This is a genomic window from Limnomicrobium aquaticum (assembly GCF_040545545.1).
Lineage (GTDB): Bacteria > Pseudomonadota > Alphaproteobacteria > Rhizobiales > Rhizobiaceae > Ensifer_A > Ensifer_A aquaticum.
Genome location: NZ_JBEPMB010000001.1, coordinates 169,458 through 281,674, shown reverse-complemented (window position 1 = coordinate 281,674; position 112,217 = coordinate 169,458). Strand labels below are relative to the sequence as shown.

Sequence of the window (112,217 nt, the reverse complement as noted above, 5' to 3'; positions counted from 1 at the left end):
CCTACTCCGCCGCCTGCTCCACGTCTGCCGGCTCGCCATCCTCATCGGCCAGGAACCCGCCCGACTGCCGGGCCCAGAGGCTGGCGTAAAGCCCGCCCTGCGTCAGCAATTCGCCATGCGAGCCGGTCTCGGCAATCGCGCCCTGTTCGAGCACGACGAGCCGGTCCATTTCGGTCAGCGTCGAAAGCCGGTGGGCGATCGCGATCACCGTCTTGCCTTCCATGAGGGCGAAGAGGTTTTCCTGGATCGCGGCTTCCACTTCCGAGTCGAGCGCCGAGGTCGCTTCGTCGAGGATGAGCACGGGCGCATCCTTGAGGAAGACGCGGGCAATGGCGATACGCTGGCGTTGGCCGCCGGAGAGCTTGACGCCGCGCTCGCCGACCTGCGCTTCGAGGCCGCGACGGCCCTTCTGGTCTTCGAGCGTCTCGATGAACTCCCAGGCATTGGCACGCTTCGCCGCCGCAATGATATCCTCGTCCGATGCATCCGGCCGGCCATAGGCGATGTTGTCGCGAATGGAGCGATGCAAGAGCGAGGTATCCTGTGTCACGACGCCGATCTGCGAACGCAGCGAATCCTGCTCGAGCGTCGCAATATCCGTCCCGTCGAGCGTGATGCGCCCGGCCTCCAGATCGTAGAAACGCAGAAGCAGGTTCATCAGCGTCGTCTTGCCGGCACCGGAGCGGCCGACGAGACCGATCTTCTCGCCCGGCTGGATGGCCAGATCGAGATGCTCGATGACACCCTTGTTCTTGCCGTAGTGGAAGCGCGCGCCCTCGAAGCGGATTGCGCCCTTCGAGGCGGAGACGGCCTTGGCGCCATCTCGGTCCACCACGTCCACCTTCTTCGACAGCATCGCCATGCCGTCATAGACCGTGCCGACATTCTCGAACAGCGCCGAGACTTCCCACATGATCCATTGCGACATGCCGTTGATGCGCATGGTGAGCGACATGGAGACGGCAAGCGCGCCGATCGCCACTTCACCCGACTGCCAGAACCAGAGGCCAAGACCGCCGACGAGGAAGAGTGCCACCGCATTGTTGAAATAGACCAGCGAATGGTAGAGCGTCACGTAACGCATCTGTCCATGCACCGTTTCGAGGAAGACCTGCATCCCCTCCTTCGCGTAGGACTCTTCACGGCCCGCATGCGAGAACAGCTTGACGGTCGAGATATTCGTATAGCTATCCACGATCCGGCCCGTCATCATCGAGCGCGCGTCCGCCTGCGCTTCGGAAATCCTCCTCAGACGCGGGATGAAATAGACGAGCAGGCCGATATAGACGCAGAGCCAGAAGACGAGCGGCATGGCCAGCCGCCAGTCGGCAGCCGCCACGACCGCGAGCATCGAGATGAAGTAGACGACGACGTAGACGAGAACGTCGAGCACCTTCATCATCACTTCGCGCACGGCAAGCGAGGTCTGCATGACCTTGGTCGACACACGCCCCGCAAACTCGTTCGCAAAGAACGAAACGGTCTGCCGCAACAGATAGCGATGCATCTGCCAGCGCGCGATCATCGGGTAATTGCCGAGCAGGACCTGATGCATGACCGTGGACTGGGCCAATACGATCAACGGCAGGCCGATGAGGACGAAGCCGCCCATGAAGGCGAGCCGCAAGCCCTCGTCGCGAAGGAAGGTCTCGCGGTTGGCGTGCGTCAGCCAGTCAACGATATTGCCGAGGAAGCTGAACAGCATGACTTCCCCGACCGAGATCATCGCGGTCAGGACGGCCATCAGCACGAGCCAGCCGATGACACCCTTCGAATAATGCAGGCAGAAGGCCAGGAAGCGCGCCGGCGGCGTTTGCGGAACCTCCGGCGGGAACGGATTGATGCGTTTTTCAAACCAGCCGAACATGGCGGTTCTCTCCTCTTGGGCCCGACTTCAGATGCGGGCAAACTATTGAAACAGGGAATCCGGACGATGACAGGAATAGCTCGGCGCGAAGGTCCGAACGCAAATTTCCGAAATTGAACTGGAAATTCAAAAACCCGTCAGGACAGCCGGATGTCGGCCCAGATATGGACAAGAAGGCGAATGCGCCAGACCGGAATGTGATCCATCAATGCCTCCTCCTTGATCGGGTTGAAAGTGGTGACGAACATAACCGCGTTCAACCCGCTTGACCACCCCGAAAAATGAATAGAAGGCATTGCTGACAATCTGTGGCAGCATCGCCACAGATATTGGAAAGCATCTACAAAACCGTTTGTATTCAACGCCCTGCCCGGCCTAATGGAATCAGGTTTTGAAGCCGTTGAATCATCGTTTGAAGAAGCATAACCCATGCCCGACCTGAAAATCGCCCTCTACCAGCCGGACATTCCGGGCAATACCGGCACGATCCTGCGCTTTGCCGCCTGCATGGGAATGACGGTCGATATCATCGAGCCCGCCGGCTTCGTGCTGTCCGACAAGAACCTGAAACGCGCCGGCATGGACTATATCGCTTCGGTGACGATGACCCGGCATGTCAATTTCGAAGCCTTCGAGACATGGCGCAAGGCAAGCGGCCGCCGCGTCGTGCTGGCGAGCACCAAGGCCGCCGTCAGCTACGCGGACTTCGAATTCAGGCCCGACGACATCCTGCTGTTCGGAAGGGAAAGCGCCGGCGTGCCTGATCATGTCCATGAGGGGGCGGATGCACGCATCCTCATCCCAATGGCGCCCGGCCAACGGTCTATCAATGTCGCACTCTCGGCGGCAATGATTGCGGGAGAAGCGCTCAGGCAGACGGGCGGGTTTGCGCCGGTCTTATGATCAGCGGAAAAGCCCGAAGGAATTGCCGCCCTGCTGATTGGCGATGTTGAGGCCCATCGTGCTGAACTGCGCGGCGGCCTTAGCCGCGGCCATATTGGCGGCAACTTTCGACATGTTGGCGTCCACCAGCCGCCCGGTCGCGATGTCCAGCGTATCCTGCAGGCGCTGCATCACGGCGGAGGTGCCCTGAAGGTGGCCGGACATGGAGCCGAGTTCCGAAGCACCCGCCCACATGTTGTTCAGCATGCCGCCGACCGCCGAAATCATGCCATTAATCTCGTCATCGCTGGTCGCGTTTGTGAGCGCGATCTCGCTGCCGCCGGCAGGCGTTGCAGAGCCGACGTCGAGCAGATGGTAGTTGTAGCTGCCGCCGCCCTTTACCGTCACCGCATAATCCTTGGTCAGAAGGCCGTCTGCAGCATTGCCGGTGGAGGCGAGATTGACCTTGGACGTGTCGAAGTCGAGGCCGTTGACGACCGTCACCCCGTCCTTGTTCGTGGAGATGGAAGCGACGAGCGAGGTCGTGCCGGGCTTCGCAGGACCGCTCGACAGCCAGTTCTGGCCGGAAAAGCCTGCCGATTTCATGACCGTGCCCAGCTGTTCCTTCAGCTGGGCGATTTCAGTGTTGAGCGCGCTCTTGTCTGCACCCTTGGCCTTGGCCATGATGAGTTTGGTCTGGATGTCCTGGACGAGTTCGGTCGCCTTGTTCATGCCGAGGCTTGCAGCATCGGCGGTCGAGGCACCCAGTTCCGAGGCATCGGCAGCGGCCGTCATCGACATGCCGGTCGACTTCATCGCCTTGGAGATCGACCAGTAGGCAGCATTGTCGGAGGCCTGATCGACCTTCTTGCCGGTCGCCATCACGCGCTGCTGGTCTTCCAGCGCCTGCGTCGATCCGGTCAGCAGCGCCAGAGCGCCCGCTGCACTGCCATTATATGAGACCCCGGCCATTGCCGTCTCCCGTGTTCGTCCGGTGCTTCTCCCGCGATTCTTCAGGGAAATTCGCACCTCTTCAACGATCACATTAATAGCGACACGTTGACATCCCGTTTCGCCGATCGTTCGTAATTGAGTGAATATAGGGATGTCGGAACGGGTTGTTTGCGAGCGATCTTCCGGTTTAAGATGCCGGTGCTTCGCGAGGCCTTCAGTGCCCGCGTCTGCCAGGTTCCCACCATCCGATCCGCCTTCGGAGCAAGCCGACCGCGACACGCGTCGATGCTCCCGCCATGTCGTCAGCGAGTGCCGCAATGTCTGAAGTCCAACCCGATGCCACACCCGAGCCGACCGCGCTGATGGTCTGGCTTGCGGCCATTGGCTCCGGCGTTCTGGTCGCCACCATCTATTATGCCCAGCCGCTCATTGACCCGATCAGCCGCGATATCGGCCTGTCGCGGCAGGCGGCAGGCCTGATCGTCACCGCCATGCAGATCGGCTACGGGCTGGGCCTTGCCCTCATCGTGCCGCTCGCCGACCGCTACGAGAACCGCATGATGGTCACGACGAGCCTGGTGGTGACGGCGCTTGCGCTGGCGGCCATCGGCCTTTCCGGCAACGAGGTTACGTTCCTTGCCTCCGCAGTGGTGGCGGGCTCGGCTTGCGTCGGCGCGCAGGTCTTGATCCCGATGATCGCCGGCATGGCCTCCAACGCGCGGCGCGGTCGCGTGATCGGCACCGTCATGGCGGGGCTGGTGACCGGCATCATGCTCGCCCGTCCCTTTTCGAGCTTCCTAGCCAGCGTCGCCGGCTGGCGCGGCGTCTTCTTCACCGCCGCTGCCATCACGCTGGTGATCGGCCTGCTGCTGCGGTCGCTTTTGCCCATCCGCAGACCGGCTTCGAAGGAAAGCTATTTCAAGACACTCCGCTCCACCGCCGCCACGATGCGCTACGGTGTGCTTCGCCGCCGCATGGCCTATCAGATGTCGCTCTTCGGCATGTTCACGGCCTTCTGGACCACCGCGCCGCTGATGCTGGCCGACCGCTTCGGCTACGACCAGCAGCAGATCGCGCTCTTCGCACTGGCCGGTGCCGGCGGCGCATTGGCGGCCCCGCTCGCCGGCCGCGTCGCGGATCGCGGCCTGTCGCGGGCGGCCACGATCACGGCGGGCCTCGGCGCTGCCCTCATCCTCGCCTTGACCGACTACCTCGTCTATTCCGGCGCGGTCGTCGCGCTGATGATCGCAGCCGCCCTCTTCGATGCCTGTGTCCAGTCGAACCAGGTGATCAGCCAGCGCCTCATCTATGCCCTGTCGGAGGAAGAGCGCGGCCGGATCAACTCCGCCTATATCACCGCCATCTTCGTCGGCGGCTCGATCACGTCGGCGCTGGGACCCGTCCTCTATGCACATTTCGGCTGGCCGGCGATTGCCGTGGCCGGCTTCGTGCTGACCCTTCCAATTGCGATCGCCGAACTGTTGAACCGTCCCGAACAGAGAAAGGCAGTCCAGGCATCATGAGCGCAGGCCCCCGGATCGTCATCTTCGGCGCAGGCTCGATCGGCTGTCATGTCGGCCTGACCTGGCTTGCCGCCGGCCTTGACATCCGTTTCGTGGGCCGCCCCTCGGTCGTGCAGGCGGCAGCCGATGAAGGGGCATGCGTCGAAGGCGATGACGAGAGCCATCTGTTCGCACCAATGGACCTCGTCGTTTCCGACAGGCCGGACATCCTCGCCGATGCCGACATCATCGCGCTCTGCGTCAAGACGACGGACGACCTTGAGGCCGCAAGGGCGATCACAGCCCATGCCCGTCCCGGCACGATCATCCTTTCGCTCCAGAACGGCGTCGAAAACGCCTCCCGGCTGCAGCCGCTCCTGCCGGGCATGACGATTGTCGAAGGCATGGTGCCCTACAACGTCATCCGCCCCACACCGACCCATGTCCGCAAGACCAGCGCCGGCAACATCATTGTCGCTCGGAACGCCGTCCTGGAAGCAGCTCTGGCACCCCTCAAGTCAACGGCCTCACCGGTTGAATTTGTGGACGAAATGCGGGCGGTGAAGTGGAGCAAGCTGCTCCTCAACCTCAACAATCCGCTGAACGCGCTGTCCGGCCTGACACTCCATGAACAGCTTTCCGACTGCGCCTGGCGGCGGCTTCTGGCCACGCTGCAGAGCGAGTGCCTGGAGGTGATGAGCGCCGAGGACATCGAGCCCGCAAAGCTGGGTCCGCTGCCACCGCGCCTGATCCCCCACTTCCTGACGACGCCCGACTGGTTCTTCAACCGCACCGGCCTCAAGCTGCAGAAGATCACCCGCGACGCCCGCTCGTCCATGGCAGACGACTTCGCCGCCGGTCGCCGCACCGAGATCGACTTCCTCAACGGCACTGTCGTGGGGCATGGCCGCCGCCACGGCGTCCCCTGCCCAGCCAACGAAACCGTGGTGGATCTGGTCAAACACGCGGAATGCGGCGCACGGAAGAGCTGGAAAGCAGGCGAGATCGCCGAGCTGATCAATCGGCGGATGGCAGGCGGCGCATCGTGAATTCGATGGCTCCGTCGGGAAGCTGCCGCCAGCTTTCGACCTCGGTCCAGTAGGCCGCCTTCGGGAAATTGTCGAACCATTCGCGTGCCTTGGCCCGCGCATCTTCACGCGGCAGCATGAAGGTCTCCCGCACGAAGCGACCTTCGCCCGCGCCGGCCCGCGCCTGCTGGCCTTCTGCAATCTTGCGCCTCAGCCCGTTCATGGGAGGAGGCCCGGGTATCCGCGCCATGCTGCCTCACACTAAACCTGCGATATTTGGCCTCAAGATGGGCATTTCCCGTGGGAGAGTCAATTGACGGGCTGGAAGCCACGTCACGCTGCTGTTAGATGACTCAATGCTCAAAAGAGCGCGCGCAAGACATTGATCGGAATCGGAATAGCCTGAATGCAGAGACCGAGCTTACCGAAGGGCCTGCCGCCCGACATCGAGGCCAGGAAGGGTGCGGCTCGCCAGTGGTTCGAAAGCCTGCGCGACCAGATCTGCCAGTCCTTTGAAGCGCTCGAAGACAAGCTGACCGGGCCTCTCTCCGATCGTGAGCCCGGCCGCTTCGTGCCCAAGGACTGGCATCGCGACGAAGGCCGCGGCGGCGGCGGTCGCATGTCGATCATGACCGGCCGCGTCTTCGAAAAGGTCGGCGTCCACACCTCCACCGTCCATGGTGAATTCTCGCCCGAATTCCGCTCGACCATTCCCGGCGCGGACGAGGACCCCCGCTTCTGGGCTTCCGGCATTTCGCTCATCGCCCATCCGGTGAACCCCAATGTGCCCACCGTGCACATGAACACCCGCATGGTGGTCACCACGTCGCACTGGTTCGGCGGCGGCGCCGATCTTACGCCCGTGCTCGACCGCCGGCGCACGCAATACGACCCCGACACCAAGCTCTTCCACCGCGCCATGGAACTCGCCTGCCGCCACAACGAAGCGGTCGCGGATTACGAGAAGTTCAAGGCCTGGTGCGACGACTATTTCTATCTCAAGCACCGCAACGAGCCGCGCGGCATCGGCGGTATCTTCTATGACTGGCTGCATTCGCCCGACGACAAGGGCGGCTGGGAAGCCGACTTCGCCTTCACCCGCGATGTCGGACGCACCTTCGCCATGGTCTATCCGAAGATTGTCGAGACAAACTTCAACAATCCCTGGACGGAGCAGGACCGCGAGGAACAGCTGATCCGCCGCGGGCGCTATGTCGAGTTCAACCTGCTCTACGATCGCGGCACAATCTTCGGTCTCAAGACCGGCGGCAATGTCGAGTCGATCCTCTCCTCGCTGCCTCCCATGGTACGCTGGCCCTGAATCAGGAACGAAAGCGCATGGAACCTGTCGCGCCCTGCGCGGTTTGAAATCAATCAAACCAGCGGGAGAAGGATCATGCGACTGTTTGAATGCGCCACCCTCGTTCCGGGCTGCCAATGGCATACGCGGGCGGAAGAGGAAGCCGAAGTCGTGCGCCGCGCGGTTGAGCACCTGCGCGAGGTTCACGGCGAAACCCTTGTCCGGGAAAACATGGTGGAAAACATCAAGGCACGCATCCGGCAGGAGAATCCTGCTGCCTGATTTCTTACCAGTAAAATTTTAGAGGAATCGCACGTACGCACCGGCATGTTAGCCGTTTCTTTAAGCTTGTCCTCATAGGTTTGGGCCTCGGAGACAAGTCATGGATTTTATCAGCGTACCCACGATCATGATCTGCATTATTATCGCCATGGGCTCCATCGCCATGGCGATGTGCGTCATATGGCGAAATGATCGCAAGGAAACGGCCGCCGGCCTCTGGGCGCTGAGTTTCGTCGTCGGTTGCGCATCGGGTCTGACGGTGGCAGTGATGGGCGCGGGCTCCGAGGCTGCGATGGTTGTGGCAACATGCCTCAATGCCCTTTGCTTTGCGCTTTCCTGGTCCGGCTTCCGGGCGTTCGGCAAACGAGACGTCTTGCCGTCCTTCATTATCGGCATACCCGCAGCGGTCCTTTTCCTGCATCTCATGTTCCCGGCTCTTAGGCATGATCCCAACAACACGATCATTCTGCAGTCGGCGGTCGTGACGATGATGGCACTTCTGAATGCCTACACGCTCCACACCGGCGAAGGGAATTCGGAACTCTCCATGACGAAGCTCCTCGTCGGGTTTCTCATGCTCCACGCTCTCTTCCACGCTGCCAACATGATCGTAACCTATACACATCCTGCACCGATCGTCGCAGGAAGGGTGGCCTCCCTCTGGTTCAAGCTGTTCATGCTGGAAGCCTTCCTCAACGTCATCGTCATCGCCACAGGCGCTCTGATGCTAATCAAGGAGCGTTCCGAGCAGCGCCACCGCATCGCCTCCGAAACAGACATGTTGACCAGTGTCGCCAATCGCCGGGCCTTCGTGCACCGTACGGAACTCGCCCTCAAGGATGCGCGCGACGGAGCAGTGCTCGCCGTGATCGACCTCGATCACTTCAAGTCAATCAATGACCAGTTCGGCCATCAGGCCGGAGACCGCGCGCTGGTCGAATTCGCCCGCACGGTGAAGAACCGGCTGCCCGGCGATGTGCTGTTCGGCCGCATCGGTGGCGAGGAATTTGCCGTTTTCATCCCGGAAAACCGCGACCGCAGCGCCCATATGCTGCTCGACGATCTGCGCCGCGACGTGGAAAACGCAGCCATCCAGAGCCAGGGCCGTCCGCTGCCGCTCACGGTCAGCATCGGGGGCGCCTCGGTCGCCAAGGCCGGTCTGAACTTCGACAATCTCGTTGCCGCCGCCGATTGCGCGCTCTATGCCGCCAAGGAAGAAGGCCGCAACCGGGTCGCCATGTTCAGCCCGTCCATGCGTCTCCTGAAGGTGCTGGAGCAGGATGGCGAAAAGCGCATCGGGCTCGCCGAGCAACGCGTCAGCCGCCGCATGACACGCGTTCATACCGCCGTGAAGACAGCCTCACAGTAAGGTATCGAGCCGCGCGAGAAGCGCCGGCCTCTCGCCGTTGAAATCGCCTGCAAGCCATTCCTCTTCCAGTTTGCTCAGAAGCTCTCCGACCCGAGGGCCGGGCGATACGCCCTTTGCCAGCACATCCGCGCCCGTCAGCGGGAAAACCGGCCTGACCCAACTCGCCGCTTCCCGCAGCAAGGCACTCAACCGCGCGACTTCAGGCATCAGCGCAGTATCGCTTTCCGACTTCGCGCGCACGATGGCAAGCTGAAGCTTCAGGCGCACGATGACCCCGCCCTTGCCAGAGCGATAGAGCATCCTGCGAAACGCCGTGGCGGCAATCTTTTCCGGAATTTTCGGCGAGGCCGCCCATTCGGACAGGAACGCCGCCTCCTGCTTCGAGAGCCGCAGCCGCTCCGCCATCGCGGTGAGCCGCTCGACATCCGGCGGCACCATGGAGGCCAGCCGCAAAAGCGGATCGGGCTTCCAGCCGAAGGCACGCTCGGCAGCGATCAGCCCCGGCACTTCATCAATGCCCCACTTCTCGGTTTCGGGAAGGATGAGCGTGAGAATACCCGCAGTGCGCATCCAGAGTAGCGCCCGGCCCGGATCGTCGGCAGACAGAAGCTTCTTCAGCTCCGACCAGACCCGCTCGGCCGAGAGCCGCTTCAGCCCGTCCTTCTCGCGCGCCATCGCGCGAAGTGCTGCCGCATCCGGACGGCCAGAGCCGTAGAAGGCGAAGAAGCGGAAATAGCGCAGGATGCGCAGGTAATCTTCGCGGATACGCGTCTCGGCATCGCCGATGAAGCGCACCGTGCGCGTTTCGATATCGGCAAGCCCTTCGACCAGATCGATGACCTCGCCAGTCGCATCCGCATAGAGCCCGTTGACGGTCAGATCCCGCCGGCTCGCATCCTCCTGCCAGTCGTCGGTGAAGGCGACTTCGGCCCGGCGCCCGTCCGTGGTCACATCGCGGCGCAGCGTCGTCACCTCAAAGGGCCGGCCGTCGATGACCAGCGTCACCGTGCCGTGATCGATGCCGGTCGGGATCGCCTTTATGCCCGCCGCCTTGGCCCGCGCCATCACCTCCTCGGGCTTCAGCGTGGTCGCCAGATCGACATCGGCAATCGCGATCTTCATGAGACTGTTGCGCACCGCGCCCCCGGCGATGCGTCCTTCCCCGCCATCGGCGTTGAGAAGCGCCATGGCCTTTTTCAGGTCCGGCGCGTTGAACCAAGCCTCGTTTGCGACATTCACCATGCGTATAATCTTTCCCAGGCGGTGTGCAGGATGCCCGCCGTCACGCCCCATATATTCCAGTTTTCATAGGGCATGCGATAGAAGAAGCGTTCGCCGCCTTCCCACGTGCGGCTATCGAGAATGTGGTTCTCGCCATTCATCAGGAAGGATAGCGGCACTTCGAAGACATGATCGACCTCGTCGGGGTTGATCTTCAGTTCAAAGCCGGGCTTCACCACCGCCATGACCGGCGTGATCGAAAAACCCGTAAACGTTCGGTAATCCGGCAGCCGCGCGACGGTCTCGACAAATTCCGGCTGCAGCCCGATCTCCTCCTCCGCCTCGCGCAGTGCTGCCGCTTCGGCAGATATATCCTCCGGATCAATTGCGCCACCCGGAAAGGCGACCTGACCGGAATGCTTGCGCATCTTCGAGGTTCGTTGGGTCAGGATCACCCGCGCATCCGGCCCGTCATCGATGACTGGCACAAGCACGGCCGCGTCGCGCAGCTTCAATTGCTGCAAAGCGTCTGCAAAACCGGGATTTATCAGAATATCGCCGTGATCAGCCCAATCGAGCCCTTCCGGCTGACCGACCTGGCGCAACGCCCGGCGACGAAACTCATCAGCCGAATAAAGGCTCATTGCGACAGCCTCTCCAGCTCGTCGGCCGGCATGACAGGAAACACGACCCCGCCCGAGCGAACCGCAAACATGGCCTTAGCTTCGATCTCCACGACCTCGCCCAGCTCGACCAGATCGTACATCACGGCGCGCGACACCAGCGCCTCCAGCCGTCCGCGCACATGGAGATAGGGCTTGAGTTCGCCCCGCTCGCCGGCAATCTCGAAACGCAGTTGATGCTCCGGCCCGGCCTCGGCAATGTCGCCGACATTGGTGCGGAAGGTGAGCACCTGTTCGCCGTTGCGCTCCGTCCGCGTCATCTCGACGGCGAGGAACGGCGCGTCCTCGACGCGGATGCCGACCTTTTCCACAGGCGTGACGAGATAGGTCTTCCCGTCTTCGTCACGGCGCAACACGGTCGAAAAGAGCCGCACCAGTGCCTCGCGCCCGATCGGCGTTCCCATATAGAACCATGTGCCATCGGCCCGGATTTCCATGTCGATATCGCCGCAAAAGGGCGGATTCCAGCGATCCACGGGCGGCAGGCCGCGCTTCGGGTCCGCCGCGCGCGCGATCATCGCCGCCAGCCCCGCCGCATCGCCCGCCTTGTCCAGCCTGTCATCCGCCATTGTTTGGTCCCGGTTTACCGTCAGAAGTCAAATAGTCACTCCGCCTGCGCTTGTCAGCCCGCCTGCGCGCTATAAGTTAGGAGGAAATGATCGGACCACCGTTCCGGTTCGATTCGAACTGTGACAACCAGGACCTTGAGGAGAAAGCCGCATGACGGCAGTCACCAGCAGCGAACCGATGATGGACGAAGCCGCCATGGTGGCCGCTGCCGAAAGCGCGCTCGCCGATATTGCCGCGATCCGCCAGGAAGTCGCCAAGGTCATCTTCGGCCAGGAAGCCGTTGTCGAGCAGACTTTGCTCGCCGTGCTCTCGGGCGGTCACGCGCTGCTCGTCGGCGTGCCGGGTCTTGCGAAGACCAAGCTCGTGACGACGCTCGGCTCGGTGCTTGGGCTGGACGCCGCCCGCGTGCAGTTCACGCCGGACCTGATGCCGGCCGATATTCTCGGCTCCGAAGTCATGGACCAGGACGAGGCGGGCAAGCGCTCCTTCCGCTTCATTCAGGGCCCGATCTTCACCCAGCTTCTGATGGCGGATGAAATCAACCGCGCCTCGCCGCGCACCCAGTCGGCGCTGCTGCAAGCCATGCAGGAATATCACGTCTCGGTCGCCGGCAAGCGGCTCGACCTGCCCCGCCCCTTCCACGTGCTCGCGACGCAAAACCCGCTGGAGCAGGAAGGTACCTATCCGCTCCCCGAAGCCCAGCTCGACCGCTTCCTGATGCAGGTCGACGTTCCCTATCCGGAACTCGCCGCCGAGCGGCAGATCCTGCTCGAGACCACCGGCGTTGCCGAGCGCACCGCAGGCCGCGTCATCGACGCAAATCGTCTTGCCGAAATCCAGAACCTCATCCGCAAGATGCCGGTCGGCGAAACCGTGGTCGAAGCGATCCTTGCGCTGGTGCGCGCCGCGCGCCCCGGCCATGGCAACGAAGTCACGGACCGCAACGTCTCCTGGGGTCCCGGCCCTCGCGCAGGTCAGTCGCTCATGCTCGCCACCCGCGCCCGCGCGCTCTACGAAGGCCGGCTTGCGCCCTCCGTCGATGACGTCCACGCCATTGCCGAAGCCGTGCTCCAGCACCGCATGGCGCTGACCTTTGCCGCACGCGCCGAAGGCATGACGGTCAAGTCGGTCATCGCCGGCATTCTCCGCGCGAAGTAAAGGAATAGGGATGGCGCCAATCGGCCAGTCAGTCGAGCGAACGGGCGGAGCGGAAATTCTCGCCCGTGCGAAGGCGCGCGCAGCGCTGGTGCCCGACTGCCTTGTCGAAGCCCGCCGCATCGCCAATACGGTCAGCGCCGGCTGGCATGGCCGCCGCCGCCGCGGCATCGGTGAGAATTTCTGGCAGTTCCGCCCCTATTCGCCGGGCGAAGACATGGCCCGCATCGACTGGCGCAGATCCGCCCGCGACGACCATACCTACGTCCGTGACAAGGAATGGCAGGCCGCCCACACCGTATGGCTCTGGGCCGATCTCTCCGCCTCCATGATGTACCGCTCGAAGCTCGGGCAGGTCTCTAAGGAAAGCCGCGCGCTCGTCCTCATGCTGGCGCTGGCCGAAGTGCTCGCCCGCTCGGGCGAACGCATCGGCGCGCCGGGCCTGATGGAGCCGATTGCCGCCCGCAACGCTGCAGAACGGCTGGCAACCGCGCTCGCCTATGCAGAAAATGTCAGCGGCCTGCCGGATACCTCGATGATCCGCGGCGCCAGCGAAATCGTGCTGATCGGCGACTTTCTCGACCCTCTCGACAAGATCGTGGAGCGCATCGCCCCGCTCGCCCGCCGTGGTCTGCGCGGCACGCTGATCATGGTGGCCGATCCGGCCGAGGCCGATTTCCCCTATGCCGGCCGCACCGAATTCACCGACCCCGAAACGGGTGAGAAATTCACCGCCGGACGCGCCGAGGTACTGGCCGAGGACTATCGCCTCGCCTATGCCGCAAACCGCGATGCATTGGGTGCCGAGCTTCGCCATATCGGCTGGTCGCTCATCCGCCACTCGACCGACCGGCCGGCCTCGGAAGCCCTGGTCTCCGCCCATATCTATCTCTCCGGCCAGGGGAGCGCGCGCTGATGGGCGCTCTCGGGTTTGCCAATCCGATCCTGCTGGTGGCGCTGGCGGCCCTGCCAGCCATCTGGTGGCTGCTGCGCGTCACGCCCCCGCGCCCGGCGCGCGAGATCTTCCCGCCGCTCGCCATCCTTGCCCGCATCGCCAAACGCGAAGAGACGCCGGCGACCAGCCCGTGGTGGCTGACGGCGCTGCGCATGCTGCTGGCCGCGCTGGTCATCCTCGCGCTCTCCGGCCCAATGCTCGACCCGCATCGCAACACGCTCTCAAAGGCCGGGCCGCTGGCGCTGGTCATTGACAATGACTGGGCAGCAGCCCCGGACTGGTCAGATCGCGTCGCGACCGCTGAAGCCCTGATCGAGCAAGCCGGCCGCGCCGATGTGCCCGTCTCGCTGACGCTCACCGCCGAGCAGGCAAATGACCCGGTTCCAACCTCCGCCGACACGGCCCTGACGCGCCTCAAGGCCGCCGAACCGCGCCCGTTGGAAGCCGACCGCAGGACCGCCTTCGCAAGCCTCGCAACCGCTCTCGGCACGACGCCGCCCGGCACGCTCGCCTTCGTCTCCAGCGGCATCAAGGCCGGGAAGGATGAGGACTTCACCAGCCTCGCCGCCAGCCTCAAGCCCGGTGAAACATGGCTCTACTCCGCCCGCAATACCGTTGCCGCCATCACCGAGGTCAAGAACGGCATCGACAACACGGACGTCACCGTGACCCGCCCCTTCGCTCAGGGCCCGCAAACCATTGCGCTCGATGCGCTGGATGAAAAAGGCCGCGTGCTGATGAAGGGTACGGCGGAGTTCAAGGACGGCGAGACGGTCGCCACCGGCAAGATCGCCGCGCCGATCGAACTGCGCAACGATTTCGCCCGTGTCGCAATCACCGCAAGCCGTCAGGCCGGCGGCACCTATCTGCTGGACGACGGCTTCAAGCGGCGTCGCATCGGCCTGCTCAGCGGCGAAACGCGCTTCCTGTCGCAGCCGCTTCTGTCGCCGCTCTATTACATCAAGCGCGCGCTCTCGCCCTACGCCGACATTGCCGAGCCGGGCGCAGCCGACCTCGCCAAGGCCATCCCCGACCTGATCGCCGAGAAGCCGTCCGTCATCATTCTAGCCGATATCGGCAAGCTGCCGGAAGCCGCCTATCCGCAGATCCTCGACTGGATCAAGGCCGGGGGCACGCTGGTGCGCTTCGCCGGTCCCCGACTTGCAGCAGCGCCGGCCGACGATCCGCTCGTGCCGGTCGATCTGCGCCAGGGCGAACGCTCGCTCGGCGGTGCCTTATCCTGGAGCGAGCCGCAACCGCTTGCCCCCTTCCCCGAAAAGAGCCCCTTTGCCGGATTGCCAAAACCCGATGGCGTGACCGTCACGCGGCAGGTTCTCGCCAATCCTTCGCCCACGCTGGCCGAACACACATGGGCAAGCCTCGCCGACGGCACGCCGCTGGTCACCGCCAAGAAGCTGGAGGCGGGTCAGATCGTGCTCTTCCACACCAGCGCCGACACAAGCTGGTCGAACCTCGCACTCTCCGGCCATTTCGTCGAAATGCTTCGCCGCATCACCCAGATGTCCCGCGCCCATGGCGGAGCCGCCCCCGGCACAGCCGAAACGCTGGCGCCCTTCCGCCTGCTGAACGCCAATGGCGTGCTGACGGCGGAAACCTCCGGGGCCAAGCCGCTGACCATCGCCGCCGGCAAGGTGCCGACGCCGAGCTTCGACACGCCCCCCGGCCTTTACGGCACGGAGGAAGGCTTCACCGCGCTCAATCTCTTCCGCCCCGGCGACACGCTCGCTCCGCTCAATTTCGCCCCGCAGGGCCTGGCTGTCACCGCTTCAGGGCTTGCCGGCTCCGGCACGACGGAGCTGCGCCCGGCACTCCTGCTCACGGCCTTCCTCCTGCTGGTCGCCGACTCTATCGCCGTCTTCGTCATGGGCGGAGCCTTGTCCGGCCTCTTTAGCCGCAGGCGAGCTGGCTCGGCCGCCGCCATCGTTCTAGCGCTGGGTGCTACCCTGACCCTGATGCCGCATGACGCCCGCGCAGCGGACGATTCCCGGCCGGGCGACAACAAGATCATCGCGGCCCTCGATACGACCCATCTCGCCTATGTCCGCACCGGCGAGGCAGATGTGGACCGCATCTCCGAGGCCGGCCTCCTGGGCCTTTCCGATTTCATCCGCTACCGCACCTCGCTCGAGCCCGGCGATCCGGTGGGGCTGGATATCGCGAAGGACGACCTCGCCTTCTATCCGATCATCTATTGGCCGGTGACGGCAACCGCACCCATGCCGTCGCAGGACGCGATCAACCGCATCGACGCCTATATGCGCGCGGGCGGAACCGTGCTTTTCGACACGCGCGATCAGGACACGAGCCTCGAAGGCGCTGCCGCCGGACCCAATACCGAACGGCTGCAGGCGATCCTCGCCAGCCTCGACATTCCGCCGCTGGAGCCCGTGCCGCACAGCCATGTGCTGACGAAATCCTTCTACCTCCTGCAGAATTTTCCCGGCCGCTATGCCGGAAGTCCGCTCTGGATCGAGGCGACGGGCGACGCCAAGCGCGATGCGGCACGCCCGGTGCAGCGCGGCGACGGCGTGTCGCCGATCCTGATCACCGGCAATGACTTCGCCGGCGCCTGGGCGACCGACCGTTCCGGCAATCCGCTTCTGCCGACCGTACCCCCGGACGAACGGCAGCGCGACATGGCCTTCCGTTCAGGCGTCAACATCGTCATGTACATGCTGACCGGCAATTACAAATCGGATCAGGTGCATATCCCCGCCCTGCTCGAACGGCTGGGGCAGTGACATGATCGCCTTCGCCCCGTTCTTTCCCCTCCCGGCCATGATCGCCATCGGCGTCGCGGCGCTCCTGCTGGCAGGCTTCGGCCTCTTCCGGCGCATGCGCGGCGCGTGGCTGCGCGCGCTCGCGCTCGGCCTTCTCGTTCTGGCCATCGCCAACCCGTCCTTCGTATCGGAAAACCGCGAGCCGCTGCCGACCATCGTCGCCATTGTGGTCGATCGCAGCCAGAGCCAGTTGATGCCCGAGCGCGTTAGCCAAACGGATGCCACACTGAAGGACCTGACCGACCGCCTCGCAAAATTCCCCGGCATCGAGCCGCGCATCGTCGAGGTGCGCGACAACGGCCAGGAGGAATCTCCCTCCACCAAGGCCTTTGCGGCGCTCAACGAAGCGCTGTCAGATGTCGCTCCCGCCCGCATCGGAGGCGCGGTCTTCATCACCGATGGCCAGGTCCACGACATTCCCGAAGCCGGCAAGCTGCCGGGCTTCAACGCGCCGGTCCACGCGCTGATCACCGGCCGGCCGAACGAATTCGACCGCAGAATCGAGGTCGTCCGCGCGCCACGCTTCAGCCTCGTCAACGCCCAGCAGGAACTGACCTTCCGCGTCATTGATGACGGAAAGCCGATCGGTACGCCGGCAGACGTGACCATCCGCATCAATGGCGAAGAGGTGGGATCGTTGAAGGCAGAGCCCGGCAAGGACACGCGCTTCGATTTCAAGCTGAACCGCGCCGGAACCAATGTCGTCGATTTCGAGGTCGCCGCCGTACCGGGCGAGTTGACCAACAGCAACAACCGCGCCGTCCAGCTGATCGACGGCATCCGGCAGAACCTGCGCGTGCTGCTCGTCTCCGGCGAACCGCACGCGGGCGAACGCGCCTGGCGCAACCTCTTGAAGTCAGACGCGCTGGTCGATCTCGTGCATTTCACCATTCTGCGTCCACCGGAAAAGCAGGACGGCACGCCGATCAACGAGCTGTCGCTGATCGCCTTCCCGACGCGCGAACTCTTTGTCGACAAGATCAAGGAATTCGACCTGATCGTATTCGACCGCTATCAGAACCGCGGCGTGCTGCCGATCCTCTACTATGACAACATCGCCGAATATGTGCGAAAGGGCGGTGCGCTGCTTATCGCGGCGGGGCCGGAATTCAGTAGCCCGAACTCGATTGCCGATACACCGCTGGCAGACATTCTGCCGGCCCAGCCGACCGGCGAACTGGATCAGAAAGGCTTCTATCCGCGCCTCACCGATCTCGGCAAGAAACACCCCGTCACCCGTGGGCTCGAAGGGTCCGAGAGCGAGCCGCCGAAATGGGGCCGCTGGTTCCGTACGGTCGGGGTCTCCGACGTACAGGGCAGCGCCGTGATGAAGGGCGCCAATGACGATCCGCTTCTCGTGCTTAACCGCGCCGGACAGGGCCGTATCGCCATGCTCTTGTCAGACGAAGGCTGGCTCTGGTCGCGCGGTTTTGAGGGGGGCGGCCCCCATGCCTCGCTCTATCGCCGCATCGCCTATTGGCTCATGAAGGAACCCGCGCTGGAGGAAGAGGCGCTGACCGCTCGCGCCAGCGGTCGCAATCTCGAAATCACCCGCCAGACCATCGGCACCGATCCCGGCGAAGCCACGATCACTTACCCCTCCGGCAAGACGGAAAAGGTTAAGCTCGTTTCTTCGGAGCCGGGCCTTTACAGGGCTTCCGTCGCCGCCGGCGAAACCGGCCTCTTCAAGGTCACGAATGGCGAACTCTCCGCCCTTGCCCATGTCGGTGCGGTCGATGCACCCGAGTTCAAATCGGAAATCTCCACCACGGCGACGCTGAAGCCGATGGCAGATGCAACGCACGGCATCGTCACGCGCCTCGCCAAGGCCGACGGCAGCGCGGAACCGCTCCCGCAGATCCTGACCGTCAACGGCAATGTCCGCATCGAAGGCAATGATCGCATGGCCTTCCGTCTGACGAACGAATCCGTATTGAAGGGCATTGACACGTTGCCGCTCTTCAACGGCCTGATCGGCCTCGTTGCCCTGCTCTTCGCGGCCTCAGCCATGTGGTGGCGCGAGGGGCGGTAAGTCGGTAGAATTGCCTCGCTTGCAGCCCACCGTGTTCGATGTTATATAAATGTTCTACATTTATGGAGCGAAGCGAATGGCGACGACAAGCGGCCCAGCGACGAGCAAGGACTTTTCGACGACCTCCAAGCTCAAGAAGGCCGGCGGGTCGTTGGTCCTGACAGTGCCTGCGGCTGCCCGCAACATGCTGGGCCTGACGGAAGGGCAGGAGATGATCGTTTCGGTGAAGGGACGGCAAGTCATCGCAGAACCGGTCTCAAGAGACGCCAAGACCATCAAGGTCCGTCAGCCGAAATATACGTTGGAAGAATTGCTGGAAGGATATGACGCCGGCTCTTCCCGATCCCCGGAAGAAGAGGAATGGATCAATGCGCCTGCTGCGGGGAATGAAGTTTGGTAAGGCCCAACATCCCGGCTGCCGGTGAAATTTGGTGGCTCGACATGCAGCCTTCAGCCGGCAAGGAGCAGCGCGGGCGCCACGCCGGGCTCATACTCTCAGATTTCCGATTCAATATGGCGACAGGCTTTGCCTTCATCGCGCCCATTGCCACCGCGGGCAACGCGTCGCGCCTGAATGGCTTTGCAATCCAGTTGATGGGCGCGGGAACCTCGGTCACAGGTGTCATACAGATTGATCAGGTAAAGTCGATGGATTGGCGCAATCGAAATGCTGAGAAGTCCAGAGACAAAGTTTCAGACGACATATTCGCTGAGGTGTTAGAGCGGTTTGCCCCCATATTCGGCCTCGTCTTCGCGGTGCCCGACCAGGAATAACGGTCACGCCTGATGAGCGATGATTCTGCCGCTTAAGGCATTCTCCAACTACAGCGCTGTACCGCCGATCCGCGCTTCCACCTCACGCCACAACGCCTCGACAATCTTCGGGTCAACTCCACGCGAGGGCACGAGAACGAATTCCACCGCCTCCAGCGCCGGAAGCTGCGGCACCTCTACCTCGACCAAACCCGCCGGCGCCATGGCGACAGGCTGCACCAGCACGCCCATTCCGGCTGCCGCAGCCGCTGTCAGCCCGCTCAAACTGTTGCAGGTGCAGACGATGCGCCACGCAATCCCAGCCTTTTGCAGCGCCTCGATGGCGATGCGCCGCGTGATGCTCGGCTGCGGATAGGTGATGAGCGGAATGGCGGCGCCGCTGTCGAGTTGCAGATGTCGGTCGCGGCCGAGCCATGTCAGCGGCTCGCGCTGCAGGAACCGCCCCCGCGCCTCGTCTTTCAGCCGCTTGGCGAGCACGAGATCGAGATCGCCCTTGGCCTGCGCTTCATAGAGCACGCCGCTCAGGTCCACCGTCAGTTCCAGATCGACCAACGGATGCTGGCGGATGAAGCTTTCCAGCACCGCCGTCAGCCGCGAGGTGACGAAATCCTCCGAAATGCCGAGCCTTAAGCGGCCGCGCAACCGCGTCTGGTTGAACAGCGCCGAGACCTTGCTGTCGATGTCCAGCATCTCCCGCGCGTGGCTGATCAGCGCCTCGCCATCCGGCGTCAGCCGCACGGCATGGGTCGTCCGCCAGATGAGCTTGCGACCCAGATGTTCCTCAAGCCGCTGAATATGCTGGCTGACCGTCGATTGGCTCAAACCCAGCCGGGTGGCCGCTCCGGTAAAACTGCCGGACTGCTGGAGCGCGACAAAGGTCGCCACATGCTGGAGATTGAGCATTTATTGCAAATTCCAATAACTGTTAGCGTTTTCATTATGATCTGCGATGATTTAGGTTGCAAGCCACTGCAAGTTCCGGATTTCGCCCATGAAACGCTTCCTCCCCGACACCTTCACCATTCTCCTTGTGCTCACCGTTCTCTTCGCCTCGCAGGTGCCGATCTACGGCCAGCCGGCAGAATGGTTCTCGACCGCGACGAAGATTGCGATTGCCGCGCTCTTCTTCCTGCATGGTGCGCGCCTGTCGCGGGATGTGGTGATTGCCGGCCTGTTGCATTGGCGGCTGCATCTGATGATCGTGCTGGTGACGTTCGGGCTCTTTCCGCTCGTCGGCTTCGGTCTGAGCTTTGCGCTCAAGGGCGTGCTTTCGCCGACGCTCTTCATCGGCGTACTCTATCTCTGCACCCTCCCCTCGACGGTGCAGTCCTCCATCGCCTTCACCTCGATGGCGGGCGGCAACGTGCCGGCAGCGATCTGCGCGGCCTCGGCCTCCAACATTTTCGGCATGTTCCTGACGCCGCTTCTCTGCGGCCTGATCCTCTCGGCCGGCGGTCATGGCGGCGTGTCGCTCGATGCCATGCTGCAAATCTTCACGCAGCTTCTGCTGCCCTTCATCGCCGGACAGCTTCTTCAGCCCTGGATCGGCAACTGGGTCCGCGCGCACAAGAAAATCCTCATGCCGATCGATCGGGGCTCGATCCTGATGGTGGTCTATGGCGCCTTCAGCGAGGCGATGATCGAAGGCATCTGGCACAATTTCGACCTCGCCGATCTCGGCCTCATCCTCGTCATCGACGCGGCACTTCTGGCCGTCATGCTGACGATCACCATGTTCGGCAGCCGCAAGCTCGGCTTCTCGCGCGAGGACGAAATCGCCATCACCTTCTGCGGATCGAAGAAGAGCCTCGCCTCCGGCGTGCCGATGGCAAACGCCATCTTCGCCGGCCAGGCAGTCGGGGCGATCGTTCTGCCGATCATGATCTTCCACCAGATCCAGCTGATGACCTGCGCCGTACTCGCCCAGCGCTATGCCGCGAAGGCGCCAAAGGAAGCCGAAGCCGCTCCGGCACCGGCCGCCTGATCAGTCCGCCCGCCAACGGATATCGCCCCGGATCAAATCGTGAGCGCCTTCCATCAGTGGCACGACCAATATCCGGTCCGGATCGGTCGGGCCGGGAAACTTCAGAGCGTCATACGCGACCTTCTCAAAGCCGAGGGGCATATAGTAAGGCGGATCGCCGACGAGGATCACACCCTGAGAACCCTTCCGCCGCGCCGCATCGACGGCGATGCGGACAAGCTCGCGCCCGATCCCGATATTCTTGTGTGACGGCCGCACCGCCAGCGGCCCCAGAAGGTGACCCTTCAAGGTCCCGGCAAGAACAGGCGTCATCCGCACCGAGGCGATCACTTCGCCGTGGTCGATTGCGACATAGGAGAGCGACCGGTCATGCGGCCCCTGCTCCCGGATGCGCTGCGAGGATTTGGTAAAGCGGCCGGGGCCGAAGGCCTCGTCATTGATGAACTCGATGACGGCATCATGCGTTGCATCTTCGGTGAGATACAGGAAGTCGTGCTTTTTCATGGGAAGGAAATCAACCGCAACAGAACAGACATGGAAAATCGGTCGCGCTTCCTGAAGCGCCGTGCGTCCACCAGGACGCACAAAGGACACTTCAGCATTTTGTCTTGCGCATCGTTCTTTGCGAAAATCTATTCAGATTTTCGCGCCGATGCGCCAGGCGCGTTCAATTCGATCTTCAGCGTCGTCGCGGGTTTCTTCCGAACATTGCGGTTTTCCTGTTGTCGAAATCGCCGATAGCAGGAAACTGGCAGAACGCAAACCGAAAAACACACTGTTCATCGGAATAAAGGTACTCCTGTCACGATAGGGGAACTATGTTCCAGGCAAAGGAGAACACCCATGGGCATGCTGATTGACGGCGTCTGGCACGATGTCTGGTACGATACGAAGGAAACGCGCGGCCATTTCAAGCGCCAGGAATCCCGCTTCCGCAACTACGTGACCGCCGGCGGCAGCGCCGGCCCGACCGGCGAAGGCGGCTTCAAGGCCGAGGCAGGCCGCTATCATCTCTATGTGTCGCTGGCCTGTCCCTGGGCGCATCGCACGCTGATCTTCCGCAAGCTGAAGAAACTGGAAGACCTCATCAGCGTTTCCATCGTCGATCCCTACATGTTGGAAAACGGCTGGGAGTTCAAAGATCGCCATGGCGGCACGAAGGATGACCTCTTCGGCTCGGACTTTCTCTGGCAGGTCTATACCCGCGCCGATCCAAATTACTCCGGCCGCGTGACTGTGCCGGTGCTTTGGGACAAGCAGAAGAACACGATTGTCTCCAACGAAAGCGCCGAAATCATCCGCATGTTCAATTCCGCCTTCAACGGGCTGACCGGCTCGACGGAGGATTTCTATCCGGAAGAACTGCACGAGCAAATCAACGCGCTCAACGCCGAGATCTACGACAAGGTCAATAATGGCGTCTACAAATGCGGCTTCGCAACGACCCAGGAAGCCTATGAAAGCCATATCGGCCCGCTCTTCGACATGCTGGACACGCTGGAAGCGCGCCTTTCAAAGGGCCGCTATCTCTTCGGCGACCGGATGACGGAGGCCGACTGGCGCCTTTTCACCACGCTGATCCGCTTCGACCCGGTCTATGTCGGCCACTTCAAATGCAACATCCGCCGCATCGCCGACTACCCGAACCTCTCGGCCTACCTGAAGGACCTCTACCAGCACCCCGGCATCGCCGAGACGGTGGATTTCTACCACATCAAGCACCACTATTACGGCAGCCACCACACGATCAACCCGACGGGGATCGTGCCGGTTGGGCCGGTCATGGATTTGACGGGTCCGCACGGGCGGGGGTGAAACACGTCACCAGACCTGTGCCACCTCGTCCTCGCCGGCGATCTCCTTGAGGCGCTGCCGGGTGGACTGGGTCGTGGTCTCCGGCAGAGCGTCGAGCGCGAAGAAGCCGGTTTCCGCGATCTCCTTGTCCGGCACTTTCGGGACCTGACAGCGCACATCCCGGCAGACATAGAGAAGCACATGATCGCGATTGGTGATGCGGCTGTTGAAATAGACGCCAAATAGCTGCGGTGCGGCACCCAACGTCACATTGCCCTCTTCGAACAATTCGCGCTCCATCGATTCCAGCGCCGTCTCATCCACCTCGACACCGCCGCCGGGAAATTGCCAGCCAGGGACATAGGTGTGGCGCACCAGAAAAACCCTGCCCTTGTCGTCGAAAGCGGCTGCGCGTACGCCGAGCGTCAACCCGCGCTTCATGCGGAACCAGAGATGCAGAACCTGCAGCAGCGGTTTGCGTACAGGCCCGAGCGCGCCCGGATCGCGGGGTTGTTTCATCTGATCACTCTCCCAATCCATAGCACGAACCGTTTTTGACGATCGGCCGGCGACCTGCTAACCAGAACCCATGTTCAGGCTCGCTCATATTTCCGACATCCATCTCGGCCCCCTGCCGGATGTGCCGATCCGCGATCTCTTGTCAAAACGGATCACCGGCTATGTGAACTGGCATCGCAACAGACGCAAGCATCTCTTCGGCAATACGCTGGAATTATTGCTGGAGCACATGCAGACGCATGCACCGGACCATGTCGCGGTCACCGGCGATCTGGTCAATCTGGCGACGGAAACGGAAATCCGCAATGCCGCAGTCTGGCTTTCCGGCGTCGGCAAGCCTCTCGACGTCTCGGTCGTGCCGGGCAATCACGACGCCTATGTGCCCGGAGCAGCTGGCCGGGCCGCTGCTGCCTGGAACGACTATATGGTCGGAGACGCCGACGTCCCTTCGCAGGCGCGCCAGTTTCCATACGTGCGCCGGCGCGGACAGGTGGCGATTGTCGGCTGCTCAACTGCGGTTGCGACGCCGCCCTTTTCGGCGAACGGATACTTCAGCGGCGGACAGGCCCGCCGCACGCTCGACCTTTTGCGCCTGCTTGGTGACGAAGGCTTTGCGCGCGTCGTCCTCATCCACCATCCGCCGATCCGGGGTGCTGCCGCCAACCACAAGCGCATGGTCGGCATCCGCCGCTTCGCCGCAGTCATGCATGAGGCGGGCGCCGAACTCGTGCTGCACGGCCATACCCATCTCAACACGCGCTACACACTGGCCGGTCGCGACGGCCCCGTGCCCGTCATCTGCATCGCCTCTGCCTCCCAATCGCCGGGCGGAAAGAAGCCGCCTGCCGGCTTCAATCTCTTCGACATCGACGGGGAGCCGGGACGCTGGTCGATCCGGCACAAGCGCTATGCTTTGAACGATGATGCCAGGACGTTCAGCTTGAGCTTGGACGAGGTGCTGTAAGCCACCTCAATCCAGCGTGCGCCGGAACCGCATCAGCGCCAGTGCCATGTAGAGCACGATGAAGCCGGCGAGGATCGAGATTTCGAAGGACACGGCATTCCAGTCCGCACCCTTCAGCATGATCGCCCGCACAATGCGCAGGAAATGCGTGATCGGAAAAATCTCGCCAAGGTATTGCGCCCATAAGGGCATGCCGCCAAACGGGAACATGAAGCCCGACAAAAGGATCGATGGCAGGAAAAAGAAGAACGTGAGCTGCATGGCCTGCATCTGCGTCCGCGCGATGGTCGAGAACGTGTAGCCGAGGATCACCAGCGCGAAGACGAAGATGAGGATCGCAAAGAGCAGCAGCGTCAGCGACCCGACGAAGGGCACGCCGAACAGCAGCTTCGCAGCCGTCAGCACCACGACCACCTGCACCGAGCCGACGCCGAGATAAGGCAGCACCTTGCCCAGCATGATCTCGATGGGACTGGCCGGCATGGCGAGCAGGTTCTCCATCGTGCCGCGCTCGATCTCCCGCGTCAGCGCCATCGCCGTCATCATCATCATCGTCATCTGCAGGATGACGCCGAGCAGGCCCGGCACGATGTTGTATTGCGTGATGCCTTCCGGATTGTAGCGCTTGTGGACGATGACCTGCAGCGCATTGTCCGCCGCCTCTGCCGCCTCCGCCTGCTTGCCCTGCTCCCGGAGAAGCGCCTGCGACGTCACCGTCGATAGAGTCGAGATGGCGCCAGAGGCCACCGCCGGATCGGTCGCATCCGCCTCGATCAGGATCTGTGGATTGTCGTTTCGTTCGACCCGCGTCGCGAAATCCGAAGGGATGGTCACGACGAAGGAGACCTTGCCGGACGCAATCATCGCCTCCGCCTCTTGCCCCGTCGCGCCCACCTTGACGAAGCGATAGTAGTTGGTGAGTTCCAGCGCAGAAACCATGGCGCGCACATATTGGTCGGTGCCCGAGCTGACGAGCACGGCGGGCAGATATTTCGGATCGCTGTTGATCGCATAGCCGAAAAGCACGAGCTGCATCAGAGGGACCCCGAGCATCATCCCGAAGGTAATGCGGTCGCGCCGCATCTGGATGAATTCCTTGATCAGCAGCGCCAGAAGCCGGCGAAAGGAGAAGAGCGAGGCCATCATGCCATGTTGTCCTTCGAACTCGACATGAACTGGATGAACACATCCTCAAGGCTCGTCTCGCCTTCGCTGACGGTGACGCCCGGCCGGAGCCGCAGAGGTTCAAGCGCCGCGCTCAACCGCGCCTTGTCCTCGCCGACAACATGAAGGGCCGAACCGAAGGGGGCGACCTGATCGATATCAGGCGTCTGCCTGAGTTCATCCGCCAGCGCACCGATCTCCGGTCCCTCGACCACGAAGGTAGAGAGCCCCGCGTTCTGCACGACCTCTGAAACCGTGCCGCTGGCAATCAGCGACCCGTAGGAAATGTAATGGATACGGTGGCAGCGCTCCGCCTCGTCCATGTAATGGGTGGAAACGAGCACGGTCAGCCCCCGCCCCGCAAGTCTATGGATCTCGTCCCAGAACTCCCGCCGCGCCTTCGGATCGACGCCGGCAGTTGGCTCATCCAGCAACAGCAGTTTCGGATCGTGCATGATGCAGGCGGCGAGCGCGAGGCGCTGTTTCCAACCGCCGGAGAGCGTCCCCGCCAATTGCTTGCGCCGGGCCGTCAGCCCGAGGTCTTCCAGCGTCTTCGCAACATGCTCGCCCGGCGGCGAGAGCTTGTAGAGCCGTGCCACGAACATCAGGTTCTCTTCAATGGACAGGTCCTCGTAGAACGAGAACTTCTGCGTCATGTAGCCGACTTCGTTCTTGATCTTCAGGCTCTCGGTGTTGAGATCATAACCCAGCACCCGCCCCGAACCGCTATCCGGCGTCAAGAGCCCGCACATGATGCGGATCGTCGTCGTCTTGCCGGAACCGTTCGGGCCCAGAAAGCCGACAATCTCGCCCTGTGCCACACTCATCGTCACATTGTTGACGACCGTCTTGCCGCTATAGGTCTTTGTCAGCCCGGAGACTTCGATCGCGTTGGTCATGACGCGCCCGCCCCTGCCCCATCAGCCAGCCGCACATCGACGATCTGCCCAGGCTTCAGCCCATCCGCCGAGCCCTCCGGCTGCGCCTCGATCATGTAGACGAGCTTCTGCCGGTTCTCGAGCGAATAGATCACCGGCGGCGTGAATTCCGGACCATCGGCGATATAGCTCACCCGCGCCCTGATGCCCGCCGCGCAGCCGTCGCAATTGACCGCGAGCACCGACCCGACCTTCAGCCGCGACACGTCCTTTTCCGGAATATAGATGCGCAGCTTCACCGCCCCATCCGGCAGCACCGAGAGAACCGGCTGCGACGGCCCGGCGACCTCGCCCTGCCGGCGGATGATGTCCTGCACGATGCCATCGGCGGGCGCGATCAGCTTTCGCTTGCCGAGCTTCCATTGCGCCTGATCGAGCGAGGCCTGCGCCTGCTTGACCGTATCTTTGGCGGCATCGATTTCCTGCTCACGCGCCGGCAGTTGAGCCACCGCCAGATTGGCATTGGCCTGCGTCACGGCGGCTGTGGCGAGATCGAGCGCGGTCTTGGCCTTGTCGTAATCCGATTGCGGTGCGATCCCGCGCTTCAGGAGATCGGATTGCCGGTCGAAGGTGCGCTGCGCATCCTCGACTTGGGCCTGCGCCGAGACGAGATTGGCGTGGATGACCGCCACCTCTTCCGGCCGCCGCCCCTCCTGCAGGTTGGCAAGCTGCGCGCGTGCCTGGCCCAATGCGGCCGTGGCAAGCTGCACGGCAATTTCGGCGTCCTGCGTTTCCATCGCGGCGAGCCCTGCCCCCGCCTTCACCCGATCGCCGCGACGCACAGAGATCGTCTCGACCCGCGCCACATCCAGCGGCGCCATCAGCACATAATCACCCTCGACATAGCCGGTGGCGAGTGGTGCGCCCGCGCCGCAAGAGGCGATCAAGCCGCTGATCACCGGCAGCGCACAGAAGAAACCTGCCATGACATCACCCCTTTTTGTGAGCTGCGATCAGCCCGTTGAGATTGGTCTTGAAGACGGCGACAAGTTCGTCGGCTTCAGCCGTCCCGATATCGTTCCAACCCATACGCTTCAGCACGATGGGCCGCGCGACGCGGAAATAGAGAACCTGCCCCAGCAGCGAAAACACCGCCGCCTTGACATGCTGGCTTTCCGGATCGAGCCCCGTCGCCACGCCGAAGAGCCCGCAAAGCCGCATATGCGCCCGCAAAATCAGCGTGTCATAGACATAGTCCATGACGTCTCCGGGCTGCATGATCTCGCGCAACATGAAGGCAGCATAAGTGCCGGCCTCGCGCGAGGAGACGAGAAAGCGCGCGAACCGCTCTATCGCGCCTTCCATGATGGCAGCCGCAAGCGCCGGATCGGTGGGAAGCGGCGCAGCCATTGCCGGCGCGGCAAGCCCGGCGATCCGCTCTGCCACAAACTGCGCGCAGGCGAGCCTCAAGCCCGGCTTCCCGCCGAAGTGATAGGCGATCGAGCCGATATTCGCCTCCGCAGCGTCCGCGAGCTGCCGGGTCGAGACCGCGTCATAACCATGCGTGCCAAAAAGCCTCAGCCCCGCCTCGATCAGCGCCAGCCTTGTCCCCTCGCCACCTGATTTCGTCTGCTTGATCATGAGGGCCTCCTACGCGATATTTTTAATCAATCGATTGATTAAAATCAAGCTCGCGAACATTTGATCACTGTTGATTGTCGCAAAGTCCCGGAACATGCTGGTTTGACTGCGAAAGCAGTCGTCAATCAACGCTGCCCTGATCAAGCTGGAGAGAAATCCATGACCACGCTCACGTTCAAGTCACTCGCTGCGGCGCTGGCAATTGCCGTCGCCATGCCGGCCGCAGCCTTCGCTGTCGGCTCCGAGACCGACCAGACCCAGCCGCCGGCAAAGACCGAGACCTCGACCAAGTGCAAGGACGGCGAGGTGTGGGACAAGGACAAGAAGAAGTGCGTCAACCCGAAGAAGTCGAGCCTTGACGACGACACGCTCTATAACGCCGCACGCGAACTCGCCTATGCCAGGCAGTATCGCAATGCCCTGACGGTTCTCTCCGCCATGAAGAACCAGAACGAGCCACGCGTGTTGAACTACAAGGGCTATGCCAACCGCAAGGCCGGCAATGTCAAGCTCGGCATGAGCTACTACCAGCAGGCGCTGGCAAAAGACCCCAACTTCATCCTCGCCCGCTCCTACATGGGCATGGCCTATGTCGAGCAGGGCAACATGAAGGAAGCCAACAGGCAGCTCGCCGAAATCAGCGCACGCGGCGGCAGCAACACCTGGGCCTACACGGCTCTGAAACAGACGATCGCGTCGAAGACGCGTTACTGAGAAATCAGGAGCCAAGGCTTCGGCCCAGACCATCCCCAAAGGCGGTAGCGCTCGGCGTTGCCGCCTTTTTGTTTCACCCACAGGCCCCGCCTTGTTCCCCCGGAAACAGCGGCGCAGGCAAAACTGCCGAATAAAGGAGGCAACCGAAACGTCAAGCCAACGGAAACACCGATGTCGACGATTGCCACACATGAGGAATTGGAACTGATCCGCGCACTGCCCCGGCTTCGCCGCTTCGCGCTCACGCTGACCCGCAACACGGCGGACGCCGACGACCTGGTGCAGGACACCTGCCACAAGGCGCTGGCCAAGCGGGCGATGAAGCCGGAAGGCGCGAAGCTTGAAAGCTGGCTCTACACGCTGATGCGCAACATGTGGATCGACGAGGTGAGAAAGCGCAAGGTCCGGCTCGGCCGCGGCGTCGTGGACGCGGCAGAAGACACGGAACTGAAGATCGGCCCGGCGGGCGAGGATGCGGTCTATGTGAAACAGGCCCGCGCCATGATCGCCCGCCTGCCGGAAGGCCTCGCCTCGGTCTTCCTGCTGGTCAATGTCGAAGGCCACAGCTACCGCGAGGCCGCCGACATCTTGCAGATACCGATTGGCACGGTGATGAGCCGGCTATCGACGGCGCGCCTGAGACTGGCCGCCATGTTGGGAACGGAGAGATATGCAGCCTGAAAACGAAATTATATCCGCAGTCGGACAGGAAGATTTTCCTCCAGCGACATCCATCGCCCAGACGGTCACCGCCTATCTGGACGGCGAACTGAGCGAGCCGCTGCGCGAGATCATGGATGCGCGCATTGCCGCCGAGCCGGCGCTGCGTGCGCTGCTGGAGGAGCTTGAGACCGGCAGAGCGCTCGGCCTCGACCTTTTCGCAGCGCTGGCGCGAGAGCCCGTTCCGCCTCACCTCATCCGCATCAGGCGGTCTGTGTGACGATCAGCTCGGCGACTCTGGCCGGACATTCGTCCAGCAGCATGTGACCCATGCCGGGAATCCGAAGCTTGGTAAAATGCTCCGGCAGGCGATCCATCTGATGCGACGGCAGGATCGCATCGTCGTCGCCCCAGATGACGGCCACCGGCATTTTCAGCGTTTCCAGAAGCTCGAGCGGCAGCACGCCTTGCGCCTTCACCGGCGAAGACTGCTCGGTGAACATGGCATCATAGATTTCCTCCAGCGCCTCGATGGCACCCGGCCGCTCGCGGTCCATGGCCATGCTTTCGATGACATCGGCCGGGATTTCGACACCGGGCGCGGTCATGATGCGCAGCGCATCTGTCAGTTCCTCGGCCGTCAGCGCCTGCGCAAAGCGCTCCAGCGCATGCGCATTGATCTCCGGCCCCATGCCGCCCGGTGCCACCAGCGTCAGCGACCTGGCCTTGGCCGCCGCCCGCATGGCAATGAGCGCCGCCACCGCGCCCCCCATGGAATGGCCAGCGAGATGAAAAGCCGAGATGCCCTGGGCATCGAGATCGGCAAGCACGGCCTTCGCCATCTTCCCCGCCCCGCCGCGCTCTTCCGTATGCAGCGAGCGATTATGTCCCGGCAGGTCATAGACAATCACCGGCAGATCTTCCGGCAGCAGCGAGACGACAGCGTCCCACGCGGCGGCGCTGCCGCCGAAACCGTGGATGAGCACCACTGGCGGCCTTGCGGTCGGATCGCCTGAAACTTCCGAGAACAGCGTCATGACGATCCCTCCCTTTCGAATGCCTGTCGAATACAGCGTAAAGCAGCAGCGTTCACCTTATCCCTCAAGGACAGCGAAATCGTGACTCAAGTCAAGCCGACGCCTATCCCCCCGCACACAAGCGGAATTCAAACGGCGACAAGCGCTACGCTGGCGAGCGTCGCCAGAAGCGCCGGCACCATGACAACGAAGCCGATCTTCAGGAAGCGCCAGAAGCCGACATCGATGCCTTCGCGGCGCAACGCATTGATCCAGAGGATGGTGGCAAGCGAGCCGGTGATGGAGAGGTTCGGCCCGAGGTCAATGCCGATTAGCACGGCGGCGGAAATGGCCGGTGAGGCATGGGCTGTATTGACGACACTGCCCGCCACCAGGCCCGCCGGAAGGTTGTTGACGATATTCGCCACAAGCCCCGTCGCTATGCCCGCCCCCATGACCGTCGCCTTCGGATCGCTCGCGGCATAGGCGTTGAGCGTGGCGGCCAGCGACTGGATCATGCCCGTCTGCCCCAGCGCCTCGACGACGACAAAAAGCCCCGCGACCAGCGGCAGCACGCTCCACGAAATCTCCTTCATGTAGCCGACCGGGTTTTCGCGGTTGAACAGGCTGACCAGCGACAGCGTCGCAAAGCCCGCAATGAAGGTCGGCCAGCCGAGATCGAAATCGAGCGCCGAGGCCACGAGCAGCGCAATCGCCGTCACGATGAGGCCAAGGCCTGCGATTTTCGCGCCGTGGCTGAGCGCAACAGGCTCCACATCAGTCGAGATGCTGTCTTGGACAATCACCCGCCGCTGCGTCAGATAGAGCGCGGCAAACGTGACGACGATCGACACGACCGAGGGCAGCGCGAACATGGAGAACCACGTGCCGAGCGCCGGCATATGCCCGCCGCTGAAGATGACGAGATTGGCCGGGTTCGAGATCGGCAGCACGAAGCTCGCGGCATTGGCGATGAAGGCACAGATCAGCATATAGGGAAACGGGTCGCGCACCTTCGCCGCCTTGCATGCCGCATAGACGGCGGGCGTCAGCACGACGGCCGTCGCGTCGTTCGACATGAAGACCGTGACCAGTACGCCGACGAGATAGATGAGCACGAAGAGCCGGCGCGGCGACCCCTTGGCGTGCCCTGTCGCAATTGCCGCCAGCCAGTCGAACAGCCCCTCTTTCCGCGCGATATCCGAGATTAGCATCATGCCGATGAGGAAGAGATAGACATCGAGCCCCTTGGCAACCCCGGCCAGCGCGCCGCGCCAGGCGATCAGCCCGGAAACGACCAAAACAACGGCCGCAAGAACCGCCCACACGGCCTCCGGCCAGCGGAAGGGCCGCACGAGAAGGCCGAGCGCCGTCAGCGCGGCAATCGCCACGATGGCGAGGGAGGAGGCATCGTTCAGGTTCATGGGAGGCTTGGTTCCGGAGGGACGGGTACGCGAGGCGTTTCAAGGCGATGGCGGCGGTCTCTAGCACAGCGCGACGCTTGCGAGAAGGCACGCCGGCCGCGGAACAATGCGCAAGCTCACGAGTTGTTCCACCGTTGGGCGCCGCCGGCGAGTTTTCCGACGCCGTTTCCGTGACCTCCACCGATCCCTCAATGGTTACGTCGTCACGCGGGCGGTGCCCAACGCCCCTTCGCAAAGACAACTGCAAGTGGCTACATCTGCAGCTGATCGAGCGGAACGGTCAGTTGGCACTCGAGGCCGGCTGGGTCAAAAGACAGCGTCACATCGCTGCCGGACCCTATTCCCACCGAAATCAGCCGCGATCCCGCGCCGCGCCGTTTCGGCGCGGAAACGGGCGGCCCGCCCTCTTCCTTCCAGATGAGCTTAAAGACAGGCTTCTCGTCTCCCTCGATCGACCAGCCGATATGAACACGACCGCTCGTTACGGATAGGGCCCCATATTTGGCGGCATTCGTCCCCAGTTCGTGCAGCATAAGGCTGAGCGACACGGCCGCCCGCTCCGCCACCTTGACATCGGGCCCACCCACGTCGAACTGACAGGTATCGTAGATCGAAATCGCCTTGCTCACGAGGTCGGCAACTGAGGCGACACCAGCCACGCCGTGCACCAGCAATTCATGCGCGCCGGCGAGAACCCCGATGCGTGCTCTGAGAACCGTGTACATGGCCTCCGGCTCGCCGCCCGACCGCGTCGTCTGATTCACGATGGCCTGAACCAGCGTAAGCTGGTTCTTCAGCCGGTGAACAAGCTCCGCGCTCAGCTGCTTTTGTAGGACATCCTGTTCGAGAAGCTGGATATTTTCCTTCTCCCTGGAGGCCGCAAGCTGCGCCAGAGCCTGGCGCTGACGCACAAGTGTCCGCGTCGTCACGCTGATCGTGTGGATGATGAGGATATCGACCGCGACGATGAACGTGTAGAAGGCGAGCGCCAGCACCGCGCCCGGCGTCAGCTCGAAAGAATTGACCGGCGCAATGAAGAAATACCACGACGCGATGCCCCCGAGGGCGGCACAGACAATCCCCGGCCACAACCCGCTGACCAGCGTGGCAACGATGACCGCCGGAAAGAAGGTGAGGTAGGGAAATCCTGGAGGAAGGCGGGAATCAATAAGAAGGCGCACCCCGAAGGCTGCTGCAAACAGACTGAAGGCAAAGGTCCAGCGGAAGGTTTTCGACCGCTCCTGGGCCACGATGAATTGCAGGCGCCCGGTCAGCGAACGACGTTCTATGTGGTCCATGTTTCCCCAACGCCGCTGTATCCTGCGATCTTTTGTATGTCGCCGGACTGCCCTTTACCTAGAGCACGTCCGAGCCAAAAGTGCGTCAGCGGTTTTGCGTCCGGACTTCGAAAAAAACAATTGGATAGAGCATTTCAGGTGATCCGGATTTCACCGGAATTGCACTAGTGGCACAGGGTGGAGCGAGTTTCAATAATCGCAAAGTCGATTTTCAGATTCCTCTTGTAAAGCAAGCGTTGTGAAGCCCGAAGATATTTAACCTCCAAAATAAAATCTCCTGCCCATTTATATTAGTGATCAATAATAAATACGCAATGCTTTGGCACGGACGATGACCGGGGCCGAGGGAACAAAAAGTGGGGCGCTGCCGTTACCGGCTCGTTTTCATAGCGAAAGTATTTCCATGGCCGCCGCTTCGGTTCCTTCCCGCCCGTTCGACCGCTCGATCTTCGCGCTAGCCGCCCTCAACTTCTTCCTCGCCGATGCCCGCGATGGTCTCGGCCCGTTCCTTGATGGCTTTCTCGCCACCAATGGCTGGTCCCCCTTCACCCTCGGGATGATCGCAACGATCGGTGGCGTGCTGGGGATGATTGCGACGCCGCTTTTCGGCGCGCTGGTCGATGCGTCACCCTACAAGCGCACGCTGATCATCCTGCCGGTCATCTTCGTCACGGCCGCAGCACTCTGGACGCTGGCCAGCCCCGACAACTACTCCGTCTTCGGCGGCCAATCCGCCACGGCAATCGTCGGCGCGGTGGTCGGGCCGGCACTCATGGGCCTGACGCTCGGCATCGTTGGCGAGAAACACTTCTCGAACCAGGTCTCGCGCAACGAATTCTGGAACCACGCCGGGAATGTCTTTTCGCTCGCGGCGATCTTCGTCGGCACAATCTATTTCGGCATGGCCGGTATCGTCTACCTGATGATCGCCACCGCCATTGCCACCATCGTGGCGGTGCTCGCCATCGACCCCGGACAGATCGACAATCGGGTGGCGCGTGGACTCGCCCATGATGAAGGCGAAGCTGGGCCATCGGGATTTGGCGTACTCTTCGAACGCAGGGGCCTGCTGGCGCTGGCGGTGGTGCTGATGATCTTCCATTTCGGCAACGCGCCCATCAGCCGGCTGATCGCGCAGAGTTTCTCGATCCAGCTCGGCACCCCGTTCCGCACGACCGCCATCATCACTGGCGTGTCGCAGGTCGCGATGATTTTGGTCGCGCTTGCCGCCCCCTTCCTGATCCGGCGCCTGGGGCTTGCGACTGTCATCCTCATTGGCCTGATTGCATTGCCGGTTCGCGGCGCGATTGCCGGTGCCGTTCCATCCTTCGGATCGATATATCCGGTGCAGGTGCTGGATGGGGTCGGCGCAGGCCTGATCGGAATTGCCACCGCGATTGCGGTCGAGCGCATTCTCTCCGGCACCGGCCGCTTCAATGTTGGCCTTGCCGTCGTCGGCACGATCCAGGGCATCGGCGCGTCATCCAGCAACATTGTCGCCGGCTGGCTCACGGACCTCGGCGGCTACAGGCTGGCCTACTGGTTCCATGGCGGCGTCGCCATCATCGCCGTCATCATCTTCCTTCTGCGGCAGCATGACATTGCCCCTCCGCAGCCTGACGACGGCAAGCCGGCCTCCGGGCCGAACCCCGCACCCGCCATCCCCTGAGCTCATTCCTCAGTCCGGCAGCAGGCCCGATATCACCAGCCCGAGCGCCGTCACCAGCGCGCCGACCCAGATCGTCAGGCTCACCCAGCCATGACCAATCAGGCCCTCGAGCAGGATGATGAAGGACGGCGTCAGGTAGCCATAGGAAAGCGTCTTTGACGCCGGCAGTCGCATGGAAGCGTACTGAAGCAGCATGAAGGTTACGGCCGTGGTCGCGACTGCGAGATAGAGGATCGCCAGCCACACCTCGGCCGGGAACGCGGCAAGATCGGTGTGGATGAGCGCCGGAATGCCGGGGATCATCAGCCAGGCCGCCGTTGCCGCGACAGCCCAGAACCCGACGAAGATCGGCGGCTCGCCCCGCCCGAACAGCCGGAGCAAAGGTGCATAGGCCGCGTGGCAGACCACGCCGATGAAATAGATCGCCTCGCCACGCCCGACATCGAAGCCGAGAATGGCGCTGATGTCGCCACGAAAGATCACCCAGACGGAACCGATCGCCGCGACGACGAGGCTGAGCAGCACTGCCGGCTTCGTGTGCTGGCGCATCAGAAACCAGGCAAACCCGGCAGAGATCAGCGGCATCAGCGTGAACACCGCACCCGTCGCCACCGGCGAGGTAAATTCGAGCGCCTTGAACATGGTGAACATATAGACCGCCATCAGCAGGCCGAGCACGACATAGCGCCACGGCTCCTTCGGGATCGTCAGCTTCACCTTCATGACCTGCGAGGCAACAACCCACATGACGCCGACAGACAGGATGTAGCGCAGCGCGTTGATGGCCGCCGAAGGCGCATATTTTGCCGCAATGCCGCCGAGCGAAAACGAGCCCGAGATCAGCAGCGCGAAAGACAGCATCGCCAGATGCGCCATCAGCTTTTCGCGGCCTCTGGCGTGAGCATTATGGGTAGTCTTGAGCTGGGACATGCGGGGACTCGTATTCGTCTTGTCGGAAGCGAAGCTTTTCACGAGGCGACGCGCATTACCAACAGATATTGGTGAGGCGGGCGCAAATTTGTTGATCGGTGCCGAGCTTCGGCAGCGCGCCGCAGATTTCGTCGAAAAAAGTGAAAATCCGCGAATCCTTTTGGCTCTTCCCCGCCTCTTTACCGGCAAGACGATCCGTCTTGTTCCGCGAAGGAGGGTTTACATGGGATTCTACCGCAATAACATCGGACGCACGCAACAGGGCCTGCGCATCGTGCTTGGGGCGGCGGCAATCGTGCTCGGCATGGCATTTCTATCGGGTCCGTGGAACTGGCTCGCAGCCGTCTCCGGCATCGGGCTGGCGCTGACCGGCTTCATCGGCTGGTGCCCGGCCTGTGCGGTGGCGGGGATCAACACGGGGAAGAGATCATGAGCGCGGTGACTATTCCCTCCGAGACGTTTGAAGCCGCGCAGCGCGGCGATCAGGCGGCAATCCTGAAGTTGCTCGAACGGACCCAGCCGGATATACGCCGCTACGCCCGCGCCTCTTGCCGCACCTCATCCGACATCGATGATGCGACACAGGAGGTACTGTGGCTGCTGTCCCGCCATGTCGGCGCGATCAGGGCCTTCGCGGCGCTTTCCGGCTGGCTTTTCAAGGTCGTGCAGCGGACCTGCATGAAGCTCGCCCGCGATGTCGGCCTGATCGCTCGGGACGACGATGCGCTGGAGCGGGTGCTCGCCGCCCGGCAGGAAAGCGAGTTGCGCCTCGACCTCGCCGCCGCCTTCGAGGCGCTGCCGCCTTCTTATCGCGAGGTCGCGGTCATGCGCGATCTGCACGAGATGACCATCGACGAAATCGGCACGACGCTTGGCCTTTCGAGGCAGGCCGTGAAGGCAAGGTTGCATCGCGCCCGCCTGCTGCTGCGCGAATATCTGGCGAGGTGAGATCATGACGGAATACCAGAAACCGCAAGACCTCGCGACCGTCCCGCGCTTCGCATCGCTCGCCCCGACGGAAGCCAAGGCCTTTCTCGCCTTCAACCACGCTTGCGAACGCAACGACGGGACAATCCCGCACAAATACCGCGAACTCATCTCGCTCGCCGTGGCGCTCACCACCCAATGCGCCTACTGCCTCGACGTCCACACGAAGGCCGCCGCGAAAGCCGGCGCATCCGCCGAGGAATTGGCCGAAACCGCCATGATCGCCGCCGCCGTCCGCGCCGGCGGAACGTTGGGACACGCGCTCATGGCGTTGAGGTTGTTCGAGGAGCAGACGGAGTAAATGGAGGCTGGCGCGACGCTCGCGCTCCCTCCCCCTTGTGGGGAGGGTTGGGGAGGGGTCTTTCTATCAGCTTGCTCCGGCGGTTGTGACAAAGTCCCCCTTTGGCTGTCGCCATCTCCCCCACAAGGGGGGAGACGGATGGAGCAACCGCCCTGCGTACGGCACTAAACGCATAGACACGAAGTTCTGAGCCCCCGCGGCGGCAATTCGCTCCCGATCAGGATTCAGGCGCAGCGCGTGGCGCAATGTCCGGAACCATGGGCACGTTGCAGGTGACCATGCTCGAGGAGATGTCCAGAACCTTGACCGCGTGGGTGAAGATATGGCCGTTGAGGTTCATCTTGATGATATCGGGAGACTTGCCGGACACGTAGCTGTCACGGGAGTTCTGTTCCGCGAGCGCCAGATAGGCGTAAATGGAGTCGGTTGCGCCCATGCTCGCGGTCAGCTGCGTCATCCACTCCTGATCGGAGAGGCCCTCCGGCCTGTCAGCTGAATGCAGTTTGTCAAAGGCGGATCGAACACCCTCGCTCGCATCGCTCAGGCTGGTCTCCTTCGCATCGTGCCACATCAGGTTGGCGGCCTCTTCCCGATTTGAACTTTGCCCGGCGTCGACCGGCAAGTCTGCACTCGGGCGAACCAGGTCTGAGAAATTCTCAGACGCGGGTGAAATTCTCGTAAAACCTTCCAGCCGATAAGGATGGGATGACGTCGCGCTGACTTCCATGATACATGCCTCCAAAGCAGTGACACGCGAAAATGGCAATCCAAGATTGCGTCAGGCTATCCAGCAGAGGCTACACCCATAAATAGAAAGGCCCCCGTTTCCGGAGGCCTCGCTGTTCACTTAAGTGAGTGTGCTCACTCCGCAGCGACCTTCGCCATCGGGTTGTTCGGATGCGTCGTCCAGTTGGCGTAATCGGCGGAGACGACCTTGCCGGTGCGTTTGTCGATTTCGCCGGGCTGCTTCTCGACCATGGTGATGCAGTTTTCGACCGGGCAGACATCCACGCAGAGGTTGCAGGCAACGCATTCCTCTTCGATGACCTCGAAGTGGCGCACGCCGTTGACCATGTTGGTGATCGCCTGGTGCGAGGTGTCCTCGCAGGCGATATGGCAGCGGCCGCACTTGATGCAGGCGTCCTGGTCGATATGCGCCTTGGCGATGTAGTTGAGGTTGAGATACTGCCAGTCGGTGACGTTCGGGACAGCCTTGCCCCGGAAGTCATCGAGCGTGGCATAGCCCTTCTCGTCCATCCAGGCTTCAAGGCCCGTGATCATTTCCTGCACGATCTTGAAGCCGTAGGTCATGGCCGCCGTGCAGACCTGCACATTACCGGCCCCGAGCATCAGGAATTCGGCCGCATCGCGCCATGTCGTCACACCGCCGATGCCGGAGATCGGCAGACCGTAGGTCTCCGGATCCCGGGCAATTTCGGCGACCATGTTGAGCGCGATCGGCTTGACCGCCGGGCCGCAATAGCCACCATGCGTGCCCTTGCCGTCGATGGATGGCGTGGGCGAACAGGTGTCGAGATCGACGCCGGTGATGGAGTTGATCGTGTTGATCAGCGAGACCGCATCCGTGCCGCCGTTCTTGGCCGCGCGCGCCGGGCGGCGGATGTCGCTGATGTTCGGCGTCAGCTTGGTGATGACCGGCATGCGCGTATACTGCTTGCACCAGCGCACGACCATTTCGACATATTCCGGCACCTGGCCGACGGCGGCACCCATGCCGCGCTCGGACATGCCGTGCGGACAGCCGAAGTTCAGCTCGATGCCATCGGCCTCGGTCTCTTCCACCAGCGGCAGGATCGCCTTCCAGGCGTCCTCTTCGCACGGCACCATGATGGAGGCGATCAGCGCCCGGTCACGCCACTTCTTCTTCACGGCCTTCATTTCCTGAAGGTTGATCTGCAGCGGGCGGTCGGTGATCAACTCGATATTGTTGAGGCCAAGCAGTCGGCGGTCGGCGCCCCAGATCGCGCCATAGCGCGGACCGTTGACGTTGACGACCGGCGGACCTTCCTCGCCCAGCGTCTTCCAGACGACGCCACCCCAGCCGGCGGCATAGGCGCGCTCGACATTATAGGCCTTGTCGGTCGGCGGCGCGGAGGCGAGCCAGAACGGGTTGGGCGATTTGATGCCGACGAAATTGTTGCGGATATCAGCCATTTTCGAAATCCCTTCCCGCGCTCTCAGGCCAGAGCCTTGATGATGGACATGGCCGCATCGCGACCCATGGCGACGGCGGAGACGGTCAGGTCCTCGCCACCGGTTGCGCAGTCGCCGCCGGCCCAGACACCGGCAACGGAGGTACGGCCCTCTTCGTCAATAACGATCTTGCCCTTCTCGATCTTGACCGTGTCGAGGCCGGCAATGTCGAGCGTCTGGCCGATGGCGGTCAGGATCTGGTCGCAGGCGATATCGATCGTATGGCCGGTTTCCTTGAGAAGTCCGTTTTCGAGATGCGTATAGGCGAACGTGATGCCGGAGACATGGCCGTTATGGCTCGCGACAGACTTCGGCGCGAGCCAATGGCGGATCAGCACACCCTTGGAGGCGGCCAGCTCCTGCTCATAGAGCGAGGCATTCATCTGCTCCTGGCCGCGCCGATAACAGATCGTCACCTCTTCGGCGCCGAGCAACTTGGCCTGCACCGCCGCATCCACCGCCGTCATGCCGCCGCCGATGACGACGACGCGACGGCCGACCGGCACATCGCCCTTCTTGTCCGCCTGACGCAGATTGGCAATGAACTCGACCGCATCGATGACGCCATATTCATGCGTGCCTTCGACGGTGAGTGCATTGACGCCGCCAAGGCCGACGCCGAGGAAGACGGCATCATGCTTGGCCTTCAGATCGGCCAGCTTGAAGTCGCGGCCGAGCATCTCGCCGTCCAGCACATCGATGCCGCCGACGGAGAGGATGTAGTCCGCTTCCTTCTGGGCAATGTCATCGGTCGCCTTGTAGGTGGCGATGCCGTATTCGTTGAGGCCACCGGCCTTTTCGCGATGGTCGTAGACCGTCACGTTGAAGCCGTTGATGGCCAGACGATGCGCCGCCGCCAGACCTGCCGGACCGGCGCCGACAACGCCGACAGATTTACCGTTCGAGGCCGGACGCGTGTAGAACTGCTTGCCCTCATGCATCGCCTTGTCGGTCGCATAGCGCTGCAGACGGCCGATCTCGACCGGGCGCTCCTCGGCCGTGTTGCGCACACAGGCCTGCTCGCAGAGCGTTTCGGTGGGACAGACGCGGGCGCACATGCCGCCCATGATGTTCTGGTCGAAAATCGTCTTGGCAGCACCCATCGCGTTCCCCGTCGAAATCTGACGGATGAACAAGGGCACATCGATGGAGGTGGGACAGGCCGTCATGCACGGCGCGTCATAACAGAAATAACAGCGATCCGAGGCAACCAGCGCTTCGTGGTCGTTGAAGACCGGATGCAGCTCGGAAAAATTCTTCTCGTATTCGGCGGGCGAAAGCCGGCCGGCATGGATCCCAGGTTCCAGTCGTCCCATGTTGTTCCCCTATGTGTAACGGCTAGTGGAGGAACGCTAACCCAGTTCAAAAATTTTATCAAACGGTAAAAATATGACTGCGGCGATTTTTTTGGCCTGCCCAAAGCTTGAGCATGATCGTCACTTTGCGATGATCAATTTTGGTCGACAAGCCTTTGCTGCTCGCGGTTTCGCCAGGCTTTCGGCGTGATGCCGGTCTGGCGCGAGAAGAGCCGGTTGAAATAGGCGGGGTCAGAAAATCCAAGATCGAAGGCGATCTGCTGGACGGTCATCGAGGTGAAGACGAGATCGCGCCGCGCCTCCTCGATCACGCGCTCGGCGATCAGCTGTCCGACCGATTGGCCGGTGATCTTGCGGCAGACGCGGTTGAGATGAACCGGCGTGAGCGACAGCTTCTCGGCGTAGAACTCCACCGGCTGCTGTTGCCGGAAATGGAGCGCGATCAGCGTCTTCAGTTTCTCGATTCGTCCGATGTCGCGCTCCGCCTCACCCGCCGTCCGCCCGCCGGCAGCACCGATGCGACCGATCAGGATCATCGCCGCCGAAAGACTGGCGCGCACGAACTCGCCATCGATGCCGAAGCCCGCCGCCACTTCCGAATTGATGCGCGCGATGAGATCGCGCACCAGCCGCGCGTCCTCTCCCCCCTCTTCCGGCCGATGAACCAGCGGGCTTGCCATGAGCGACGCCGCCGGCACGACAGGCAGCCGCGAGAGCACGAAGGTCAGCACGTTTCCGTCAATGTCGGGCGAGAATCGGAAACCATGAACCCGCTCCGGCGGCACCGTAACCAGCGACCCGCGTCCAAGAGCGGTGGCGCGATCGGGCAGAACCAGTTCGCCCTCGCCGCCCCTGATATCGAGGAACTGGAAGAAGGCCTCATGCCTGTGCGGCCGGATTTCCCAATGGTTGACGCTGCTGCGCGCCGGAATGGATTCGGAATGGATCCAGAAATCGCCAACCGCCGAGCGGTCTTCGCCATAGAGCGCATAGGTGGGCACGGCTTGCCGCAATGCAGCATCTCCCGATGTTTCAAAAGTACAATATTTTGACCGGTTTCTCCATTGTGCGCAAGCACCCCGGATTTATCATTCGGCAAGATTGAAAGCGGGGTGGGAGAGCCCCAATATCCGGGAGGCATACCAATGCGCACGCAAGTCGTTATCGTCGGATCGGGCCCGTCTGGCCTTCTGCTCGGCCAGTTGCTCACCAATGCGGGCATCGACAACATCATCATCGACCGTGTCGATCGCGACTACATTCTCGGCCGCATCCGCGCTGGCGTTCTCGAAGTCGGCATGGTCGGCATGATGGACAAGGCGAAGGCTGGCGAGCGCATGCATAAGGAAGGCCTCATCCACGAGGGCTTCAGCCTCTCCTTCGATGGCGTCCAGCACCGCATCGACCTCCAGGGCCTAACCGGCACCTCCGTTATGGTCTATGGACAGACAGAAGTGACGCGCGACCTGATGGACAAGCGCATCGAGACGGGCGGCCTGACGATCTACAATGCCGGCAATGTGACGCCGCATGATTTCGACACCGACCACCCTTACGTCACCTATGAAAAGGATGGCGTCACGCATCGCATCGACGCCGATTTCATCGCCGGCTGCGACGGCTTCCACGGCACCTGCCGCGCCAGCGTCCAGGACAAGGGCGTCAAGAATTTCGAGAAGGTCTATCCCTTCGGCTGGCTCGGCGTTCTGGCCGACGTGCCGCCGGTCGATCATGAGCTGATCTATGCCCATCACGAACGCGGCTTCGCGCTCTGCTCGCAGCGCTCGCTGGTGCGCAGCCGCTATTACGTTCAGGTTCCCCTGACCGACAAGGCCGAAGAATGGTCGGACGACGCCTTCTGGGACGAGTTGCGCCGTCGCATTCCCGCCGACAAGGCCGAAGCGCTGAAGACCGGCCCGTCGATCGAAAAGTCCATTGCGCCGCTACGCTCCTTCGTCGCCGAACCTTTACGCTTCGGCCGTATGTTCTTGGCAGGCGATGCCGGCCATATCGTGCCGCCGACCGGTGCCAAGGGCCTCAACCTCGCGGCTTCGGACATCCACTACCTGTTCTCCGGCCTGCAGGAATTCTACGGCGAGAAAAGGATGGCCGCTCTTAACGACTATTCCCGCCGCGCCCTGTCGCGCATCTGGAAGGCCGAGCGCTTCTCCTGGTCGATGACCATGCTGATGCACACATTCGAGGCCGAAGGCGAATTCGGCGTCCGCATGCAGCAATCGGAATTCGCCTATCTCACCGGCTCGAAGGCCGCGCAGCTTTCGATGGCGGAGAACTATGTGGGCCTGCCCTACTAGACCTGACACCGGAAATTGCCTCCCAAGGCAGGCGGCTCCGAAAGGGGCCGCCTTTTGTTTTCGCAGCAGAAAATAGGATGTTTTTCTTTTCTGAAAAAAGATGACTCCTTTCATCCACTTTAATCTTTACCAAAATAATCATGTTTTGTATGTTGCCGCCACTGGACATCTTCTGGAGAGTGCAAGTGGCGAAAAAGGCTTCGAGAAATGCGGGCAAACAGGATTCGCGGAAAAGCGGCGGTGACTGTAGACCCGAAGAGAACACCGCGGATCTGAAGAGCTTTCTCTATGTCGGCGGACGCGATTGCCAGGTGGCGCATCTGCGCCAGATCGCCTCGGCGCATGGGGCGGAACTCATCCACCACGATGGCGGCCTGCGCGAAGCCGTGAGCCGCATCGACACGGTTCTTCCCTCCGTCGATTGCGTCTTCTGCCCCATCGACTGCATCAGCCACGACGCCTGCCTGCGCGTGAAGACCGGCTGCAAGAAGCACGGCAAGCGCTTCATTCCCTTGCGCAACGGCTCCAAGTCGAGCCTCGAGCGCGCCCTTCAGGACATCAGGGACGGACGGCTGAAACACGCGTGAAGGGATGACCCCACCGACATCAAATGACACTCACGCGCGAGTCAAACAATTCCTGCAGCGTAAAAATGCATATGAAACGCAATAGTTTAGTGGTCATAAATATATAGAGAAATTCGACTTCTTCGAGGATTCAAATTGACGAACACGTAAACGTAAGTAATGATGCTGCCAGTTACGGGTCGCAATTGAGGGGGTTGCGGTTCTGAAACGTGCACGGGAACACATCTGGGAGGAAAGTGTCTCATGGCGAATTTCATCTATTCGACTGCGCAGCTGAACTATCTTCAGGCCTTCGGCCAGTCACCGGCGGGGCTGCTTGGCTTGCAGCAGCTTTCGCTTCCGGGCTTCAACCTCGGCGGTCTCGGCAGCATGTTCGATCGCATGCTGCCCGACATGTTCAACGGAATGTCCATGACATTCACATCGCCGGACTGGCTGGCAAAGGCTGCGACCAGCACCATCGTGTCCAGTTTCCCCTTTTTCGACGGAACGGTTTCCCGCGCGCTTTTGCCCGCGCCCACGCCCGCCGCATCTGCGTCCACACCGCAGGCACCGAACCCGGCCACGGGGATATTCGGATACAAGGACTACTCGGCCGCAAAATCGGCGGCCCTCGTCGATACGGCGTTCAAGCTGGCGACCTACGAGCAGATGGACAAGATCTTCGGGATCAACGTCGCCTCGCTGGTCAACCAGATCGGCAATACCCTCCCGGATGGCCTGACGGCCAACAAGATGCATCTCGAATTGCCCGCCGGCTGGTCGAAGGTCGGCCCCGCTGCCCTTGGCCTCAGTGCAAGTTCGCAGGATTTGGACGGTTACTACATCATCAAAAGCCCGTTGAGCGGCACGACCTATAGCGGCCCGCAGGCACAGATTCTCGAGCAGCATGACAGCGCCGGCCATGTCGTCGGCCTATCCGTGACGTTCATCGGCACCAACTCGCCTGTCGACGTGCTCGATTATCTCCAGCTCAACAGCGGCGAGATCGCCGCCAATATGGAGCCGCTGCTCAACGCAGTGCATAATTACGCCGTCGCCCATCATCTGGGCGCACAGGATGTGATCGTCACCGGCTATTCGCTGGGCGCCGGCTACACCAATGTCATGGCGCGTTTTGCCGACAGCCTGTCGGGCGGCTTCTTCGCCAACAGCAATTACATCGCCTACGAAGTGCCCTACATCTACGACCAGAAAGATCGGGTGCTCAATATCGGCTATGAGAACGATGTGGTCCATCGCGCCGCCGGCGACTGGAGCAGTTTCGGACAGGCGGTTGCTGCAGCGCCCGGCCTCATCGGTCAGGACTACCAGCTGCACTCCTCGACCGACAACCTCATCCTCTTCAGCGACGATTACGCCAGCCCCGCCTGGCCCATGGGACCCTTCGCGCTTTATAATATTGTCGGCGGCTGGAGCGCGCATATCGCGGGCATCACCACGGACGCCTTGCAGCGGATCATGGATTCGCACTTCTACGAATTCACCACGCGCGACAGTCTGGTGATTGCATCGAACCTCAGCGGTCTGACACGCGACACGACCTGGGTGCAGGACCTCGACAAGTCGTCTGACCGCTACGGCCATGTCGGCGACTCCGCCTTCATCGTCGGCACGAATTACGACGACAAGCTCGCCGGCAATCGCGGTAACGACTATATCGACGGCATGGCAGGCAACGATACGATCCGACCCGGCACGGGGGCCAACCGCGTCGAAGGCGGCGCAGGCCGCGACACCCTGGAGCTCCAGGGCACGATGAGCGACTGGACCGTCAGCAAGCTGGCAGACGGAACGCTCGCCCTCTTCTCGAAAACCTACGGGATGAACATTATCTCCGGTATCGAGCAGGTGATCTTCCTCGATAGCGGACCTCTGCACACGCCGCGAAATTACGAGGTCGCAGGCGATCACCTGGAAGACATGACCTTCAGCGGCGCGCTCGATTGGCTCGACCAGGACATGGCCTATGCCAAGAGCCTTCAGGGCACCGCCGGAAACGACACGCTGACGGGCAATTTCGTCTTCGCACTTGCGGGCAACGACACCGTGAACGGCACCAATGGCTCGGACGTCCTCTATGGCGGCGCCGGCAATGACAAGCTGGACGGTCTGGCTGGCAACGACTTCCTCTATGGCGGCGAAGGCAACGACACGCTATTCGGCGGTGGCGGCAACGACCTCCTCAATGGTGGTCTTGGCAACGACACATTCGTCTTCGACCGCAAGGTCGCCGGCGCGGTGACGGTGGAGGATTTTCGCCTCGGCGCAGACGAGTTGGACATGATCGCGGTAAAGAACAGCGGCTATGCAAGCGTGGCGGAGTTCCTGAGCCAGGGCAAGGATACCGCTGCCGGCCTCCTGTTCGATTTCGGAAGTTCCGACCTTCTCATTGCCCATGCGACAAAGGCGGACGTCACCAAGGATATGATCGTCTTCATCTGATCGGCCATGTGGGCTGGAGTAATTCCAGCGAGTGTGGAAACCGTTTCGCGTCCGGAATTGCGTCACAACAAAGAGATGGATCGTTTCAGCGTTTCCAAGAAACATTGAAACGATCTTGCCCGGATACGTCAGCGATCCGGGCAGCACCTCGCCCGGAACTTGCTCGTGGGATCAGCTTCGCGAAGGTTGCGGGAACAGCGCACCCACGGCTGTCAAAAGCCAGCCAGCCATCATGATCACGCCACCGGACGGGGCCGACATCGGGAAAAGCCCGGTCCCGGTGAAGTGCCGCTTCACAAGATCGCCGGCAAAGAGCAGAACGCCGAGGATGAGCAGGGCTCCGGAAAGTGTGGAGAAGCGCAGACGGTTGCCCGCAGCAATGAGACCGACCAGTGCCGGCGCATGAACGAGGCACATCAGCGCGGCCGATCCCAGAAGCCGTTGATCGTCCAAGTGCGACGCGGCGGCAGCCAGGCCGATTCCGCACATGCCGAAGAGACCGGCAAAGACGCCGAAAAGCCGGATGCGTGTGGTTTCATGCATGGGGTTCACCCTCTTCCCGGTTCTGCATGTGATGCGCCAGCTGCTCGACCGGCTTCCAGATGATCTCGCGCAGCTTGGGATGGGCGATCGTCTCATCCATCGCCATGCGGAAGCACAAGAGCCATTCGTCACGCTCGGCCACACCGATGGGCGCGCTGAAATGCCGGGCGCGCAGCCTCGGATGTCCGTATTTTTCGACATAGAGCTGCGGTCCGCCCATATAGCCCGTCAGATAATCGTAAAGCTTGTCGCGGGAGCGGTCGAGGCTTGGCGGATGGATGGCGCGGCAGTTCTTCGCTTCAGGCAGCGTGTCCATGAGGTCGTAGAAACGCGCGACCAGCTTGCGGATTGTTTCCTCGCCGCCGATGGCTTCGTAAAGCGTAATGGTTTCTTCGTCGCTCATCGCCTGTTCCCATACAGCCTGCTTCGTATCCCCCGCTTAAGCACGGGTGTGAGCAAGTGACAAGGTGGCGATTTGGCACGTCAGCGTCGGCGGCCCGAAACAGTCCGGCGATTGGCAACGGGCTGCGCAACGATGGCGCCCGCACCCGGCGGTCGCCTGCGCAAAAGTTCCGGCACGTCGCCTGAAGGCACGGGTCTCCCGAGGAGGTAACCCTGGAGATCGTCGCAATGATTGTCGCCCAGGAACTCCATCTGCCCCGCAGTCTCGACCCCTTCGGCGAGTACGCGAAGTCCGAGCCGCTGCCCCATGGCGATGATCGCGGAGGCAATCGATGCCGCCGCGTCGTTGGTTTCGATGTCGCTGATGATTGACCGGTCGATTTTCAGCCGGTCGAGCGGCAGCCGCGCGAGGGCACCGAGATTGGAAAAGCCGGTGCCAAAATCATCAATGGCGATGGAGATACCGAGCGATTTCAACTCGCTCATGATCTGGATTGCGGTCGACTCGTCGTCCAGCAGCATCGACTCCGTCAGCTCCAGCTCCAAAAGCGCCGGATCGAGACCGCTCTTCTCCAGAGCGTCGCGTACCTGCCTGCGGATTTCGCCGCCGGAGAATTGTTGCGCCGAAACGTTGACGGAAACGCTGCGCCGGACCCCGAACTCGCTGTTCCAGCGCGCCGCCTCCAGACAGGCGCGTATCAGCACCGCGCCGCCCAGCTCGACGATCAGACCCTCCTGCTCGGCCAGCGGAATAAACGCCGCCGGCCCCAGGCGGCCTTCCTGCGGGTGCTGCCAGCGGGCGAGTGCCTCAAACCCGTAAATACTGCCGTCGTGCAGGTTCATGAGAGGCTGAAAATCGAGATCGATGCCTCCTGTCGCAATCGATTCCCGCAAGGTTTCAATGCGCTGGCGACGCTGTTCCTGAAGACGCGAGAATTCTGGATCGTAGACCTCCACGCGGTCACGCGCCATCTGCTTGGCACGATGCATGGCGGTCGTAGCGTGGCTCAGCAATTCCTGGGCATCGTGGCCGTGGGCAGGGAAAATGGCGAGCCCTGCCGTCATGGAAACCGCGAGCCGCACGTGATCAATCTCGACCGGCTTGCGCAGCGCTGAAAGAAACTCCCGAAGCGCGGTCCTGGCGTCCCGCCCTTCCCCCTTGCGCAGCACGACGACAAATTCGTCGGCGCCGAGCCGGGCAACAACATCGCCCGGCCGCATGGCGTTGACCATCCTTGCGCTGATGGCGCTCAGGAATCCGTCACCGACCGCGTGACCATGCCGATCGTTGACAAGCTTGAAATCATCGACATCCAGAACGGCGACGCCGACGGCGCGGCCCTCTGCCGCTGCGGAGGCAAGTTCACGCGAAAGAATTTCGGAAAAGGCGGATCGGTTCGGCAGCCCGGTCAGACTGTCTCGCTCGGCCATCACGCGAAGTTGCACGGCGACGCGTTCCCGCTCGATAGCCAGTTCGGCAAGCCGGGCCCCCAGCGCCAGACAGCGCGACTCAAACTCGCTCGGCAAACGCGGCTGGCGCGAGTAAAGTGCAAATGTCCCGTGCACCGTTTCGTCGGCGTTGAAATAGGGCATGGACCAGCAGGAGCGCAAACTGTAAGGCGCAGCAATTGACTGGAAGGCCGTCCAGTTGGGGTCCTTCAGGATATCTTCTGTGTAGATGGGGACGCCACGATAGCAGGCCGTACCACATGTTCCGAGGTTATCGGCGATCATGAGGCCGATCAGTGCCTCGCCGTATTCCTTCGCCATCGATGGAGCGATGACGTCGGCGACGACCGTTCTGTCGTCGGAGAGGACCAGTAGAGAGGCCCAGAAGCCTTCCAGCAGGCCTTCGCACAGAACTGTGATCCGTGCAAAAACCTCCGCCAGCGGCCTTCCTGCGGCAAGCATTTCCAGCACGTCGATTTGCGCTTCGAGAAGGACGCGAGACTGCATCGCTTCCGTCGATTGCCGCACCTGACCGCAAACCGCGACAACCTCGCCCTCTGCGTTGAAGACCGGATATTTCGTCGTCTGATTCCACCGCGTGCCACCCTGCGGCAACTTCCACCGGAAAGGTTCGCAGTAGATGGGCTTTCCGGTCGCAAATATCTCGGCGTCTTCGGCGCGAAACCGTTCGGCAAACTCCGGTCCGTACAGCTCCAGATCAAATTTCCCTTTGAGCCCGCCTGACGGCAGTCCAAGCGCGAACTCGCACTCGCGATTGGCCAGAATGTACCGGCCATCACGGTCCTTCAGGAAAATTTCGTCGGAAAACTGGTCAAGTGCTGCCGACAGCAGCTCGGAAAGGGAAGCCTGGTCTCGTACTGAAGCCAGTAAATCAAGAAGCCGCGAACGCTGTTCCTCGTCGAGTTCAGCGTCAGCGTCCACAATGCGCTCGATCTCCTGATAGGACATCTTCCCCTTCAAGTGCACAAACCCCCTCGGCCTCCGCCGACCCGTTGGCCACGTCATGAAGCCTAGCATAACATCTCGCCCGGAAGCTCAACAAAAAACTAAGCCAACCGGAAATTCCACGCTGCAACATTACAATGTCTGCATACATATTGCAGGAATACACCGAGTCCATGTTAACGTGCAGTAAAAATGTAAACTCGTGCACAAATAGGACAAAGGAATTTAACTTTAGGTGTTGATTCTATTGGCGACGAGAACAGAGAGTGCAGTTAAGCTTTGACCTGAAGTCCGTTCATGTAAAGCTGCTCGAGAAACCGCGCGGCATCCTCGAAACGGCCTTCGCCGCTGCGCGTGGGACCAAGCACAGCCTTCACCTGAACATCGAAGTCGGCATAGTGCTGGGTGGTTGCCCAGATCGAGAAGATCAGGTGATAAGGATCGCAACGCCCGATCTTGCCGGCCTTGACCCAGGCCCTGATCACCTCCGCCTTCTCATCCACGAGCTTTCGAAGGTCGTCCAACTCCTCCACGATCGAGGGCCCACCACGCAGGATTTCATTGGCGAAGAGCCGGCTCTCTCGCGGAAAGTCGCGCGCCATTTCCAGCTTGCGGCGGATATAGCTCTTGATCTCGATTTCCGGATTTCCATCCGCGTCGAACTCCCGCAAGGGGTCCAGCCATGTGTCCAGCACGCGGTCGATCAGCGCCCGGTGCATCGCCTCCTTCGTGCGGAAATAATAAAGCAGATTGGGTTTCGACATGCCGGCGACCTCGGCGATCTGATCAATGGTCGCGCCCTTGAAGCCGTGCATCGAAAAGACGTCGAGGGCCGCCTCAAGGATAACCTCCTCTTTCTCCTCCTGGATGCGTGTTCTGCGCTGCGTCTTCGCCGCTCTCGGTATCGCCATGTCACCCCTCATCGTCTGCCCGAAGGGGCAGAATTGCCTTTTGAAAAGGCACTGCGAACATATTTGGCACTCGATGACGATTTTCTCTGAATCGACCGCTTTTTTCGTCTTGAGTGCAGCAACGGAAGCTGTAATGTTTACCAACCGGTCAAATTATCCGTCATGCAATTTACAAACGCAACGCGGAATTTGTGAAAAAACAAGAAAAGCACGGCCGGACGGAACAGCAAGGCGAAGACCGCGCAAAAGCGGCGCGCCGCCATAAAAACTGAGGAGAATTTCCATGGCTGCACCAGGCCAGAACATGCGCGTCAACGCCGATCGTCTGTGGGACAGCCTGATGGACATGGCGAAAATCGGCCCCGGCATTGCCGGCGGCAACAACCGCCAGACGCTGACTGACGCCGATTCCGAAGGCCGCAAGCTCTTCCAGTCCTGGTGCGAGGCCGCAGGCCTCACGATGGGCGTCGACAAGATCGGCAATATGTTCATGACGCGCCCGGGTACGGACCCGGATGCCCTGCCGATCTATGTCGGCTCGCATCTCGACACCCAGCCGACGGGCGGCAAATATGACGGCGTGCTCGGCGTGCTCGCCGGCCTCGAAGTCATCCGCTCGATGAACGATCTCAATATCAAGACGAAGCATCCCATCGTCGTCGTCAACTGGACGAACGAGGAAGGCGCGCGCTTTGCTCCCGCCATGCTCGCGTCGGGCGTCTTTGCCGGAATCCACTCGCTCGACTACGCCTACGATCGCAAGGACATGGAAGGCCTGCGCTTCGGTGACGAACTCGCCCGCATCTGCTGGATCGGCGATGAAGAGGTGGGTGCGCGCAAGATGCACGCCTATTTCGAATATCACATCGAACAGGGTCCGATTTTGGAAGCAGAAGAAAAGCAGATCGGCGTCGTCACCCACTGTCAGGGCCTCTGGTGGCTCGAATTCGCGCTCACCGGCCGCGAGGCCCATACGGGATCAACCCCGATGAACATGCGCGTCAACGCCGGTCTCGCCATGGCCCGTATCATGGAAATGGTGCAGACGGTCGCCATGGAAAACCAGCCGGGCTGCGTCGGCGGTGTCGGCCAGGTGAAGTTCTCGCCCAATTCCCGCAACGTGCTGCCGGGAACGGTCATCTTCACCGTCGACATCCGCTCGCCGGACCAGACCAAGCTCGACGGCATGCGCGCCCGCATCGAGAAGGAAGCGGCCGCCATCGCCGAAGCCCTTGGCGTCGGCTGCTCCGTCGAGGCCGTCGGCCATTTCGACCCGGTCACCTTCGACCCCACCCTCGTCTCCGCCGTCCGCAAGGCAGCGGAAGACCTGGGCTATAGCCACATGAACCTCATCTCCGGTGCCGGCCACGACGCCTGCTGGGCCGCCAAGGTCGCCCCCGCCACCATGGTCATGTGCCCCTGCGTCGGCGGGCTCTCGCATAACGAAGCGGAGGAGATTTCCAAGGAATGGGCGGGCGCAGGCGCGGACGTATTGCTGCGCGCCGTGGTGGAGACGGCGGGGATTGTGGAGTGAGCGCGTTGGCATTATCTTTGGTGGATAACAAAGCCCCGGAGAGTGAGCCATGTCGCCATCTACCGAGAATCTTGTTCTTGAAATGCTGCGCGCCATCCGCGCGACGCAGGAAAAGCATTCGACCGACCTCTTGGAAATCAAGGAGCGGCTCGGCATTATCGAACGGCAATACGCCAGCGTCTCGCGCCGCATCGACCGTATTGACGAGCGGCTGGACAGAGCAGAACCACACTTGGACTTGGTCTGAGGTTGAACGTTATCGAGAATTCCGATTAAGCCGGCCGAACCTCTGTTCGGGTCAATCCGTTCTTCAGGAGAAGAGCACATGGCAACAGACAATCTCGTTCTCGAACACCTTCGGGCGATTCGTTCGACCGTCGAGCGGCTTTCCGAAGACATGCAAGAGGTCAAGGGCCGCTTGGGTGTTCTCGAACAGCAATATGCCATCATCTCGAACCGTTTCGACCGGCTCGATGATCGCGTCCTTCGAATCGAAAAACGCCTCGATTTGGTCGAAGCCTGATATTCATCATCCACTTAGGCAGCACGCAGCGAACCTGCATCGCAGGTAACGCGCTGTTTGCCATTGGGGAAATCGTCATGGGAAGACCTATAGAAATGACTCCGGAAGAAAGGGCCTCTCTACTACGGCAAGGCTATAAGCCCGTCGAAATCTGGGTGCCGGACATGGAAAGCAAGGCATATTACCACGAGGCAGCAAGACAAGCACGGGCCAGCGTAGCGGCGGATCGTAACGCGGGTGTGAGCAGCTTCCATGGGGCAATCCAAAGAGACTGGGAGGTTTAATGCGATCGTTTTTGTTTATGTCGCTTCTTCTCCTAGTTTGCGGTGCTTCAATCCTTCGCGCAGAGGAATGTAACGAAGCAGGGCGGGAGAGCGATTTATACAGAAGCGAGTTGATGAAATGCGCAAACCTGAAAGACGACAAAGTTCGTCTGAAGTGTTTCGACGAAATTACACACGGATATGGGCTGTCTGAGTAAGGCACGCAAAAAACAACTGAAGATTCGGGAACAGCATCATGAGCAGCACAGTCATCAAGAACGGCACAATCGTCACGGCTGACCTGACCTACAAGGCGGATGTGAAGATCGAGCATGGGGTGATCGTCGAGATCGGCCCGAACCTTTCAGGCGATGAAACCCTCGACGCGACCGGGTGCTACGTCATGCCCGGCGGCATCGATCCGCATGTCCATCTCGAAATGCCCTTCATGGGCACCTATTCCTCGGACGACTTCGAAAGCGGCACGCGCGCAGGTCTTGCCGGCGGCACGACCATGGTGGTGGATTTCTGCCTGCCCGATCCCAACCAGTCGCTGCTGGACGCGCTGAAGCGCTGGGACAACAAGTCGACCCGCGCCAATGCCGACTATTCCTTCCACATGTCCATAACCTGGTGGGGCGAGCAGGTCTTCAACGAGATGGAGACCATCGTCAAAGAGAAGGGCATCAACACCTTCAAGCACTTCATGGCCTATAAGGGCGCGCTGATGGTGGATGACGACGAGATGTTCTCCTCCTTCCAGCGTTGCGCAGCGCTCGGAGCACTGCCGCTGGTCCATGCCGAAAACGGCGATATCGTCGCGCAGATGCAGCAGAAACTGCTCGGCGAAGGCAATAACGGCCCGGAAGCACATGCGTATTCCCGCCCCGCTTCCGTCGAAGGCGAAGCGACCAACCGCGCCATCATCATCGCCGACATGGCGGGCGTCCCGCTCTATGTCGTCCACACCTCCTGCGAACAGGCCCATGAAGCCATCCGGCGCGCGCGCCAGAACGGCATGCGCGTCTATGGTGAGCCGCTGATCCAGCATCTGACATTGGACGAGAGCGAATATGCCAACCCCGATTGGGACCATGCCGCCCGCCGCGTCATGTCGCCCCCCTTCCGCGACAATAAGCACCAGGATAGCCTCTGGGCCGGCCTCGCGTCGGGCTCGTTGCAGGTGGTCGCGACCGACCACTGCGCCTTTACGACCGAGCAGAAGCGCTACGGTGTGGGCGATTTCACCAAGATCCCGAACGGCACAGGCGGGCTTGAAGACCGCATGCCGATGCTCTGGACCTATGGCGTGGCGACAGGCCGCATCACCATGAACGAATTCGTCGCCGTCACCTCGACCAACATCGCCAAGATCCTCAACGTCTATCCGAAGAAGGGCGCGATCCTCGTGGGCGCCGATGCGGACATCGTCGTCTGGGACCCGAACCGGGAAAAGACGATCACGGCTGCCAGCCAGCAATCGGCCATCGACTACAACGTCTTCGAAGGCAAGACCGTCAAGGGCCTGCCCCGCTTCACGCTGACCCGCGGCTACGTCGCCGTCGAAGAGTCCAGCATCAAGACCCGCGAAGGCCACGGCCAGTTCGTCGCCCGCGACCCCTTCCCGGCTGTGTCGTCGGCACTGTCGACCTGGAAGGAAGTGACCGCGCCGCGCAAGGTGCAGCGCACGGGGATACCGGCTTCGGGAGTCTGACGGATGGATTGGTCCAATCTGGCGGCCTTTGCCGTGACCGAGTTCCTGCTTTGCCTCTCGCCGGGTCCCGCCGTGCTTCTGGTCGTCGGCCTGTCGATGCGACAGGGGCTCTGGCGCTCGCAATGCGCGGCCGCCGGTATCCTCACGACCAATGCCATCTATTTCGCTCTTTCGGCTGCGGGGGTCGCGTCGCTGATCATCGCCAGCGCGACGCTCTTCTATGTGCTGAAGATCGTCGGCGCGCTTTATCTGGCGTGGCTCGGCGTGAAGATGATTCTGCCGCTGGTTCAGGCGTGGTGGCGCGGTGAAAAACATGACGCGCCCTTCGCCGAAGCCTCGAAAATGCCCCGCGCCAAGAGTGCGCCGCTGAAGCTCTACTGGAAGGGCATCAGCCTTCAGGCGGCCAACCCGAAGAACCTCGCCTTCTTCGTCGCCATCCTGCCGCAGTTCATCGACCCGCATGGGCCTGTCGCGTTGCAGATGATGGTTTTCGGCAGCGTTTCGATCCTGCTGGAACTGCCGGTCTTGCTCATCTATGCGCTCTCCTTTTCCGCGCTCGCAAAGGTGATCACGGAACGGGTGGTGCTCTGGATCGAGGCCGTTGCCGGCGGCATACTCATCCTGCTGGCCGGCGCATTGGCATGGGAGAAGAAGGCATGAGGCCTCGTCGGTCCGAATTGGCGGGAAGCCCGCGCCCCCAGCCAATCTCCCCGCTTGAGGGGGAGATGTCCGGCAGGACAGAGGGGGGTGTGGCTGGCTCCGGCTTAATTCGGAACAACCCCATCCAGCTCCGGCAACAACACCACACTCTCCTGCTCCCTCGGGTCTGTCCGCGCAATGATCGCCGAGCACGGCTCTGTCCCGGTATTGACCGGCAGATGCGGGACGCCGGCGGGGATGTAGAACATATCGCCGGCTCGTGTCACTGTGGCGTTTTCGAGCTCCGCGCCCCAATAGGTCGTCGCCTCGCCGGAGAGCACATAGATCGCGGTCTCGTGCGCCTCGTGCAGATGCGCCTTGGCGCGGCCGCCGGGCGGGACGGTGAGCAGCATCATGGCGATGCCGGTCGAGCCGGTCGTCTCGGCCGAAATGCCCTCGACATAGGAGAAGCCCTGCTTGCCGTCATAGGCTTGAGCAGGACGAATGAGCTTGCATTCGGGGTCATTGCCGGATGACATAGGAGCAACCTCTAAACAAACAAGAAGGACGACAAGTCCGGGGAACATCATCGGCGCGACGTGAACAAGAGCGAAAATGGCCAGCGCAGCGCCTCATAAAATACACTGGGTGAACATGGCAGAAAATCAGTCTTCCGTCGTTTCGGCGAAAAATCTGGGCCTGACCTTTCAGACGAATGACGGTCCCGTCAACGCGCTGACCGGGGTCAATCTGGACGTGCGCAAGGGCGACTTCGTGTCCTTCATCGGTCCTTCCGGCTGCGGCAAGACGACGTTCCTGCGCGTCATTGCCGATCTCGAAAAGGCCACCGAAGGCCAGATCCTCGTCAACGGCACGACGCCAGAAGATGCGCGCAAGAACCGATCCTACGGCTATGTCTTCCAGGCGGCAGCGCTCTACCCGTGGCGCACCATCGAGAAGAACATCGCCCTTCCCCTTGAAATCATGGGCTATTCCAAGGACGAGCAGAAGAAGCGGATCGACCATACGCTATCGCTCGTCAATCTCTCCGGCTTTGGCAAGAAATATCCCTGGCAGCTCTCCGGCGGCATGCAGCAGCGCGCCTCGATCGCCCGCGCCCTCGCCTTTGACGCCGATCTCCTCCTCATGGACGAGCCCTTCGGCGCGCTCGACGAAATCGTCCGCGACCACCTGAACCAGCAGCTTCTGGAACTCTGGGCGCGCACCAACAAGACGATCTGTTTCGTCACCCACTCTATTCCCGAGGCCGTCTATCTCTCGACCAAGATCGTCGTCATGAGCCCCCGCCCCGGACGGGTCACGGACATCATCGAATCGACGCTGCCGAAGGAACGACCGCTCGACATCCGCGAAACACCGGAATTTCTGGCCATTGCCCACCGCGTCCGCGAAGGGCTGAAGGCGGGGCATAGCTATGACGATTGAGGCCATCAAATTCGAAAAAGCTCCACCTCTGCTTGCGGGACTGCAAAACAATAGCGGCGAGTTGACCTACGCTTGGCGGCCTCGCGAGGCTACATTTCAAACGGTCTTCAAGGCTGTATGGCTCTGCGGTTGGACAGTTGCTGGCTATGTGGCATTCACCCAGGCAAAGAGCACAGCGGATTTCAATGGCCGAGCCTTCCTGATCTTTTGGCTGATGGCTTGGTCAATAGGCTGGACATATTCTATCTACCAACTCGTATGGATTTTGCTGGGCTCGCAAACCGCGATAGCAAACAGTCAAGCTTTGACCATAGCTTCCAGAATTGGGCCTTTCGCACGCAAGCGTTATTACCGCCCAGACCAGATTTCCCGGTTTCGATGGACGGAGTCGCGATCGACAAGGCAATTGAATTCTGCGACCAATCCCATCAGACAGCCGTCTGGCGTAAATTTCGACTACGGAAGCAAGACGATCAAGATATTAGACGGAATTGACGAACCAGAAGCTGAAGCATTGATCTCGCGATTTAGAGAAGTCCTTCAAATCAAAAGGGCTTCCGAATGAACGGCTATCTCCGCACCAAGATCTGGCCCATCCTCGCCGTCCTCGTGGTCATCATCGCCGCCTGGTATGCGGCCGCCCTCCTCATGAACCGCACGCTTGCGGTCGAGGAAGCCGCCCGCAAGGGCGAGGTGCTGACAACGGGCGCAATGTGGCTGAAATCCTATGCGATGGACAAACCGCTGCTGCCCGCGCCACACCAGATCGTCACCGAAATCTGGAATTCCACGGCCACGATGAGCATCACGTCCAAGCGCTCGCTGGTCTATCACGCCTGGATCACGCTATCCGCCACACTGCTCGGCTTCGGGCTCGGCACTGTGCTCGGCGTAGCACTCGCCGTCGGCATCGTGCATAACCTCGCCATGGACAAGTCGATGATGCCTTGGGTCATCGCCAGCCAGACGATCCCGATCATGGCGATCGCGCCCATGCTGATCGTCGTGCTCAACGCCATCGGAATTTCCGGCCTCCTCCCCAAGGCGCTGATCTCGACCTACCTCTCCTTCTTCCCCGTCGTCGTCGGCATGGTGAAGGGGCTGCGCTCGCCGGAAATCATCCAGCTGGATCTGATGCACACCTATTACGCCAGCCGCTCGCAGCTCTTCTGGAAGCTGCGCTTCCCCGCCGCCATTCCCTTCCTCTTTGCCTCGCTGAAGGTCGGCATCGCCATTTCGCTCATCGGCGCGATTGTCGGGGAACTGCCGACCGGCGCGGTCGCGGGCCTTGGCGCGCGCCTCCTCTCCGGCTCCTACTATGGCCAGACGATCCAGATCTGGGCGGCGCTCTTCGTATCCTCGATCGTGGCCGGTCTGCTTGTCTTCCTCGTCGGCGGTATCGAGCGTCTCGTTTATCGCCTGATGGGCGCAAGACCGGAGGCGCAGGCATGAGCGCGATTGTCGTCATCATACTGGCGCTCGCCGTCTGGCTCGGAAGCTGGGCGCTCAACGAATATCTCGTCCGCCTGAAGCCCGCTGGTCCGACTGCCGAGCGGCAGATCGGCTTCCTCGTGCCAGCCATTTTTGGCCTGTGCCTGCTGGCGCTGTGGGAACTGCTGACGCGCGGTCTCGCCATCCCGGAAATCCTGCTCCCCGCCCCCAGCATCATTGTCTCCGCCGCACTCAATGCCCTGCCAATCATCGCCGTCGACGTCTGGCAAACCGTGTTCAAGGAAGTGCTGCCCGGCTATGCCATCGGCTGCGGCGCGGGGCTTCTTGCGGCGTTCCTCATCGACCGCTCACCCTTCCTGAAGGCGGGCCTGCTCCCGCTCGGCAATCTGGTCTCGGCGCTGCCCATCGTCGGCCTCGCGCCGATCATGATCATGTGGTTCGGCTTCGAATGGCCGTCCAAGGCTGCGATCATCGTCACGATGATCTTCTTCCCCATGCTCATCAACACGATCACCGGCCTTGCCGCGAGCGGCCATATGGAACGCGACCTGATGCGCACCTATGCCGCCACATGGCCGCAGACGCTCATGAAACTGCGCCTGCCCGCCGCCTGGCCCTTCATCTTCAACGCGCTGAAGATCAACTCGACGCTCGCCATGATCGGGGCCATCGTCGCCGAATTCTTCGGCTCGCCCTCGGTGGGCATGGGCTTCCGCATTTCGACCGAAATGGGCCGCATGAACACTGCCATGGTCTGGGCGGAAATTCTCGCCGCCGCCATCGCCGGCTCGCTCTTCTACGGGATCGTCGCGCTGATCGAGCGGAAGGTCACGTTCTGGCATCCCTCTGTCCGTGGGGGACAGAGGTAAAAGGCAGGCAAACCTGCCTCAATCAAGGTTCCGTCCGTGGTGGACGGGAGACACAAAAAGAGGGTTGAACAATGAAAAAGACAATTGCTTCGCTCATGCTCGGCACGGCGCTCGCCCTTTCCGGCGTCGCCGCGCACGCTGCCGAAAAGGTGACGCTGCAGCTGAAATGGGTCACGCAGGCCCAGTTCGCCGGCTATTTCGTCGCCAAGGACAAGGGCTTCTACAAGGAAGAAGGCATCGACGTCGACATCAAGCCGGGCGGCCCGAACATTGCGCCGGAACAGGTGATCGCCGGCGGCGGCGCAGACGTCATCGTCGACTGGATGGGTGCAGCCCTTGCCGCCCGCGAAAAGGGCGTTCCGCTCGTCAACATCGCGCAGCCCTACCAGAACGCCGGTCTCGAAATCGTCTGCCCGAAGGACGGACCGATCAAGAAGATCTCCGACTTCAAGGGCCGCACGGTCGGCGTCTGGTTCTTCGGCAACGAAGTGCCCTTCTTCGCGCTGATGAACAAGGAAGGCATTACGACCGAAGGTGGGGCGAACGGCGTCAAGGTTCTCCAGCAGAGCTTCGACGTGCAGCCGCTCATCCAGAAGCAGGCCGACTGCATCCACGTCATGACCTATAACGAACTGGGTCAGGCCATCGACGCCGGCTTCACGCTCGATAAGCTCACCGTGTTCAACTACACCGACATGGGCGCCAACCTCCTCGAAGACGGTCTCTACGTTCTCGGCGACAAGCTGAAGGATGAGAAGTTCAAGGCCAACATGGTCAAGTTCGTCCGTGCTTCCATGAAGGGCTGGGCCTATGCCAAGGCGCATCCGGAGGAAGCAGCCGGCATCGTTCTCGACAATGACTCGACCGGCGCGCAGACGAAGGAACATCAGGTCTACATGATGGGCGAAGTCGCCAAGTTGCTCGGCGATTCCACAGGCGTCCTGGACAAGGCCGCTTACGAGCGCACGGAAGCTGCCGTCCTGGCCCAGAAGATCATCACAAAGAAGCCGGAAGGCGCCTGGACGCATGAAATCACCGACGCTGCGCTGAAGAAGTAAGCGGCACAAGGCTGAAGAAGGGGTGCGCGGGCAGCAATGCCCGCGCATTCTCATTTTGTGAGGTTCCGTGCTCGCTCCTGCCAGCTTCTGGCAGTAGTCATCCATGTACGCAATTGAATTTTAGAGCTACACGATATATCGATTCCGACAGGGACTTCGCCTTCCTGGCCAGTCCTTGTCACCTGCATTTGGCGCTTCGTGAAATACGTCTCACGCCGATTGACGAATGACAGGTTGCATTTCATTCAAAACCGTTTGCTTCGCGGGCGCGTAAAGGGGATGACGGCGCGCAGATCATCGCTTTGTTGCAGCGCCGCAAATGACTGGAATAATCTCGCGGGATATGTTGTATTATCAACAGGTCCAGATGGAGCAGCTCTCTTGTTATCAGAGCAGTTGATCCCCACATGCCGCGAGATCGTTTTCCACCTGTTGCCGGTCATGTCCGGATGTGATGGGAAACATAGGATTATTTGATTGGTTATCTCGCTTTTTCAATGCTTAGAAACTTAACAACTATACGTTATTCGACTTGCAAATGAGGGGGTTCCGGTCTGTGAACGTTGGGACAGACGGGACAGAATGAAGTTCGCGGGAATGCACCTGAAGGTGCATCGGCAAAGGGTTCAAGACGGACATGACGACGAAGACTTCCAGAGCAAACTGGCTGCTCGCAACAGCAGCAATCCTGATGGCTGCACCTGCCTTTGCAGAAGATGCGCCTGCGGCGAAGCCGGCCCTGAACGCGCCTTCGATCGTTGTGACGGCCGTGACCGAACGCAAGCTGACCGACCGGGTTCTGACCTCCGGCACCATTCAACCGGTCGAGGAAGTCTATGTTCAGCCGCTCGTCGAAGGTCTTTCGATCAAGACGCTCAAGGCAGACGTCGGTGCCAAGGTGAAGGCCGGCGATGTGCTGGCCACACTGATGGACGATACCCTGATCCTGCAGAAGAGCCAGCTTGAAGCCAACAAGGCCAAGGTCATTGCCGCCGGCGCCCAGGCCGAGGCCCAGCGCCTTTCGGTCAAGACCAATCTGGACGAAGCCAATCGCCAGCTCGGCCGCGGAGAGTCGCTCTCCAAGACCGGGACGATCTCCACTGCCCAGCTCGACCAGTTGAAGGCCGCCGCAACGTCCGCCGCCGCCTCGCTGAATTCTGCCGAACAGGGGTTGAAGGCCAATGCGGCCGACATGAAGGTCATTGAGGCCCAGATTGCCGATATCGATCTCAAGCTGTCACGCACAGAGGTGAAGGCGCCGGTCGATGGCGTCATTTCCGCCCGCACCGCAAAGGTCGGCGCAATCGCCAGCGGTGCAGGCCAACCACTCTTCACCCTGATCCGCGACGAAGCGCTGGAACTGAAGGCCGACCTCGCCGAACAAGATGTACTCAAGGTCGCCAAGGGTCAGAAGGTGATGATCTCACTCGCCGGTTCCGGTGGCAAGATATCGGGCACCGTGCTGCGGGTAGACCCCACGGTCAACACCACGACACGCCTCGGCTCGGTCGAGATCAAAATCGACAATCCGGATACCGTTCGCGCCGGCATGTATGCCCAGGCCGACATTGTCGTCGCCGAGCGGACCGCACCCTCGCTGCCGGTCACCGCCGTGACGACCAACAGCGAAGCGACGACCGCGCGCATGGTCAAGGACGACACGGTACGCATCGTTCCGGTCGAGACCGGTATTCAGGACGGACAGTATATCGAAATCAGCAAGGGGTTGCAGCCGGGCGACAAGGTCGTCGCCAAGGCGGGCGCCTATGTCCGTGACGGCGACCGCGTGAAGCCGGTCGATACGCTGCCTTCCGCGACGAACTGAGGGGTTTAAGGGGACAATGAACTTTTCAGCCTGGTCAATCCGAAATCCCGTCGCGCCGCTTCTGGCGTTCTTCCTGCTCATGTTCATGGGCATTCAGGCCTTCAACAAGCTGCCGATCACGCGATTCCCCAACATCGACGTGCCGGTCATTTCGGTCGCGGTGAGCCAGAGTGGCGCCGCACCCTCGGAGCTTGAAAGCCAGGTCACCAAGATCATCGAAGATGCGGTGGCCGGCATCTCAGGCATCGACTACATCCAGTCGAATATCACCGATGGCCTTTCCTCGACAGCCGTGATCTTCAACATCGACGTCAAGACCAACCAGGCGCTCCAGGACGTCAAGGATGCGGTTGACCGCATCCGCAGCACGCTGCCCGCCTCCATCGATGACCCCAAGGTTTCGAAAATCGACGTCGAGGGTCAGGCAATCCAGACCTATGCGGTCTCTTCCGCCAACATGACGCTGGAAGAACTTTCCTGGTTCGTTGACGATACGGTCAAGCGCTCGCTGCAGGGCGCCAAGGGCGTCGGCCGCATCGACCGCTTCGGCGGCGCGGATCGTGAAATCCGCATCCAGCTCGATCCGCTCAAGATGAAGTCCTTCGGCGTCTCCGCTTCCGACGTCAATACGCAGCTTCGCCTGACCAATACCGATCTGGGCGCCGGCCGCGGCCAGATCGCCGGCAGCGAACAGACCATCCGCACGCTGGGCGATGCCCGCTCGGTGGCAGCCCTGGAGCAGAAGACGATTGCGCTGCCGAACGGCCGCTTCGTGAAGCTCTCCGACCTGGGGACGATTACAGACACCTACAAGGAGCCGGTCTCCTTCTCCAACTTCGATGGTAATCCGGTCGTGACCTTCGCCGTGTTCCGTGCGAAGGGCGCCAGCGAAGTCACGGTGGCCGACGAGGTGCAGAAGGCGCTCGACAAGGTCAAGGCGAAGAACCCCAATGTGAAGATCGAGCTTGTCAATGACAGCGTGTACTTCACCGTGGGCAACTACGAGGCAGCCATCGACACGCTGATCGAAGGTGCGCTTCTCGCCATCATCGTCGTGTTCCTCTTCCTGCGCAACTGGCGCGCCACGTTGATTTCAGCCGTGGCTCTGCCCCTCTCGGCGGTCCCGACATTCTGGGTCATGGACCTGATGGGCTTCTCGCTCAACCTCGTGAGCTTCCTCGCACTGACGCTCGCGACCGGTATCCTGGTCGACGACGCCATCGTGGAAATCGAGAACATCGCCCGCCACATCCGCATGGGCAAGACCCCCTATCGCGCGGCCATCGAAGCGGCGGACGAAATCGGCCTCGCGGTGATTGCAACGACCTTCACGATCATCGCCGTCTTCGTGCCGGTCTCGTTCATGCCGGGCATTCCGGGTCAGTATTTCGTGCAGTTCGGCCTGACCGTCGCCTTCTCGGTCTTCTTCTCCCTGATGGTGGCGCGCCTCATCACGCCGATGATGGCCGCCTATCTCATGCGGTCGAAAGACAGCGTGCCGGACCATGCCGATCATGACGGCGCGATCATGCGCGCCTATACCGGCCTCATCCGCACGACGACCCGCTCCGTCTGGCGCTATGTGACGCTGCTGGCCGCCATCGGCTTTCTGGTGGGTTCGCTCATCCTGCTCAGCAAGGTCCCCGGCAGCTTCCTGCCGCCGGAAGATTCCGGCCGCGTCACGCTGTCCGTCGAACTGCCGCCCAGCACATCGCTGGACCAGACCAACAAGTCGACAGCCGCGATCTATGACAAGGTCAAGGATATCGCAGGCGTGCAGGATGTCTTCATCCTCGGTGGTTCCTCGCCGAAGGGCGACCTGTCGATCACCAAGGCCACTGTGACGTTGCTCCTGAAGCACAAGGAAGCTTCGCTGGTGACGGCTCTCGTCAACGATCTCGCCGGCAAGTTGCCGGTCATCGGCCAGTATCTCCCGAAGGTCACGCCGAAGGGTCGCGTGCGCCCGCAATGGGACATCGAAAAGGAAGTCTTCGCCAAGCTGAAGGATATTCCCGACGTCCGCCTTCTGCGCCTCAACGATCGCGGTGACCGCGACCTGTCGTTCAATATCCTCTCGGCCAACGAGGCGGATCTGAACAAGGCCGTCGCCATGCTCGAATCACGCCTGCGCCAGGAGCCGGTTCTGGCCAATGTCAGCTCGGAAGGCGCGCTCCCGCGCACCGAACTGCGCATCGTGCCGCATTCCGATCAGATCGCCCGTCTCGGCATCACCGTTCAGCAGATTGCCGAAGCCGTGCGCGTGGCAACGATTGGCGACGCGGATGCTGCGCTGCCGAAAATCTCGCTGGACAATCGCCAGATCCCGATCCGCGTCATGTTCAAGCTCGACATGCGTCATGATCTGGCGGCGATCAAGTCGATCCGCCTCAAGACGGCCGCAGGCGCAACCGTGCCGCTGGCAAGCGTTGCCGATGTGATCTTCTCGGAAGGGCCTAGCTCGATCAAGCGTCAGGACCGCAACCGCGTGGTCACCATCGGGGCCGACCTGCCGCAGGGCGTCGCCCTCGACACGGCCACCGCACGCTTCAAGGCTGCGGCCGCCGAAGTCAAGCTGCCGGCAAGCGTCCAGTTCCTCGAAAGCGGCGATGCCAAGGTTCAGGGAGAAATGGTCAAGAGCTTCGGCAACGCCATGCTGCTGGGCCTGCTCCTCGTGCTGATGGTGCTGATCCTGCTCTTCAGGGACGTAATACAGCCGTTCACGATCCTGTTCTCGCTGCCGCTCGCCATCGGCGGCGTCGCGGCAGGCCTGATCGTCACCGGCAACTCGCTCTCCATGCCCGTTCTCATCGGCATCCTCATGCTGATGGGCATCGTGACGAAGAACGCGATCCTGCTCGTCGATTTCGCCATCGAGACGATGCACAAGGGCGCCGATCGCGTTCAGGCCATGATCGAGGCCGGCCGCAAGCGCGCACGGCCCATCGTCATGACGTCGATTGCCATGTCGGCCGGCATGCTGCCGTCCGCGCTCGGCGTCGGCGAAGGTGGTGCGTTCCGCTCGCCGATGGCGATCGCGGTGATCGGCGGCATCATCGTGTCGACCGTGCTGTCGCTGGTGGTCGTGCCGTCCTTCTTCCTCATCATGGATGACCTGTCTCGCCTGCTTGGCCGCATGTTCGGTCGCGTCATCGGCAAGAAGGAGGCAGAGCCGGAACCGCCGACTGCGGAAGAGCTTGGCTCCGCCGTTGCGGAAACGGGCCGCACCGTGCAGTCGCTCGAAGAGCGCCTCTCGGCACTCGAGACCAAGGCCGACCGAGAGGCCGCCAACCGCGCGACCGGCAATATCCGGGCGCTGCCGAACCTGGCGGCAGAGTAACCCGAAAGATCGGAACCGAAGACAATGGCCGGATGAAAATCCGGCCATTATCATTTCAGGAGTTGATCGAAATCAAACGGTCTCGCGCCTGAAAGCGGTATGAAAGTCCCAATGCAGCGTTGGGTGGTTGGGACATCGACCTGACCGGTTTGACGACAAGCTCGATCCTGCGCGCTGCTGCACTATGGGTCGCCCCTTGGGCGAGACCCGTAAGGCCGGGGGATTTAAACTGTGATCAAGGTCTTGAAATTGAACGTTCGCGAAAAAGAGATTCTTCTGCGATCCTATTTCCTGAGCGAACTGCCGTCCGCTACGGCCCTCAAGATTGTCGAGCATGTGACCGTGGCGAGCCACGAAGCGCGTGATCCGATCTTCAAGCAGGGTGAAAAGGCGGATTATTTCTACACGGTGCTGACCGGCTTTGTCCGCGTCTTCCGGCTGAGCAAGGACGGCCGCGAGGCGGATATCGGCATCTACGGTCCCGGCGAAACATTCGCCGAGGGCGTGATGTTCAACGGCGGCACGCATCGCTTCTGCGCGCAGACGGCCGAATCCGTGACCATGGCCCGTTACGAAGTCGACAAGCTCAAGCAGTTTGCCTCGCAGGACCCCGCAATCGGGATCGCGCTGATGGCATCGCTGTCGCGCAATCTCGACCAGGCTCTGGAATGTGTCGCCGACGACCGGCTGCACACCGCGCCGCAGCGGGTCGCCAACTTCATCCTGCAGAACTGCCCGGAAAATGCGAGCACAGCCCGCTTCCGGCTGCCGTTCCAGAAGAGCCTGCTCGCCGGCAAGCTGGGTCTCGCACCGGAAGCGCTCTCGCGCGCCTTCTCGGCGCTCAAGTCCGCGGGTGTCAGCGTCCACGGCCGCATCATCGAGATCGGCGACGTGAACGCGCTGAGGAATTTCTAAGCCTATACGTTTCCACGGGGGTGGACGGGGCGGTTCGTCTCTTTCGAAAGAAAGAGTGAGCCGCCCCAATTCATTTATACCAAGGATCATTGATTAGAACCCATTTGATGGCTTGGAAACGGACATCCGGGTAGGAGAAACCGGAGAGCGATGCAAAAGCATCGGTCGAGGATTTCGACGCCCTCCGGTGGCCGATTTCCAGGCCACCCCTCCGGGGCCGGTCGCTTTTGGCTTCCGGACATCGTCTAAAATCCTCGCCGGACCTTGTGGTCCGACTGCGGTTTTCTCCTAGCCGGAAGTCAAAATCGATCCGGTCAAATGGGTTCTAATCAATGATCCTTGGTATTAGCCAATCAATCGGGCGCGATTAGAGCCCGCCTTGAACCTTCAGAAAATCGACGATTGCGCCGACCCCCTCGCCCCGCTTCATGTTGGAAAACACGAAGGGGCGCCCTGCCCGCTGCTTGGTCGCATCACGCTCCATGACGCCGAGGTCGACATCGACATGCGGCGCAAGATCAGCCTTGTTGATGACGAGCATGTCGGAGCGGGTTATCCCCGGCCCGCCCTTGCGCGGGATTTCCTCGCCCTGGCAAACGGATATTACATAGATGGTGATATCGGCGAGATCGGGCGAGAAGGTCGCCGCGAGATTGTCGCCGCCCGATTCGATGAACACAACGTCGAGATCCGGAAAGCGCTGGTTCAGCCCGGAAATTGCCTGCAGATTGATCGACGCGTCCTCACGGATCGCCGTATGCGGACAGCCGCCGGTCTCGACGCCGACGATACGGTCCGAGGTCAGCGCCTGCATGCGCACCAGCGCATCGGCATCCTCGCGCGTATAGATGTCGTTCGTCACGACGGCGACCGAATAGTCGCCACGCATCGCCTTGCAAAGTTCCGCCGTCAGCGCCGTTTTGCCCGACCCGACCGGGCCGCCAATGCCCACTCTCAAGGGACCGTTCTGCGATTTCATGGGATCAGTCTCCAAATTTCAAAGCAATTCCAGGAAAGGTGGAAGCCGGTTTGCCGTCCGGAATTGCGTGCAAACAAAAGGTACTAGGAGCGGAAAAGCCGCGTCGTCTGTATCTCATGTTTCAGCGACGAAATCTCGGCAATGAAGGTGGCCGAGCCGAGGTCGTCTTCCGAGCAATCGACGAGTTCGCCGGCAAGCGAGGCGACATGGCTCTCGAACGAGGCGATGAGGCCAACGCCTTCCCGCTGCCCGATCACGCCGCAACGAATGGCAACGGAAACGAGCTGGCTGAGATTGGCATGCAGATATGCGGCAAGCCCGGCCTCCAATCCAGTCTCATGCGCCCCGGCAATCGCGCCCGCCGCAACCGGATAGGCAACCCGCCCATCGGCGCGTGCGCGTACCTCCGAAAGCACCGGATGCGGCCAATCGCGCGCAGCATCGACAAAGGCGGTTCCCAGCGAGACCGTTTCGCCCAACCGCTCGGCAGAGCCCGCGAGCGCCAGCGCCAGATCATTGATCCCGGCAAGCACGGACTCCCCGCAGGCGCGGTAACTCAGCGAGAAGAAGATCGCGTCCGTCTTCATCGCGCCATGGGTCATCAGCCCGTCGAGCCATACCTGCAGCCCCGCCCGATCGCCGATGCGGCCATCGGCGATCGCCCGTTCCAACCCGCCCGAATAGGCAAAGGCGCCGATCGGGAAGGCCGGCGACAGCCACGTCATCAGGCGGATCAGCGCCGTTGTATGGCGACGTTCAGTGGTGGTGATGGCCATGTGCATGTCCATGCCCTCCGGAATGATAAGCGCCGCGCACCGGCTGGAAAGGTTCATGGACATGACGAACCGTGGCGCCAAGGCCAATCAGCATGTCCTCGATGACATGATCGTGGAGAATGAGAATGCGCCCCTCCTCGACTTGAGCGGCAAGATGCCGGTTGCCGAGATGCCAGGCAAGCTCGATCAGATGCAGCCGGTCGCGCGGGGTAATTTCGAGCAATTCCTCCTGCGCCGCCACGACCCTGATAAAGGTCCCGTCATCCAGCGACAGAAGATCACCATCGGCCAGCATGACGGTTTCCTTCAGGTCCAGCATGACCATGCCGCCACTTTCGGGATGCAGAAGCTTGCGCCTCAAATGCCGCCCGTCATGCGGCAGCACCACCGTATCGACCGGCGCAGAATGATGCTCGCCGGGAGCCAGAACCGAGATCGCGCGTAACATGGAAACCCTTCCGCAAACGCGTGAAATCAAATCGAATTAGTTGCCGAAAGGCAAGCGGTCTGTGCCCCCGATATGACAAAAATGTTGCAGCGCACGCACATGCAGAGATTACATTTTGTCCATGTTCCGTTTCGTCAGTGACGCGACAGCGCCATCGACCCGCCAGCAGCAATCAGCGCCGCACCGACAACCCGATTGAGGTTGATGAAAACCCGCGCAGACTTGATGAAACGGCCGAGAACGGCCCCTGCCGCCGCATAAAGTGCGACAGCCAGAACCTCGAGAACGAGGAAAGCCCCGCCCATCTGCAGAAGCTGCGACCAGGCAGGCATGGACGGATCGAGAAACTGCGGAAAGAAGGCAGTGAAGATCGCGATCGCCTTCGGATTGGCAATCGCCATCGTGAAATCCCGCCGCATCAACGCCCTCAGCGCCACATCGCCAGACTGCATCTCCGCAAACTGCTTGGCCTTCAAAAGCAGCTGGATGCCGGTATAGACAAGATAGAGGGCGCCGGCGATCTTGATGACGACGAAAGCCTCGGCCGAGGCCGCCAGCACCGCCCCAAGCCCCAGAACCGTCACCCCGATCAGCGCGGCAAAGGCCGGCACGCGCCCCAACCCGCCGAGGCAGGCCGTGCCGAAACCCAGCCGCGCGGCATTGGAAAAGGCGAGCATGTTGTTCGGCCCCGGCGCGCAATTGAGCGCGAAACAGGCCGGAATGAAGAGTGCCCAGGCGATCATGAAATTCTCCTCAGCCGCGCAGGCAGCCATCAGCCATTGAACATAGACAGCGAACGAATAAGCGAAACCGGCAGAGGATTCCACAGTCCGGTTCTCAAGCCAGCCTGCCGCAGCATGGAAGCTGTCCATGTGTTGCAGCCAAGCAGGGCGTTGAAGAAACCATTCGCCTCGAAGAAGCGATCGGAGCGGCCGTAGGATTTGTCCGGGATCGCCTGCACCGTTCCGTCACTGATACGGAAAGACCCGGCAACGGCACGGGCCATCCTGTCGAAGTCGCCTTTTGGGATGGTAATGCTGTAGATCGCAGGATTTTGCAGGTTCAGCTCGCCGACAACTTCGACATGCATGACGGACTGATCAAGGGTCAGCGACTTGACCACCGGCATCGGCTTCAGTTCAGCCCAGGTTGGCGTTTCCAGGTAGAAGGCGCGACCGCCCCAACCAAAGATGATCCAGCGCGCCATGGGGTGCCGAACCGGCAGGCCCTCCGCCTCCAGAAACGGAAAATAGCCGAGCGTTTCCTCATCCAGAGGAAAGGCCAGATCCGTGTGGATCGGGTTGGACAGAACCAGAATGGTTCGCACCGCCTGCCCCTGGTCGGAAGCCGTGGCAGGGGGAAAGAGCGGCCGGGGAATTAACATCCCCGCAACCGCCAGAAAGACGATGGCAAGCAAGCCGACGGCGAGCCATTTCAGATAGCGCATGCCCCCTCCTCGCAAGGCACCCGCTCAGAGTGCCCCATCAGAACAGGAAATACCGCTGCGCCATCGGCAGAACCGTCGCCGGCTCGCATGTCAGCAGAACCCCATCCGCCCGCACTTCATATGTTTCAGGGTCCACCTCAATATGCGGCATAGCCGCGTTGTGGATCATCGAAGCCTTGGTGAGCCCGCCGCGCGTGTTCTTCACGGCGATCATGTTCTTCGCCGTGCCGAGCCTGTTCTTCAGACCGCCATCCAGTGCCGCCTGCGAGACGAAGGTGACCGAGGAATTCGTCAGCGCCTTGCCATAGGCGCCGAACATCGGGCGGTAATGCACCGGCTGCGGCGTCGGGATCGACGCATTCGGGTCGCCCATCGGGGCGGCCGCAATCGTGCCGCCGATCAGCACCATATCGGGCTTCACACCGAAAAAGGCCGGGTTCCAGATCACGAGATCGGCGCGCTTGCCTATCTCGATGGAGCCGATCTCATGGGAAAGGCCATGCGCCAGCGCCGGGTTGATCGTGTATTTGGCAATGTAGCGCTTGACGCGGAAATTGTCGTTGTCGCCGGTCTCTTCCGGCAGGGCGCCCCGCTGGCGCTTCATCTTGTCGGCCGTCTGCCAGGTGCGGATCGCCACTTCGCCGACGCGGCCCATGGCCTGGCTGTCGGAGGAGATGATAGAGAACGCCCCGATATCGTGCAGGATATCTTCCGCCGCGATCGTTTCCTTGCGGATGCGGCTTTCGGCAAAGGCGATGTCTTCCGGGATCGACGCCGACAGGTGATGGCAGACCATCAGCATGTCGAGATGCTCGGCAATCGTGTTGACCGTGTAGGGCCGCGTGGGGTTGGTCGAGGACGGGATGACATTCGGCTGGCCGCAGATCTTGATGATGTCCGGCGCGTGCCCGCCGCCCGCCCCTTCCGTGTGGAAGGCATGGATGGTGCGGCCCTTGATCGCCGAAATCGTGTCTTCGACGAAGCCGGACTCGTTCAGCGTATCGGTGTGGATCATCACCTGCACGTCATATTCGTCGGCAACCGACAGGCAGCAATCGATCGCGCCCGGCGTCGTGCCCCAGTCCTCATGCAGCTTCAGCGACGAGGCACCCGCCAGCACCATTTCTTCGAGCGCGCCGGGCAGCGAGGCATTGCCCTTGCCGGCGAAGGCAAGGTTCATCGGAAAGGCATCCGCCGCCTCGATCATGCGGGCGATGTGCCAGGGACCGGGCGTGCAGGTGGTGGCAAGCGTGCCATGCGCGGGGCCCGTGCCGCCGCCGAGCATGCAGGTAAGCCCCGACATCAGCGCTTCCTCGATCTGCTGCGGGCAGATGAAGTGAATGTGGCTGTCCATGCCGCCGGCGGTGATGATCTTGCCCTCGCCGGCAATCGCTTCCGTGCCGGGGCCGACAATGATGTTGACTCCCGGCTGCGTGTCCGGGTTGCCGGCCTTGCCGATGGCGGCAATGCGGCCGTCCTTGAGGCCGATATCGGCCTTGTAGATGCCGGAATGGTCGACGATCAGCGCATTGGTGATGACAGTGTCGACTGCACCCGCAGCGCGCGTCACCTGGGATTGCCCCATGCCGTCGCGGATGACCTTGCCACCGCCGAACTTTACCTCAGAGCCATAGGTGGTGAAATCCTTCTCAACCTCGATGAAGAGTTCCGTATCAGCCAGACGAACCTTGTCGCCGGTTGTCGGGCCAAACATGCCGGCATAGGCCGCGCGGGACATTTTGTAAGACATGAGCCGTAAACTCCTGATCCGGATTATGCGTGTTTTGTTTCGGTGATCCGCGTGACGAGGCCACGGGCCTCCAGCGGCTCGATATATTGTCTTTCGGCAGCCCAGGGGTGCCCGTCCCAGCCCTGATGCGAGAAGCCGGCCAAGCCGATGCGATCATCGGCGTCCATGCGGTTCTCGATCAGGTCAGCAATGGTCACAAGGCCGGTCGATGGCGTCACATAGGGCGCGGGCGAAAATGCCGACAATGCTTCATCCAGCCGCTCATGCACCGCCCGCGGAATGATGCGGAACCCCTTGCCTTCCGCCTCGGCGTAGTCACGAAAGCCGTCCGTGTAATCGTCGCAGAAATCGTCCAACTCGGGATGGGTGACCGCCAATGGCGCGCGCATCTCGGCAAATTTGGCCGGGTCGCGAACACACCAGATTTCATTGGCCGCGGCGACCGAAGGATGTGCCCGCCAAGCCGGCTCTTCCAGCATCTTCTTGCCCGGCCGGCCGGTATTGCAGACAACGACAATATCCGTGCGCTCCGCGTCCTCTCCCGCCGAACGGCAATCATTGAATCGCATCACGGCATGCGCGTCAGAAATCGCAGCCCGCGCCTGCGGACCGATATCGCCATTGCCAACGACCATGAACAGGCGGCCCATATTCTTACGCCCCTTTGTCCATAAGAACCTTCAGCTCTTCAATCCGATTGCGGGTCATTTTCGCGACACATTGATCAAAAACCATCATCGTCATCGAGCCGCCTTCCGCCGAAAGTCCCACCCCTTTGCAATTGCCATTGCGATAGTCGATCCATGCGCGCTCGGCACTCTTCAACGCAGAGACGGCCCCCCGAAGTTCTGGCCGATTGGCGTGGTTGATATCCCGCTCCGCGGCATCCGCTAACGCCTTCTTGTAAACCGCGTTCAGCTCATCATCTGCCTTGTGCATATCTTCCGCGGCGCAGACGTTCAGATCAAATTGCGAATACTTGTCCGGATTGCATTTCACTTTTTCTCCGGCGCTGCTCGACGACATCTGAGAGCAGAAGAAAAGGGATGCCGCCAGGCCGACCGAATACGCGCTGCTCATAAAGCCGCGAAATAGACCCCAACCTGCTTCCATCCTGCAGGGTCCACCCATCTTACTGATCGCCCTCTTCCATCAACGCCTTCAGGTCGGCAATTCGCTTTTTCGTCAGCTCTTCCTGGCAACCGGCCACCAGCATCGGCTCCATCGACCCGCCCCGCGCGCCAAAGCCGATGCCCTCGCAATGGCCGTCGCGGTAGTCGATCCAGGCGCGCTGCGCTTTCTTCAACGCAGCCGACGCGCCCTTCAGGTTGGGTTGATCGGCATAGCTGTCATCCTGCGATTTGGTGTATGCGACCGCCTTCTTGTAGATCGCGTTCAGCTCCTTGTCCGCCTTCGCAAAATCATCCCAGGCGCAGATATTCATTTCTGCCTGCGAGCCTTCCGGATTGCACTTCATCTCGTCTTCGGCAAAGACCGGGGGCGCCAGAAGAAGCGCAAAAGGGACAAGGCACAGCGCAGACGTTTTCATGATCAATTCGATCCTTCCGATTCCGCATCCGCAGCGGCCGCACGACCATCTTCGAGCAGAGAACGCAGCTCCTCCGTGCGCTGTTGGGTCAGCTCGGCCCGGCAGCTGGCAATCTCCGTCGACTGCATGGAGCCGCCGTCGGCAGTCGGTTGGCCACACTTGCGGTCACGCTTCCTGATCCACTCCCGCTGCGCCTTCTTCAGGATCGCAACAGCGCTTTCGTCGTCCGACTGCGGGTCGGTCTTGGCATCCTCCGACTTCGCAAAGGCCATGGCCTCGCGGTAGACGGCATTCAATTCGTCGTCAGCCTTCTGCAGATCATCAGAGGAACAAGCGTTCATCTCCATCTGCGTGCCATCGGGATTGCAGGCGACATCGTCATCGGCAAATGCCGGGGTGACAAAGAGCAGCATCAAAGGCGCAAGAAACGGAAGTAGATACTTCGTAAACATTTCAGAGCCTGCCCATAACATCCTGGCGGAAGCCATAAATTTCCCGATTGCCTTCCATCGGGATCAGATTGACGCTGCGCGTCTGGCCCGGCTCGAAGCGAACGGCCGTTCCCGCCGGAATGTCGAGCCGCAGGCCGCGAGCCTTGTCCCGGTCAAACTTCAGGCCCGGATTGGTCTCGTAGAAATGATAATGCGAGCCGACCTGCACCGGCCGGTCGCCGGCATTCGACACATCGATCGTGACGACCGGAAGACCGGCATTGAGTTCGATTTCGCCTTTTGCGGCAATGATTTCGCCAGGGATCATGGTTCTCTCTCCAAAGCAATTCCAGCAAAAGTGCAACGCGGTTTTGCGTCCGGAATTGCGTAAAACAAAAGACCTCTTAACGGATCGGTTCATGCACGGTCACAAGCTTCGTCCCGTCCGGGAACGTCGCTTCCACCTGCACGTCGTGGATCATTTCGGCTACACCTTCCATGACCTGCGCGCGGGTAATCACATGCGCGCCCGCTTCCATGAGTTCGGAAACGGGCCGGCCGTCGCGTGCGCCTTCCACGACGAAGTCGGTGATGAGCGCGATGGCCTCTGGATGGTTGAGCTTCACGCCCCGTTCCAGCCGGCGGCGCGCCACCATGGCAGCCATGGAAATCAAAAGCTTGTCTTTTTCGCGTGGGGTCAGGTTCATGGAGAATCCGCTGTATTGAAAGACGTCAGGTATTCCAGACTTTCGGCAAGGCCGCGCCGTTGCGCAAGAGCGAAATGACGGGGCTCAGGATTTTTCTAAGACGTTGTCCATCGGGCGCCGCAACCCGGACGATCAGCTTGCCGTCCCACTGGCTCGCGCCCGCATCCGCATCGCCCAGCACTGCCCGAATTTTAGGCAGAAGCGCTTCCGTCGAAGGACCGCAATAGAGCAGCGTTGCAAAGGCTAGATTTCCGGCCAGCACAGGAGCAAGGCTCGCAATGTCGTTGACCGCGCCATCGAGCCGCGCATCTTCCGCGTGGATGAGCCGTCCGGCCCGGCGAATGCGCCAGCGGTCGCGGAAGAGCCCGGTATTGACCAGCTCGCCCATGGCCGTGCGCCCCAGGATTACGGCCTCGACGCCGACGAATTCCGCATCGGAGGCGAGATCGACATCGAGGCGTCGGTTCAAATGACCATAGTCGAAAAGTATGGTTTCCTGCGGCAGCCAGGAGAGCCGAGCCCCCTCACCGGCTTTCAGGACCGCCTCGACTTCGGCCGCACCTTCGCTCGCCTTGTAGACCTTCTCGCAGGCCTGCGTGGTCACGGTCACATCGGTATTGGCTTCGGCCTCGACGGCCCAGGAAATGCGGTCGCCGCCTGTCAGCCCACCGGATGTATTGATCAGCACGGCTTCCAGCGTCTCGTCGAACGTGTCGGGAAGCCTGATTTTTGCGCAGCCTTCCTGAAAAAGCGTATCGATCCGGCTCTTGCCGCCTGAGCGCTTGACGGAAAGCCTGCCGCTTCCCTTGGCTCTTTGCGGACGGCCTGTCACCGCTTCCTGCACGCTCATTCCCGACACTCTCTGCTGCTCATTTCCGATCGGCCGGATTTTGTCTCCAGGCCTCGCCCACGAAAAAGCAAGAACCGGACCAGACAACAGAAAGGCATGCGCAACTCACTATATCTCGCGAGTGATCACACCGTCAGGTGCCGGCGCGCCTCCTGCGTGTCGAGCGTTTCCGCCAGCCCCTCGTGAACGATCTCGCCGCGATCCATGATATACACATAGTCCGCCAGTTCGCGGCAGAAATCGAGATACTGTTCCACAAGCAGAATGGCCATGCCGGTCGAATCGCGCAGATATTTCAGCGCCCGCCCGATATCCTTGATGATCGACGGCTGGATGCCCTCGGTCGGCTCGTCCAGCACGATGATCTTCGGCCGCGTCACCAGCGCCCGGCCGATGGCGAGCTGCTGCTGCTGCCCGCCAGACAGGTCGCCGCCTCGTCTGGAGAGCATGGATTGCAGCACCGGAAACAGGCTGAAGATATCGTCCGGAATGTTCCGATCGGCCCGCTTGAGCGGCGCATAGCCGCTCTCCAGATTTTCCTTCACCGTCAGCAGCGGAAAGATCTCGCGTCCCTGCGGCACATAGCCGATCCCGCTCTTCGCCCGCGCATAAGGCGGCAGCCCGTTCAGCACCTTGCCCTGAAAGGCAATCTCGCCGCCCGACAGCGGATGCTGGCCGGTGACGGCGCGAAGCAGCGAGGACTTGCCCACCCCGTTGCGCCCCAGCACACAGGTAATCTTCCCCATCTCGGCCTTCAGCGACACGCCGCGAAGCGCCTGCGCCGCGCCATAATGGAGGTTTGCGTTTTCAACGGTCAGCATGTCATCGCCCCAGATAATTCTCGATCACCTTCGGATCGTTTGACACGAAATCGATCGACCCTTCGGCCAGCACCGACCCTTCGGCGAGACACGTCACCTTGACGCCCAAGTCGCGGATGAAGCCCATGTCGTGTTCGACCACGACGACGGAGCGGGTCTTGGCGATTTCGCGGAGCAGGATCGCCGTTTCCGCCGTCTCCGCATCCGTCATCCCGGCCACCGGCTCGTCGACCAGAAGCAGTTGCGGCTCCTGCGCGAGCAGCATGCCGATTTCCAGCCATTGCTTCTGCCCATGCGAGAGATTGGCGCCGAAGTCGTCCTTGCGATGCGTCAGCCGCACGGTCGCCAGAATTTCCTCGATCCGATCCTTGTCCTCGCCCGACAGCTTGTAGAACAGCGTGCCGAAAACGCCGCGCTTGCGGTTGAGCGCCAGTTCCAGATTGTCCCAGACGGTATGACTTTCGAACACGGTCGGCTTCTGGAATTTGCGGCCGATGCCGAGCTGGGCGATATCCGCCTCGTCCTTGGTCGTCAGGTCCACCGTGCCGTTGAAGAAGACTTCGCCGCTATCGGGCCGCGTCTTTCCGGTGATGATATCCATCATCGTGGTCTTCCCCGCCCCGTTCGGCCCGATGATCGCCCGAAGCTCGCCGGGTTCGACCACGAAGGAGAGCGAGTTCAATGCCTTGAAGCCGTCGAAGGAGACCGAGACGCCGTCGAGATAGAGAAGGCTGTTCGGCTTGTAGGTCTTCATGTCGCTCATTGGGCAGCCTCCGGTTGTACAGCCTCGGTCTCGGCCGACTTGTCAGCCGCAACCTTCGCCTTGCGCTTGGCCATGAACTCGGCAACGGTGCCGACGATTCCCTTGGGCAGGAAGAGCGTGACGGCGACGAAGAGTGCGCCGAGCGCGAAGAGCCAGAATTCAGGCCAGATACCCGTGAAGATCGTCTTGCCGCCATTGACGAGGATGGCGCCGAGGATCGGGCCGATCAGCGTGCCGCGCCCGCCGACCGCCGTCCAGATGACGACTTCGATGGAATTGCCCGGCGCGAATTCGCCCGGATTGATGATACCGACCTGCGGCACATAAAGCGCACCGGCCACACCCGCCATCATCGCCGAAACGACGAAGGTGAAGAGCTTGTAGTTTTCGACGCGATAACCAAGGAAGCGCGTGCGGCTTTCCGCGTCGCGGATACCCACCAGCACCTTGCCGGCCTTGGAGCGCACGATGCCCGAGGCGATCAGGAGCGACAGCGCGAGCGCAATCGCCGAGGCCGAGAAGAGAACCGCGCGCGTCGAGCCGGCCTGCACTTCGAAGCCGAGGATGTCCTTGAAGTCGGTCAGGCCATTGTTGCCGCCAAAGCCCATGTCGTTGCGGAAGAAGGCGAGCATCAGCGCATAGGTCATGGCCTGGGTGATGATCGACAGATAGACGCCGTTGACGCGGGAGCGGAAGGCGAACCAGCCGAAGATGAAGGCGAGCACGCCGGGCGCGACAAGCACCATGACACAAGCAAACCAGAACATGTCGAAGCCATGCCAGAACCACGGCAGCGACTTCCAGTTCAGGAAGACCATGAAGTCGGGCAGGACCGGGTCGCCATAGGAACCGCGCGAGCCGATCTGGCGCATGAGATACATGCCCATCGCATAACCGCCGAGCGCGAAGAACGCCCCGTGGCCGAGCGAAAGAATGCCGCAGAAGCCCCACACGAGATCGAGCGCCAGCGCCAGAAGCGCGTAGTTCAGATACTTGCCGAAGAGCTGCATGACATAGGTCGGCATATGCAGCGCGCTGGATTCCGGAAAGGCGAGGTTCAGGACCGGCACGAGGACGGCAATCGCCAGCAGCGCAAGGATCGCGATGGAAACGCGCCGGTCGAGCGATTTCAGGAGGAAGGAGGTGATCATGCTTCCACCGCCCTTCCCTTGAGCGCGAAGAGTCCGCGCGGTCTTTTCTGGATGAAGAGAATGATGAGCACGAGAACGATGATCTTTCCGAGCACTGCGCCCGCGTAAGGTTCAAGGAACTTGTTGACGATGCCGAGCGAGAGAGCGCCGACCAGCGTCCCCCAGAGATTGCCGACCCCGCCGAACACCACGACCATGAAGCTGTCGATGATGTAGCCCTGACCGAGGTTCGGCGAGACGTTGTCGATCTGCGAGAGCGCCACGCCCGCAATCCCGGCAATGCCGGAACCGAGCGCGAAGGTCATGGCATCGACCCAGGGGGTGCGAATGCCCATGGAGGAGGCCATGCGGCGGTTCTGCGTGACGGCGCGCATCTGCAGGCCGATGGGCGAACGCTTGAGCAACGTCAGCAGGGCGAAGAAGACGCCGAGGGTGAAGATGACAATCCACATGCGGTTCCAGGTGATCGTCAGACCGCCGAGCTCGAACGCGCCGGACATCCACGAAGGATTCCCCACCTCGCGGTTGTTCGCGCCGAAGATCGAGCGGACAGCCTGTTGCAGGATCAGCGAAATGCCCCATGTGGCCAGCAGCGTTTCCAGCGGACGTCCGTAGAGATGTCGGATCACAAGGCGTTCGATGGCAAGCCCGACAAGGGCGGCGACGATGAATGCGACCGGCAGCGCAATCGCCAGCGACCAGTCGAACAGGCCCGGTGCTTTCTGGCGAATGACTTCCTGCACCACAAAGGTGGAATAGGCACCCAGCATCACCATCTCGCCATGCGCCATGTTGATGATGCCCATGACGCCGAAGGTGATGGCAAGACCGATGGCCGCCAGCAGCAGCACCGAACTCAGCGAAATGCCGTACCAGACATATTGCGCGGCGTTCCACAGCTCCAGGGAGCTCTGGATGGACTTGATCGCCGAAGCCACCTGCGGCTTGAGACTATCGTCCACCGTGCCCGCAATGGAGGAGAGCAGCGACAGCGAATCCTGCCCGCCGACCGCGCGGATCTCGGCAATGGCCTTCGATTTCTCATCTGGACCTAGCGTGGAAAGAAGCACCGAGGCGGCACGCGCCTGCGTCATCACCTTCTTCACCTCGCCATCGGTTTCCTTGGCGAGCGCTGCGTCGAGCGGCGGCACGGCCTCGGCATTCGGCGATTTCAGGATAGTCTGCGCTGCGGTGAGGCGCACGGCGCGGTCCTTCGACTGCAGCGTCAAGCCGCCCAGCGCGTCGCGAATGGCGCGGCGCAGGCTGTTATTGACCTTGATCTTGTCGATGGCGGTCTTGGCCTCCTCGCCGACAGCCTTTTGTGTCAGCGGATCGATGAGCTTGAATTTGGAGCCGGACTTCTCAACGATGAAGGCCTGCTTGTCGGCCTTGCGGAAATAGAGTTCGCCATCAGCAAGCGCCTCAAGGGCGGGCACCACGGCAGCATCGCCGGTGGCGGCAAGCGCATTGACGGCATCTTCGATCGTCTTGAAATTGTCGGACGCAAGCGCGTTCACCATCGCGCTGGTCGCCTCGGCGGCACGGGCGGCGGTGATGGCACCCGGCATGGCGACGAACAAGGCCAGGATGAGAGCGCCGAGGACTGTCTGGATCGCTTTGAACATGGGCCTCAATCGATTTTCAGGTGGAATGCTGAGGAGGAAGAAGGCGGGCGCAAACGCCCGCCTTCCGATTTGCGATCGCTGAAGATCAGGAGCCCTTGCCGCCGCACTTGCCGGTCTTGACGTTGAAGTTGCCGCAAGACATCGGCTTGCGCCAATCCGAGATCAGGTCCTTGGAGTCCGGGAGATAGTCGGACCATTCGTCGCCAACCACGGCCGGCGTCTGCTGAACGATGTCGAACTGGCCGTTGTCCTGGATTTCGCCGATCAGGACAGGCTTGGTGATGTGGTGGTTCGGCATGACGGTCGAATAGCCGCCCGACAGGTTCGGAACGCTGACGCCGATGATCGTGTCAAGCACCTTGTCGGTGTCCGTCGTACCGGCAGCCTCGACGGCCTTTACCCAGGCATTGAAGCCGATATAGGCGGCTTCCATCGGGTCGTTGGTGGTGCGCTTGTCGTTCTTCGTATAGGCGTGCCATTCCTTGATGAATTCGGCATTGATCGGCGTGTCCACGGACTGGAAGTAGTTCCAGGCAGCCAGATGGCCGACCAGCGGCTTGGTATCCATGCCGGAGAGTTCTTCTTCGCCAACCGAGAAGGCAACGACCGGGATGTCTTCGGCCTTGATGCCCTGGTTGCCGAGTTCCTTGTAGAAGGGAACGTTGGCGTCGCCGTTGATGGTGGAAACGACGGCGGTCTTCTTGCCTTCACCACCGAATTTCTTGATCGCGGCCACTTCAGCCTGCCAGTCCGAGAAGCCGAACGGCGTGTAGTTGATCTTGATATCGTCTTCCTTGACGCCCTTGGAGATCAGGTAGGCTTTCAGGATCTTGTTGGTCGTCTGCGGATAGACATAGTCGGTGCCTTCCAGAACGAAGCGCTTCACGCCTTCCTTTTCCATCAGATAGTCGACGGCAGGAATGGCCTGCTGGTTCGGCGCGGCACCCGTGTAGAAGATGTTGCGCGAGGACTCTTCGCCTTCATACTGAACGGGGTAGAAGAGGATCGAGTTCAGCTCTTCAAAGACCGGCAGAACCGACTTGCGTGACGAGGAGGTCCAGCAGCCGAACACGGCGGCAACCTTGTCCTTGGAGATCAGTTCGCGCGCCTTTTCGGCAAACAGCGGCCAGTTGGAAGCCGGATCGACGACGACCGGCTCGAGCTTCTTGCCAAGAAGACCACCCTTCTTGTTCTGCTCGTCGATGAGCATGAGCATGACGTCCTTCAATGTCGTCTCGGAAATCGCCATCGTGCCCGACAGAGAGTGGAGAACGCCGACCTTGATCGTATCTTCGGCGAAAGCGCCGGAAATCGCAGTGGATGACATGGCGGCGGCAAGCGCCAGGCCCATGAGTTTGGTCTTGAAATTCATGATCCGAAAACCCCTCTGGAATTTGTGTTGGCGGCGGTCTGCCGCAAGGCCTGGGCACTATCGGACGGGATTGTGCAGCGCGACATACGTCAATTGACGTAGGACAAGGGGCAATTCAGGAAATTCGCACATGCCTGGGGACCGTCGCAATTCCGATAGTTTTTGTCGCATGCAACATCGGAACTGGTTTCTCACGTATGAAATTGCTGCAAGAGAAGTCCAAAGCGCTTTTTGTCGGCCTTGACGAAACGAAAGAAACCTCCTCTGCGGCTCGATTCGAGCCCGTCGCAGCCATGCTGCAGGGCAAAAACAAGAACCGTACCGGAGGGTATCGTGAGGAACCGCAAAAACCGGAAGTTTTTGCTTCCCTTTTGGATCGAAAGCGGTATGGAATGAGGGTCTGTGCCAAGGCCCAAAAATAAGGCACGCAATAAAAAGATGCATGGAACAACAGGCATCTAGGGGAAAAATATGGAGTATTTCATCCAGCAGCTCATCAACGGGCTGACTCTTGGCTCCATCTATGGCCTGATCGCAATCGGCTATACGATGGTTTATGGCATCATCGGCATGATCAACTTCGCCCATGGCGATATCTTCATGCTCGGCGGCTTTGCCGGCCTCATCGTCTATCTCCTCATCATGACAGTTTTCGGCGGTGCTCCGATTGCGGTGGCGCTGCTTTGTATGCTGATCGTCGCGATGGTGACCACGAGCCTTTGGAACTGGTCCATCGAGCGGGTGGCCTATCGCCCGCTTCGCGGCTCCTTCCGCCTCGCGCCGCTGATCACCGCCATCGGCGTGTCGATCGCACTGTCCAACTTCATCCAGGTGACGCAAGGGCCGCGCAACAAGCCGATCCCGCAGATGGTCAACTCGGTCTACACGATCGAAGGCATCTCGATCTCGCTGAAGCAGATCCTCATCGTGATCATCACGGTCGTCCTGCTCGCCTCCTTCTGGTACATCGTTGAAAAGACGCCGCTGGGCCGCGCCCAGCGCGCCACCGAGCAGGACCGCAAGATGGCCGCCCTTCTCGGCATCGACGTCGACCGCACGATTTCCATCACCTTCGTGATGGGCGCAGCGCTTGCCGCCGTCGCCGGCACGATGTTCCTGATGTATTACGGAGTGATCGTCTTCACCGACGGCTTCGTGCCTGGCGTCAAGGCCTTTACCGCAGCCGTTCTCGGCGGCATCGGCTCCCTGCCGGGCGCGGTGATCGGCGGGCTGCTGATCGGTCTCATCGAATCGCTCTGGTCGGCCTATTTCACGATCGCCTACAAGGACGTCGCGACCTTCGCGATCCTGGCCTTCGTGCTGATCTTCAAGCCGTCCGGCCTTCTGGGCCGTCCGGAAGTCGAAAAGGTTTGATCCGATGGCAACCGTAACCAATCCGTCCACCGTTTCGACCGGTTCGCTGACGGCGAAGGCTCTGCGCGAAGCAGCCTTCACCGCCGTGATGACCTTCCTCATGTTCGTGCTGTTCGTCGGCCTCAAGACCGATCAGAACATGCGCAACGAACTGATCATCGTCCCGCGCTGGGGCCTGCTGGCCATCCTCGTTGCGATTGCCTTCGTCGGCCGCTTCGCCATGGTCGCCTGGCTGCAGCCGTGGCGCGCCGCCAGCAAGGCTGCCAAATCGGCAGCCCCCACGGTCGATGAAGACGCCGGTTTCGTGAAGCGCAACTTCTCGAAGCTCGCCATCCTCGCGCTGGTTCTCTACCCGCCGATCATCCTGTCGCTCTTCGGCGCTCAAGGGTCTCTTAAATATATCGACAACTTCGGCATCCAGATTCTCATCTACGTGATGCTGGCCTGGGGTCTCAACATCGTCGTCGGTCTCGCCGGCCTGCTCGATCTCGGCTATGTCGCCTTCTACGCTGTGGGCGCCTATTCCTACGCGCTGCTGTCGATCAATTTCGGCTTCTCGTTCTGGATCCTGCTGCCGCTCGCCGGCATTCTCTCGGCCTTCTGGGGCATCATCCTCGGCTTCCCCGTGCTGCGGCTCAAGGGCGACTACCTCGCCATCGTGACGCTGGCCTTCGGGGAAATCATCCGCCTGGTTCTCATCAACTGGCAGGATGTGACCAAGGGCACGTTCGGCATCTCCGGCATTCCGAAGATCACCCTCTTCGGCATTCCCTTCGATGCCTCGCCGAACGGTTTCGCCAAGATGTTCCATCTTGCGCCGTCCTCTGCATACTACAAGGTTTTCCTCTTCTATCTCATCCTGCTGCTCTGCCTGCTGACGGCCTTCGTGACCATTCGCCTGCGCCGCCTGCCCATCGGCCGGGCTTGGGAAGCGCTGCGTGAAGACGAAATCGCCTGCCGGTCGCTCGGCATCAACACGGTGACGACGAAGCTGACGGCCTTTGCCATCGGCGCGATGTTCGGCGGCTTCGCCGGCTCGTTCTTTGCGGCACGCCAGGGCTTCGTCTCGCCGGAATCCTTCGTCTTCCTCGAATCGGCCGTCATCCTGTCGATGGTGGTTCTCGGTGGCATGGGCTCGCTGACAGGCATCGCCGTTGCGGCCATCGCCATGGTTGGCGGCACGGAACTGCTGCGTGAGATGGACTTCCTCAAAGCTGTCTTCGGTCCCGACTTCACGCCGGAACTCTACCGCATGCTGATCTTCGGCCTCGCCATGATCATCATGATGCTGGTGAGACCCCGCGGTTTCGTCGGCAGTCGCGAACCCACAGCCTTCCTCTTCGAGCGCAAGGCCGTATCCGGCTCCTTCACCAAGGAAGGACACGGCTGATGAGCGCAGTGGCATCTACCATGAACAATGACGCAATCCTGAAGGTCGAGCATCTGTCGATGCGCTTCGGCGGCCTCATGGCCATCAACGACCTCTCCTTCGAAGTTCGCCGCGGCGAGATCACGGCCCTCATCGGCCCGAACGGCGCCGGCAAAACCACCGTGTTCAACTGCATCACCGGCTTCTACAAGCCGACGATGGGCATGATTTCCATGCAGCAGAAGGGCGGCAAGTCCTTCTATCTCGAGCGCATGGCCGATTTCGAAGTCACCCGTGACGCCAAGGTCGCCCGCACCTTCCAGAACATCCGGCTCTTCTCAGGCCTGACGCTTCTGGAAAACCTGCTCGTCGCGCAGCATAATGCGCTGATGAAGGCCTCGGGCTACACGGTTCTCGGCCTCCTCGGCTTCAAGACCTACAAGGATGCGAGCAAGGAAGCGGTCGAAAAGGCACGCTACTGGCTGGAGAAGGCGAGCCTCATCGACCGCGCCGACGACCCGGCCGGCGACCTCCCCTACGGCGCACAGCGTCGTCTGGAAATCGCGCGCGCCATGTGCACAGGCCCGGAACTGCTCTGCCTTGATGAGCCTGCTGCCGGTCTCAACCCGCGCGAATCGCAGGAACTCAACAAGCTCCTGCGATCGATCCGCGCCGACAACGGTACATCGCTGCTCCTCATCGAACACGACATGTCCGTCGTCATGGAAATCTCCGACCACGTCGTCGTGCTGGAATATGGCCAGAAGATCTCCGACGGCGACCCCGCCCATGTGAAGAACGACCCTCGCGTCATCGCAGCCTATCTCGGCGTCGACGACGATGAAGTCGAGACGGTCCGTCATGAAGTCGAAGAGGGCGCGAACTGATGACCGCTGAAACATTGCTCAAGGTCGAAGGCGTCGAAACCTTCTACGGAAACATCCGTGCGCTGGCAGGCGTCGATGTCGAGGTGAAGAAGGGCGAAATCGTCAGCCTCATCGGCGCCAATGGTGCCGGCAAGTCCACGCTCATGATGACCATCTGCGGCAGCCCGCAGGCGCGCACCGGCAAGGTGTTATTCGACGGTCAGGACATCACCCGCATGCCGACGCACCACATTGCACGGCTCAGGATTGCCCAGTCGCCGGAAGGCCGCCGCATCTTCCCGCGCATGACGGTCTATGAAAATCTGCAGATGGGCGCGAGCCTGGATAACCAGAAGTTCTTCCAGGAAGACGTGGAGAAGATGTTCACCCTCTTCCCGCGCCTCAAGGAACGCCAGTTCCAGCGCGGCGGCACGCTCTCGGGCGGCGAACAGCAGATGCTGGCGATTGCACGCGCGCTGATGGCCCGTCCGAAGCTGCTGATGCTGGACGAACCGTCGCTCGGTCTCGCGCCGCTGGTCTCCAAACAGATCTTCGCCGCGATCAAGCTTCTGAACGAGCAGCAGGGCCTCACCGTCTTCCTCGTGGAACAGAACGCCTTTGCCGCGCTGAAGCTTTCGCATCGCGCCTATGTTCTGGTGAACGGTTCGATCACGATGAGCGGCTCGGGCGCTGAACTTCTCGCCAATCCGGAGGTCCGCGCGGCCTATCTGGAAGGCGGGGCGCATTGATGTCGGGCAAGGGAGAGTAATCATGCAAGGGTTGTTTTTCGAAACCGACGATACCGTTCACATGGTCATCCGCTTTGTCGTGATGCTCTTGTGCTTCTGGACGGCATGGATGTCCGGCAAGGGCGCATCGCAGAGCTGGAAGAATTATCCGGCGGTCGTGATCTACACGCTTCTGCTCGCCGTGGCCGTTCGTTTCATCCATCACGCGCTGTTCAACGGCCCGATGTTCTACGGCAACGCTGTCTTGTTTTATGTCATGGACTTCGTTGTACTTTTGGTGTTCTCTACCGCTGGCTACCGCTACACGCGGACCAATCAGATGGTGAACGCCTACTACTGGCTTTATGAAAAGGCCTCGCCTTTCTCATGGAAGGACAAGGCCTGACCAGAGGGACGGAGGCAGGGTGTTCCACTCTCGCTTCTTAAATAGCCGGTGCGATCTTTGGTGGGTATTGCATCGGCGAATCAATAAACTGACCCGCTTGAATTTGGGAGTTACAGAATGAAAAAGTCACTTCTGTCCGCCGTTGCGCTGGTCGCAATGGTTGCCTACAGCGGCGCTGCACGGGCTGACCTGCTCATCGGCGTTGCTGGCCCCCTGACTGGCCCGAACGCCGCTTTCGGCGCGCAGCTTCAGAAGGGCGCCGAACAGGCTGTCGCAGACATCAACGCTGCTGGCGGCATCAACGGCGAGAAGGTTGTCATCGAGCTCGGCGACGACGTGTCCGACCCGAAGCAGGGCATCTCGGTTGCCAACAAGTTCGTTGCTGACGGCGTGAAGTTCGTCGTCGGTCACTTCAACTCCGGCGTTTCAATCCCGGCGTCTGAAGTTTATGCCGAAAACGGCATCATGCAGATCACGCCTGCTTCGACCAACCCGAAGTTCACCGAGCGCGGCCTGTGGAACACGTTCCGTACCTGCGGCCGTGACGACCAGCAGGGCGCTGTTGCCGGCGCTTACATCGCCAAGCACGCCAAGGACGCCAAGGTTGCCGTCGTTCACGACAAGACGCCTTACGGCCAGGGCCTTGCTGACGAAACCAAGAAGGCTCTGAACGGCGCCGGCATCACGGAAGTGATGTACGAAGGCATTCAGCCGGGTGAAAAGGACTACTCCGCCCTCATCGCCAAGATGAAGGGCGCAGGCGTCACCATGGTTTACTTCGGCGGTCTGCACACCGAAGCCGGCCTCATCCTGCGCCAGATGGCTGACCAGGGCGTCAAGGCAACCATGATGTCGGGCGACGGCATCACCTCGAACGAACTGGCTTCGATCGCTGGCGACGCCGTCAACGGCACGCTGATGACCTTCCCGCCGGATCCGCGCAACAACCCGAACGCCAAGGACGCCGTCGAGAAGTTCCGCAAGGCTGGCTTCGAGCCGGAAGCCTACACGCTCTACTCGTATGCTGCCGTCCAGATCTTCGCCCAGGCCGCCAAGGCTGCCGGCAAGAACGACGGCACGGCTGCTGCTGAAGCCGCCAAGGCCAAGGGTCCGTTCAAGACCGTGATCGGCGACATCGGCTTCGACGCCAAGGGCGACATCACCCGTCCGGACTACACGATGTACACCTGGGGCAAGGGCGCCGACGGCAAGTACACCTACAAGGAAACCGGCCTCTAAGCCGATCCTTCCGTCGTGATGGACCAAAAGGGCCCGGTGCGCTTCGCATCGGGCCTTTTCTTTTGTCAGAATCCATCCCAAAGTTGTAGTTACGGCCCCGCATCGGGAGGATAGAAGATGCGGTCAGGGACGAGATGCATCGGCGCGAGATCAGGAGACATATTTCGCTGAAGACGATGCACGACGACTGCTTTGGGAGGACGAAATGAATATTCACAGCGCGCATAGCATTTACGACCACGACCTCGACAAGAACGACGCCAATTACAGTGCGATGACGCCGCTGGGCTTCATTCAGCGCACGGCCGCGATATATCCGACGAAGACTGCTGTCGTTTACGGCGACGTCCGCCGCTCCTGGGCCGAAACATGGCTGCGCGTGCGCAAGGTGGCGAGCGCCCTGAAGCGCCGCGGCATCGGTCTCGGCGAGACTGTGTCCGTCATAGCCGGCAATATCCCGGAAATGTTCGAAGTGCATTTCGCCGTGCCGATGACCGGCGGGGTGCTCAATACGATCAACACCCGTCTTGATGCGGACGCCATCGCCTTCATTCTCAACCATGCCGAAGCCAGGATGGTGATTGTCGATCCGGAGTTCGCCGGCGTCGCCGAACAGGCGCTCCACATTTCAGGGCGCGACATTCCCATCATCAACATCGAGGACCCGACATGGCCCGACGGCCACAAGATCGGTTCCGACACCTATGACAACCTTCTGGCCGAGGGCGACGAGAACGACGAATGGGTCTGGCCGGCGGACGAGTGGAACGCCATCAGCCTCAACTACACGTCCGGCACCACGGGCGACCCGAAAGGCGTCGTCTATCACCACCGCGGCGCCTATATCAACGCGCTCGGCAATATCCTCGATTGGGGCATGGGCAAGCATCCGGTCTATCTGTGGACCCTGCCGATGTTCCATTGCAACGGCTGGTGCTTCCCCTGGACGATCGCGGCTGCCGCCGGCACGTCTGTCTGTCTGCGCGCCGTGCGCGCCGAACCGATCTTTGACCTGATCAAGCGGGAGCAGGTCACCCATTTCTGCGGTGCGCCCATCGTGCTGAGCCTGCTGGCCAATGCGCCGGACGCGATGAAGAAGGGGATCAGCCACAAGGTCTCGATCATGACGGCCGCCTCGGCCCCGCCGGCTGCTATCCTCGAATCGATGGATGAACTGGGCTTCGATGTCACCCACGCCTATGGCCTGACTGAAACCTACGGTCCAGCCGTCGTCTGCGCGTGGCATGACGAGTGGAACGATCTCGACATTTCCGAAAAGGCGCGGCTGAAGGCCCGCCAGGGCGTGCGCTATACCGTGCTCGACGGGCTCATGGTCGCCGATCCGGAGACTCTGGAACCAGTGCCCGCCGACGGCGAGACGATGGGCGAGATCTTCTTTCGCGGCAACAATGTCATGCGGGGATATCTGAAGAACCCCTCCTCCTCCGAGAAAGCCTTCCGCGGCGGCTGGTTCCACTCGGGCGACCTCGCGGTCGTCTATCCGGACGGTTATATCCAGATCAAGGACCGCTCCAAGGACATCATCATCTCCGGCGGCGAAAACATCTCCTCCATCGAGGTCGAAGGCATCCTCTACCGCCACCCTGCCGTCATGGAGGCCGCCGTGGTCGCCAGGCCCGACGACAAGTGGGGCGAAACCCCCTGCGCCTTCGTCGGCCTGAAGGACGGCGCCACCGTCACCGAAGCCGACCTCATCGCGTTTTGCCGCGCCAACATGGCCCACTTCAAGGCCCCCAAGACCATCGTGTTTGGCTCACTGCCGAAGACATCTACGGGGAAGATCCAGAAGTTCATTCTGAGGGAACAGGCGAAGGGGTTGTGAGGTGATCCGCCGCCCCTCCTCTCCCCCTGTGGGAGAGGATAGCCTGACCCAAGAGCCGCAGGCGATTGGTTCGGCAGGCTTGGTGAGGGGGTGTTCGGTGCATATGCCCAAGTCAGAACCCCTCACCTGCGATTTCGAACACTTAGCTAAAGCTAAGATGTTGAAATCGCTTCCTCTCCCACAGGGGGAGAGGAAGGATTACCCCTCATGCAGCATCGCCGCCGCCTTCACTGCAGCCGATGCGCGGTTCTCCACCCCGAGCTTCACATAAATCTGCTCGAGATGCTTGTTCACCGTGCGCGACGAGAGTCCCAGAATCTCGCCGATATCGCGGTTGGCCTTGCCCTTGGAAATCCACACAAGCACCTCCGCCTCGCGCCCCGTCAGCCCGAATTGCCGCTTCAGGATTTCGTCGTCGGCCTCCTTGTTGGCCGAGGTGATGCGGAAGAGGATTTCGTTGGCGCCGACCTCGCCGAGATAGTTGAGATGCAGGCTCGCCCGATCGCCGAGGCCGATGGCGAGCGGCGTTTCGGTCGAGAAGCCTGCATGGCCTCGTGCGCCCAGCCAGCGGGCGATTTCGCGGGTTATGGCAGCCTGTCCAGCGTCGCTGCCGGAGGCGAGATTGAGCAGTCTCGATGCCTGCGGCGTCGTCCATTTGAGTTCGCCGTCCGCCGTCACTGCCATCAGATGCCGCCCCGCCGCATCCAGCGCCACCCGCGCATGCTGCGCCGAGCGCGCATTGGCGAGATGCACCCGGATGCGCGCCCTGAGTTCATCGATATTGATCGGCTTGGTCAGATAGTCGACGCCCCCGGACTCAAGTGCATGCACGACATGCTCCGTCTCGGTCAGGCCGGTCATGAAGATGACCGGCACGGGCGCAATCGCCGCATTCGCCTTCAGCCGCCGGCAGGTCTCGAACCCGTCCAGTCCCGGCATGACGGCGTCCATCAGAATGATATCCGGCGTGATCCTTTCGGCGATATTGATGCTCGCCTGGCCCGTTGTCGCGATCAGCACGGAAAAGCCCGTCTGCTCAAGCGCATCGGTCAGGAAACCCAAAGCCTCCGGACTATCGTCCACGATCAGTACGATATCGCGCGGCTCAGCCATCGGCAGCCTCCGACTTCATGCCCTCAAGGAAGCGCGCATAGCCTGCCATGTCGAATGCCTTCACATAGTGCCCCAGTGCCTCGGCAAAGGGCCGATGAGCCGGGTCTTCCGCCATCTCCGCGAGCTTCGTCTCGATGCCGCGAATATAGCCGATTTCGCCAAGCTGCACGAGTTCGCGCAATTGCGCTGGCGACGGTGCGCGAATCGGCGAGACGTCCGCCCCGGCCTCCGCAGCCGCCTCGTCCACCTCGTCGTCATAAGCCCAGGTGAGTTTCAGATGCAATTGCAGCTTGACGTAAAGCTGCTTGATGTCGAAGGGCTTGGCGATCGTGTCGTCGTGCCCGGTCTCACCTGCGGCACTTGCCCCGTCGCCGATATTGGCCGACAGCATCAGGATCGGCGCGCGGGTGCCCCCCTCCCGCAGACGCCGCACAAGCTCCCAGCCATTGATGCCCGGCATGGAAATATCGACAAAGAACAGATCAGGCGTGCACGCGGCCACAAGTGCCAGACACTCACCCCCGCCCTCGGCCGTCAGCACGGTGAAGCCAAGCGGCTGCAGGATTTCCAGCATGAGATCGCGATGATCGGCATTGTCGTCAACGACGACGATCGTCCGCCGCGGCCCCGTATAACCCTTGATGGAACGCTCGGCGCTTTCGACCGCGCCCGCACGACTGACTGGCGGCAGGCCGAGCCTGATCGCAAAGGTCGTCCCCTCGTCGGGCCTGCTCGTCACCGCGATTTCGCCGCCGAGCATATGGGTCAAGAGCCGCGTGATCGTCAGCCCGAGCCCAAGCCCCGGCATCGGCCGGATACTGTCGGCATCGCCGCGCTGGAAGGGCTCGAAAATATGCGGCAGGTTCGCCTCGGAAATTCCCCGCCCCGTATCCGAAACGGAGAAGGTCGCGACCTGACTGCGGTAGTCGGCGCGCACGCTGACACGGCCCTCGTCGGTAAACTTGATCGCGTTGGAGATGACATTAACGAGGATCTGCCGCAGCCGTTTCTCATCGGTGCGCACATAGCGCGGCAGCGACGGCTGACGTTCGAACAGAAACTCCAAGCCCTTGGCCTGCGCCTGCGGGCGGAACATGTCCACGATCTGATCAAGGAAATCATGAATATTGACCTCGCCCTGATAGACCTGCAGCCGCCCCGCCTCGATCTTGGAAATGTCGAGCAGCCCGTCGATCAGGCCGGAGAGATGCTCCGCCGAGCGCTTGATCACCTTGATCGCCGACTGGCGCGGCTGCGGGATCGTCGCGTCGCGCTCGAGAATTTGCGCATAGCCGAGCACGGCATTGAGCGGCGTGCGCAATTCGTGGCTCAGACCCACGACATACCGGCTCTTCGCCCGGTTGGCGGATTCTGCCGCATCCTTCGCATCCTGAAGCGCCGCATCGGTCTTCCGGTGGGCGGCGATTTCGCGCAGCAGAAGCGCATTCTGCCGCGAGGATTCTTCTTCAGCCACAACGCGGCTATCATGGGCCAGCACGAAGAACCAGGCGGCGATGCCGGCCAGGATCGAAAATACGAAGAAGACGGCGAAGGTGATGTCATCCACCACATGCGCCGTTTCCGGCGCTCCCCGGCTCGCCCGCGCCGCAATCATCCACAGAATGCCACCAATGGCCGCAATGGCCGCCGTCGCCGTCATCAGATAACGACCAAGCCGCGTGGAAAGCTTCTCGACCACAGGGCCCGGCAAGACTACCGACGCCGCCGTCGCCACCTGATATTTCAGCCGCGCCTTTGGCTTGCACAGATCATGACATCTACTATCGAGCGAGCAGCACAGCGAACAGATGGGCGCCGAATAGGCCGGGCACCACGCCATGTCCTCCGGCTCGAACGGATGTTCGCAGATCGAGCAGGTGATGGTGGAAAGGTTTTTCCACTGCGCCCGCGGCTTGCGCGCCAGGTAGTATTTTCCCTTCGTCGCCCAGGCGATGGCGGGTGCCGCAATGAAGGCGACGACCGGAGCGATATAGATCGCCAGAGACGCCGCCAGATCACCGAAGGCGCCGAAATGAGCAGCCAGAGCAATCGCCGCCGTGATCACCATCGACCCGGTGCCGACCGGATTGATGTCGTAAAGATGCGCGCGCTTGAACTCGATGCCGGGAGGGGCCAGTCCGAGTGACTTGTTGATGAAGAGATCGGCCGAAATCGTGCAGAGCCAGGCCGCAGCAATGATCGAGAAGACGCCCAGCGTCTCCTCCAGCAGCCGGTATATGCCGAGTTCCATGAGCAGGAGCGCGATCGCCACGTTGAAGAACAGCCAGACGACGCGCCCCGGATGGCTATGCGTCAGCCGCGAGAAGAAATTCGACCAGGCGAGCGACCCGGCATAGGCATTCATGACGTTGATCTTGAGCTGCGAGACGACGACGAAGGCCGCCGTGAGCCCCAGAGCCGCCGTGTGGTTCGGCACCATGTAGCCGAAGGCGGTGACATACATATGCGCCGGATCGCCTGCCGAACCGGCGGGTACGCCCGACGACAACGCGAGAACCGCCAGAAACGACCCCGCCAGCAGCTTCGGCGCGCCGACCACCACCCAGCCGGGCCCGGCGAGGAAACGCATGAACCGCTGCCAGAGCGTCGCCGGTTTGTGGCCTGCGGGAAGGAAGCGCAGGAAGTCGACCTGTTCGCCGATCTGCGACATCAGCCCGAGGATGACGGCAGAGGCCGCACCAAATTCCGCGATGTGGAATGGTGCGAACTGCCCGGAGGCCGCAGGCGCGTTCCCTACGCCCGAAAAACCAAGCCATAGGATCACCTTCTGCCAATCGGCAAAGGCGATGAAGATGAAGGGCAGGATGTTGAGCACGATCCAGACCGGCTGCGTCACGATCTGGAAGCGCGAAATGAGCCGCACCCCGTACATGACCAGCGGAATGACGACGAGCGCCGAGATGACATAGCCCACCAATGGCGGAATGCCGAAGGCCAGCTCCAGAGCCCCGGTCATGATCGACGCCTCGATGGCGAAGAGAATGAAGGTGAAGCTCGCATAGATGAGCGAGGTCAGCGTCGAGCCGATATAGCCGAAGCCCGCGCCGCGCGTCAGCAGATCGATATCGACGCCATGACGGATGGCATAGCGGCTGATCGGAATGCCGATGAGAAGCAACAGCACGCAGGCCGCAACCGTCGCGAAGATCGCATTCGTGGTGCCATAGGAGAGCGTGATCGCCCCGCCGACGGCTTCCAGCGCCAGAAACGAAATCGCCCCGATCGCCGTCTGAGAAATCCGCGCCGGGGAATATTGCCGCGCGCTTTTCGCGGTAAAGCGCAGCGCATAGTCTTCCAGCGTCTGGTTCGCCACCCAGCGGTTATAGTCCCGCCGAACGGGAATGATGCGCTGTCTGGCTGTCATGTCTGTCGCTTCACTGGCATAGGATATCAAAAGCATGTCGCGCGGGAGCGTTCAAGCGCGAGGCGCGCCGAGCGGTTACGTTAAACGACGTAAGCCGTGGACGACGATACGGAAACCCCCAATCTTTTCAGCGCCCCACTCCGCAATCCTGCCCGCCTCGCCCGCCGGCTCTAGCCTTGTCGGCATCACATACTCGCGAGGCTCCGATGACCGATACAACACCAAACCTGAAGCTGCCCTATATCCTGCCCTCCCAGGCCATGAAGCACATCACACACAACGAGGCTTTGCAGATTCTCGATGCAGCGACGAACGCGCTGATCGTTGCGACGCTCACCGCACCGCCCGCAAGTCCCGTGGAAGGTGCGCTGTATCTGGTGGCCGCTTCCGGAACGGGAGCCTTTGCGGGGAAGGATGGACGGCTGGCCTTCTTCATCGACGGCGCGTGGATTTTCCTCGTGCCCCGCGCCGGCTGGCGGGCTCTGTTTGCGGCAGACGGGCGCACCCGCATCTTCGACGGGACGAGCTGGGTCGATCCGCTCGCCAGCCCGGTGATGGACCGGCTGGGCGTCTCCGCCACGCCCGACGCGACCAACCGGCTGGCCATCTCCTCGGAAGCGACCCTCTTCAACCATGCCGGCCACAGTCACCGCATGAAGCTCAACAAGCAGGCGAGCGCGGACACGGCCTCCCTGCTCTTCCAGTCCAACTGGTCGGGCCGCGCGGAAATCGGACTTCTTGGCAATGATGCGCTGCAATTCAAGGCAAGCCCGGACGGCAGTTCGTGGACTGTCGGACTGGAAATCGGCGGCGATGGTATTGTCCGCATGCCGGCCCAGCCCCTTGTCTCCGCGACACTGGCAAGCGCAAGCCATACGCTCTCCGCCGGCAACCTTGTCGGCTTCGATACGATGAGCGTCATGCAAGGCGGGTTCGCGCTGGGCTCGACGCTTTCGGGCGGGCGTGGCAAGCCGCTGATCGTACCGGCGGCCGGGCTCTACATGATCGCCATGCGCGCCAATCTTCAGGCAACGGGAGCCGCCTCACTTGCGGTCGCCGTCAATGGCACCGCCTCCAGCCTCGGCTGGAGCGCGAGCGGCGCAACCTCGCCGGTGGCAACGGCAAGCGTCACCGGCATCCTGTCGCTTGGCGCAGGCGACGCCGTGGCGCTGATGGCCGGCGGCCCGCTTTCACTGCAGACGGGGCCTGCCGCTTATGAATTGAGCCTGCGTTTGCTCTGAGCCAGGAGTTTCAGGCGTAGAAGCGGACTATATCAACGCCCGCCGACCACATCATCTTCAGTCCGACCAGAAGAAGCAGGACATTAATGATCTTGTAGAAGCTCTCCGTCGAGAAGCGGCGGACGAGCTTTACGCCGAAATAGGTGGTGATCAGCGCCAGCGGCGCGAGCGTCAGCGAGACCTTGAGGATATCGACGTTCAACTCGCCAAGCATCAGATAGGGCGGCACCTTGATCCAGTTGACGGCGGCAAAGAACAGGGTGCTCGTGCCGATGAACAGATCGCGTTCCAGCTTCTGCGGCTGAACATAGATCTGGAACGGCGGGCCACCGGCATGCAGGATCATGCTGGTGAAGCCGGCAATCGCACCCCAGAATATCCCCGCCGGCACGTCGGCCTTCTTGGCCGGCGCGAGTTCGGCCTTGGCGAAGAACAGGCTGCGGATGGCGAAGACGGTGGAACTGACGCCGATGACCGCGCTGATGATGAATTCCGACATGTAGGCGGCGAGAAAATAGCCCACGGCGATGCCCACCACGGCTGCGGGCAGCAGAATGGCGATGTTGCGCCAGTCGATCGTGCCGCGATAGGTCCAGAGGCTGTAAGCATCCTGCACCAGCAGGATCGGCAACATCAGCGCGGCGGCTTCAACAGGAGGCATGACCAGCGCCAGGATCGGCGTGGCGATGATCCCCGCCCCGGCAAATCCGCCCTTGGACAGGCCCGCAATGCCAACGGCAAAAAACGCAGCGACCAGAAAGGCCGGATTGTGCAGCAATTCCACCCGAATTCTCCTCCGGCGCCCTCCCAAGGCAGCCTATTCATTTGCTTTTAATCGATTGAGTGGACGGGTAAAGCCGATATTCACCATTCCAGTACGTTTTGCCCGCATTGCCACGGTGCGGTTAAGCGAATTCTCAACGTTCACGCGCATGATCCGGCCGAAGTCCGGAGACCCTGCCCGCAATGCCCCCCTCGATCCACCATGCACAGCCGCTCGTCACCCATGTCGTCAGACAGTTCCTGCCCAATCGCGGCGGGCTTGAGGATGTCGTGGCCAATCTGTGCCTGCAATTGCCGGGTCTCGGCTACCGCACGCGGGTCATCACGCTGGACCGCCTCTTCGTCGCACGGGACGAGACGTTGCCCGCCCGTGAAACGATTTCAGGTATCGAGATTATCCGCATTCCCTGGCGCGGTTCGACGCGCTATCCCATCGCACCGCAGGTCTTTCGGCATCTCGCCGATGCCGATCTCGTTCATGTCCACGCCGTCGACTTCTTCTTCGATGCGCTGGCCCTTGGCCGCATGATCCATCGCAAACCGATGATCGCCACCACCCATGGCGGCTTCTTCCACACGAAGAACTATGCCGCCATCAAGGCGCTCTGGTTCAACACCTTGACCCGCTTGTCGACCACGGCCTATCGCGAGCTCGTCTGCTGCAGTCAGTCCGACCTTGCCCGCTTCGCGCCGATTGCCGGCCCGCGCGCCACGCTGATCGAGAACGGGACGGACACCGAGAAATTCGCCGATTGCGCCAGCCGAACGCCGGTCAAGGGCATGATCACCATCGGCCGCTTTTCGGCCAACAAGCAATTGCCGAGGCTGATTGCCGCCATGCGCGCGCTTGTCGACCGCGACCCGGAATGGCGACTCACCATCGCAGGCGTCCCCTCCGATCTCACCGAAGCCGATCTCCGGCAGGCGATCGCCGCGCACGGGTTGGAACACGCCGTCGATCTGGTGATCGACGCCTCGAATGCGGAGATTGCGCGTCTGATGAGCGAGACGAGCCTCTTCGTCTCGGCTTCCGAATATGAGGGTTTTGGCCTTGTCGCGGTCGAGGCCATGAGCGCCGGGCTTATCCCGGTTCTCCAGCCGAACGACGCCTACCAGACGCTCGCCGCGCGCCACAAGACGGTGCGTCTCGCCGATTTCATCGACCCGAAAGCCGCCGCCGCCGCCATTGCCGCCAGTTTCGACGCGCGGGCCGCGGACGAAACCGCGCGCGCGACCGCCATGACAGAGGCGGCGGACTATGCCTGGGCGCATGTCGCCCGCCGCTATGCCGATCTCTACGATCGCGTCCTCAAACGATAGACCCTGGAGCAAATGTCGATGCGCGCCCTGACCAAGAGCCTTTTTGCCATTCTGCTTTCGGGGTCCGTCGCAGCCCCCGCCGGCGCCACCTGCCTTCGCGGCATCAACCTGTCGGGCGCGGAATTCAACGGCCGCGGCGCCAAGGTCAACACCGATTACACCTACCCGTCGCAGAAGATCATCGACTATTTCGCCTCGAAAAAGCTCAACACCGTGCGCCTGCCAATCCTCTGGGAGCGCCTGCAGCCGGTCCTCAACCAGCAGCTCGACCCGGACGAACTCGGCCGGCTGAAGACCTCTGTTGCTCAGATGCGCAAGGCAGGCCTCGGCGTCATCATCGACCCGCACAATTTCGCCACCTATGACGATATCCAGATCGGCACGCCGTTCGTCTCCTATGGCGATTTCGCCGATTTCTGGCGTCGAGTGGCGAACGAATTCGCCAATCAGGACGGCATCTATTTCGGCGTGATGAATGAACCCTTCCATATGCCCGCCACGCAATGGCAGCCCGCCGCCAGTGCCGCCGTCGCCGCGATCCGCGAGACGGGTGCGAAGAACCTCATCCTCGTGCCCGGCGTCGAATGGACCTCGGCGCGCGAATGGGAGCGCGCAAGTGCTGCGGAGATGATCAAGGTCACCGATCCGGCGGACAATTTCGCCTTCGAATTCCACCAGTATCTCGACAGCGATTTTTCAGGCACGCATGACACCTGCCCGCGCGCCGACGACGCGCTTGCCGCGATCAACAAGGTGACGGACTGGCTAAGGGCCAACAAGCGGCGCGGCGTGCTGGGCGAATTCGGCGGCAGCGGCAAGCCCGAATGCCTCAAGGGCATTGCCGACATGGTGCAGGCGATGAACACGGCCAAGGATGTCTGGATCGGCTGGACCTACTGGGTGGCGGGCGACTGGTGGCCGGCGACCGAAATCAACAACGTCACCCCCACCAGGGAGGGCGACCGCCCTCAGCTCGCGAGCCTCATCGGTCCCGGATTGGGCGACAAGTCCTGCGCCGGGTTCTGAGCCCCCTCGCCCTCCGGCCTCGCGCCGTTCGCCGTGCCGAGAATGAACCAGAGAAGCCCGGCCGTTTTCAGCGAATAGCCGGAATTGGAGATGATCATCAGAAGCAGCAGATAGATGATCGCCATGCTGTGGAAGTTCCACGCTCTTGCCGTCTTGCCCGGCGCGAAGACGAAGAGCGCCCAAAGCCCGACGAAACCAGCTAGCCCGAATTGGGTCAGCGAATAGGCAAGGCCTGAGTCCGCCGTGAACTTGTCCGTCACTTCGGCGCCGAGAATCACCCCGGCCCCAAGCTGCGTGATGAGATGCGCCGTCACGTTGAGGCGGCCGCTGATGTCGTTGGGGCCGCCATGCGTCCCGCTGACAAGTCCGTAGATGGTGAGAAGCGTCAGGATCAGGAAAGGCAGGACCAGCCAGATCGTGCGCGGGAGGATCTGGAAGAACGGCCTGAGCAGCGTCATCGCAATGCAGGAATAAAGGCCGAAACGGGCATCCGCGAGAACGATGAGCGCCAAAGCGCAGGCGAAGGTCACCCAGCGCCAGACCCGCATTTCCTTGCGGAACAGCGCCCAGGCATAGATGATCACCCCGTAATTCCCCGTCGATACCGGCTCCAGGAAGACCGACGACACGCGGTGTTGACCGAGGAAGGGCAATATCGTTCGCGGTTCAGGTCTCAGACCGCTGATAAAGAGGCCGCGCGTATGCCCGAACGTATCTGTCAGCGTCAGCGACCCTCTGGCGAGGTAGTAGCTCAGCACGTTGAAGTTATCGAGGAACTTCTCTACCGCGAAATATTCGAACACGCCGAAGGCAAGGACGAAGATCGCCGAGGATGCGACGAGGAAATCGGCCAGGCGCAGATTGGCGAGACGAAGCCCTGCGAAATAGAAGGCGAAGGGCACCAGAATATCGCGGATCGGCTTGGGATCAAATTGCTGGCGGAACGCAAAGAGCACCAGCATGTAGCCCAGGAACACGCTGAAACTGACATAGAGCCCAACCTTGCGGTCGAGCGCGACGATCAGCGCGCAGCCAATGCAGATCAACTCGCCCAGCATGACATAGCTGTCGCGCACGGCGAAGATGCGCGTATTGACGAAGCAGAGGAACGTGTTGTTGAGCATCCCGCCGAGGACGGCGATGATCGCCAGCAGATAAAGCGAGCGCGCGAGGCTCTCGCCCCGCTCGACCGGCGTGACGGGCGCGCGCCCGCCTATCGGCTGCGGCGGAACTGTCCCCGTCAGGCTCGCCATGCTCAGCCTCGGCTCTCGACCACGATCGCGCCCAGAAGCTTGCCGTCCCACTGAGACAGGCTCTGCATGAGGCTTTCGATTTCCTCGACCGGCGTATCGGCGGTGACAACCATGAAGGTGGCGTCCGCACGGTCAACGATGCCGGGCAGCATGGCGATTGCCGCGTCACCCGCCCCGTTGGCCAGATGCAGGATCGGACCGTTGTTTTCGCGGCGGACGAGGGAGGTTCCGGGCGCCGCACGATAACGAAGCGAGCCGTCCTTCGGATCGGAGGGGGCTGCCAGTGCCACACGCGGACCGCGGCGAACAAGGCGCGCGCGTGCTTCTGCGACGGCTTCCATGCCGTCCGAGAGAAGCACGACCGAGCCCATGCCGATCAGTGTGGTTGCCACGTCATGGATCACAGCGTCGAGGTTCCCGACGCCGGCGGCCGGATAGAACATCACTTCTGCCCGCGAGGCTCCACTTTCACCGAAACGGGCGCGGATCGTCTCCGCAGCGCGTTCGATCTCGGTCTGCGCGGCGGGCGCCGTCCGGATGACCGGGGAATTGACGCGCGCCCTGGTGACAGGACCGGGAGCCACGACCTCCGGCGGTGTCACGGGCGGCTGAGAGGTATTGGCAACCGTTTCGGGCTGAAGCCTGCGACGACCGGGGCCGCCGGGCGTGCCTGCCTGGCTCAACATTTCCCGCAGCACGGCGAGCGCCGAGCCGGCGGCGGCACCAAACAGCAGCCCGGCAATCAGGACCAGGATTTTTGGCGCGCCCGAAGGCTTGACCGGCGGAACCGCAGCAGAGATGACGCGGGCGGAGGTTGGATCGGGTGCCGCCTTGCCGCCGAGCGCCTCGGCTCTGGCAAGCGTGCTCTGATACATGTCCTTCAGGGCCTGCGCCTCGCTTTGCAGCTGCGTCAGACGCGTGCGGGAATCGCTGGTCTGCGCCAGCGCCTTCTGCATGTCGTTGTAGCGCGCCTGCAGCGCGTCCCGGTCGCCAACCGCGCGCTGATAGTTGTTCTTGAGCGACGCGCGAATGCGGTCCAGCTCCGACGTGATGGACGTGCGCATGCTGGCCGCCTGCGCGCGGGCCGCCTTCAGCTGCGGATGCTGTTCGCCGAGATTGGCCGAAAGCTGCGCTTCCGAATCGAGAAGCTGCGCGTAGCGCGTGCGCAGGCTGACAAGCGCGTTGGACTGCAGCGCCTCCGGGATCGCGCCGGCCTGGATATCGGCCATGGTAACCTTCTGGGCCTGGTCGTAAATCGTCTTCTGCTGCTCGACCCGGGTCTTTGCTGCGGCCAGCTGCTGGTTCAGCGCCTCAAGCTGCTGGTCGGCGACCAGCCCGCCGGCAGGCGTCGAATAAAGTCCATGCGCGGCCTTGTAGGCCTCGACTTCGGCTTGCGCCTTCTGCAGCTTGGCGGAAAGTGCCGCCGCCTGATCCTTCAGGGTATCGCCGATGCGCTGCGTGCTGCCCGCCCGGCTCTTGTCGACCTGGGCGAGATAGGCGTCTGCCGTCGCGTTGGCGATATCGGCTGCCATCTTGGCGTTCGGATGCTTGGCATTGATGGAAAAGACCAGCGACTGGTCGGCGCGAACCACCGACAGGTCGTCAGCAAGCGAATCCATCGCTTCGCGACGGCGCTCGGCTTCACTCAGCGATTTGCCGCCGATGAGGCGCGCGAGAAGACCGCCCGAACGCGGCGCGGCCAGCCAGTCATCATTTTGAAGATTGAGCTTGTCGACGACGGGGCCGACAACTTCGGCAGACTGCATGACATAGAGCTGGCTGTCGGTCGTGGCCTGCGCGGATGCGCCGGCCGCTCCGCCACCAGCCGCCGCAGCGGGATCGCTCACGGGCGTCTGCAACGCGGCGGGATCGACGATCAGCTGGACAGAGGCCCGATAGGTCGGCGTTTGAAGGGTTGCGAATCCGAGGGCAAGAACGCCGCACAGCGCCGTTGACGCGGCCGGATAGGCCCAGCGGCGACGCAAGATGCCCGGCAGTTGAAAAATGTCGATATCCATACGCAATACGATCCCGATTAACCAACCAATCAGCAAAGGTCTCTGGGAGCGAAATTGCCAGAGTATGATTAACAATCGGTCAATCCGTGCGAGACGCGATTCACCATGTTTTCCGGTTGCAGGGCGCTGCAGCCAATCTTTAACGGCAGGCCTTTATGGTGGCGCCCATGTCGTCGATATGGACCCGGAAATGCCGCAAGAACCCTCTGTAAATATCAACCCTCCCCTCATCTCGATGGTCGCCTCCACACTCGGCCGCGATGTCGAAATGCGGCTGTTGCTCGACACGCTGAGCGCGCAGGACGACAACCGCTTCGAGCTGATCGTGGTCGACCAGAACGCCGACGATCGGCTGGTTCCGATCCTTGCGGTCTATGAGGACCGCTTCCCGATCCGTCACATCAGGTCAAAGGAGAAAGGCCTCGATCGAGGCCGCAATCTCGGCGCGCGGCATGCGACAGGCGAGTGGCTCCTCTTTCCAGACGACGACAGCTGGTATCCGGCGGATTTTCTCAAGACGCTGCGCCGGCTCATCGAGACGGAACCGGCAGACATCTATTCCGGCCGATCACTCAACAAGGACGGCAAGGAAATCATGGTCTCCTTCGTCGCCGAGGATGCTGAGATCTCGCGGGCCAACATCTGGCACGTGCTGATCGAATGGGTCATCGTCTTCCGTGCGGAGACCTACCGCAAGGCGGGCGGCTTCGACGAGGATCTGGGCGCAGGATCCGGCACACCGTGGAATTCCGGCGAGGGCCAGGATCTGGTGCTGCGGTGCCTGTCCCAAGGTGCGAAGGGCTATTTCCGCCGGGCACTCTATGGCTTCCACCCGGAAGAGCAGCCAAATGCCAATCCCGACGCACACATCGCCAAGATGTACGGATATAGCCGGGGCAAGGGCTTCGTCATGCGCCGCCACGGCTATTCATTCTTCGAGTTCCTGCCCGAGCTTCTGCGTCCCGCCGCCGGCTTCCTCGTCTACACGGTAACCGGGAAGCCGACGCTCGCGCGCCGGTCGCTGGCCATGCTGCGCGGCCGGCTCTACGGCTGGCGCAATTTTAAGTCGCGATAAACCATGGCTTGAATTCCGCAGCACCGGCGCGGCGGCCAATCGTATCTCTTAAGCTTTTGACCCTAGGGTCAATCCCGGAATGGCACAGCCGTGTCTGGCATTGGACTTGAGATGAAACCTGTAAACAGCGGCATCGTGAAGAATTCGGTTCTCAACGCGGCGGCCGGGTTGGCCCTGCTGCTGACCGGATTCGCGTCGTCTGTTCTGGTCGCGCGCCTCCTGGGACCGGAGGCGAACGGCATGATCGCCTTTTCGCTCTGGATGGTCGTCACCGGCTCGCTGATCGCGGAACTCGGCACCGGGATCTCCATGCTCCGCATCCTTCCGCAGCTGGTCGCCCGCGGTTATGACAGCAAGGCCCGCCGAGGTTTCGGCGCATTCCTTGCCTGGCCGGTGACGGCCGCAACCCTCTGGCTTGCTGTCGCGTCTACCCTCTGGCTCCACTACGAAGGCCCCGATCACGGCCTGGCCTCGACGCCGGTCATCGCGCTGCTGACAGGCGGGCTGTTCATCACCCAGTCGCTGGCCTCCTTTGCCAAGAGCTTCCTGATCGGCGAACAGCAGCTCGGTTTCTTCTTTCGCGTTTCCGCTGTCAGCGCGGTGCTGCAGGTTGCAGGCGTCGGCATCGGCGCCTGGTACTGGGGCGTCGAGGGCGCGCTGGCCGGCTATGCGCTCGGCCAGATCCCGCTTTTCCTGACAACGTTCAACGTGCTGCGCACCAAGCCTGACAGCTGCGGCATGCAGCCGAAACAGATTGCCAGCACATCCTTCCTGATCATCATCGAGTTTATCGTCGCCGCCGTGTTCCTGACACGACCCGAGATCGTCTTTCTCCAGGAGTTCCGCACCTCCGAAGCGGTCGGCTATTATGCGGTCGCAACCTCGCTTGCCAATCTGGCGCTGCAACTGCCCATGCAGCTCACCGGCAGCCTCGTTCCCTATTACGCGGCCCACGCAGAGGAAAACGGTAAGCTGTCCTCCGACCTTCTCGTCACCGTGATGCGCAACTTTGCCTATCTGACGCTGCCGATGAGTTTCGGTCTCGCCGCCGTCGCCGAACCGCTGGTCACCAGCATCTACGGCCCCGCCTTCCGGGAGGCCGGCATTATCGTGACCATTCTCGCCGCCGGCGTCCCCGCCGCCATGTTCGTGCAGCTCTGCACCCAATATGTCTTTGCCATGGACCGTCAGGATATCCGCCTGCGAACGACGATCGTCGGGTCGATCGCCATGGCTCTGGGACTTTTCGCAGCGGTTCCGTTTCTGGGTGGCGAAGGCGCTGCCGCGATGCGCAATGTGACCTATGTCGTGATGGGCCTCTTCATCATCCGCTTCATCCCGAAATCCGGCAACAATAGCGGTATCGTCCTGCGCATCCTGCGCATTGCCCTGGCGGCCCTCGTCACGGCCGCAGTGGCCTATGCGGCAACGCAGGCTTTGCCGGGCGTCGCGGGCGTGCTGGTCGGCATTGTCGCCGGCGCACTCGTCTACGTGCCTGCGCTGCGCCTCATGCGGGCCGTCGACCCCGCCGACAAGACCACGCTTGCCGGCCTTTCCGTGCGGGTGCCGCAGCGCCTGCGACCGCTCTATGTCCGCATCATCGATCTTGCAGCGCCCGGCCAGGGCCAGGTTGACACGCCATGAACGCCTATAGCAGCAGCACCATGATTGCTTCCACCGTTTCCGGAATGCCCGTCCGCTTCGACCGCCTCGCCGGAATTTTCACCCCTGCCCTTCTCCATGCCACGCCCTCGGACACCGCAGCACTTCTCGTCAGCCCATGGGGCTTCGAAGACATGTCGGTGCGCAAGTTCTATCGGGAGATTTGCGAGGCACTGGCGGGTCAGGGCATTTCAAGCCTGCGCTTCGACCTGCCCGGCACCGGCGATTCCGCCGAAGCACCGGCAGAGATCGGCCTGGAAGACTGGCTGAGCGCGATTGCCGCAGCCGCGCGGGAGACCCAAAGACTTTCCGGCGCCTCGAAGATCATCCTTCTCGGTCACGGGCTCGGCGCGACACTCGCACTGCTGGCCGGGGCCCGTATCGACAATCTCAGCGGCATTGCCCTTCTTGCCCCCGTGACCTCCGGCCGCATCTATGCTCGCGAAACCGGGCTCTGGTGGAAGATGATCGCCACCGATCTCGGCCTTGATGCCGGGCATGTCGAAACGGGCGGCCTGACGATTGCCGGCATGACCATGCCCGAGGGGATCGCGGCGCCCATCCGCAAGCTGCGCGATACAGACCTGACGCTTTCCCGCCCCCTGCCCGTGCTGGCGGTCTGCCGTGCGGGCCGCGACAGCGACAGCGCTCTCGCCGATGCGCTGGAAAGTGCCGGAGCCCCCGTCTCCCGTCTCCCCTATGACGGTTTCGACGGCCTCGTCGTCAATCCGCTGATCTCGCGCACGCCCCCGGCTCTCGTTGCAGAGATCGCACGCTGGGTTCGCAAAATGGCACCGGTCGAATTGGCAGCGACACCTGCCGGGTCTCCATTGCAAGCACCCCTGACCGGCGATGGCTATCGCGAGACCGGCCATCGCTTCGGCGACGGCGGCCGTCTGGTCGGCACGCTCTGCCAGCCCATCGGAGACGCGCGAGGTGCGCCCGTCCTGCTCGTCAGCACGAGTTACGACCGCGCCTCCGCCTGGGCCAATTCCGGCGTGCACATCGCCAGGGAACTGGCAAGGCGGGGCATTGCCAGCCTGCGCTTCGACGCAGCCGGCATTGCCGACAGTCCCGCCATTTCCGGCGATCCGGCGCAGATGCTCTATTCGCAAAGCCTCGACCGCGACGTCGGTGTCGCTCTTGAAGAGCTGAAGGCGCTCACGGGCAAGCAGGTGGTTCTGGCCGGCCGCTGCAGCGGCGGCTACCATGCATTCCAGGCCGGTCTTGCCCATCCGCAAGCTACCGCCGGCATCGTCGTCGTCAACTCCTACGCCTTTGTGTGGGACCCGGCCAAGACGGTCGAGGATGCCCTGAAGAACGTCGCCCGGCCGCTCGGCGACTATTCCAAGCGCGCCATGAACCCGGAGACCTTCCGCCGCATCCTGCGCGGCGAAGTCAACCTCAAGGCCGCTGGTTCAGCCATCGTCCGGGGGTTCGCCGCCAAGCTCTACAACAAGATCGAGCCCGCGCTGGGCAACCTCTCCGCGGGGAACCGTCTCAAGGCCGAGATCAATGCCGCCTTCCGGACGCTGGCCGAACGCAGGCTTCCCGTCGTGCTCGCCTATGGCCAGCACGATCCGGGTCTGGAGCAGAGCCGCATGGTTTTCGGCAGCGATCTTTCCGGCCTCGGTCGCTATGAAAACGCGCGCTTCGTCTCGCTCGGCGACAGCGATCACAACGTGACCGTCCCACAGGCGCAGCAAACGGTGCTTGAGCAAATCGCGAAGGTGGCGCTGGAAGCGGGCGCGAAGAACCGTTAGGCCGTGCACCATCGCAATCAGGTCCGCCATCACCGCTTTTCCCGGACGGCCTGCTTAAGTGGGTCTGATCCCGTTTCCGGTTCAAGAAGAACGGCTTGACCCACAAGCCGGACTCAATCTCTCAGAACCTTGAGACACAACGTCCACCGGCAAGTCTAACCTCACCGGATGGCTTGCCGTCACCGCTGAGCAAGATCCGCTGCGCTCTGCCCGGCGCAAGATGGAACCAGTTGTCCGAGACCTCGAATCCTGGAACATCGATCTGCACATTCTGCGCGAAACGATCGGTCGAGACATCGAGCGCAAAGCCCTGATCTGACTCGACAAGCTCGAGCGTGAACGTCACATCGCGCCGTGCCGCCGAACGGCCCAGCGGGAAATGATAGGCGCTGGCAATCTCGCCGCCGCTCACCCGGTCGATCAGGCGGGCGACCGTCACGTCATGCGAAGGCGGGCCGAAGCGGAAGGCATAGGCCGTATCGAAGAAGGCTCCAAAGAGTTCGGTCGCCGCAATCGTCGAGACTGAATGCGGTTCCAGCGTCAGATCGCGCCGGCCGGACACCACCGGCACCGCGCCGTCGCGCAGGCAGACCAGCTCGACCGTGACCTCAGCCGTTGCCCCGAAATCGTTGACGACATGGAGATCGACGCCATTCGTCCCTTCATCGGCCAGCATGACCTGCAGCCGACGGAAAGCGCGGCGCAGGGCGTGCCAGACGGGCTTGTGCCTGCCCGTGGCATCGATCAGCCCCCAGCCGGGACCAGGCAATAGGTCCTGAAAAGTCCAGGTGAGAGCGCCGCGGCAGGACGAACCCGCCCGCCGCCATTCGGCAAAGGTCGTCTCGATCACCTCTCCCGTCACGGCACGAGACAGATCGAGATAGAGGCCGGGGTGTTCCCGCCGCAGCCTTTCCGGCTCTATGTCGTAAAGGAGCTTCAGATAGAAATCCCGCACATCTTCGAAATCCCAGCTTGCTCCCCGGTCACGCGGGACCCGCGCCTTCCAGCGCGGATCATGGACCGGAGCCACAGGCAGATGCTTGTCGAGCGTCCTCTGCTCCGGCACATGTGCGAAGGCAAGGCTCTCAGTGGCGAAGCGGACATTGGCGCGCCGGGCATCTTCGAGCGGCCGCATATAGGCCCCGACGCCATAGTAATGCGTGACGCCCGAATTCGGCGAAAACGGCATCGCCCCGCCGCAGGGCGAATTGGGAACCCAGACGCAATCCGGGCGATGTTCGCGAACGAGTTCATGCAGGGTCGTCTCGGTCAGGTCCGATTTGTAGACGCTCTCCGGCAGGCCCAGCATGGCCGCCTGCTGATAGACTTCCGAGCCGCCACAAACGACCGTGAGCGATGGCGAGGCGGAAGTCCGGTCGAGCAGTTGCGCGACCTCCTGTTTCAGATCGGCAAGCCAAGTCTCGTCGCTGGCCGGATAATCGAAATTGGCCAGCATCAGCTCTTGCCAGACCATGAGGCCGAGTTCGTCGCAAAGCTTGAAGAACTCTGCGCTCTCATAGGCCATGGTCCCGCCGATGCGGATCATGTTCATGTTGGCGCTCGCCGCCTTTTCAAGCCACGGCCGGTATTCCTCGCGCCCGCCGGGCAGGCTGACGATATCTGCCGTGGTCCACACCGCCCCCCGGCAGAAGACCGGGACGCCGTTGACCTTCAACCCGAAGCCCTGTCCGTCCGCATCGCGATCCACTTCGATCTGGCGGAAGCCGGTGCGCCCGAGGACGATGTGCTGGTCCTGCCACTCAAGCGTCACGTCATGCAGGACCGGCTTGCCATGCGTTCGCGGCCACCACGCTTCGACGCCCGGCAACACCAGCACGGCGGATCCATTCACCACCTTGGCGGACGCTCCGGCGCAGGAGACTGTTGCCCCCTCGGCATGATCGATCCGCACGGCGAGATGCCCGCAGCCCTGTCCATCCAGCCGCGCCGAAATCCTTGCCTCGCCGGGCTGATCCTTCGCCTGTCGAATAACCGAGATTGGCCGCCATGGCCCGACCGCGTGCACCTCGGGGCACCAACCCGGCATGCGCCCGAGTGTGGTCGTGCGGAACAGCCGCACCCCGGGCGGCGTGATCATCTGCGGCCGCCAGCGCGCGCGCGGGCCCTTCTTGTTGAGCAGCGGCCCCAGCGCCCGAAAGCAGATCGCCAGCCGGTCGTCGCCCTGAAGATGCACGGCAACGTCATGGCTCAAATACATGCTTTGACTGACAAGTACCCGGTCGCCGTTGAGCCAGACCTCGGCCACGGTGGCCAGCCCCTCAAAGCGGAGAACAGCATCGCCCGGCTCCTCGTCAAGGCGCAGAACATACCACGCGTCGCGATCATCGAGCGGCATCGGATGGGCTCGGTCAAACCGCCCCACCGCCTCCAGCGCCTGCGCCACCGTGCCGGGCACGAAGGCGGGGATGAAGTCCTCGACTGCCGTTATGTCACTCGGAGAGGCAAACGCGCCCGGCGCAGTCAACTCCATCACCCAGCCTTCTGACAGACGGCAGATCGTCGGTTGGGCGGATGGGGCGGCGTGGTTTGTCATCGTCTTTCTCAGTTTATAATCACCCAGCGACGGCGAATGGAAACGGACTCGCGACCACCCTTCTTATCGTCATCCCGGACTTGATCCGGGATCCAGCGCGCGAAGTCCTTCGCGCAGAAGACTCTTTTCTTAGAGTCCTTTCAGCCCGCAGACGCGGGCTGGCTGTATGCCGGATCAAGTCCGGCATGACGGACAGTTTGTGGCGCCCCACTCCATCCATCTCCCCCACAACGGGGAGATTGGTGGGCGCCTCACCCCAGCGCCCTGCCCGCACTCTCCATCAATTTCTCCCAGGCCTCAGCCGCAGGCTCCAGCGCGCCCGTCAGCGGCTCGAACTTCTTCCGTGTCACCGCGCGCGCCAGCTGGAACTGGGCCGATTTCATCACTTCGGAAATCCGCATTGCATGCGCCGCCGGCTCCGCAAACTCCGGCCCAAGCCATTCGAAATAGCTGCCGCAAAGCTCGAAATTCGCGCCCGCCTGTCTGAGCGTATTGAACGCATATTTGTGGAAGAAGCCGAAGGGGCGTTCGGCGACCTTCGCGGCGGCCTCGGGGAAGATCGCGGAAAAGGCGGCGATCGGGTTTTCGGCCGGCCGGCGGTCGTAGTGATACTGGCCGAGCGACAGCGCCTCCTCGCGCAATTCCCGCTCTTCCGGATAGAAATCCGGCAGCTTGACGAATTCGGTATAGGGCAGGAAAGGCAGCGCGCCCTCGCCCGCATTCATCTGGAACAGCCCGTCGAAATCCTCGCCCGCCAGATGGAAGAAGCCGGCATTGTGGAAATAGTCAAGTTCCTTGTGCTCGAGATCCATCCGGTTGATCGCAACCGTCGTCTTGCCGTGCTCGAGCTTATAAGCCACGCCCTGTGTGTCGGGCATGTAGAAGCTGTCCATCTCGACAAGGCAGATTCGTCCGCGCGCCGCCTGCTCGGCGACATGCATCTCGACACGGTCGTAGATGGCGAGTTCGGTAACGACAATTCCGTAAAGCGTTTCAAGGTCTTCCAGCGGAACCTTGAAAAAGGTCATCTGGTCGCCTTCGAAATCCTGGGTGAGCGTGAAGGCCAGCATGGATTGCGGCGCAAGCCCCTGGGCGGCGAGCAGTTCGATCCAGAGATCGGTATAGCAATTGGTTTCAGGCCACATGCGCTCCGGGGAATGGAGCGCATGCGGCTGATAACCGTTGGGCGTGACGTTCAGAATGCCCGTCATCGGATCACCCGAAGAGGGCGTCGCGGACCTCACTCGGCCACAGCTTGGGATCGAGACCGTGGTGGTGGAAGAGTGCGAGCGCGATGCGCTCCAGACCGAAGCCGACGCAGGCCGTATGTGCGGTTTCGCCGTCCACGGTCTTCAGGTCCCAGGTCTTGCCGAAATGATCCTGATGATAGTTGAAGCTCATGCAGGCCGTCGGCTTGGAAACAGAGGTGATCGGGATGAGCAGTTCGAACTTCAGGTTCTGGTCGCGCTGGTTGTTCTTCATCAGGCGGCCGGCGCGGCCGAAGAACGGGTCGTTGGCGACATCGATATCGACCGGCAGCGCCACCTGCGCCATCAGTTCCTTGCCCTTTTCCATCCATTCCTGGCGGAAGGCCATGACGTCGGCCGGCTTGCCCATGCGGACGAACTCGCGCATGCGGAAGAGCTGCATTCGGGCCGGGTCCATCGACGGCTCATGGCGGAAGCAATAGGACTGGATGTTGAAGAGACCGCCGCTTGGCCCCAGATTGCCGCGCTTGGCGACGATCGGATAGAGCGGATAGCAGGCAGCAGGCGTCAGCACGATGTCAGAGGCCTTCTGGCCGCCGGTCCAGTCTTCGCCCGCTGCCATGCACTGGATGAGATCGGCATGCGCCAGATCGTCGCCGCAGAAACAGTGAACCGTGCCCGCCAGCTGCGGAAAGTTCTTCATGTAGCCCGAGCCTTCGAAATAGCTGCGGTTCATGCCGGGGGGGAAGCGGATGACTTCGGCACCCGTTTCGCCGGAAAACTTGTCGATCAGGCGCTCAAAGCCGGTGATGACATCTTCGAACGTGCCGGAGCGGGCGTAAAGGCCTTCAACGCCGGTGTCGATGAGAAGACCGCTGTCAAAAAGACGGTCGAGGAAAGTCACTTGCATATCCATCACATTATCCCATCAGGCTCGTGTCGAGTTTATGGACAGTCAGCATCGTCGCGGTGTTCGACAGGATGCGTTCGTTGGAAATCATCAGCTGGGCCGAATGCGCGTCGCGCAGGTGGCGGCCGACGCTGTAGGGCGTGCCGTTCTTGTAGCCGGCAATGCCACAGATGATCATGGCCTGGTTGATGACCGAAAGGATCATCTGCGAGGTCGCGATCTTGACGTTGTTCATCGCCACCGCAAAACCCATCGACGAAAGCTGCGCCGGGTCTTCCTTGGCGGCTTCGAAGCGCTCGATGCCGGCAATGACGTTGGACTTGATCAGATGCAGTTCGGCAGTGGCCTCCGCCAGACGCAGCGCGCCGGGAGGCGTGGTGCCGGGGTTGGCGCGGGCGGCAGCACGAACGAAAGCCTGCGCGCGGGTCACGGCATTGAGCGCAATGCCATACCAGGTGGCCGACCAGAGAAGGTGGCAGGTGGCCAGCATCGACTCGGCGGCGATTTCCGCGAACGGCTTCGGCAGGATCTGCACGCTCGGCGCTTCCGCCTTGAAGAGGAAGCCATCCGAGCAGGTGCCGCGCATGCCCATCGTATCCCAGACATGGGTCTGTTCGAGCGTGTACTGGTCCTTCAGGAACACGGTCATGACCTGGTCGGTCGAGGCAGCCTCCTTGTGCGAACGGGATGTGATGAGGATCGCGTCAGCCTGCTTGCCATATGAAATGACGGTCGCTTCCTTGGTCAGGCGGCAGATGTCGCCATCGACCTCGATGGCGCAGATCGAATTGCGCAGGTTGCCGCCGATGCCGGCCTCCGTTGTGGCCGAGCCGAGCAGCAGCTGTTCGCGCACGATGCGATGCATGAAGGCTTCATGCCATTCATCGCCCATGCCGTGCGAGACGCAGCTAGACAGCTTGATGTGATGCATGGCGAAGATCATCGCCGACGAGGCGCATTCCTGCGCGATGATCGAGCAGACTTCGGCGATCTCCGCAATGGTGGCGCCCTCGCCGCCCAGAAGGATCGGAACCTGGATGCCGAACAGGCGCGCCGACTTCATGGCGGCAACGGCTTCGTGCGGGAAGCGGCCTTCCTTGTCGACGGCGTCTGCGTGTTTTGCGGCAATGGCGGCGACTTCGCGGGCGCGCTCGACGAGCCCGGCGCCGCGAATTTCAGACATCATGTTCATCACGCAGCCTCCCTGCCCTCGACAATCGCGGCAACGGTTTCGGCAATCGCGTCAATCGAAGCGAACGACTTGCGGTTCAGCAGGTGATCCGGAAATTCGATGTCGAAGGCATCTTCGATGCCGAGCATCAGCTGCACGGACGCAAAGGAAGAAAGGCCGGCCGCGTAGAGATCCGCGCCATCCGCGAGCGTGTCGACCGCCACAGGCAGGCCGCCGAGCTTGCCCAAAAGTTCCCTGATCTTGTCCTTCATCTTCTTCTCCTTCGCAGAACAGATAGCGAGAGCATCTTTTTTCGATGGGGCAAGAAAACCATAGGCGGGATAAGATCGACCTAAAGAATATGGACAAAAAATCCTTAACCTGCGGGTGTGTCCCAAAACAGGACCGCTTGACAACATACTCGGTAGTATGTCTAATTTTCACCAAGGCCGTTACATGTGAACGCGGCGCAGAACCGGAGAGAACGGAACCGCATGAGCGCCAATGCGTCCCCACAAGGCACTGTCGAGGCGAGCGCCGGCGACGTTCCAGCTTTGGGCGCCATTCCGGCGGGCCTGGTCGAAGAAGGTCAGATCGATATTCTCAACATGGCGGCGCAATGTTTCATGGCGCGCGGCTATGCCTCGACCAGCATAGACGACGTCGCGCGCAAGCTTGGCTCTACGAAGGGCCGCATCTATCACTTCTTCGCCTCCAAGGCCGATCTGTTCTTCGCAGTGGCCGAAGTCGGGATGCAGTTCAACTACGCCGTCGTCGATCCCTGCCTGAAAATGGAAGCGTCCGCGGTGAAGCGGCTGAGCCACATGGCCTTTGCCCATTGCCTGTCGATGATCGAAACGCAAGCCTACCAGCATTCCGTCTGGCAGGGCGTCGAGATCCATGTGCGCGGTTCGACCACGCCCGAGCAGCGCGAGCGGCTGAATGCGCTGATCGACTCGCGCCACCGCTATTCCGAACTGTTCCGCACCGTGATGGAAGAGGCCGCCGCCGATGGCGCGATCGGTTACGACGATCTCGGCATTGCGCGCCAGCTCATGTTCATGACGCTGAACTCGCCGATCTTCTGGTACAAGCCACGCCCCGGCGAAACGGCGCACGACCGCAGAAATATCGCCCGCCAATGCACGAATTTCGCGCTGGCGGGTCTTGGAATTGAGGCAGGGCGCTAAGACCCGCACG

The 112,217-nt window shown here is 61.7% G+C and carries 109 protein-coding genes; 54 read left to right on the top strand and 55 right to left on the bottom strand.

Annotation, left to right across the window (positions count from 1 at the left end; translation table 11 throughout):
* Window position 1: 1 nt before the first annotated feature.
* On the bottom strand, window positions 2-1,867 hold the full coding sequence (locus ABID16_RS01380; RefSeq protein WP_354554521.1) for an ABC transporter ATP-binding protein: 1,866 nt from the start codon (window positions 1,865-1,867) through the stop codon (window positions 2-4).
* A 429-nt stretch (window positions 1,868-2,296) separates the two neighbouring features.
* On the opposite strand from ABID16_RS01380, the gene ABID16_RS01375 reads away from it, so the two are divergent.
* Window positions 2,297-2,770, top strand: a complete 474-nt coding sequence (locus ABID16_RS01375; RefSeq protein ID WP_354554519.1) for a tRNA (cytidine(34)-2'-O)-methyltransferase — start codon at window positions 2,297-2,299, stop codon at window positions 2,768-2,770.
* On the opposite strand, the gene ABID16_RS01370 is transcribed toward ABID16_RS01375, so the two are convergent.
* Window positions 2,771-3,721 carry a flagellin N-terminal helical domain-containing protein gene (locus ABID16_RS01370; protein ID WP_354554517.1) on the bottom strand — a complete coding sequence of 317 codons (951 nt, stop codon included), beginning with the start codon at window positions 3,719-3,721 and terminating at the stop codon, window positions 2,771-2,773.
* Between the two features lie 299 nt (window positions 3,722-4,020).
* Between ABID16_RS01370 and ABID16_RS01365 the strand changes: the two genes are divergently transcribed.
* Window positions 4,021-5,226, top strand: coding sequence for an MFS transporter (locus ABID16_RS01365; protein ID WP_354554515.1), 1,206 nt, complete (start codon window positions 4,021-4,023; stop codon window positions 5,224-5,226).
* Entirely contained in the window at window positions 5,223-6,254 is a 1,032-nt protein-coding gene (locus tag ABID16_RS01360) for a 2-dehydropantoate 2-reductase (RefSeq protein ID WP_354554513.1), read from the top strand. The genes ABID16_RS01365 and ABID16_RS01360 overlap by 4 nt, the downstream gene beginning before the upstream one ends.
* On the opposite strand, the gene ABID16_RS01355 is transcribed toward ABID16_RS01360, so the two are convergent.
* Window positions 6,223-6,483, bottom strand: a complete 261-nt coding sequence (locus tag ABID16_RS01355; RefSeq protein WP_354554511.1) for a hypothetical protein — start codon at window positions 6,481-6,483, stop codon at window positions 6,223-6,225. The two genes, ABID16_RS01360 and ABID16_RS01355, sit on opposite strands and share 32 nt — an antisense overlap.
* Window positions 6,484-6,639: 156 nt before the next feature.
* Between ABID16_RS01355 and hemF the strand changes: the two genes are divergently transcribed.
* From hemF to ABID16_RS01340, 3 genes are all read left to right on the top strand, one after another.
* Window positions 6,640-7,554, top strand: coding sequence for an oxygen-dependent coproporphyrinogen oxidase (gene hemF, locus ABID16_RS01350; protein WP_354554509.1), 915 nt, complete (start codon window positions 6,640-6,642; stop codon window positions 7,552-7,554).
* Between the two features lie 75 nt (window positions 7,555-7,629).
* On the top strand, window positions 7,630-7,815 hold the full coding sequence (locus ABID16_RS01345; protein WP_354554507.1) for a DUF1059 domain-containing protein: 186 nt from the start codon (window positions 7,630-7,632) through the stop codon (window positions 7,813-7,815).
* A 100-nt stretch (window positions 7,816-7,915) separates the two neighbouring features.
* The gene (locus tag ABID16_RS01340; protein ID WP_354554505.1) at window positions 7,916-9,184 is read left to right on the top strand and encodes a GGDEF domain-containing protein; all 1,269 of its coding nucleotides are present in this window, start codon (window positions 7,916-7,918) and stop codon (window positions 9,182-9,184) included.
* Here the strand turns inward: ABID16_RS01340 and ABID16_RS01335 are convergent.
* Genes ABID16_RS01335 through ABID16_RS01325 form a run of 3 tightly spaced genes read right to left on the bottom strand, consistent with a single transcriptional unit; the run spans window position 9,176 to window position 11,657 of the window.
* Window positions 9,176-10,426: a CCA tRNA nucleotidyltransferase gene (locus tag ABID16_RS01335; RefSeq protein WP_354554503.1), complete on the bottom strand. Its 1,251-nt coding sequence runs from the start codon at window positions 10,424-10,426 to the stop codon at window positions 9,176-9,178. The two genes, ABID16_RS01340 and ABID16_RS01335, sit on opposite strands and share 9 nt — an antisense overlap.
* Entirely contained in the window at window positions 10,420-11,049 is a 630-nt protein-coding gene (locus ABID16_RS01330) for a CoA pyrophosphatase (protein WP_354554501.1), read from the bottom strand. The genes ABID16_RS01335 and ABID16_RS01330 overlap by 7 nt, the downstream gene beginning before the upstream one ends.
* A complete protein-coding gene (locus ABID16_RS01325; protein WP_354554499.1) occupies window positions 11,046-11,657 on the bottom strand; it encodes a DUF1285 domain-containing protein in 612 nt (203 codons plus the stop codon). The genes ABID16_RS01330 and ABID16_RS01325 overlap by 4 nt, the downstream gene beginning before the upstream one ends.
* Before the next feature lie 151 nt (window positions 11,658-11,808).
* On the opposite strand from ABID16_RS01325, the gene ABID16_RS01320 reads away from it, so the two are divergent.
* From ABID16_RS01320 to ABID16_RS01295, 6 genes are all read left to right on the top strand, one after another.
* Window positions 11,809-12,816 carry an AAA family ATPase gene (locus ABID16_RS01320; RefSeq protein ID WP_354554497.1) on the top strand — a complete coding sequence of 336 codons (1,008 nt, stop codon included), beginning with the start codon at window positions 11,809-11,811 and terminating at the stop codon, window positions 12,814-12,816.
* A 10-nt stretch (window positions 12,817-12,826) separates the two neighbouring features.
* On the top strand, window positions 12,827-13,729 hold the full coding sequence (locus tag ABID16_RS01315) for a DUF58 domain-containing protein (RefSeq protein WP_354554495.1): 903 nt from the start codon (window positions 12,827-12,829) through the stop codon (window positions 13,727-13,729).
* The gene (locus ABID16_RS01310; RefSeq protein WP_354554493.1) at window positions 13,729-16,530 is read left to right on the top strand and encodes a DUF4159 domain-containing protein; all 2,802 of its coding nucleotides are present in this window, start codon (window positions 13,729-13,731) and stop codon (window positions 16,528-16,530) included. Before ABID16_RS01315 ends, ABID16_RS01310 begins: the two co-directional genes overlap by 1 nt.
* Window position 16,531: 1 nt before the next feature.
* Window positions 16,532-18,601, top strand: a complete 2,070-nt coding sequence (locus ABID16_RS01305; protein ID WP_354554491.1) for a hypothetical protein — start codon at window positions 16,532-16,534, stop codon at window positions 18,599-18,601.
* 76 nt (window positions 18,602-18,677) lie between these two features.
* Complete coding sequence (locus ABID16_RS01300; RefSeq protein ID WP_354554489.1) at window positions 18,678-19,001, top strand: AbrB/MazE/SpoVT family DNA-binding domain-containing protein; 324 nt, start codon at window positions 18,678-18,680, stop codon at window positions 18,999-19,001.
* Window positions 18,995-19,375, top strand: a complete 381-nt coding sequence (locus ABID16_RS01295) for a type II toxin-antitoxin system PemK/MazF family toxin (RefSeq protein ID WP_354554487.1) — start codon at window positions 18,995-18,997, stop codon at window positions 19,373-19,375. Before ABID16_RS01300 ends, ABID16_RS01295 begins: the two co-directional genes overlap by 7 nt.
* Before the next feature lie 48 nt (window positions 19,376-19,423).
* On the opposite strand, the gene ABID16_RS01290 is transcribed toward ABID16_RS01295, so the two are convergent.
* On the bottom strand, window positions 19,424-20,278 hold the full coding sequence (locus ABID16_RS01290) for a LysR family transcriptional regulator (protein ID WP_354554485.1): 855 nt from the start codon (window positions 20,276-20,278) through the stop codon (window positions 19,424-19,426).
* 88 nt (window positions 20,279-20,366) lie between these two features.
* On the opposite strand from ABID16_RS01290, the gene ABID16_RS01285 reads away from it, so the two are divergent.
* On the top strand, window positions 20,367-21,359 hold the full coding sequence (locus ABID16_RS01285; RefSeq protein WP_354554482.1) for a bile acid:sodium symporter family protein: 993 nt from the start codon (window positions 20,367-20,369) through the stop codon (window positions 21,357-21,359).
* On the opposite strand, the gene ABID16_RS01280 is transcribed toward ABID16_RS01285, so the two are convergent.
* Together ABID16_RS01280 and ABID16_RS01275 are read right to left on the bottom strand one after the other, a co-directional pair.
* A complete protein-coding gene (locus ABID16_RS01280) occupies window positions 21,360-21,863 on the bottom strand; it encodes a GNAT family N-acetyltransferase (protein WP_354554480.1) in 504 nt (167 codons plus the stop codon).
* Between the two features lie 132 nt (window positions 21,864-21,995).
* Window positions 21,996-22,142, bottom strand: coding sequence for a hypothetical protein (locus ABID16_RS01275; RefSeq protein WP_354554478.1), 147 nt, complete (start codon window positions 22,140-22,142; stop codon window positions 21,996-21,998).
* Between the two features lie 60 nt (window positions 22,143-22,202).
* Here ABID16_RS01275 and ABID16_RS01270 point away from each other — a divergent pair, with 60 nt between their 5' ends.
* Complete coding sequence (locus ABID16_RS01270) at window positions 22,203-23,174, top strand: glutathione S-transferase family protein (protein WP_354554476.1); 972 nt, start codon at window positions 22,203-22,205, stop codon at window positions 23,172-23,174.
* A gap of 6 nt (window positions 23,175-23,180) precedes the next feature.
* Here ABID16_RS01270 and ABID16_RS01265 read toward each other — a convergent pair whose 3' ends face one another.
* Window positions 23,181-23,672: an NUDIX domain-containing protein gene (locus tag ABID16_RS01265; protein WP_354554474.1), complete on the bottom strand. Its 492-nt coding sequence runs from the start codon at window positions 23,670-23,672 to the stop codon at window positions 23,181-23,183.
* A 70-nt stretch (window positions 23,673-23,742) separates the two neighbouring features.
* Here ABID16_RS01265 and ABID16_RS01260 point away from each other — a divergent pair, with 70 nt between their 5' ends.
* Window positions 23,743-24,636: a metallophosphoesterase family protein gene (locus ABID16_RS01260; RefSeq protein WP_354554472.1), complete on the top strand. Its 894-nt coding sequence runs from the start codon at window positions 23,743-23,745 to the stop codon at window positions 24,634-24,636.
* A 6-nt stretch (window positions 24,637-24,642) separates the two neighbouring features.
* Here the strand turns inward: ABID16_RS01260 and ABID16_RS01255 are convergent, their stop codons facing one another.
* The 4 genes from ABID16_RS01255 to ABID16_RS01240 are packed head-to-tail and all read right to left on the bottom strand — an operon-like array spanning window position 24,643 to window position 28,319.
* Window positions 24,643-25,779: an ABC transporter permease gene (locus ABID16_RS01255; RefSeq protein ID WP_354555869.1), complete on the bottom strand. Its 1,137-nt coding sequence runs from the start codon at window positions 25,777-25,779 to the stop codon at window positions 24,643-24,645.
* Window positions 25,779-26,699, bottom strand: a complete 921-nt coding sequence (locus tag ABID16_RS01250) for an ABC transporter ATP-binding protein (RefSeq protein WP_354554470.1) — start codon at window positions 26,697-26,699, stop codon at window positions 25,779-25,781. The genes ABID16_RS01255 and ABID16_RS01250 overlap by 1 nt, the downstream gene beginning before the upstream one ends.
* Window positions 26,696-27,664, bottom strand: a complete 969-nt coding sequence (locus ABID16_RS01245) for an HlyD family secretion protein (protein WP_354554468.1) — start codon at window positions 27,662-27,664, stop codon at window positions 26,696-26,698. The genes ABID16_RS01250 and ABID16_RS01245 overlap by 4 nt, the downstream gene beginning before the upstream one ends.
* Before the next feature lie 4 nt (window positions 27,665-27,668).
* Window positions 27,669-28,319 carry a CerR family C-terminal domain-containing protein gene (locus tag ABID16_RS01240; protein WP_354554466.1) on the bottom strand — a complete coding sequence of 217 codons (651 nt, stop codon included), beginning with the start codon at window positions 28,317-28,319 and terminating at the stop codon, window positions 27,669-27,671.
* 159 nt (window positions 28,320-28,478) lie between these two features.
* Here ABID16_RS01240 and ABID16_RS01235 point away from each other — a divergent pair, with 159 nt between their 5' ends.
* From ABID16_RS01235 to ABID16_RS01225, 3 genes are all read left to right on the top strand, one after another.
* Complete coding sequence (locus tag ABID16_RS01235; protein ID WP_354554464.1) at window positions 28,479-29,033, top strand: tetratricopeptide repeat protein; 555 nt, start codon at window positions 28,479-28,481, stop codon at window positions 29,031-29,033.
* A gap of 171 nt (window positions 29,034-29,204) precedes the next feature.
* Window positions 29,205-29,714 (top strand): sigma-70 family RNA polymerase sigma factor, encoded by a 510-nt coding sequence (locus ABID16_RS01230; RefSeq protein ID WP_354554462.1) that lies wholly within the window; start codon window positions 29,205-29,207, stop codon window positions 29,712-29,714.
* Window positions 29,704-29,973: an anti-sigma factor family protein gene (locus ABID16_RS01225; RefSeq protein WP_354554460.1), complete on the top strand. Its 270-nt coding sequence runs from the start codon at window positions 29,704-29,706 to the stop codon at window positions 29,971-29,973. The genes ABID16_RS01230 and ABID16_RS01225 overlap by 11 nt, the downstream gene beginning before the upstream one ends.
* On the opposite strand, the gene ABID16_RS01220 is transcribed toward ABID16_RS01225, so the two are convergent.
* The 3 genes from ABID16_RS01220 to ABID16_RS01210 all read right to left on the bottom strand — a co-directional run bounded on the left by ABID16_RS01220 (window position 29,957) and on the right by ABID16_RS01210 (window position 33,431).
* Window positions 29,957-30,730: an alpha/beta fold hydrolase gene (locus ABID16_RS01220; protein WP_354554458.1), complete on the bottom strand. Its 774-nt coding sequence runs from the start codon at window positions 30,728-30,730 to the stop codon at window positions 29,957-29,959. The genes ABID16_RS01225 and ABID16_RS01220 overlap by 17 nt on opposite strands.
* A gap of 128 nt (window positions 30,731-30,858) precedes the next feature.
* On the bottom strand, window positions 30,859-32,133 hold the full coding sequence (locus ABID16_RS01215) for an arsenic transporter (RefSeq protein ID WP_354554455.1): 1,275 nt from the start codon (window positions 32,131-32,133) through the stop codon (window positions 30,859-30,861).
* A 251-nt stretch (window positions 32,134-32,384) separates the two neighbouring features.
* Window positions 32,385-33,431, bottom strand: coding sequence for a sensor histidine kinase (locus tag ABID16_RS01210; protein WP_354554453.1), 1,047 nt, complete (start codon window positions 33,429-33,431; stop codon window positions 32,385-32,387).
* A 403-nt stretch (window positions 33,432-33,834) separates the two neighbouring features.
* Between ABID16_RS01210 and ABID16_RS01205 the strand changes: the two genes are divergently transcribed.
* Complete coding sequence (locus ABID16_RS01205) at window positions 33,835-35,100, top strand: MFS transporter (protein ID WP_354554451.1); 1,266 nt, start codon at window positions 33,835-33,837, stop codon at window positions 35,098-35,100.
* 9 nt (window positions 35,101-35,109) lie between these two features.
* Here ABID16_RS01205 and ABID16_RS01200 read toward each other — a convergent pair whose 3' ends face one another.
* Complete coding sequence (locus ABID16_RS01200) at window positions 35,110-36,030, bottom strand: DMT family transporter (RefSeq protein WP_354554449.1); 921 nt, start codon at window positions 36,028-36,030, stop codon at window positions 35,110-35,112.
* A 19-nt stretch (window positions 36,031-36,049) separates the two neighbouring features.
* Between ABID16_RS01200 and ABID16_RS01195 the strand changes: the two genes are divergently transcribed.
* From ABID16_RS01195 to ABID16_RS01185, 3 genes are read left to right on the top strand one after another with little or no spacing between them, the layout of a single operon-like run.
* Window positions 36,050-36,463 carry a YgaP family membrane protein gene (locus ABID16_RS01195; protein ID WP_354554446.1) on the top strand — a complete coding sequence of 138 codons (414 nt, stop codon included), beginning with the start codon at window positions 36,050-36,052 and terminating at the stop codon, window positions 36,461-36,463.
* Window positions 36,460-36,978, top strand: a complete 519-nt coding sequence (locus tag ABID16_RS01190) for an RNA polymerase sigma factor (RefSeq protein WP_354554444.1) — start codon at window positions 36,460-36,462, stop codon at window positions 36,976-36,978. The genes ABID16_RS01195 and ABID16_RS01190 overlap by 4 nt, the downstream gene beginning before the upstream one ends.
* A gap of 4 nt (window positions 36,979-36,982) precedes the next feature.
* Complete coding sequence (locus tag ABID16_RS01185) at window positions 36,983-37,318, top strand: carboxymuconolactone decarboxylase family protein (RefSeq protein WP_354554442.1); 336 nt, start codon at window positions 36,983-36,985, stop codon at window positions 37,316-37,318.
* A gap of 217 nt (window positions 37,319-37,535) precedes the next feature.
* Here the strand turns inward: ABID16_RS01185 and ABID16_RS01180 are convergent, their stop codons facing one another.
* The 4 genes from ABID16_RS01180 to ABID16_RS01165 form a co-directional block, all read right to left on the bottom strand.
* Window positions 37,536-37,889 (bottom strand): hypothetical protein, encoded by a 354-nt coding sequence (locus tag ABID16_RS01180; protein WP_354554440.1) that lies wholly within the window; start codon window positions 37,887-37,889, stop codon window positions 37,536-37,538.
* Between the two features lie 290 nt (window positions 37,890-38,179).
* Window positions 38,180-39,493 carry an NAD-dependent dihydropyrimidine dehydrogenase subunit PreA gene (preA, locus tag ABID16_RS01175; protein WP_354554437.1) on the bottom strand — a complete coding sequence of 438 codons (1,314 nt, stop codon included), beginning with the start codon at window positions 39,491-39,493 and terminating at the stop codon, window positions 38,180-38,182.
* Window positions 39,494-39,516: 23 nt separating this feature from the next.
* Entirely contained in the window at window positions 39,517-40,848 is a 1,332-nt protein-coding gene (locus ABID16_RS01170; RefSeq protein WP_354554435.1) for an NAD(P)-dependent oxidoreductase, read from the bottom strand.
* 134 nt (window positions 40,849-40,982) lie between these two features.
* The gene (locus tag ABID16_RS01165) at window positions 40,983-41,861 is read right to left on the bottom strand and encodes a helix-turn-helix domain-containing protein (RefSeq protein ID WP_354554433.1); all 879 of its coding nucleotides are present in this window, start codon (window positions 41,859-41,861) and stop codon (window positions 40,983-40,985) included.
* A 132-nt stretch (window positions 41,862-41,993) separates the two neighbouring features.
* Here ABID16_RS01165 and pobA point away from each other — a divergent pair, with 132 nt between their 5' ends.
* The 3 genes from pobA (at window position 41,994) to ABID16_RS01150 (ending at window position 46,195) form a co-directional block, all read left to right on the top strand.
* A complete protein-coding gene (pobA, locus tag ABID16_RS01160) occupies window positions 41,994-43,163 on the top strand; it encodes a 4-hydroxybenzoate 3-monooxygenase (protein WP_354554431.1) in 1,170 nt (389 codons plus the stop codon).
* A gap of 185 nt (window positions 43,164-43,348) precedes the next feature.
* Window positions 43,349-43,750: a DUF2325 domain-containing protein gene (locus tag ABID16_RS01155; RefSeq protein ID WP_354554429.1), complete on the top strand. Its 402-nt coding sequence runs from the start codon at window positions 43,349-43,351 to the stop codon at window positions 43,748-43,750.
* Window positions 43,751-43,993: 243 nt separating this feature from the next.
* Window positions 43,994-46,195: a calcium-binding protein gene (locus ABID16_RS01150; RefSeq protein ID WP_354554427.1), complete on the top strand. Its 2,202-nt coding sequence runs from the start codon at window positions 43,994-43,996 to the stop codon at window positions 46,193-46,195.
* Window positions 46,196-46,366: 171 nt separating this feature from the next.
* On the opposite strand, the gene ABID16_RS01145 is transcribed toward ABID16_RS01150, so the two are convergent.
* The 4 genes from ABID16_RS01145 to ABID16_RS01130 form a co-directional block, all read right to left on the bottom strand.
* Window positions 46,367-46,738 carry a DUF423 domain-containing protein gene (locus tag ABID16_RS01145; protein WP_354554425.1) on the bottom strand — a complete coding sequence of 124 codons (372 nt, stop codon included), beginning with the start codon at window positions 46,736-46,738 and terminating at the stop codon, window positions 46,367-46,369.
* Window positions 46,731-47,141, bottom strand: coding sequence for a group II truncated hemoglobin (locus ABID16_RS01140; protein WP_354554423.1), 411 nt, complete (start codon window positions 47,139-47,141; stop codon window positions 46,731-46,733). Before ABID16_RS01140 ends, ABID16_RS01145 begins: the two co-directional genes overlap by 8 nt.
* Window positions 47,142-47,221: 80 nt before the next feature.
* Entirely contained in the window at window positions 47,222-49,558 is a 2,337-nt protein-coding gene (locus tag ABID16_RS01135) for a sensor domain-containing protein (protein ID WP_354554420.1), read from the bottom strand.
* A gap of 269 nt (window positions 49,559-49,827) precedes the next feature.
* On the bottom strand, window positions 49,828-50,466 hold the full coding sequence (locus ABID16_RS01130) for a TetR family transcriptional regulator C-terminal domain-containing protein (RefSeq protein ID WP_354554418.1): 639 nt from the start codon (window positions 50,464-50,466) through the stop codon (window positions 49,828-49,830).
* 283 nt (window positions 50,467-50,749) lie between these two features.
* On the opposite strand from ABID16_RS01130, the gene ABID16_RS01125 reads away from it, so the two are divergent.
* The 6 genes from ABID16_RS01125 to ABID16_RS01100 all read left to right on the top strand — a co-directional run bounded on the left by ABID16_RS01125 (window position 50,750) and on the right by ABID16_RS01100 (window position 55,160).
* Window positions 50,750-52,000, top strand: coding sequence for a Zn-dependent hydrolase (locus ABID16_RS01125; protein WP_354554416.1), 1,251 nt, complete (start codon window positions 50,750-50,752; stop codon window positions 51,998-52,000).
* Between the two features lie 49 nt (window positions 52,001-52,049).
* Window positions 52,050-52,247 (top strand): hypothetical protein, encoded by a 198-nt coding sequence (locus ABID16_RS01120; RefSeq protein ID WP_354554414.1) that lies wholly within the window; start codon window positions 52,050-52,052, stop codon window positions 52,245-52,247.
* Window positions 52,248-52,325: 78 nt separating this feature from the next.
* Window positions 52,326-52,523, top strand: a complete 198-nt coding sequence (locus ABID16_RS01115) for a hypothetical protein (RefSeq protein ID WP_354554412.1) — start codon at window positions 52,326-52,328, stop codon at window positions 52,521-52,523.
* 77 nt (window positions 52,524-52,600) lie between these two features.
* On the top strand, window positions 52,601-52,807 hold the full coding sequence (locus ABID16_RS01110; protein WP_354554410.1) for an antitoxin MazE-like protein: 207 nt from the start codon (window positions 52,601-52,603) through the stop codon (window positions 52,805-52,807).
* A 235-nt stretch (window positions 52,808-53,042) separates the two neighbouring features.
* Window positions 53,043-54,500, top strand: a complete 1,458-nt coding sequence (gene hydA, locus ABID16_RS01105; RefSeq protein WP_354554408.1) for a dihydropyrimidinase — start codon at window positions 53,043-53,045, stop codon at window positions 54,498-54,500.
* Between the two features lie 3 nt (window positions 54,501-54,503).
* Window positions 54,504-55,160: a LysE family translocator gene (locus tag ABID16_RS01100; RefSeq protein WP_354554405.1), complete on the top strand. Its 657-nt coding sequence runs from the start codon at window positions 54,504-54,506 to the stop codon at window positions 55,158-55,160.
* A gap of 104 nt (window positions 55,161-55,264) precedes the next feature.
* On the opposite strand, the gene ABID16_RS01095 is transcribed toward ABID16_RS01100, so the two are convergent.
* On the bottom strand, window positions 55,265-55,678 hold the full coding sequence (locus tag ABID16_RS01095) for a cupin domain-containing protein (RefSeq protein WP_354554402.1): 414 nt from the start codon (window positions 55,676-55,678) through the stop codon (window positions 55,265-55,267).
* A 115-nt stretch (window positions 55,679-55,793) separates the two neighbouring features.
* Between ABID16_RS01095 and ABID16_RS01090 the strand changes: the two genes are divergently transcribed.
* From ABID16_RS01090 to ABID16_RS01055, 8 genes are all read left to right on the top strand, one after another.
* On the top strand, window positions 55,794-56,585 hold the full coding sequence (locus ABID16_RS01090; protein WP_354554400.1) for an ABC transporter ATP-binding protein: 792 nt from the start codon (window positions 55,794-55,796) through the stop codon (window positions 56,583-56,585).
* The gene (locus ABID16_RS01085; protein ID WP_354554398.1) at window positions 56,575-57,150 is read left to right on the top strand and encodes a hypothetical protein; all 576 of its coding nucleotides are present in this window, start codon (window positions 56,575-56,577) and stop codon (window positions 57,148-57,150) included. Before ABID16_RS01090 ends, ABID16_RS01085 begins: the two co-directional genes overlap by 11 nt.
* Window positions 57,147-58,037, top strand: coding sequence for an ABC transporter permease (locus ABID16_RS01080; RefSeq protein WP_354554396.1), 891 nt, complete (start codon window positions 57,147-57,149; stop codon window positions 58,035-58,037). Before ABID16_RS01085 ends, ABID16_RS01080 begins: the two co-directional genes overlap by 4 nt.
* Window positions 58,034-58,906: an ABC transporter permease gene (locus tag ABID16_RS01075; protein ID WP_354554394.1), complete on the top strand. Its 873-nt coding sequence runs from the start codon at window positions 58,034-58,036 to the stop codon at window positions 58,904-58,906. The genes ABID16_RS01080 and ABID16_RS01075 overlap by 4 nt, the downstream gene beginning before the upstream one ends.
* Window positions 58,907-58,977: 71 nt before the next feature.
* Entirely contained in the window at window positions 58,978-59,964 is a 987-nt protein-coding gene (locus ABID16_RS01070; RefSeq protein ID WP_354554392.1) for an ABC transporter substrate-binding protein, read from the top strand.
* Between the two features lie 637 nt (window positions 59,965-60,601).
* Entirely contained in the window at window positions 60,602-61,789 is a 1,188-nt protein-coding gene (locus ABID16_RS01065) for an efflux RND transporter periplasmic adaptor subunit (protein WP_354554390.1), read from the top strand.
* 16 nt (window positions 61,790-61,805) lie between these two features.
* Window positions 61,806-65,126, top strand: coding sequence for an efflux RND transporter permease subunit (locus tag ABID16_RS01060; RefSeq protein WP_354554387.1), 3,321 nt, complete (start codon window positions 61,806-61,808; stop codon window positions 65,124-65,126).
* A gap of 243 nt (window positions 65,127-65,369) precedes the next feature.
* Window positions 65,370-66,041, top strand: a complete 672-nt coding sequence (locus ABID16_RS01055) for a Crp/Fnr family transcriptional regulator (RefSeq protein ID WP_354554385.1) — start codon at window positions 65,370-65,372, stop codon at window positions 66,039-66,041.
* A gap of 367 nt (window positions 66,042-66,408) precedes the next feature.
* On the opposite strand, the gene ureG is transcribed toward ABID16_RS01055, so the two are convergent.
* The 18 genes from ureG to urtA all read right to left on the bottom strand — a co-directional run bounded on the left by ureG (window position 66,409) and on the right by urtA (window position 80,710).
* Window positions 66,409-67,020: an urease accessory protein UreG gene (gene ureG / locus ABID16_RS01050; protein ID WP_354554383.1), complete on the bottom strand. Its 612-nt coding sequence runs from the start codon at window positions 67,018-67,020 to the stop codon at window positions 66,409-66,411.
* 83 nt (window positions 67,021-67,103) lie between these two features.
* On the bottom strand, window positions 67,104-67,796 hold the full coding sequence (locus ABID16_RS01045; RefSeq protein ID WP_354554381.1) for an urease accessory protein UreF: 693 nt from the start codon (window positions 67,794-67,796) through the stop codon (window positions 67,104-67,106).
* Entirely contained in the window at window positions 67,777-68,244 is a 468-nt protein-coding gene (locus ABID16_RS01040) for an urease accessory protein UreE (protein WP_354554379.1), read from the bottom strand. Before ABID16_RS01040 ends, ABID16_RS01045 begins: the two co-directional genes overlap by 20 nt.
* A 134-nt stretch (window positions 68,245-68,378) precedes the next feature.
* Complete coding sequence (locus ABID16_RS01035) at window positions 68,379-68,987, bottom strand: LysE family translocator (RefSeq protein WP_354554377.1); 609 nt, start codon at window positions 68,985-68,987, stop codon at window positions 68,379-68,381.
* 29 nt (window positions 68,988-69,016) lie between these two features.
* On the bottom strand, window positions 69,017-69,691 hold the full coding sequence (locus tag ABID16_RS01030; protein ID WP_354554375.1) for a TIGR02117 family protein: 675 nt from the start codon (window positions 69,689-69,691) through the stop codon (window positions 69,017-69,019).
* Window positions 69,692-69,728: 37 nt separating this feature from the next.
* A complete protein-coding gene (gene ureC / locus ABID16_RS01025; protein ID WP_354554372.1) occupies window positions 69,729-71,441 on the bottom strand; it encodes an urease subunit alpha in 1,713 nt (570 codons plus the stop codon).
* Between the two features lie 23 nt (window positions 71,442-71,464).
* Window positions 71,465-72,091, bottom strand: a complete 627-nt coding sequence (locus tag ABID16_RS01020) for a glycosyltransferase family 29 protein (protein ID WP_354554370.1) — start codon at window positions 72,089-72,091, stop codon at window positions 71,465-71,467.
* Between the two features lie 4 nt (window positions 72,092-72,095).
* On the bottom strand, window positions 72,096-72,554 hold the full coding sequence (locus ABID16_RS01015) for a lysozyme inhibitor LprI family protein (RefSeq protein ID WP_354554365.1): 459 nt from the start codon (window positions 72,552-72,554) through the stop codon (window positions 72,096-72,098).
* Window positions 72,555-72,573: 19 nt separating this feature from the next.
* Window positions 72,574-72,990: a lysozyme inhibitor LprI family protein gene (locus ABID16_RS01010; RefSeq protein ID WP_354554360.1), complete on the bottom strand. Its 417-nt coding sequence runs from the start codon at window positions 72,988-72,990 to the stop codon at window positions 72,574-72,576.
* Window positions 72,991-72,992: 2 nt separating this feature from the next.
* On the bottom strand, window positions 72,993-73,403 hold the full coding sequence (locus tag ABID16_RS01005; protein ID WP_354554356.1) for a lysozyme inhibitor LprI family protein: 411 nt from the start codon (window positions 73,401-73,403) through the stop codon (window positions 72,993-72,995).
* A gap of 40 nt (window positions 73,404-73,443) precedes the next feature.
* Window positions 73,444-73,749, bottom strand: a complete 306-nt coding sequence (locus tag ABID16_RS01000; RefSeq protein WP_354554351.1) for an urease subunit beta — start codon at window positions 73,747-73,749, stop codon at window positions 73,444-73,446.
* Window positions 73,750-73,825: 76 nt separating this feature from the next.
* Window positions 73,826-74,128 (bottom strand): urease subunit gamma, encoded by a 303-nt coding sequence (locus ABID16_RS00995; RefSeq protein WP_354554347.1) that lies wholly within the window; start codon window positions 74,126-74,128, stop codon window positions 73,826-73,828.
* A gap of 25 nt (window positions 74,129-74,153) precedes the next feature.
* Window positions 74,154-74,978 (bottom strand): urease accessory protein UreD, encoded by an 825-nt coding sequence (locus tag ABID16_RS00990; RefSeq protein ID WP_354554344.1) that lies wholly within the window; start codon window positions 74,976-74,978, stop codon window positions 74,154-74,156.
* Between the two features lie 125 nt (window positions 74,979-75,103).
* Window positions 75,104-75,799: an urea ABC transporter ATP-binding subunit UrtE gene (urtE, locus tag ABID16_RS00985; protein ID WP_354554340.1), complete on the bottom strand. Its 696-nt coding sequence runs from the start codon at window positions 75,797-75,799 to the stop codon at window positions 75,104-75,106.
* Between the two features lies 1 nt (window position 75,800).
* On the bottom strand, window positions 75,801-76,553 hold the full coding sequence (gene urtD, locus ABID16_RS00980) for an urea ABC transporter ATP-binding protein UrtD (protein WP_112628320.1): 753 nt from the start codon (window positions 76,551-76,553) through the stop codon (window positions 75,801-75,803).
* Between the two features lie 5 nt (window positions 76,554-76,558).
* Complete coding sequence (gene urtC / locus ABID16_RS00975; RefSeq protein ID WP_354554335.1) at window positions 76,559-77,713, bottom strand: urea ABC transporter permease subunit UrtC; 1,155 nt, start codon at window positions 77,711-77,713, stop codon at window positions 76,559-76,561.
* Window positions 77,710-79,281: an urea ABC transporter permease subunit UrtB gene (gene urtB / locus ABID16_RS00970; protein WP_435532375.1), complete on the bottom strand. Its 1,572-nt coding sequence runs from the start codon at window positions 79,279-79,281 to the stop codon at window positions 77,710-77,712. The genes urtC and urtB overlap by 4 nt, the downstream gene beginning before the upstream one ends.
* 142 nt (window positions 79,282-79,423) lie before the next feature.
* Window positions 79,424-80,710: an urea ABC transporter substrate-binding protein gene (gene urtA, locus ABID16_RS00965; RefSeq protein WP_354554325.1), complete on the bottom strand. Its 1,287-nt coding sequence runs from the start codon at window positions 80,708-80,710 to the stop codon at window positions 79,424-79,426.
* A gap of 197 nt (window positions 80,711-80,907) precedes the next feature.
* Here urtA and ABID16_RS00960 point away from each other — a divergent pair, with 197 nt between their 5' ends.
* From ABID16_RS00960 to ABID16_RS00925, 8 genes are all read left to right on the top strand, one after another.
* Window positions 80,908-81,132 (top strand): hypothetical protein, encoded by a 225-nt coding sequence (locus tag ABID16_RS00960; protein WP_354554321.1) that lies wholly within the window; start codon window positions 80,908-80,910, stop codon window positions 81,130-81,132.
* Window positions 81,133-81,181: 49 nt separating this feature from the next.
* Entirely contained in the window at window positions 81,182-82,084 is a 903-nt protein-coding gene (locus ABID16_RS00955; protein WP_354554317.1) for a branched-chain amino acid ABC transporter permease, read from the top strand.
* Window positions 82,085-82,088: 4 nt separating this feature from the next.
* Window positions 82,089-83,474 carry a high-affinity branched-chain amino acid ABC transporter permease LivM gene (livM, locus tag ABID16_RS00950; RefSeq protein WP_354554313.1) on the top strand — a complete coding sequence of 462 codons (1,386 nt, stop codon included), beginning with the start codon at window positions 82,089-82,091 and terminating at the stop codon, window positions 83,472-83,474.
* Window positions 83,474-84,340: an ABC transporter ATP-binding protein gene (locus ABID16_RS00945; RefSeq protein WP_354554309.1), complete on the top strand. Its 867-nt coding sequence runs from the start codon at window positions 83,474-83,476 to the stop codon at window positions 84,338-84,340. Before livM ends, ABID16_RS00945 begins: the two co-directional genes overlap by 1 nt.
* On the top strand, window positions 84,340-85,068 hold the full coding sequence (locus ABID16_RS00940) for an ABC transporter ATP-binding protein (protein WP_354554305.1): 729 nt from the start codon (window positions 84,340-84,342) through the stop codon (window positions 85,066-85,068). The genes ABID16_RS00945 and ABID16_RS00940 overlap by 1 nt, the downstream gene beginning before the upstream one ends.
* 22 nt (window positions 85,069-85,090) lie before the next feature.
* Window positions 85,091-85,453: a DUF6867 family protein gene (locus ABID16_RS00935; RefSeq protein WP_354554300.1), complete on the top strand. Its 363-nt coding sequence runs from the start codon at window positions 85,091-85,093 to the stop codon at window positions 85,451-85,453.
* Window positions 85,454-85,570: 117 nt separating this feature from the next.
* Complete coding sequence (locus ABID16_RS00930) at window positions 85,571-86,692, top strand: branched-chain amino acid ABC transporter substrate-binding protein (protein WP_354554296.1); 1,122 nt, start codon at window positions 85,571-85,573, stop codon at window positions 86,690-86,692.
* Between the two features lie 205 nt (window positions 86,693-86,897).
* Window positions 86,898-88,535, top strand: coding sequence for an acyl-CoA synthetase (locus tag ABID16_RS00925; RefSeq protein WP_354554292.1), 1,638 nt, complete (start codon window positions 86,898-86,900; stop codon window positions 88,533-88,535).
* 198 nt (window positions 88,536-88,733) lie between these two features.
* Here ABID16_RS00925 and ABID16_RS00920 read toward each other — a convergent pair whose 3' ends face one another.
* Both ABID16_RS00920 and ABID16_RS00915 read right to left on the bottom strand, forming a co-directional pair.
* Window positions 88,734-89,648, bottom strand: a complete 915-nt coding sequence (locus tag ABID16_RS00920; RefSeq protein ID WP_354554287.1) for a response regulator — start codon at window positions 89,646-89,648, stop codon at window positions 88,734-88,736.
* Window positions 89,641-93,033 (bottom strand): hybrid sensor histidine kinase/response regulator, encoded by a 3,393-nt coding sequence (locus tag ABID16_RS00915; protein ID WP_354554283.1) that lies wholly within the window; start codon window positions 93,031-93,033, stop codon window positions 89,641-89,643. Before ABID16_RS00915 ends, ABID16_RS00920 begins: the two co-directional genes overlap by 8 nt.
* Window positions 93,034-93,239: 206 nt before the next feature.
* On the opposite strand from ABID16_RS00915, the gene ABID16_RS00910 reads away from it, so the two are divergent.
* Window positions 93,240-94,274 carry a DUF2793 domain-containing protein gene (locus ABID16_RS00910; RefSeq protein WP_354554279.1) on the top strand — a complete coding sequence of 345 codons (1,035 nt, stop codon included), beginning with the start codon at window positions 93,240-93,242 and terminating at the stop codon, window positions 94,272-94,274.
* Between the two features lie 10 nt (window positions 94,275-94,284).
* Here ABID16_RS00910 and ABID16_RS00905 read toward each other — a convergent pair whose 3' ends face one another.
* A complete protein-coding gene (locus ABID16_RS00905) occupies window positions 94,285-95,058 on the bottom strand; it encodes a sulfite exporter TauE/SafE family protein (protein ID WP_354554275.1) in 774 nt (257 codons plus the stop codon).
* A gap of 182 nt (window positions 95,059-95,240) precedes the next feature.
* Between ABID16_RS00905 and ABID16_RS00900 the strand changes: the two genes are divergently transcribed.
* Both ABID16_RS00900 and ABID16_RS00895 read left to right on the top strand, forming a co-directional pair.
* A complete protein-coding gene (locus ABID16_RS00900) occupies window positions 95,241-96,377 on the top strand; it encodes a glycosyltransferase family 4 protein (protein ID WP_354554270.1) in 1,137 nt (378 codons plus the stop codon).
* Window positions 96,378-96,395: 18 nt separating this feature from the next.
* The gene (locus ABID16_RS00895; RefSeq protein WP_354554266.1) at window positions 96,396-97,403 is read left to right on the top strand and encodes a glycoside hydrolase family 5 protein; all 1,008 of its coding nucleotides are present in this window, start codon (window positions 96,396-96,398) and stop codon (window positions 97,401-97,403) included.
* Here the strand turns inward: ABID16_RS00895 and ABID16_RS00890 are convergent.
* The gene (locus ABID16_RS00890) at window positions 97,346-98,656 is read right to left on the bottom strand and encodes a UDP-phosphate alpha N-acetylglucosaminyltransferase (protein ID WP_354554262.1); all 1,311 of its coding nucleotides are present in this window, start codon (window positions 98,654-98,656) and stop codon (window positions 97,346-97,348) included. The two genes, ABID16_RS00895 and ABID16_RS00890, sit on opposite strands and share 58 nt — an antisense overlap.
* Before the next feature lie 2 nt (window positions 98,657-98,658).
* A complete protein-coding gene (locus tag ABID16_RS00885) occupies window positions 98,659-100,674 on the bottom strand; it encodes a GumC family protein (protein ID WP_354554259.1) in 2,016 nt (671 codons plus the stop codon).
* Window positions 100,675-100,864: 190 nt separating this feature from the next.
* On the opposite strand from ABID16_RS00885, the gene ABID16_RS00880 reads away from it, so the two are divergent.
* The 3 genes from ABID16_RS00880 (at window position 100,865) to ABID16_RS00870 (ending at window position 105,174) form a co-directional block, all read left to right on the top strand.
* Window positions 100,865-101,749, top strand: a complete 885-nt coding sequence (locus ABID16_RS00880) for a glycosyltransferase family 2 protein (RefSeq protein WP_354554255.1) — start codon at window positions 100,865-100,867, stop codon at window positions 101,747-101,749.
* Window positions 101,750-101,860: 111 nt separating this feature from the next.
* Window positions 101,861-103,393, top strand: a complete 1,533-nt coding sequence (locus tag ABID16_RS00875; protein ID WP_354554251.1) for a lipopolysaccharide biosynthesis protein — start codon at window positions 101,861-101,863, stop codon at window positions 103,391-103,393.
* Window positions 103,390-105,174, top strand: a complete 1,785-nt coding sequence (locus tag ABID16_RS00870; protein ID WP_354554246.1) for an alpha/beta fold hydrolase — start codon at window positions 103,390-103,392, stop codon at window positions 105,172-105,174. The genes ABID16_RS00875 and ABID16_RS00870 overlap by 4 nt, the downstream gene beginning before the upstream one ends.
* Window positions 105,175-105,295: 121 nt before the next feature.
* On the opposite strand, the gene ABID16_RS00865 is transcribed toward ABID16_RS00870, so the two are convergent.
* From ABID16_RS00865 to ABID16_RS00845, 5 genes are all read right to left on the bottom strand, one after another.
* Complete coding sequence (locus ABID16_RS00865) at window positions 105,296-107,728, bottom strand: glycosyl hydrolase 2 galactose-binding domain-containing protein (RefSeq protein ID WP_354554244.1); 2,433 nt, start codon at window positions 107,726-107,728, stop codon at window positions 105,296-105,298.
* A 251-nt stretch (window positions 107,729-107,979) separates the two neighbouring features.
* Window positions 107,980-108,939 carry a DUF1839 family protein gene (locus tag ABID16_RS00860; RefSeq protein ID WP_354554241.1) on the bottom strand — a complete coding sequence of 320 codons (960 nt, stop codon included), beginning with the start codon at window positions 108,937-108,939 and terminating at the stop codon, window positions 107,980-107,982.
* A gap of 4 nt (window positions 108,940-108,943) precedes the next feature.
* Window positions 108,944-109,852: an amino acid--[acyl-carrier-protein] ligase gene (locus ABID16_RS00855; RefSeq protein WP_354554239.1), complete on the bottom strand. Its 909-nt coding sequence runs from the start codon at window positions 109,850-109,852 to the stop codon at window positions 108,944-108,946.
* Between the two features lie 4 nt (window positions 109,853-109,856).
* Window positions 109,857-111,038, bottom strand: coding sequence for an acyl-CoA dehydrogenase family protein (locus tag ABID16_RS00850; protein WP_354554237.1), 1,182 nt, complete (start codon window positions 111,036-111,038; stop codon window positions 109,857-109,859).
* A complete protein-coding gene (locus ABID16_RS00845) occupies window positions 111,038-111,289 on the bottom strand; it encodes an acyl carrier protein (RefSeq protein ID WP_354554236.1) in 252 nt (83 codons plus the stop codon). The genes ABID16_RS00850 and ABID16_RS00845 overlap by 1 nt, the downstream gene beginning before the upstream one ends.
* Before the next feature lie 222 nt (window positions 111,290-111,511).
* Between ABID16_RS00845 and ABID16_RS00840 the strand changes: the two genes are divergently transcribed.
* A complete protein-coding gene (locus ABID16_RS00840) occupies window positions 111,512-112,207 on the top strand; it encodes a TetR/AcrR family transcriptional regulator (protein ID WP_354554234.1) in 696 nt (231 codons plus the stop codon).
* The last annotated feature ends 10 nt before the right edge of the window (window positions 112,208-112,217 follow it).

Coding starts and splice junctions, on each gene's coding strand:
- ABID16_RS01170 (WP_354554435.1), bottom strand. CDS start 40,848: ATGGGACGACTGGAACCTGGGATCCATGCCGGCCGGCTTTCGCCCGCC.
- ABID16_RS00885 (WP_354554259.1), bottom strand. CDS start 100,674: ATGGATATCGACATTTTTCAACTGCCGGGCATCTTGCGTCGCCGCTGG.
- ABID16_RS01085 (WP_354554398.1), top strand. CDS start 56,575: ATGACGATTGAGGCCATCAAATTCGAAAAAGCTCCACCTCTGCTTGCG.
- ABID16_RS01015 (WP_354554365.1), bottom strand. CDS start 72,554: ATGGAAGCAGGTTGGGGTCTATTTCGCGGCTTTATGAGCAGCGCGTAT.
- ABID16_RS00860 (WP_354554241.1), bottom strand. CDS start 108,939: ATGACGGGCATTCTGAACGTCACGCCCAACGGTTATCAGCCGCATGCG.
- ABID16_RS00990 (WP_354554344.1), bottom strand. CDS start 74,978: ATGAGCGTGCAGGAAGCGGTGACAGGCCGTCCGCAAAGAGCCAAGGGA.
- ABID16_RS01335 (WP_354554503.1), bottom strand. CDS start 10,426: ATGGTGAATGTCGCAAACGAGGCTTGGTTCAACGCGCCGGACCTGAAA.
- ABID16_RS01190 (WP_354554444.1), top strand. CDS start 36,460: ATGAGCGCGGTGACTATTCCCTCCGAGACGTTTGAAGCCGCGCAGCGC.
- ABID16_RS01230 (WP_354554462.1), top strand. CDS start 29,205: ATGTCGACGATTGCCACACATGAGGAATTGGAACTGATCCGCGCACTG.
- ABID16_RS01095 (WP_354554402.1), bottom strand. CDS start 55,678: ATGTCATCCGGCAATGACCCCGAATGCAAGCTCATTCGTCCTGCTCAA.
- ABID16_RS01315 (WP_354554495.1), top strand. CDS start 12,827: ATGGCGCCAATCGGCCAGTCAGTCGAGCGAACGGGCGGAGCGGAAATT.
- ABID16_RS00945 (WP_354554309.1), top strand. CDS start 83,474: ATGAGCGCAGTGGCATCTACCATGAACAATGACGCAATCCTGAAGGTC.
- preA (WP_354554437.1), bottom strand. CDS start 39,493: ATGGCTGATATCCGCAACAATTTCGTCGGCATCAAATCGCCCAACCCG.
- ABID16_RS01355 (WP_354554511.1), bottom strand. CDS start 6,483: ATGGCGCGGATACCCGGGCCTCCTCCCATGAACGGGCTGAGGCGCAAG.
- ABID16_RS00880 (WP_354554255.1), top strand. CDS start 100,865: ATGCCGCAAGAACCCTCTGTAAATATCAACCCTCCCCTCATCTCGATG.
- ABID16_RS01375 (WP_354554519.1), top strand. CDS start 2,297: ATGCCCGACCTGAAAATCGCCCTCTACCAGCCGGACATTCCGGGCAAT.
- ABID16_RS00855 (WP_354554239.1), bottom strand. CDS start 109,852: ATGGATATGCAAGTGACTTTCCTCGACCGTCTTTTTGACAGCGGTCTT.
- ABID16_RS01255 (WP_354555869.1), bottom strand. CDS start 25,779: ATGGCCTCGCTCTTCTCCTTTCGCCGGCTTCTGGCGCTGCTGATCAAG.
- ABID16_RS01115 (WP_354554412.1), top strand. CDS start 52,326: ATGGCAACAGACAATCTCGTTCTCGAACACCTTCGGGCGATTCGTTCG.
- ABID16_RS00875 (WP_354554251.1), top strand. CDS start 101,861: ATGAAACCTGTAAACAGCGGCATCGTGAAGAATTCGGTTCTCAACGCG.
- ABID16_RS00890 (WP_354554262.1), bottom strand. CDS start 98,656: ATGGCGAGCCTGACGGGGACAGTTCCGCCGCAGCCGATAGGCGGGCGC.
- ABID16_RS00940 (WP_354554305.1), top strand. CDS start 84,340: ATGACCGCTGAAACATTGCTCAAGGTCGAAGGCGTCGAAACCTTCTAC.
- ABID16_RS01245 (WP_354554468.1), bottom strand. CDS start 27,664: ATGGCAGGTTTCTTCTGTGCGCTGCCGGTGATCAGCGGCTTGATCGCC.
- ABID16_RS01210 (WP_354554453.1), bottom strand. CDS start 33,431: ATGGACCACATAGAACGTCGTTCGCTGACCGGGCGCCTGCAATTCATC.
- ABID16_RS00850 (WP_354554237.1), bottom strand. CDS start 111,038: ATGAACATGATGTCTGAAATTCGCGGCGCCGGGCTCGTCGAGCGCGCC.
- ABID16_RS00910 (WP_354554279.1), top strand. CDS start 93,240: ATGACCGATACAACACCAAACCTGAAGCTGCCCTATATCCTGCCCTCC.
- ABID16_RS01290 (WP_354554485.1), bottom strand. CDS start 20,278: ATGCTCAATCTCCAGCATGTGGCGACCTTTGTCGCGCTCCAGCAGTCC.
- ABID16_RS01045 (WP_354554381.1), bottom strand. CDS start 67,796: ATGGCCATCACCACCACTGAACGTCGCCATACAACGGCGCTGATCCGC.
- urtC (WP_354554335.1), bottom strand. CDS start 77,713: ATGATCACCTCCTTCCTCCTGAAATCGCTCGACCGGCGCGTTTCCATC.
- ABID16_RS00845 (WP_354554236.1), bottom strand. CDS start 111,289: ATGAAGGACAAGATCAGGGAACTTTTGGGCAAGCTCGGCGGCCTGCCT.
- ABID16_RS00840 (WP_354554234.1), top strand. CDS start 111,512: ATGAGCGCCAATGCGTCCCCACAAGGCACTGTCGAGGCGAGCGCCGGC.
- ABID16_RS01100 (WP_354554405.1), top strand. CDS start 54,504: ATGGATTGGTCCAATCTGGCGGCCTTTGCCGTGACCGAGTTCCTGCTT.
- ABID16_RS01270 (WP_354554476.1), top strand. CDS start 22,203: ATGGGCATGCTGATTGACGGCGTCTGGCACGATGTCTGGTACGATACG.
- ABID16_RS01150 (WP_354554427.1), top strand. CDS start 43,994: ATGGCGAATTTCATCTATTCGACTGCGCAGCTGAACTATCTTCAGGCC.
- ABID16_RS01360 (WP_354554513.1), top strand. CDS start 5,223: ATGAGCGCAGGCCCCCGGATCGTCATCTTCGGCGCAGGCTCGATCGGC.
- ABID16_RS01000 (WP_354554351.1), bottom strand. CDS start 73,749: ATGATCCCTGGCGAAATCATTGCCGCAAAAGGCGAAATCGAACTCAAT.
- ABID16_RS00955 (WP_354554317.1), top strand. CDS start 81,182: ATGGAGTATTTCATCCAGCAGCTCATCAACGGGCTGACTCTTGGCTCC.
- urtA (WP_354554325.1), bottom strand. CDS start 80,710: ATGAATTTCAAGACCAAACTCATGGGCCTGGCGCTTGCCGCCGCCATG.
- ABID16_RS01070 (WP_354554392.1), top strand. CDS start 58,978: ATGAAAAAGACAATTGCTTCGCTCATGCTCGGCACGGCGCTCGCCCTT.
- ABID16_RS01235 (WP_354554464.1), top strand. CDS start 28,479: ATGACCACGCTCACGTTCAAGTCACTCGCTGCGGCGCTGGCAATTGCC.
- ABID16_RS00920 (WP_354554287.1), bottom strand. CDS start 89,648: ATGGCTGAGCCGCGCGATATCGTACTGATCGTGGACGATAGTCCGGAG.
- ABID16_RS01205 (WP_354554451.1), top strand. CDS start 33,835: ATGGCCGCCGCTTCGGTTCCTTCCCGCCCGTTCGACCGCTCGATCTTC.
- ABID16_RS01005 (WP_354554356.1), bottom strand. CDS start 73,403: ATGCTGCTCTTTGTCACCCCGGCATTTGCCGATGACGATGTCGCCTGC.
- ABID16_RS01340 (WP_354554505.1), top strand. CDS start 7,916: ATGGATTTTATCAGCGTACCCACGATCATGATCTGCATTATTATCGCC.
- ABID16_RS00925 (WP_354554292.1), top strand. CDS start 86,898: ATGAATATTCACAGCGCGCATAGCATTTACGACCACGACCTCGACAAG.
- ABID16_RS01275 (WP_354554478.1), bottom strand. CDS start 22,142: ATGAACAGTGTGTTTTTCGGTTTGCGTTCTGCCAGTTTCCTGCTATCG.
- ABID16_RS01380 (WP_354554521.1), bottom strand. CDS start 1,867: ATGTTCGGCTGGTTTGAAAAACGCATCAATCCGTTCCCGCCGGAGGTT.
- ABID16_RS01180 (WP_354554440.1), bottom strand. CDS start 37,889: ATGTGGCACGATGCGAAGGAGACCAGCCTGAGCGATGCGAGCGAGGGT.
- ABID16_RS01080 (WP_354554396.1), top strand. CDS start 57,147: ATGAACGGCTATCTCCGCACCAAGATCTGGCCCATCCTCGCCGTCCTC.
- ABID16_RS01110 (WP_354554410.1), top strand. CDS start 52,601: ATGGGAAGACCTATAGAAATGACTCCGGAAGAAAGGGCCTCTCTACTA.
- ABID16_RS01370 (WP_354554517.1), bottom strand. CDS start 3,721: ATGGCCGGGGTCTCATATAATGGCAGTGCAGCGGGCGCTCTGGCGCTG.
- ABID16_RS01145 (WP_354554425.1), bottom strand. CDS start 46,738: ATGCATGAAACCACACGCATCCGGCTTTTCGGCGTCTTTGCCGGTCTC.
- ABID16_RS01330 (WP_354554501.1), bottom strand. CDS start 11,049: ATGAGCCTTTATTCGGCTGATGAGTTTCGTCGCCGGGCGTTGCGCCAG.
- ABID16_RS01040 (WP_354554379.1), bottom strand. CDS start 68,244: ATGTTACGCGCGATCTCGGTTCTGGCTCCCGGCGAGCATCATTCTGCG.
- urtB (WP_435532375.1), bottom strand. CDS start 79,281: ATGCCGGGTGCCATCACCGCCGCCCGTGCCGCCGAGGCGACCAGCGCG.
- ABID16_RS01200 (WP_354554449.1), bottom strand. CDS start 36,030: ATGTCCCAGCTCAAGACTACCCATAATGCTCACGCCAGAGGCCGCGAA.
- ABID16_RS01280 (WP_354554480.1), bottom strand. CDS start 21,863: ATGAAAAAGCACGACTTCCTGTATCTCACCGAAGATGCAACGCATGAT.
- ABID16_RS01225 (WP_354554460.1), top strand. CDS start 29,704: ATGCAGCCTGAAAACGAAATTATATCCGCAGTCGGACAGGAAGATTTT.
- ABID16_RS00960 (WP_354554321.1), top strand. CDS start 80,908: ATGAAATTGCTGCAAGAGAAGTCCAAAGCGCTTTTTGTCGGCCTTGAC.
- hemF (WP_354554509.1), top strand. CDS start 6,640: ATGCAGAGACCGAGCTTACCGAAGGGCCTGCCGCCCGACATCGAGGCC.
- ureC (WP_354554372.1), bottom strand. CDS start 71,441: ATGTCTTACAAAATGTCCCGCGCGGCCTATGCCGGCATGTTTGGCCCG.
- ABID16_RS01320 (WP_354554497.1), top strand. CDS start 11,809: ATGACGGCAGTCACCAGCAGCGAACCGATGATGGACGAAGCCGCCATG.
- ABID16_RS00915 (WP_354554283.1), bottom strand. CDS start 93,033: ATGACAGCCAGACAGCGCATCATTCCCGTTCGGCGGGACTATAACCGC.
- ABID16_RS01120 (WP_354554414.1), top strand. CDS start 52,050: ATGTCGCCATCTACCGAGAATCTTGTTCTTGAAATGCTGCGCGCCATC.
- ABID16_RS00870 (WP_354554246.1), top strand. CDS start 103,390: ATGAACGCCTATAGCAGCAGCACCATGATTGCTTCCACCGTTTCCGGA.
- ABID16_RS01300 (WP_354554489.1), top strand. CDS start 18,678: ATGGCGACGACAAGCGGCCCAGCGACGAGCAAGGACTTTTCGACGACC.
- ABID16_RS01140 (WP_354554423.1), bottom strand. CDS start 47,141: ATGAGCGACGAAGAAACCATTACGCTTTACGAAGCCATCGGCGGCGAG.
- ABID16_RS01020 (WP_354554370.1), bottom strand. CDS start 72,091: ATGGGCCGCCTGTTCATGGTCGTTGGCAATGGCGATATCGGTCCGCAG.
- ABID16_RS01035 (WP_354554377.1), bottom strand. CDS start 68,987: ATGATCGCCTGGGCACTCTTCATTCCGGCCTGTTTCGCGCTCAATTGC.
- livM (WP_354554313.1), top strand. CDS start 82,089: ATGGCAACCGTAACCAATCCGTCCACCGTTTCGACCGGTTCGCTGACG.
- ABID16_RS01010 (WP_354554360.1), bottom strand. CDS start 72,990: ATGAAAACGTCTGCGCTGTGCCTTGTCCCTTTTGCGCTTCTTCTGGCG.
- ABID16_RS01365 (WP_354554515.1), top strand. CDS start 4,021: ATGTCTGAAGTCCAACCCGATGCCACACCCGAGCCGACCGCGCTGATG.
- ABID16_RS01215 (WP_354554455.1), bottom strand. CDS start 32,133: ATGAACCTGAACGATGCCTCCTCCCTCGCCATCGTGGCGATTGCCGCG.
- ABID16_RS01125 (WP_354554416.1), top strand. CDS start 50,750: ATGGCTGCACCAGGCCAGAACATGCGCGTCAACGCCGATCGTCTGTGG.
- ABID16_RS01345 (WP_354554507.1), top strand. CDS start 7,630: ATGCGACTGTTTGAATGCGCCACCCTCGTTCCGGGCTGCCAATGGCAT.
- hydA (WP_354554408.1), top strand. CDS start 53,043: ATGAGCAGCACAGTCATCAAGAACGGCACAATCGTCACGGCTGACCTG.
- ABID16_RS01130 (WP_354554418.1), bottom strand. CDS start 50,466: ATGGCGATACCGAGAGCGGCGAAGACGCAGCGCAGAACACGCATCCAG.
- ABID16_RS00935 (WP_354554300.1), top strand. CDS start 85,091: ATGCAAGGGTTGTTTTTCGAAACCGACGATACCGTTCACATGGTCATC.
- pobA (WP_354554431.1), top strand. CDS start 41,994: ATGCGCACGCAAGTCGTTATCGTCGGATCGGGCCCGTCTGGCCTTCTG.
- ABID16_RS01185 (WP_354554442.1), top strand. CDS start 36,983: ATGACGGAATACCAGAAACCGCAAGACCTCGCGACCGTCCCGCGCTTC.
- ABID16_RS01250 (WP_354554470.1), bottom strand. CDS start 26,699: ATGACCAACGCGATCGAAGTCTCCGGGCTGACAAAGACCTATAGCGGC.
- urtD (WP_112628320.1), bottom strand. CDS start 76,553: ATGAAGACCTACAAGCCGAACAGCCTTCTCTATCTCGACGGCGTCTCG.
- ABID16_RS01060 (WP_354554387.1), top strand. CDS start 61,806: ATGAACTTTTCAGCCTGGTCAATCCGAAATCCCGTCGCGCCGCTTCTG.
- ABID16_RS00930 (WP_354554296.1), top strand. CDS start 85,571: ATGAAAAAGTCACTTCTGTCCGCCGTTGCGCTGGTCGCAATGGTTGCC.
- ureG (WP_354554383.1), bottom strand. CDS start 67,020: ATGAAATCGCAGAACGGTCCCTTGAGAGTGGGCATTGGCGGCCCGGTC.
- urtE (WP_354554340.1), bottom strand. CDS start 75,799: ATGCTGACCGTTGAAAACGCAAACCTCCATTATGGCGCGGCGCAGGCG.
- ABID16_RS01030 (WP_354554375.1), bottom strand. CDS start 69,691: ATGCGCTATCTGAAATGGCTCGCCGTCGGCTTGCTTGCCATCGTCTTT.
- ABID16_RS01135 (WP_354554420.1), bottom strand. CDS start 49,558: ATGTCCTATCAGGAGATCGAGCGCATTGTGGACGCTGACGCTGAACTC.
- ABID16_RS01240 (WP_354554466.1), bottom strand. CDS start 28,319: ATGATCAAGCAGACGAAATCAGGTGGCGAGGGGACAAGGCTGGCGCTG.
- ABID16_RS01265 (WP_354554474.1), bottom strand. CDS start 23,672: ATGAAACAACCCCGCGATCCGGGCGCGCTCGGGCCTGTACGCAAACCG.
- ABID16_RS01090 (WP_354554400.1), top strand. CDS start 55,794: ATGGCAGAAAATCAGTCTTCCGTCGTTTCGGCGAAAAATCTGGGCCTG.
- ABID16_RS00900 (WP_354554270.1), top strand. CDS start 95,241: ATGCCCCCCTCGATCCACCATGCACAGCCGCTCGTCACCCATGTCGTC.
- ABID16_RS01285 (WP_354554482.1), top strand. CDS start 20,367: ATGAAACGCTTCCTCCCCGACACCTTCACCATTCTCCTTGTGCTCACC.
- ABID16_RS01305 (WP_354554491.1), top strand. CDS start 16,532: ATGATCGCCTTCGCCCCGTTCTTTCCCCTCCCGGCCATGATCGCCATC.
- ABID16_RS01065 (WP_354554390.1), top strand. CDS start 60,602: ATGACGACGAAGACTTCCAGAGCAAACTGGCTGCTCGCAACAGCAGCA.
- ABID16_RS01220 (WP_354554458.1), bottom strand. CDS start 30,730: ATGACGCTGTTCTCGGAAGTTTCAGGCGATCCGACCGCAAGGCCGCCA.
- ABID16_RS00895 (WP_354554266.1), top strand. CDS start 96,396: ATGCGCGCCCTGACCAAGAGCCTTTTTGCCATTCTGCTTTCGGGGTCC.
- ABID16_RS01260 (WP_354554472.1), top strand. CDS start 23,743: ATGTTCAGGCTCGCTCATATTTCCGACATCCATCTCGGCCCCCTGCCG.
- ABID16_RS01310 (WP_354554493.1), top strand. CDS start 13,729: ATGGGCGCTCTCGGGTTTGCCAATCCGATCCTGCTGGTGGCGCTGGCG.
- ABID16_RS01075 (WP_354554394.1), top strand. CDS start 58,034: ATGAGCGCGATTGTCGTCATCATACTGGCGCTCGCCGTCTGGCTCGGA.
- ABID16_RS00865 (WP_354554244.1), bottom strand. CDS start 107,728: ATGACAAACCACGCCGCCCCATCCGCCCAACCGACGATCTGCCGTCTG.
- ABID16_RS01325 (WP_354554499.1), bottom strand. CDS start 11,657: ATGGCGGATGACAGGCTGGACAAGGCGGGCGATGCGGCGGGGCTGGCG.
- ABID16_RS00995 (WP_354554347.1), bottom strand. CDS start 74,128: ATGAACCTGACCCCACGCGAAAAAGACAAGCTTTTGATTTCCATGGCT.